The sequence below is a fragment of the Aliirhizobium wenxiniae genome (assembly GCF_014201355.1).
Taxonomy (GTDB): Bacteria; Pseudomonadota; Alphaproteobacteria; order Rhizobiales; family Rhizobiaceae; genus Neorhizobium; species Neorhizobium wenxiniae.
Genome location: NZ_JACHEG010000005.1, coordinates 57,672 through 173,014, shown reverse-complemented (window position 1 = coordinate 173,014; position 115,343 = coordinate 57,672). Strand labels below are relative to the sequence as shown.

Sequence of the window (115,343 nt, the reverse complement as noted above, 5' to 3'; positions counted from 1 at the left end):
ACACTGAAACAGGAAAGCAGATCGCCGATCTTTTGTTTTCAAAACAGGCCGAGCGCGGCATGACGCTGCTTCTTGTCACCCACGACAACAGTCTTGCGGCCCGCTGCTCGCGCCAGATCCGCGTAAGATCCGGCGAAATCGTCGAGGATAGCGCTGCCCGCACCGTCGGTCAGGCGGTGTCGGCATGAGTGCGGTACTCGCCCGCATCTCCATCGCCTTCCGTCTGGCGCTGCGCGAAATGCGCGGTGGTCTCGGCGGCTTCTACATCTTCCTGGCCTGTATCGCACTTGGAACAGGAGCGATCGCGACCGTGAATTCCGTCTCGACGGCAATCACGGGTGCAATTGCCAATCAGGGCCAGGCGCTGCTTGCCGGCGATATCCGCTTCGAACTCAACAATCGCGAGGCGAGCGAAAAGGAACAAGCGTTCCTGAACAGCCTTGGTCAAGTCAGCGTCTCGACCGGCCTGCGCTCGATGGCGCGTAAACCGGACGGTTCCGCCCAGGCGCTGGTCGAGGTCAAGGGTGTCGATGGCGCTTACCCGCTCTACGGGCAGATGCAGACCGATCCGCAGCAGCCGATCGATCAGCTTGTGGCACAACAGGGCAATGCCTTTGGCGCCGTCGCCGCACCGTTGCTTCTCGACCGCATGGGCCTCTCCGTCGGCGACGAGATACTTCTTGGAAACACCCGCCTCGTCCTCAAGGGCACGATCGCCAGTGAACCCGACGCACTGTCCGATGGTTTCGGTTTTGCCCCGCGCCTGATGATCAGCCGCGATGCCCTGGCTGCGTCCGGGCTGATTACCATCGGCAGCCTCGTCGAGCATTCCTACAAGATCCGCCTCGAAAATCCCTCGACCCGGGCTTCGATCGTCACTCGTGCGAACCGCGATTTCCCCGATGCCGGCTGGTCGGTGCGCACAAGCGACCGCGCGGCCCCTTCGCTTGCCGAAAACATCGACCGTTTTTCGCAATTCCTCACGCTTGTCGGCCTGACCGCTCTCATCGTCGGCGGCGTCGGCATCGCCAATGCGGTCCGCGCTTTCCTTGATGCCAAGCGGACGACCATCGCGACATTCAAATGCCTCGGCGCTCCGGCCTCGGTGGTAACGATGATCTATCTTTTCCAGATCATGCTTCTGGCCGCGATCGGAATCGTCATCGGCCTCGTGATCGGCGCGGTCGCGCCCTTCATCGCCTTCCGTTATCTCGAAGGTGTCCTGCCGGTTCCCGAACAGGCAACCATTTATGGCAGCGCACTGGCAATCGCCGCCGCCTTCGGCCTTCTCGTCACATTCGCCTTCTCCATCCTGCCGCTAGGCCATGCACGGGAAGTCCCGGCAACGGCGCTTTTCCGCGAACAGGGTTTCGAGGCGAGACGCCTGCCGTCGTGGCCCTACCTTCTCGCAGCCGGTGCGGCTTTGGCAGCGCTCGCCGCACTCGCCATCTTCTGGGCCGACGACCGGCGCATCGCCTCCGTCTTCCTTGTCGCGGTTGCCGGTGCCTTCCTTCTGCTGCGAGTGGTCGCCGCCGGCATTGCGGCGCTTGCCCGCCGGAGCCCGCGAGTAAACTCGCCCGCCCTCCGCCTCGCGATCGGCAACATTCACCGCCCCGGCGCACTGACGCCATCGGTCGTATTGTCGCTCGGCCTCGGTCTCGCGCTGCTCGTGACATTGGCGCTGATCGACGGCAACATGCGCAACCAGCTGACCGGGCGCATCACCCAAGGAGCGCCGAATTTCTTCTTCGTCGACGTTCAGAGCGCCGAAGTCGACGGCTTCCGGCAGCTGTTGAAGACGCAAGCTCCTGAGGGCAAAGTCTTCGAGGTGCCGATGCTGCGCGGGCGCATTCTCGCATTCAATGGCAAGGACGTCAGCCAGATGAACGTCCCACCGGAAGGCCGCTGGGTTCTGCGCGGCGACCGCGGTATTACCTACGCCAAGAACAAGCCGGAAAGCTCGACGCTAACCGCCGGCGAATGGTGGCCAGAAGATTACGACGGCGAACCGCTCGTCTCTTTTTCTGCCGAAGAAGCGGGCGAACTGGGCCTGAAGCTCGGCGATACGGTTACCGTCAACGTGCTCGGCCGCAATATCACCGCGAAAATCGCCAGCTTCCGCAATGTCGAGTGGGAATCGCTGTCGATCAATTTCGTCATGGTGTTTTCGCCCAACACATTCCGCGGCGCGCCGCATGCCTGGCTGGCGACCCTGACGGAGCCTTCCGCTTCGGCAGCCAAGGAAGCCGAAATCCTGAGAACCGTGACCACGGCATATCCGACGATCACCAGCGTCAGGGTCAAGGATGCGATCGATCTCGTCGATCAGCTGGTCGGCCAGCTTGCGACCGCCATACGGGCGGCAGCGGCAGTCGCGCTCATCGCTTCGGTTCTGGTCCTGGCCGGTGCGCTCGCGGCCGGAAACCGGCCCCGCACCCATGATGCGGTCGTGCTGAAGACGCTTGGCGGCACTCGCAACATGCTGATGCGCGCCTTTGGTTACGAATACCTGATCCTCGGCACGGCGACCGCGGTCTTCGCTCTGCTTGCGGGCGGATTGTCCGCCTGGTTCGTGGTTGCCCGCATCATGCGCATGCCATCCTCTTTCCTGCCGGATGTAGCGGTACTCACGCTTGTGATCTCGCTGGTTCTGACGGTCGGTATCGGTCTGATTGGCACCTGGCGCATTCTCGGCCAGAAGGCGGCTCCGGTCTTGCGGGAACTCTAGGATCGTTCCGGCAAAAGCGGAAACCGGCCTTGTGTCCGGAGTTCTACGGAAACAAAGAGATAGGGCGGTTTCGCGGTTCGAAGAGACGTGAAATCGCCTCGATCACCCAGAGGTTGCAAAATGCTGGAAATATCCGTCGAATTCGCGCAATAATATCCCAGAGGTTGCTAAATTACACGCGCAGTTGATGTTTTCCGGCGGCGAACCCCTTGTATGTAAAGCGATCTCGCATCATATTCGCCTATAGGCTTGCTGGAGCTCCGCAGCGGCGCCTGGGTCATGTATTAGGGGGCCCGACACCGTAGTAATTTCGGAGCTTAAAGAGGAAACAATGGCTGACTTCAACAACTACCAGAACCGAATGGCGCAGTCTCGCGCTCAGTCGGGCGCGATGATCGACGAGGGCCTGCGCGCCTACATGCTTCGGGTCTATAACCTGATGGCACTCGGACTTGCGATCACCGGTGTTGCTGCATACGGCACCTATGCGTTCGCAGTCTCCAACCCGGCTGTCGCACAGGCGCTTTACGGCGGTCCGCTCAAGTGGGTGATCATGCTGGCTCCGCTGGCCATGGTCTTCTTCCTGAGCTTCCGCATCAACAAGATGAGCGTTCCGGCTGCGCAGATGACCTTCTGGGTCTATGCCGCACTGATGGGTCTCTCGCTGTCCTCGATCTTCCTGGTCTTCACCGGCCAGAGCATCGTTCAGACATTCTTCGTCACCGCCGCTTCGTTCGGCGCCCTGTCGCTCTACGGCTACACGACGAAGAAGAGCCTGTCCGGCCTCGGCTCGTTCCTGATCATGGGCCTGTTCGGCCTGATCATCGCGTCGATCGTCAACATCTTCCTGCAGTCGTCTGCAATGGGCTTCGCTATCTCCGCCATCGGCGTGCTGATCTTCGCTGGCCTGACCGCCTACGACACGCAGAAGATCAAGGAAATGTACTGGGACGGTCACGACTCCGCCACGACCGGCCGCATGGCCATCATGGGCGCACTGACCCTGTACCTCGACTTCATCAACCTCTTCACCTTCCTGCTTCAGTTCCTGGGCAACCGCAACGACTAAGCGGAAGAGTGATCGTTACGAAGAAGGCGGCTTTCGAGCCGCCTTTTTTGTTGCCTGGTTTTTCGAGCGAGCCTAGGCTGGACACAGTTCCAAACCAACATCCCGCTTGCTCCCCGCCATGACATTTTCCATTCGCAATGCCACTGCGGCCGACCTTCCGGCCATCACCGAGATCTATCGTGACAGCGTGCTTAACGGCACGGCAAGTTACGAAATCACTCCCCCCGACCTGACCGAGATGACCAGCCGCCAGGCGGGCATCATCGATAAGGGGTATCCCTATATCGCGGCGGATGCAGAGGACGGCAACTTGCTGGGCTATGCCTATGCCTCGGCATTTCGCACCCGCCCGGCCTATCGCTGGCTCGTCGAGGATTCGATCTACCTCGCACCAGAAGCCCGCGGCAAAGGCGTCGGAAAGGCTCTGCTGAAGGAATTGCTGATCCGCTGCGAAGCACTCGGTTTCCGCCAGATGGTGGCCGTCATCGGCGGTGCCAGCCCCGCTTCCGTTGCTGTCCACAAAAGCCTCGGTTTCGAGATGACCGGCACGCTGAAAGGCACCGGTTTCAAACATGGGAAATGGCTGGATACAGTCCTGATGCAAGTCGCGCTTGGTGAAGGCACGGATACCGACCCGGATCCGGCAGCCTATCCCGGAACGCTGTTTGTGGGCTGAATCGGCAGACCGGCAGCGCCGCGCTCTACCCTCATCCCTGTGCCTGTCACAGGAATGAGGGATTATCTGAGCACCTTGGGCATCCAATAGTCACTCGATCAGCTTCAACGCCTTGTCAAATACCTTGAGAACCTGCTGCAGCTCATGGCCGCGCTTTAAAATCAGGCCGTTCGTATTGATGACCGAATAGGCGCCCTGCTTGGCGGCCAGCTTCGGGTTCTTCTCGATACGGAAAAGGGGCATCTCGCCGGATCGTTTGAAAATCGAGAATATGGCGCGATCCTTCAGGTGGTCGATCGCATAATCCTTCCATTCTCCCTCTCCGACCATTCGGCCATAGATCCAGAGAATTGCGTCGAGTTCACGCCGGTGGAATGTCACCGGAACCGGATCGAGACTTTGCTTATATTCGCTGAGACTGACGACAACGGCCGCATCTTGAGGCCTCGCGCCCGCTGGCAAATCGGAATGATCGGCCATCAAAGCTCCAAATGTTACATGTCTTTGGCATGACAGTGTGCCCGACCCACGCAAAAATGCAAGCCGCCGCCCGGCAAACGCCGCCGACAGGTTCGGCCGACAGATTTTTTTCTCTGCCTAAATTCGGACAAAACAGCGCCAAAATCGGCATACATGTTGCGGCTGTTGGTTGGCGCGTTTAGCGCCATTGGCCCGGTCAGGTGCATTGACCCTTACCCCCAGCCCCCCAATGTTTCCGGGCCGGGCCATCCAACAACTTTCCAAGCTCATCGGAAAAAACGGCCGCCGGTTTCGCCCCAAGCGAGGACCGGGCGCGATTTCCTGTTTCGAAAAAAGGCAGAAATGCCTTCGGAAAAATATCCGGTCAGTCTTTCTTGCGGCCCGCCATCAGGACTGTCGCACCGATGATCGAGGCCGGCTCGCCGCCCGAACCGGATGTCTGCAGGAGAATGGCGCAGCCGTCCTTCTTGGTCTTGCCAAGCGCCTTGCCGGGCAGTTTCAGCGTCATCTTCTGGCCGTTCCACATACCGACCGACTGCACGTCGTAAACGGCATGCCAATATTCCATGTTCTTGCCGCTGTTTTCGCCCTTGGTAACATCGATCTGCTGGTGCTTGGTGAAATAGGCAACCACGACATCGGCCTGTCCCTGCCCTTCGCCGATTTCGATCTCGATCTCGTCACCGTGCATGGTGGCAGCGACGGGAACGGTCAGGCCCTTGCCGGCTTTCTGCAGATCATTGACCTTGCCATTGATGACCGTCTGATCGGTACCCTTCACATGCTCGCGGCCATTGATGATCGCCTGCGGCGTGTAGACACCGCTGCGCCCCATCGTCTTGGCATAACCATATTGCCGCTCGGTGTTTTCCTTGGAGGACAGCGTGTCGGTCCAGCCGAGATAGTTCCAGTAGTCCACATGATAGGAAAGCACCACGAGATCACCCTGGGCCACCAGCTGCGACAGCGTGTTGTCGGCCGGCGGACAGGAAGCACAGCCCTGCGAGGTGAAAAGCTCGACGACGCCCTTTGGCGACCGCACCTCTCCGGCCGATGCGATACTGCCAACGAGCAGGCTCGCAAGGACGATAACGGCACGCAAGGCAAACGGCATGGATGACGAACCTTTTGTCAGGGCAATCGCAAGAAGCGGTTGCCATCGGCAGGAAAGAACAAATCTCTGGGCTGGCGGAAAGTAACCATCCACAATTTCAAGAGAAAGTCACGATGGGGTGAGAACGGAGAATGTGATTAATCGTCGCCTTTTGGTTGTAAAACCAACTCGGGCAATACCGAGGGATTAGACGAGCTTCAGCAAACCCTGCGCGAGATAGACAGCACCGACGCCGGTTACGACCCAACGGGTCCAGGCGCGGAAATTTGCATCCGTCATCTTCTGCAGAATACCGTTTCCGGCACGTGCGCCGAGGATCGCAATCGGTGCCGCAATCAGCACGGCGATCGCATCCACAGTCGGCAACTGCGAGGCAGCATCCCAGTAGAAGGCGATCTTGGCGAGATGCGACAGCGTCTGGATCGACGCCTTGGTGGCGATGATCTTGCGGCGATCCATCTGCGTGCGGATGAAGAAGATATCGACCGTGGGCCCGGCAACGCCGACGCTGATCGTCATCGCGCCGGAGAGCAATCCGGCCAGGAATGCATGCGACGGTCGCGACGCATCGAGCTGCAGCCTGTTGACCGGCAACCAGACAAGGATCGGCATCAGGCCGACACCGATCAGCACCACGATCAGGCTTGGCGTGTAGTTCGTGAGGAACAGGATGACCGCGGACAGCGCCACGCCGGAGCACAGGATGGCGAGAATTTTCCAGTCGATATAGGCGCGGGAGAACCAGGCGCGTGAACCGTTGGACACCATCTGGATGACGCCCTGGATCGCGATTGCGGTACCGACCGGATAGAGGAAGAGCAGCACCCAGAGCAGGATCAACCCGCCGGCCATGCCGAAAATGCCGGAAAGCAGCGACGTCAGAAAAACGGTGACGGCCATTCCGATAAAGATGATGAGAGACACGCGGTAGGAACCTTGAGATGTGAAGAGAGAGCGAAAACGCCCTCCACCCTCACTCCTATGCTTGTTACAGAAATCCAGCGACCCGATGTCTATCAGGTCGGAAGATTCCTTTCAGCCCAAGGACTTGGGCTGGCTGGATTCCTGTGACAAGCACAGGAATGAGGGAGAATAGACGCCCTCGCGGGCAAAAGAACCACCCGCCGGACAATCCGGCGAGTGGCAGATATCAATATTAAGCGGCCAGATCCCGCAGAACCGTCTGCAGAATGCCGCCATTGTTCATGTAGATGACCTCATCGAGCGTATCGATGCGGCAGAGGATGTTGATTTCCTTCTCCGTGCCATCGCCATAGGTGATCTTTGCGACCTTCCACTCGCGTGGTTTGATATCGCCTTCCAGCCCCTCGATGGTAACGGTCTCGTCACCCTTGAGGTTGAGCGAAGCCCAGGTCGTGCCCTCTTCGAAGACGAAGGGAACGACGCCCATGCCGACTAGGTTCGAGCGATGGATGCGCTCGAAGGACTGCGCAATCACGGCCTTGACGCCGAGAAGGTTGGTGCCCTTGGCAGCCCAGTCACGCGACGAACCGTTGCCATATTCGACACCAGCGAAGATGACGAGTGGCGTGCCCTCTTCCTTGTACTTCATCGCCGCGTCGTAGATCGACATCTCTTCCTTCGACGGATAGTGGATGGTGTAGCCACCTTCCTTGCCGTTCGGGCCGAGCATGTGGTTGCGGATGCGGATATTGGCGAACGTGCCGCGCATCATCACTTCGTGATTGCCGCGACGCGTGCCGTACTGGTTGAAGTCGGCAACGGCAACGCCGTTTTCGGTGAGGTAAGCACCGGCCGGAGAGGACGCCTTGATCGAACCGGCCGGAGAAATGTGGTCGGTGGTGATCTTGTCGCCAAAGAGACCAAGCACGCGGGCGCCCTTGATATCCTTCAGGCCAGCGCCCTTCTTGCCCATGCCGACAAAGTAAGGCGGGTTCTGCACATAGGTCGACTTGTCGTCCCAGGCATAGGTCTCGCCATCCGGGATCTGCACCGCCTGCCAGTTTTCGTCGCCCTTGAACACGTCCGCATATTTGCTCTCGAACAGTTCACGGGTGACGTATTTCTGGATGAACTCCTGCACTTCGGCGGACGTCGGCCAGACATCCTTGAGGAAGACGGGCTGGCCATCGCTGCCAATGCCGAGCGGCTCCTTGGTCAGGTCCTTCTGCACCGTTCCGGCAAGCGCATAAGCGACGACCAGCGGCGGCGAAGCGAGGTAATTGGCCTGAACGTCCGGCGAGATACGGCCTTCGAAGTTGCGATTGCCCGAAAGTACGCCCGAAACGATCAGGCCCTTGTCGTTGATCGTCTTGGAGATCGGTGCCGGCAGCGGGCCGGAATTGCCGATGCAGGTCGTGCAACCGAAACCGACGAGGTTGAAGCCGAGCGCATCGAGTTCCTTCTGCAGACCCGACTTTGCCAGATATTCGCCAACGACCTGAGACCCAGGCGCAAGCGAAGTTTTCACCCACGGCGCGGTCTTCAAACCCTTGGCAACGGCGTTGCGGGCGAGAAGGCCGGCTGCGATCAGCACGCTCGGGTTCGATGTGTTGGTGCAGGACGTGATGGCAGCGATCGCCACGTCACCATGGCCGAGATCGAAATCCGTGCCTTCGACGGCATAACGGTTATCGAGCTGACCCGGCTTCTTGTAGTCGCTTTCCATCGAGCCGGCGAAACCGGACGCAATGTTTTCCAGCGGAATGCGACCTTCGGGACGTTTCGGGCCGGCCATGGACGGCACGACATCGCCGAGATCGAGTTCCAGCGTGTCGGTAAAGACAAGCTCGGAACCATCCGTATCACGCCACATGCCCTGCGCCTTGGAATAGGCTTCGACGAGCGCGATACGCTCCTTGGTGCGACCGGACATGTTGAGGTAGTTGACGGTTTCACTATCAACCGGGAAGAAGCCGCAGGTCGCACCATATTCCGGGCCCATATTGCCGATCGTGGCGCGGTCGGCGACCGGCATGTTGTCCATGCCCGGGCCGAAGAATTCGACGAATTTCGAAACCACGCCCTTCTTGCGCAGCATCTGCACGACGGTGAGCACCAGGTCGGTGGCGGTAACGCCTTCCTTCAGCTTGCCGGTCAGCTTGAAGCCGATGACTTCCGGCAGAAGCATGGAAACCGGCTGGCCGAGCATCGAGGCTTCCGCTTCGATACCGCCAACGCCCCAGCCGAGAACGCCGAGACCATTGATCATCGTCGTATGGCTGTCGGTGCCGACGCAGGTATCGGGATAGGCTGTGACTTCGCCGTCTTCCTCATTGGTCCAGACGGTCTGGCCGAGATATTCGAAATTCACCTGGTGGCAGATGCCGGTACCGGGCGGAACGACGCGAAAATTCTTGAACGCCTGCTGGCCCCATTTGAGAAAACGGTAACGCTCGCCGTTGCGCTGGTATTCCAGCTCGACATTGCGGGCAAAGGCGGTCGGCGTACCGAATTCGTCGACGATGACCGAGTGGTCGATGACGAGATCGACGGGAACGAGCGGGTTGATCTTTTCCGGATCGCCGCCGAGCGCCTTGATGCCGTCACGCATCGCGGCAAGGTCGACAACCGCTGGAACGCCGGTGAAGTCCTGCATCAGCACGCGAGCCGGGCGATAGGCGATTTCGGCTTCGGTCAGGCCCTTGTTGTTCAGCCATTCGGCGACCGAAAGGATCTGTTCCTTGGTGACCGACTGGCCATCTTCGAAACGCAGCAGGTTTTCGAGCAGCACCTTCATAGAGAAAGGCAGCTTGGAAACACCCGTAAGCCCGTTCGCTTCGGCCTTGGGCAGACTGTAATAAACGTAGTCCTTACCGCCTACGGTAAGGACGGAACGACATTGAAAGCTATCGATAGATTTGGTCACGGAAAATAACCCCGCTGATATCAAGAGCCAACACGCGCGTGCGGACGCCTATGCATAAGAAATGCACTATAGGATGCGGGTGCGGCCATTTCCGCTGTCCGCACGAGAAGATTTGTGGTCTTCAGGTCCGGCGACAGATGGAACTCACGCCGACCGCTGGCGTGGTTGCCATCTATATAGTTAGTTTCTAAGAAGCCTTCCAGACACTTTGTCGCAGCGTGCGAAAGATTTTTTTAGCGCTAGATGATTGAGAACTTAAACAAGGTTTCCGTGATGCGGCTGACGGCCGAAAACTTGAGCGCCAGACGCGGCGAAGACCTGATCTTCAAGGACGTTTCCTTCTGCCTCGAAGGCGGCCAAAGCCTTGTTCTCACGGGAAAAAACGGCTCTGGGAAGTCGACCCTGCTGCGCACCGTGGCCGGCCTGTTGCGGCCCGACGGCGGTCGGGTGATATGGGAGCAGGAAGGCGCCGAAGCCGGAATGCGCGCCGCCGAAGCCTGCCACTATCTCGGTCATCGCAATGCGATGAAGGCCGAGCTGACCGTCTCGGAGAACCTTTCCTTCTGGCGCGATTTCCTCGGTGATTTTAACGGAAATGCCGGCATAGGCATCGGTGAGGCGGCCGAAGCGGTCGGCCTCGGAGGCATCACCCACCTGCCTTTCGGCTATCTCTCCGCCGGCCAGCAGCGCCGCATGGCGTTTGCCAAACTGCTCGTCGCCTGGCGCCCGGTCTGGATCCTGGACGAGCCGACAGCCGCGCTGGATGTCAGCGCCGAGAGCGTGTTTACGGCGCTGATCAAGCAGCATCTGGCCTCTGGTGGCATCGTGCTTGCCGCCACGCACCAACCACTTGGATTGGAAAATGCGCAGGAATTGAGAATGACGGGCTTTGCCGGCGCGATGGAGGATATGTGGTGATGAACCTTCATTCTCGTCTCCCATCGACAGCCCCCCTCTGCCCTGCCGGGCATCTCCCCCACGAGGGGGGAGATCAGCTGGGGGCATGCTCCGCGCATCACATCAGCCTTTACGCACGGCACACATTTCTTGGAGAAGCGAAGGTCACGCCTCTTGTGATCTCCCCCTTTGTGGGGGAGATGGCCGGCAGGCCAGAGGGGGGTAACTCCACCCGCCAAGGCAGCAGTTCGGCCGGCACCACTACCCGCAAAGGCCGACTACAATGACCGCCCTCCTCCTTCGCGACCTGAAACTTTCGGTCCGTGCCGGCGGTGGCGCGCTGATCGGCGTCCTGTTTTTCATGACCGTTGTCGCCGTGATTCCCTTCGGCGTTGGGCCGGATCTCAACCTTCTATCCCGTATCGGCCCGGCCATCGTCTGGATCGGCGCACTTCTCTCCGCGCTCCTCGGCCTCGACCGCATGTTCCAGACCGACCGCGAGGACGGATCACTTGACCTGATCCTGATGCAGGAACACCCGCTGGCGCTGACCGTGCTGGTCAAGTGCCTCGCCCACTGGCTAGGCAACGGCCTGCCGCTGGTCATCGCCTCACCGCTTCTCGGCCTGTTCATGAACATGAGCGAAGCCGCCATCGGCGCGACCATGCTGACACTGCTGGTCGGCACACCGGCGCTGACCTTCATCGGCGCGGTGGGTGCTGCCGTGGCCGTCGCCCTTCCCCGTGGCGGCCTGCTGGTCTCGATCCTCGTCCTGCCACTGGCGATCCCAGTCCTGATCTTCGGCGTCAGCGCATCTTACGCAGCCGTTGAAGATCCTGCCCCCTTCATGCCGCCTTTTCTGATATTGGTGGCCATCACGATGTTTTTTGCGGTGATCGGTCCAATCGGCGCGGCGCTCGCTTTGCGAAACACGGCCGATTGATTAGAATTTCTCGAAAACGCACGACCCGGTTAGAAAGTCCCATGCCCGAAAGTCTCGCCATCACGAAAATCTCCGATCTGGCCAACCCGACGCGGTTCCTCGGCTTGGCGGCGCGTATCCTGCCCTTTATGGCCGGCATCACCGCGATCCTCTTTGCAATCGGGCTTTATCTCACCTTTGCCAGCAAAGGCGATTACCAGCAGGGCATGACGGTACGCATCATGTATGTGCATGTGCCGGCCGCCTGGCTGTCGATGATGTGTTATTCGGTCATGGCCATATCGGCGATCGGCACGCTCGTCTGGCGTCACCCCCTGGCGGATGTATCCCACAAGACTGCGGCTCCGATCGGCGCTGCATTCACCCTCATCGCACTTGCCACCGGATCGCTCTGGGGCAGGCCGATGTGGGGCACATGGTGGGTCTGGGATGCAAGGCTGACTTCGGTTTTCGTGCTGTTTTTGATGTATCTCGGCCTGATTGCGCTCAATCGCGCCATGGACGATCCAAGCCGTGCTGCCCGCGTTTCGGCCGTGCTGATCCTGATCGGCTTCGTCAACATCCCGATCATCAAGTTTTCGGTCGACTGGTGGAATACGCTGCATCAGCCTGCAAGCGTCATCCGCATGGGCGGCCCGACGATCGACAAGGAATTCCTCTGGCCGCTTTTGATCATGGCCATTGCCTTCACGCTTCTGTTCTTCACCCTGCACATTGCGGCAATGCGCAACGAGATCTGGCGTCGCCGTGTATCGGCCCAGCGCCGCATGGCCGCGCGCATGGCAGGCCGGACACTGGCGAAGGAGGCGTAAGATGACCCATACCTTCTACATCTCCGCATCCTACATCGTCGCCGCCATCGTCATCCTCTGTCTGATCGGCTGGGTCTGGCTCGATGGCCGCGCCCGCCAAAAGGAGCTGGCAGAACTGGAAGCCTCCGGCATTCGCCGCCGCTCCGCTCGCCCTGCCCCGACAGACGGAGCCTCGTCATGACATCCGGAACGGAAGACGCCAACCTCAAACCAAAGCGCAATCGCAGCCGTTACGCGCTGGCGCTGATCCCGCTTGCCGTCTTTTTGGGCTTTGCCGCGATCGCCGGAAAGATGCTCTACGACCAGGACGTCAACGGGCTCGACGTTTCCGCTATCCCGTCTGCGCTGATCGGCAAGACGGCGCCATCGCTTGCGTTGCCACCGCTGGAAGGTTCGAACACCGCAGCCCTGACGGATGCCGCCATCAAGGGCAAGCTGACCCTGGTCAACGTCTTCGCCTCATGGTGCGTGCCCTGCCGACAGGAACATCCCATCCTGAAGCAGCTTGCGAACGATAGCCGGCTTAACATCGTCGGCATCAACTACAAGGACCGCAACGACAACGCCCTGCGTTTCCTCGGCGAGCTTGGCAATCCCTACAAGGCAATCGGCGTCGACCCGAACGGCAAGGCGGCAATCGACTGGGGCGTTTACGGCATTCCGGAAAGCTATCTGGTCGGCCCGGACGGCACGATCCTCTACAAGAAGGTCGGCCCTTTCGATGAGCGCAGCCTGACGCAGCAACTCCTGCCAGCGATTGAAAAGGCATCGGGCGCAGCCAAGAGCTGAACTTTATCTTTAAGAAACGATCCTGAGCGGCGGCGGCCCCTCTGGCGGCCGTTGCCCTTCGGTCACGACCCTGTTGCGACCGGAATTCTTGGCCGTATAGAGACAGGCGTCCGCCCGCGCGAGGGCATCATGCACGGAATGATCTCCGGGTGCGGTGGTCGAAACACCGAAACTCGCTGTAATCGTCCCATCGACCCCATGGTCTTGCCAGCTCATGGCGGCAAACCCGAACCTCGCCTTTTCCACCATATCCGCCGCTTCCATTCGACCGATACCAGGCAGAAAACTGACGAACTCCTCGCCTCCGAAGCGAGCGATCGCGACACTTCTGAGGTTTGCCCTCAGAATCTGAGCAAACCCGATGATGACATGATCACCGGCCGCATGGCCGAAGCGATCATTGACCTGTTTGAAGTAATCAATATCCCCGACGATAACAGCACCTGCAGGAAATGCGCCTCCCTTCACCTCCGGCAGGGCCAGCTCGAAACCACGACGGTTGAGCAACCCGGTGAGAGGATCGCGGCACGCCGCATCACGATGGCCCATAACCACATCCGAGACGACCGACCCCAAAACAGCCAGCGCCATGATGAAGCCGACAATGCTCGCCGCCATCTGCATTAGGAAGGCATAGTCCGACGACAAGAACTGGTCGAGCGATTCAAAATTGCCGGCAGATGTGGAAAGCAGAAGAACCGTCACACGGACGGCAGTCTCCAGCACCACCATCGACGCCATGCCCACGAGCAAACGATCAATCGCCGATTTTGCAAATTGCCACACGGAAAAGATCGCAATGAGAAGCAGCACCGCCAGCGATGAATCGCCGATCGCAAGCTGCGATCTCAGATCTTCCTCGACGAGGATAAACCAGCAGACGGCCGCAAACGCCGTCAACGTGAAAAGCAGCCGCGGCAGCAACAATGTCGGGCGCCTGAACCTGACAAGCATGGCATGGCCATAGAGAAAAAATGCCGCGTAGAAGAACACGTTCGAGAGCACTGCCTGTGCAGGCAAAGGCAGTGCATAGGCAAGGATCGGAAAGGCAAAGCCGAGCGCCGCCGAGATGTGACCCAGCCCCCAGTAACGCGCTGAGCCATCGGACCATCGGTCGGCGATCAGAAAAATGCTGCCGAAAACCAGAAAAATGAACGGCAAGAGATAGGCGAAATTATCGGTCTGTTCCATCTGACCCTGCGCAGAAAGCCTTCATGCATCCTGTCGATTATGAAAAAGCCCTAGGCCCAGAACGTTAACAATTCAACGACAGCGGGGCTTCAAAAGATACCTCTGCACAGGTTCAACCGATGGCGCTCTGCCATGTCCTGACCGCATCTATCGGCCAGATCAACATCAGGACATTGAGCGTGAGGTTGTCACGGATCAGCCAGCCGGTGAAAAGCTCGAAGACGATTGCGACCGTGACGGTCAGCCAGACGGGCATGCGGGAGGCAAACAGAAACCCGAGCGTCATGAACACCGTGTCCATCGCCGAATTGAGGATGCTGTCGCCCGAATAACCGAGCGCCATCGTCGCATTGCGATAACGATCGATGATAAGAGGCGAGTTTTCCGCGATCTCCCATGCGGCCTCGATGAAAACCGCAAGCGCCAGCCGCTCGGACATCGAACGGCGACGCAGAAGAAACCAGCCGAAAGCATAAAACAGAAAGCCGTGAATGATATGCGACGGCGTGTACCAGTCAGCCAAATGCTGAGAGTTCCCCGGCGAATTTACGCCCGGCTCGAACAGCTTCACATATCCGCATTCGCAGATCGGCACGCGACCCATGAAATAGAGAATGGTGATCTGCAGAAGAAACAGGACGAGTGCCGCAATCAGCCAGCGTCGGGAGAAAACGTCGGTTTCCGGCGTAACGGTCGTCACTTGTCACCTTCGGCAACGGTGTCTTGCACGGTGTGGCGCATGATCAGCGGCATCTGTGACAGCGTGAACAGAATGGTGATCGGCATCGTGCCCCAGACCTTGAAATTGACCCAGGCCTCGTCGGAGAAATTGCGCCAGACCACCTCGTTGAGTATCGCCAGAAACAGGAAGAAAACTCCCCAGCGCAGGGTCAGCTTCTTCCAGCCCTCCGCGTCGAGATTGAACGCGGCATTGAACACGTAACCAAGCAACGACTTGCCGAAGAACAGCCCGCCGAGCAGCACGACGCCGAACAGCGTGTTGACGATGGTAGGCTTCATCTTGATGAAGGTCTCGTCCTGCAGCCAGATCGACAATCCGCCGAAAATCATCACCACAATGCCCGAAACGAAAGGCATGACCGGCAGGTGTTTGAAGACGATCTTGGAAATGACCAGCGAAATCACGGTCGCGACCATGAAAAGCGCGGTTGCCACCAGCAGCGGTCCGCCGATGGCAGACAGCGCCGGGAACTTGCCGACCAGCCATTCCCCGCGCAGATTGCCGAAGAAGAAGACCAGAAGTGGGCCAAGCTCCAGAGCCATTTTCAGGCCCGGTTTCTGCTTCTCTTCCTTGGTCGGCGTAACATCGCTTTCGATTGTCTGCATGGTTCCCAACTTATTGTCCGTCGTTATCTGGAGCCAAATCGTTTTTCTGTGTCATCAATGCGGCGCGGGCGTCAGCCCCGCAATCGCCTCGGCAAAATCCTTCGCCTCGAAGGGTTCGAGATCATCAATCCCCTCGCCGACACCGATGAAATAGACCGGCAGGCGATGCTTGGCCGCGATCGCGACCAGGATGCCGCCTCGCGCGGTCCCATCGAGCTTGGTCATGATCAGACCGCTGACACCGGCAACATTGCGGAAGATCTCGACCTGGTTCATTGCATTCTGCCCGGTCGTTGCATCAAGCGTCTGCAACACGGTATGCGGCGCATCAGGATCGAGCTTGCCGAGCACGCGCACGATCTTTTCCAGTTCCGCCATCAGCTCGGCCTTGTTCTGCAGCCGGCCAGCGGTATCGATGATCAGCACGTCGGACTTCTTTTCCTTCGCCTGCACATAGGCGTCATAGGCAAGCCCCGCCGCATCGGCGCCGAGCTTGGTGCCGATGAATTCCGAATTGGTGCGATCCGCCCAGATCTTCAGCTGCTCGATGGCCGCCGCACGGAACGTATCGCCGGCGGCCAGCATGACCTTGAGACCCGAACCCGAAAGCTTTGCCGCAAGCTTGCCGATCGTGGTCGTCTTGCCGGTACCGTTGACGCCAACGACGAGAATGACATGCGGCTTGTGATTGAGATCGAGCTGCAGCGGCTTGGCGACGGGCGAAAGAACCTTGGTGATCTCCGCCGACATGATGCGCGACACATCCTCGCCGGTCACGTCCTTGCCGTAACGTTCGGCAGACAGCGTGCCCGTGATCCGCATCGCCGTCTCGACGCCGAGATCGGCCTGAATCAACAGGTCTTCGAGGTCTTCCAGCGTCTCGTCATCCAGCTTGCGCTTGGTGAACAGCGCCGCAATCTGTCCCGTCAACTGCGACGAGGTGCGGGCAAGCCCGGCGCGCAGTCGCTGGAACCAGGTGAGCTTCGCGGGGGGCACGACCGCCACGACGTCCGGTTCGGACTTGGAGGTGGAGAAGCCTTTGGGGAGGACGGGAATGAGGTCGGCGGTTTCCGAAGGACCGGCATTATCGGTTTCAGCCGCAGCCTCTGCCTCCAGCAACGAAAGCGGCACGACACCGAGATCCGAGGTCTCCTCGACGCCAGGGAGAACTGCCACTTCATCAGCTTCATCAGCCAAATCCGCCGACGGCCCGCCGGCCGTTTCCATCTCGGCTGGCGCCACCGGATCGACAGGCGCGACCGGCAGATCTTCCTCACGCGGCTTGGGCTCAAGCTCCGCCTGCACGGCGGCGGCTTCGCTTTCCGTGGGAGCAACCTCTGGCGCGATGACCGGCGGCTTTTCCTCGACGGGCTTTTCGACCGGTTTATCGCCGAAGGTGAAGACGCGTTTGATGAAGCTTACCATGTAAAAATCCGTTTCGGTCAGGCCGCGTGCTCATGAGGCGCGTCGGCCACGATCCGCATGTCGAGATGTTTGCCGTTATGTCCAGTAATCATAACGCGCTGAATGTCGCGGGGAACCAGTCCAGGCGCTGCAACCAGCGAAAAGTTTTCCGTATGCGCCATGCCATTGTTTTCGATGATGACCGTCTGCTCGGTGCCGACCATCCGGTCGAGATGGGCGCGATACAGCACCTCGCCCCTGGCGCGAAGCTTCGCGGCACGTTCCTTGACCAATGCACGATCGACCTGCGGCATGCGCGCTGCCGGCGTGCCGGGGCGTGGGCTGTAGGGGAACACATGCAGGAAGGAGATGCCCGCCTCTTCGGCGAGCGTCGCTGCGTTCTCGAACATCTCTTCCGTTTCGGTTGGAAACCCGGCGATCATATCCGCACCAAAAGCGATTTCCGGCCGCAGTCGCCGCGCCTGTTCCACGAAGGCAAGAGCCTCGGCACGGCTGTGACGGCGCTTCATCCGCTTCAGGATCATGTCGTCGCCATGCTGCAGCGACAAATGCAGATGCGGCATGAAACGCGGTTCGTCGGCGATCAGATCCCAGAGATGACTGTCGGCCTCGATACTGTCGATCGACGACAGCCGCAACCGGAGGATTTCTGGCACCTGTTTCAACAGCGTCTTGGCGAGATAACCGAGCGTCGGATTGCCGGGAAGATCCGCGCCGTAGCTCGTGGCATCGACGCCGGTCAGCACGATCTCGCGATAGCCGCTTTCGGTAAGCTTTCGTGCCTGCTCCACCACTGCACCCATCGGCACCGAGCGGGAATTACCGCGGCCATAGGGGATGATGCAGAAGGTGCAGCGATGGTCGCAGCCGTTCTGCACCTGGATGAAGGCGCGCACATGCCCGTCGATATGCTTGACCATCTGCGGCGCAGTCGCCTTGACGCTCATGATGTCGTTGACGCGGAGTTTCTCTTCCGCCGAAACGCCGAAATCAGGCAGGCCGCGATAAGAGGTGCTTTTCAGCTTCTCCTCGTTGCCTAGAACTGCATCGACTTCCGGCATGTCGGCAAAGGTCTGCTTTTCGGTCTGCGCCGCACAGCCTGTGACGATGATGCGGGCATGCGGATTATCCCTCCGCGCCCGGCGGATCGCCTGCCGCGCCTGCCGCACCGCCTCGCCGGTCACGGCGCAGGTATTGACCAGCACGGCATTGTTGAGCCCCGCCTTTTCGGCTTCGGCCCGCATCACTTCCGATTCATAGGTGTTGAGCCGACAGCCGAAGGTTATGACCTCGACGCCGCTCAATTTGCCTTCACCTCGGGTTCCGCATCGCGGCTGAACGCGCCAGTTTCCGGATCGACCTTGCCCGACCACTCCCATTCGGCTGGACCGGTCATCACCACATGGTCGTTCTCCCGCCATTCGATGACGAGTGGCTGCCGGCTGGGGGCGGAGGCAACGTCGATCGTGACCTTGCGTCCGGTGCGACCCGTGCGGGCGGCAGAGACACCGGCGGCACAGGCAGCCGAACCGCAGGCAAGCGTCAAACCCGCGCCGCGTTCCCAGGTGCGGGTGCGCAAGGAACGGTCACTTGTGACCTGCGCCAGCGTGATATTGGCCTTTTCCGGAAACATCGGATGGTTTTCAAGCATCGGCCCAAAACGCTCCAGATCAAAGGTCATCGGGTCCTTGTCGACCCAGAAGATTGCATGCGGATTGCCCATAGACATGGCCGAGGGCGAATGCAGGATCGGCGCATCGATCGGGCCGATCTGCAACTCGATCCGGCTCGTGTCGAAAAATTCTTCAGACAGCGGGATCTTGTCCCAGGCGAAAACAGGCTTGCCCATGTCGACGGAAATCGTGCCGTCTTCATGCTCCTGCGCATTCAAGATGCCGGCAACCGTCTGGAAGGTGAAGGTCTTGCGGCCCGTCTCGGCGGCCAGCGCCTGCACCACGCAGCGTGTGCCGTTGCCGCAGGCCTGAGCCTTGGTGCCATCACAGTTGAGGATATCGATCCAGGCGTCGGTGCCTTGAGCCTTGGGATCATGGATTGCCATGATCTGGTCGAACTCGGTGGCCGGATCGGCTGCGAGCGCGATCGCCGCTTCAGGTGTCACCTTGTCGGTGCGGCCACGCATGTCGACAACCAGGATCTTGTTGCCAAGCCCGTTCATGCGCGCGAATTCGACCTGTCCTGCCATGATGCTGATCCACTCTTCGGGCCTTCAAACCGATAATGGCCCACTCTTAAAGGCGTATATGGCCGAAAGTCCTGCAAATTACCAGTGGCGGCGCATCTGCCTAAAGATTGGCGCAAAGCCCTGACGCGTGTTAGGGGAGCCGCAAAAAGAGGCTTCACGATGTTACCCTGGGTTCAACTGGACAGCGCAAAGATACCGGATGATGGCGGCGAACTGCGCCTGAAGCAGCGCGGCCAGGAATTCTCCATCATGCTCGGTTCGAACGAGTTGATGAACAGCCGGCTCAGCGGTTCGGAAGAAGCGCTTGCCACGCTCTCATGGGAGAAGATCAAGGACCGCTCAAAGCCGTCCATCCTGATCGGTGGTCTCGGCATGGGCTTCACGCTCCGTGCAGCGCTCGCGATCGTTCCGCCGGACGCCACCGTCACCGTTGCCGAACTGGTGCCGGCGGTGGTGAAATGGGCGCGCGGACCAATGGCCGAGGTCTTTAAGGGCTGCCTCGACGACCCCCGCACGAAAATCCACCAGGGCGATGTCGGCGAACTCATCCGCGAATCGAAGAACAGTTTCGATGCTATTCTTCTCGATGTCGACAACGGCCCGGACGGACTGACACGCGACAGCAATGACGCACTTTATAATGGCCGCGGCCTGCGCGCCGCGCGTGAAGCTCTACGCCCCGGCGGTGTGCTCTCCGTTTGGTCATCCGGCCCGGATTACGGCTTTACCAAGCGCCTGAAGGATACAGGCTATGAGGCCGAAGTCGTCAACACCCGCGCCAACGGCAAGCGCGGCGCCAAGCATGTCATCTGGGTGGCGACGCGCCGCTGATAGCGGCGCAAGAATCGATTATCCGAAGATTTCGTCAACCAGCGCATGCACGCGCCGGAAGGCAGCCTTGGCGCCTTCGGCCGCTTCCAGTTCTTCTGCCTCGGTCAGCGGCAGGTCGTTATAGGCGGCGACGAAATTGCGCCAATGCAGGCCACGACCGTCGGGATGGCCGGCAAGATGGCGTGCGCCGAAATCATCCGACAGCCCGATCTTTGCCGCTTCCTTGCGCAAGAATGCCGCTCCGAGATTGGAGCCTTCCGCAACATAGACCCAGCCGAGCGCCTGAGCCGGCGTCAATGGACCGGTCGTCGCGTTGAGTTCTTCCGTGGCGCCGCCAAGATCGACGATATCCTGACGCAGGGCCTCGTAACGATTTCGCTCGGCCAGACCGGGCAGGCGGCGATTGAGATCTTCGTCGGCAAAAAGCGGCGCGACATCCGCATGGAAATGATGCTGCACCTCGAGAAACAGGGCGTAACGCTCGCGGCTAGCAAACGGCTCGGCGCGCATGATGCGCTTGTCCAGCGTGTCATGGGTACCGGTCGTCAGAGCCTTCAGTCGCTGGATACGGGTTTCTTCGGTCGGACGCTCTAGCTCAATCTGCATTACTTTCCCCATGCACTCATGTTTTCGGCATCAAGCAAATCAAGGTGCGACAAGTCAAGCAGGACGTGAAGCCGGAACCTCGAAAACTTCACCTGGCCGCATCGGCCTGAAACGCTCGCGAGCGATCTTTTGCGCGTCGAGCGCCGCATGCAGCGCCTCTACCGGCTGCTCTATGCCCTCGTCGGTCAGTTTCACCGTGCCCCAGTGATGACCGGCAACGTAGGAAGCGCCGCAAAGTTGCATGCCTTTGACGGCCTCTTCCGGGTTCTGGTGTTGCGCCTCCATGAACCAGCGCGGCTCATAGGCTCCGAAAGGAAGATTGGCGAGCCGGAACGGCCCATGCTTTTCGCCGACAGCCCGGTAGTTGCGGCCCTCGTGAAAACCGGTATCGCCGATATGGTAGATTTTTCCTGCCGGCGTATCGAAGACGAAAGCCGCCCAGAGCGCCTGGCGACGATCTCCCAGACCCCGCGCCGACCAGTGGTGGCACGGCTCGCAATGGAAGGTCACGCCGGGGCCGACCGTCTCGTGGCCACCCCAGTCCATCACCGTGATCCTGGCATCCGCCACACGGGAACGAATGATCGCATCATTGCCAAGTGGAGTGATGAAATGCGGCTTGTCACGCCCCTGCAGCACCCAAAGCGTTTCGAGATCCATGTGGTCGTAGTGGTTGTGAGTGACCAGCACGATATCGATTGGCGGCAGATCACCCATCCGGATGCCCGGCGGGTTCACCCGTTTCGGACCCGCAAAACTGAATGGGCTCGTCCGTTCGGACCAGACCGGATCGGTCAGGATGTTCAGCCCCGCAACCTGAATCAGCATCGAGGCATGCCCTACCATCGTCACCACGACCCGATCACCATCGATGCGCGTCCCCGGCACGGCTTGCGGAAATGGGCTGACGAATGTTTCGGGCCACGGGATATTACCGTTGCCGAACTTCCAGCGCAAAAGGTCCAGCCCGCCGCGCGGCTCCACGCCCCCCGGATTGAAGAAGGCCTTGCCGTCGAAATGATCGGAGACGGGGCCGGAATAATACTTGTTACCAGCCATGGCGCTCCTTGCCGTAACCCCGCCGGCAAGTGCCGCGATGGCTGCAAGGCCGGACCATTTGAAGAATGTGCGACGGTTCATGGCGAAATATTAGGGGATGCGCCGTGCCAATCGCAAGAGAATGCGGCCCCCTTGGAAAGACGGAGATTGAAGAATTTCCGAAGTTCGAGGTTGTTGCTGCATCCAGAGTTGGAGCGAATCCTTGAAAATGAGCTCTTGCGATAGCGTCACAAGGATTCGTATCTTGGCCAATTCAAGGATTCAAACGCCTAATGAAAGACTCCAATCCTTGACTCTCGCTGCCATTTCCTGTTTAAGCCCGGCGATCTGCTGACAAGTTACAAGACTTGGAGCCACCGACCGGGACCCCTTGAGGTATAAATCGATCCCGGAGGTCAACATCCGACAGCGCGTTGCGCCCTCGGGTGCTTTTTGGCTTTGCGCGCTTTCGCGTCTTGTTTTTGCCGGCAAAAGACCCGACGTTTCCGGACACCAACCGGAAGCGAAGAAGGAAGACACGATGTTTGAGAACCTGCAGGACCGTCTTGGCTCCATTCTGAATGGACTGACCGGCCGTGGCGCGTTGAGCGAGGCGGATGTTTCCGCAGCGCTCCGCGAGGTTCGCCGTGCGCTCCTGGAGGCCGACGTGGCGCTCGAAGTCGTGCGCGCCTTTACGGATCGAGTGCGTGAAAAGGCCGTCGGCGCCGAAGTCCTGAAATCGATCAAGCCCGGTCAGATGGTCGTCAAGATCGTCCATGACGAACTGGTCGAGATGCTCGGCTCCGAGGGCGTCAGCATCAGCCTGGCAGCAGCGGCACCCGTTGTCATCATGATGGTCGGCCTGCAGGGTTCGGGTAAGACGACCACGACCGGCAAGATCGCCAAGCGGCTGACCGACCGCGACAAGAAAAAGGTGCTGATGGCGTCGCTCGATACGCGCCGCCCTGCAGCTCAGGAACAGCTTCGCCAGCTCGGCGTCCAGACCGGCGTAGACACGCTGCCGATCATCGCCGGCCAGTCGCCGACCGATATCGCCGCGCGCGCCGTGCAGGCGGCAAAACTTGGCGGCCATGACGTCGTCATCCTCGATACCGCCGGCCGCACGCATATCGACGAACCGCTGATGCAGGAAATGGCGGAAATCAAGCGGAAGTCCAATCCGCATGAAATCCTGCTCGTGGCCGACAGCCTGACCGGTCAGGACGCCGTCAATCTGGCGCGCAACTTCGATGAGCGCGTCGGCATTACCGGCCTCGTTCTGACCCGCATGGACGGCGATGGCCGCGGCGGTGCAGCACTTTCGATGCGCGCCGTCACCGGCAAGCCGATCAAGCTGATCGGTGTCGGCGAAAAGATGACGGAGATGGAGGAATTCCATCCCCGCCGTATCGCCGACCGCATTCTCGGCATGGGCGACATCGTTTCGCTGGTCGAGAAGGCAGCCGAAAACATCGACGCCGAAAAGGCAGCCGCCATGGCCGCCAAGATGGCCAAGGGCAAGTTCGACCTGAACGATCTCGCTGACCAGTTGCGCCAGATGAAATCGCTCGGCGGCATGGGCGGTATCATGGGTATGATGCCCGGCATGGCCGGTATGAAGGACAAGCTCGCCGCTTCCGGCATGAACGACAAGATGTTCGACCGCCAGATCGCCATCATCGGCTCGATGACCAAGGCTGAGCGCGCCAACCCGGACATGCTGAAACATTCCCGCAAGAAGCGTATCGCGGCCGGCTCCGGCACCGATGCTGCGGAAATCAACAAGCTTCTGAAAATGCACCGCCAGATGGCCGACATGATGAAAATGATGGGCGGCAAGGGCAAGGGCGGCATGATGAAGCAGATGATGGGCGGCCTTGCCTCCAAGATGGGTCTTGGTGGTGGCATGGGCATGCCTGATCTGTCGAAAATGGATCCGAAGCAGCTCGAAGCCCTGCAGAAACAGGCAGAAGCCGCAGGCCTGAAGCCGGGCGGCATGCCGGGTCTCGGTGGCGGCCTTCCCGGTGGAATGGGTGGCCTGCCCGGTCTCGGCGGAGCAAAGCTTCCCGGCCTAGGCGGTTTCCCCGGTCTGCCGGGCAAGAAGAAATAAGGGAGGACGCGAATGGTTGATCCTGAAGTGAAGGCACGGCTTTCGAGCTACCGCCAGTCGATCGACAATATCGATGCCGCGCTGGTGCATATGCTCGCCGAGCGTTTTCGCTGCACCAAGGAAGTTGGCGTCCTGAAAGCCAAGTACGAATTGCCGCCGGCAGACCCGGCGCGCGAGGAATACCAGATCGAACGCCTTCGCCGCCTGGCAAAGGAAGCCAATCTGGATCCGGATTTCGCCGAGAAGTTCCTGAACTTCGTCATCAAGGAAGTCATCCGGCATCATGAAGCAATCGCCGCCGAACACGGTGGTGCGAAATAAACAGCATGACCCGAGCCCGCCTGACGGCGGCCTCACAACAACAGATCGGACCACCGGATGGTGGCCCAAAAAGAAACCTAAGGAGTAAAACAATGTCCCTGAAGATTCGTCTCGCCCGCGGTGGTTCCAAGAAGCGCCCTTACTACACCGTTGTTGTTGCCGACGCCCGTTCGCCGCGTGACGGCCGCTTCCTCGAAAAGCTCGGTTCCTGGAACCCGATGCTCGCCAAGGACAACGAAAAGCGCGTTGAACTGAACGAAGACCGCATCAAGCATTGGCTCGCCAACGGCGCACAGCCGACCGACCGCGTTCTGCGCTTCCTCGCTGAAGCCGGCATCGCAACCCGCGACGCCAAGAACAACCCGGAAAAGGCAAAGCCGGGCAAGCGCGCTGTCGAACGCGCTGCTGAAAAGGCTCAGAAGGCTGCCGACGCAGCTGCTGCCGCAGAATAATTTCTGCTACAGGTTTATTCGACGGGCAGTGCGGCAACGCACTGCCCGTTTTTTTGTTTGGTCAGGCCTGCGTTGCACAGCGGGCGGTTCATGGCTAAATGAGCGCAGACCAATCGGAACACCGGCATGAAGAAGCTAGAAAACCCAATCCTGATGGCCACGATCGGCGCCGCCCAAGGCCTTCGGGGCGAAGTGCGGGTAAAATCCTTCACCGCGGACCCGACAGCCCTTGGCGAATACGGTCATCTTTATGCAGAAGACGGGCGGCGGTTCGAGATCCTCGAAATCCGCGATGCAAAAAACGTCGTCGTTGTCCGCTTCCGCGGCGTCAACGACCGGAATGCAGCCGAAGCCTTGAACGGGCTGGAACTCTTCGTCGAACGCGACAATCTTCCCGACGAAGAACTTGACGAGGACGAATTCTATTATGCCGATCTCGAAGGCCTCGAAGCCGTCGATGCTGAAGGCAAAAGCTATGGCAAAGTCAGTGCGGTATTTGATTTCGGCGCTGGCGATCTGCTTGAACTGAAAGGCCCCGGTCGACGCCCGGCGCTCATCCCCTTTTCCGAAGCAGCGGTTCTGGAGATCGATCTGGACGCAGGCAAAATCCTGATCGATCCTGAGGCCGCCGGCCTGATCGAGGATCCGAACGACAGGGATCCAACCGCAGTCGGCAAGCGTCAGCCCAAGCCCCGCCAGGGACCTTCCAAAAAAGCTCCCGGCCAGGACGAAGAATGACATTCCGCGCAACCCTCCTGACGCTCTATCCGGAAATGTTTCCCGGACATCTCGCTTTCTCCCTTTCCGGCAAGGCGATGGAACGTGGCGACTGGTCGCTCGATACGATACAGATCCGCGATTTTGCTGAAGACAAGCACCGCACCGTAGACGATACGCCGGCCGGCGGTGGCGCCGGCATGGTGCTGAAAGCGGATATTCTGGCGAGAGCGATCGATTCTGTCGCCGCCGATACCCGCCCTCGCCTGCTGATGAGCCCGCGCGGCAAGCCACTCAGCCAGAGCCGGGTGCGTGAACTCGCCGATGGCGAAGGCGTCGTCATCGTCTGCGGCCGCTTCGAAGGCGTCGACCAGCGTGTCATTGACGGACGCAATCTCGAGGAAGTGTCGATCGGCGACTACATCCTGTCGGGCGGCGAACCGGCAGCGTTGACCGTTCTCGACAGCATCATCCGCCTCCTGCCGGGCGTCATGGGCAATGCCCATTCCGGCACCAACGAAAGTTTCGAGCACGGCCTGCTGGAACACCCGCATTACACCCGCCCGCAGGTTTTCGAAGGCCAGGAGATCCCGACGGTCCTGACTTCGGGAAATCACGCAGCGATCGAAAAATGGCGGCTGGAACAGGCTCTAAAGCTGACGCAACAACGTCGCCCGGATTTGCTCGCGGACGACTGAAGCCGCGATTACGCGGTGACAAAATAATAGATCGTCAAGGCCGTCCCGACTGCCACGACACACCATCGCAAAACCGTCTGTGGCACGCGACGCGCCAACCAGACACCGGAATAACCGCCAATTGCACCTGCGGGGATCATTACCAGCGCCTCCGGCCACGCCACTACATCGCCACTGATGAAGACAACGATCGCCACGCCGGCAATCAGCATGGCAAACAGGTTCTTCATCGCATTGAGGTGATGATAGGTGCCGCCGGTCGTAAGCCCAAGCACCGCCAGCATCATGATCCCCATCCCGGCACCGAAGAACCCGCCATAGATCGCGTTGAAAAACTGGCCGACGATGCTGGAAGCACTGTTGGCGCTATGCTCCTCGGAAGAAACCTTCGGCTTGAGCAAGGGCCCCGCCGCAAAAATTGCCGTCGCCGCAGCAAGCAGCCACGGCACAAGCGCGCGGAAAGACGGATTGTCGAGCGACAGCAGGATCAGCGCGCCGACGAGCCCTCCCACAAGCGACACGACGCCCAGCACGGCAATGCTCCGCCATCGATGTAGAATTTCCGCCCGATAGGCGATCGTCGATGTCACATAGCCCGGAAACTGCACGATGGATGACGTCGCATTGGCCGAGATTGGCGGAATGCCGGCGAGCGTCATCACCCCGAAAGTAAGAAATGTGCCGCCGCCCGCAATCGCGTTGACGGCACCCGACAGGAACCCTGCCGCGGCCAGCAGCAGAACCATCATTATTGTCATTTCGCAATTTCCTCTTCCCGGAAATCCAGATATCCCGTTCCACGCAAGGCAGCAACGATGCCCACGACAAAAATTGCGACTGCGGGATGACAAACGCCCCGTATTGGTGTATTTGCCGGCGCGGAAATGGGAAAACTCCCGTCGACCAGCAACAAAGAATGGCGAATTCGCTAGCCCACAAGGCACGTCACGAGGCCCTCGGATGAGGTGACCAAGGACGGGAAGCGCTCTGGCTGTTTCAGAAGAACTGAAAAGGTTTGACCGATGAACATCATCCAGCAGCTGGAAGCCGAACAGGCAGCCAAGATCGAAGCTCAGCGCAAGCTTCCTGAATTCTCTCCGGGCGACACCCTCCGCGTCAACGTACGCGTGACGGAAGGCTCCCGTACCCGCGTACAGGCTTATGAAGGCGTCTGCATCGCCCGTTCCGGCGGCGGCCTCAACGAAAGCTTCACCGTTCGCAAGATCTCCTACGGCGAAGGCGTCGAGCGCGTATTCCCGGTTTACTCGCCGCTCGTCGAAAGCGTCGAAATCGTTCGCCGCGGTAAGGTCCGTCGCGCCAAGCTCTACTACCTGCGTGATCGTCGCGGCAAGTCGGCTCGTATCGTCGAGAACACCGGCACCCGCGCCCGCAAGCTGAACGAAGCAGAGCGCGCTGCTATTGCCGAGGAAAAGGCACGCATCGAAGCTGAAAAGATTGCAGCAGCACAGGCACTGGCCGCCGAAAAGGCAGCACAGGAAGCTGCTGAAGCAAAGGCAGCTGAAGAAGCAGCAAAGGCTGCAGAAGCTTCTGCAGAATAAGATTTGCCAGTTACGGCATGAGAAAAAGGCGACCTTCGGGTCGCCTTTTTTGTTTGTGCGATTAGCGTGGACCGCCCGCATGTGCCGATGGCGGCACGTCCTTCGTTTCGCGCCCGAGCATCTGGCCCACGATGATCACCAGCACACCCGCTATAGCAAGGCATGCCGCCAGGAAGAACATTGGCAGGATGTTGCTGCCCGTCGCGTCATTGATCCACGGCACGACATTCTGTGCGATGAAGCCGCCGAGATTGCCGACCGAGTTGATCGCAGCCAGCCCCGCCGCAGCGCCGGCCCCTTTCAGAAAGCGTGACGGCAGGCTCCAGAACACCGGCTGGCCGGCAAAGATGCCTGCTGCGGCAATGCAGAGGAAAGCGAACTGCAGATAGGGCGAGGTGACAAGGACGGAAGCCGCCAGCGCTGCGGCACCGACAAACGCAGGCCCCACGATATAAGGCGTCTTTCTCTCGGTCTTGTCGGCGGCTGAAGGAACCACCCAAAGCGCGACGGCAACGATCAGCCAGGGAATGATGTTGATGAAGCCGTTGGTCGTGTTCGATACGCCAAAACCCTTGACGATCGTCGGCAACCAGTAGCTCAGCCCATAGGCCGCCAGCGGGAAGCCGATGAAGCAGAGGGCCATCAACAGCACGCGCGGATTGATCAGCGCCTTGAAGCCGTGGCCTGCATCCTCGTCCATTCCGGCATTTTCCCGCGCCAGCCGATCTTTCAGCCATTGCTTCTCGTCATTCGTCAGAAACTCTGCCTTTTCGGGCGTGTCGTCGAGATAGAAGAAGGTGAAGACGCCGGCTATGACGGCGGGAACGCCGGTCGCGAGAAACACCCATTCCCATCCCTCAAGCCCCAGCGCGCCATCGAGATCGAGCAGAATGCCGCCGAGCGGCGCGCCGATCGCATTTGCCAGCGCACTGAAGATCATGAACAGGCCGACCATGCGACCGCGATAATCCTTCGGGAACCACAGCGTCAGCAGGTAGAGGACGCCGGGAAAGAACCCGGCCTCACAGGCGCCGAGCAGAAAGCGAAGGATATAGAACATCGTCATATTCTGGGTGAAGGCCAGTGCGATCGTCACCAGCCCCCAGGACACGATGATCCGGGTGAACCAGATTCTCGCCCCGAAACGGGTCAGGAAGAGATTTGCGGGCACTTCGAAGATGAAATAGCCGATGAAGAACAGCGAGGCGCCGAGGCCATAGGCATATTCGCTCATCCCGAGTGAATCGACCATCTGCAGCTTCGCGTAACTCACGTTCTGCCTGTCGATATAGGCAATGAGATAAAGGACGCCGAGAAGCGGCATCAGCCGCCAGGTGATCTTAGAGATCGTATTGCTTTCAGAGACCAAGATTTCCTCCCCGGCCAGCGGCCGTGTCTGATCTGTGGGGAGGAAATTAGGTGCATCACAGCATGCGGCAAGAGACCGCAGGCCTCTTTGAGACGAGGAAGGCCTTTGCCTCGTCCAGGATTACCGCAGCACGAACCGGTCGCGGCCCGCTTCCTTGGCTTGATAAAGCGCCTCATCCACGGCCTTCAGGAGACCCAGCCGTTCCGACCCGGCCTCCGGCGCAAGAGCCGCACCGATGCTGAGGCGCGCGTTGACGAGATTGTCGTCGACGACGAAAGGCCGGCGGAACTCTTTCAGCAGGCACTCCGAAAGTTCGGAAAGGGCTGCGACATCCGGCGGATCGGGCACGAAGATCGCAAATTCGTCGCCGCCCATGCGCACGACCACATCCTGCGCCCGCACACACTCGCTGATCCGCTTGGCGGCATGGGTCAGAACCTGATCGCCCGCATGGTGCCCAAGCTTGTCGTTGATCTGCTTGAAACCATCCATGTCGAGATAAAGCACGCCGAATCCTTGTTGCGAGGAAAGCGCGTTGGCGAGCATCACGTCGATTAACGAGACAAGTGCCGACCTGTTGTAAAAACCGGTCAGCGGATCGGTCATGGCCGCAAGCTTCAGCTTCTCCTCGGCAAACTCCAGCATGAAATTCGCCTTCTGCAGCCGCAGGAGACCGCTTGCCACGTCGGCAAACTGGCGCAGATTGCGTATCTCCGAATCGCTGAGATCCCTCTGTTCGACATCAAGTAGGCAGAGAGAACCGACCGGAAGATCAGGCTCCAGCGATACCGGAGCGCCGGCGTAAAACCGGAAACCGGGAGCGCCTTGAATTGCGGGAAAACTGCGGAATTCCGGGTGCCGGCTGAGGTCGGGCACCACGACGACTTCGTTGGCATAAACCACGCGGGAGCAGACGGAATCGTCCCGACTGCATTCACCGATCGGAATGCTACCGACCTGGCAGGCAACCCGCTGCCAGTCCTCGTCTATGATATTGACCGCAGCACAAGGGGTGCCGAAAACATCCTTGGCCAGTTGCACGAGCGTGGAAAGTTCAGACGTCGCATTGCCATCGACCGAAATCAGCCCCCGGACGGAAAGCAAACGATCAGCTTCATTGGCAGGAAGCTGGGCTGTAAGTGCCATACGCACCTCCTCGTTGTCCTCCTCACCGCCGCCGCACGCAAATAAGGACACAAAAAAAGAGCTTTAACTGCCTGTCGCTTGTGCCATGCGCCCCTAATCGAAGCAATTGCCGTCCCTCTAAAAAACTGGTAATAGACCGGCCATGGGATCGAAATTCGGATGCCTCGCGAACAAATTTATCGTGCTGCAGGACCACAAGCGTCTGCCGGCACGCTTCTTCGCATCCGTATCCGGCGCTCTCAACAGCCGACTTAGCTGACGGTCGCTTAAACGCGACCCGTGCTGCGGCACACGCTTTTGCCGCGACAACTCCCCCTTTTTCAGAAAACTGTTCTCGAACGGAATGGCAGCCATGAGCGCACCTCGCACCCTCTACGACAAGATCTGGGACGACCACGTCGTCTCTCAGGACGAAAACGGCACCTGTCTTCTCTACATCGACCGTCACCTGGTTCACGAGGTGACGTCGCCGCAGGCTTTCGAAGGCCTGCGCATGGCCGGCCGCAAGGTCCGCGCGCCCGAAAAGACGCTCGCCGTCGTCGACCATAACGTCCCGACCACGGCCGACCGCCACGAAGGCATCAAGAACGAGGAAAGCCGCATCCAGGTCGAGGCGCTTGCCCAGAACGCTCATGATTTCGGCGTCGAATATTATTCCGAGAAGGACGTCCGCCAGGGTATCGTCCATATCGTCGGACCGGAACAGGGCTTCACCCTTCCCGGCATGACGATCGTGTGCGGCGACAGCCACACCTCCACCCATGGCGCATTTGGCGCCTTGGCGCATGGTATCGGCACGTCTGAAGTCGAGCACGTTCTCGCCACCCAGACGCTGGTGCAGAAGAAGGCCAAGAACATGCTGGTGCGTGTCGATGGCAAGCTGCCGGAAGGCGTCACCGCCAAGGACATCATCCTCGCCATCATCGGCGAGATCGGCACTGCCGGCGGCACCGGCCACGTTATCGAATTTGCCGGCGAGGCGATCCGCTCGCTGTCGATGGAAGGCCGCATGACCGTCTGCAACATGACGATCGAAGGCGGCGCCCGCGCCGGCCTGATCGCGCCGGACGAGACGACTTTCGAATATATCAAGGACAAGCCGCGCGCCCCGAAGGGCAAGGCCTGGGACATGGCGCTCGACTACTGGAAGACGCTCTATACCGAAGAAGGCGCTCATTACGACAAGGTCGTCGTCCTCGATGCCGCAAACCTGCCGCCGATCGTCACCTGGGGTTCTTCGCCGGAAGACGTCACGACCATCGAAGGTACAGTGCCGAATCCGGACGAAATCCAGGATGAGAACAAGCGCACGTCGAAATGGCGCGCGCTGGATTACATGGGTTTGAAGCCGGGCACGAAGATGACTGACATCACCGTCGATCGCGTCTTCATCGGTTCCTGCACCAATGGTCGCATCGAAGACTTGCGCGCCGCCGCGAAGGTGGTCGAAGGCAAGAAGGTGGCCTCCACCGTTTCCGCCATGATCGTCCCGGGCTCCGGCATCGTCAAGGAACAGGCGGAAGCCGAAGGCCTCGACGTGATCTTCAAGGATGCCGGCTTCGAATGGCGCGAGCCGGGCTGCTCGATGTGCCTTGCGATGAACGACGACCGTCTCAGTCCCTACGAGCGCTGCGCCTCCACCTCGAACCGCAATTTCGAAGGTCGCCAGGGCTACAAGGGCCGCACCCACCTCGTCTCGCCTGCAATGGCGGCGGCGGCGGCCGTGGCAGGACACTTCGTCGATATCCGCGACTGGAAGTAAACGGCTTTCGTTGGATGATGTTTGAGATGCCCGGCCAAAGTGCCGGGCATTTTGTTTTGGGCTATCCCAAAACCTTCACTAACGTCCCTTTTCGCAGATGCGGCAACAGCCGCTTCATGTCGCAGAGGCTGACCGCCACGCATCCGGCCGTCATCTGGTAACCTGGCTTGATCAGATGGAAAAAGATTGCCGAGCCGCCGTAGCGCTTGCGAGAGGTAATGTTCCAATCCATCACCAGACAGACATCATAAAGCCCGTCCGCCCGCTTCATTTCTTCATGGCTCGGCTTGAATGGTGCTCCCACGCGTTGAGTGACCAGCCGGTTATAGGCCGCATGCTTCGGCTCGTCGCACCACAACATGTCGCCGGATATTCGCCGCATCGAAAGCGGCGTCTGCGGCAGCCTGATCCGCTCGCCGCGGGTAAAGCCGGAAATTAGCTTCATTGCCGCAATCGGCGTCGCTCCATCCCCTTCCCGCTTGAAGGCGGAGGTGCCGGAACGACCGATCGCCGCCTGCAAAGTGATTCCCTTGAACGAGACAATCGCCCTTTGCCGGCTGCGAGGCGCAGTCCGGACGGTCACGACCGATTGTTTTTTGGACTTTTGCACACGGAAAAGCGGCATTTTCTCACGAGGTTTTGCTTTGAATATCATTTTGTTTGAAATCATAGCATCTTGGGCTTTACATCGGGGAGCCCTAAATACGCTTAGATTCCGATAAGACGGACGAAAACGGGCGACACGAAAGGCAAGAGCTGTATGGCAAGAACGATACTCCTGGTAGATGACGACAACGACCTGCGCGAGACGCTGGTCGAGCAATTGTCGTTGTACGACGAGTTTTCGCTGTTGCAGGAGGAGAATGCCACCAAGGCCATGAACACGGCCAAGACGGCGCAGGTCGACCTTCTGATCATGGATGTCGGCCTTCCCGACATGGATGGCCGCGAAGCGGTCAAGCTCTTGCGCAAGAACGGCTTCAAGGCGCCGATCATCATGTTGACGGGCCATGACACAGACAGCGACACGATCCTCGGCCTAGAGGCCGGCGCCAACGATTACATCGTCAAGCCGTTCCGCTTCGCCGTTCTGCTCGCCCGTATCCGCGCGCAGCTGCGCCAGTACGAGCAGAGCGAGGACGCGACCTTCACGGTCGGCCCCTATATCTTCAAGCCAAGCCAGAAGCTTCTGACCACCGACGACGGCAAGAAGATCCGCCTGACGGAAAAGGAAGCGGCGATCATCCGTTACCTCTACCGCGCCGGCCAGAAGGTCGTTACCCGCGACGTGCTGCTGGAAGAGGTCTGGGGTTACAATTCCGGCGTCACCACACACACGCTCGAAACCCATGTCTACCGTCTTCGCCAGAAGATCGAACGCGACCCATCCAACGCCGAGATCCTCGTGACCGAAAACGGCGGCTACAAGATCGTCCCGTAAATGGCACTGAACGACGACATAAGGCTTCTCTCAAGCGTTCCGCTGTTCCGCGAACTGGATGAAGATCAGCTGCGCCTGATCGCCTTCGGCGCGGAACGCCGCTCGCTTGCCGAAACGCAGGAAGTATTCCGCGAGGGCTCACCTGCGGAAGGCGCCTATATCGTCGCGAAAGGCCAGATCGGCCTTTATGCCACCGACCGCATGGGCGACATCCGCCACCAGAAGACGGTCGGCCCCGGCACGCTCCTGTCCGAGCTGGCGCTGGTGACGATGGTGGAGCGCAAGTTCACCGCCGTTGCGGCATCCGATGCCGAAGTGATGAAGATCAGCCGCCAGCTTTTCCAGCGCCTGTTGGAGGAATACCCCCAGGTCGGCCGCCTGATCGAAGCACGTATCCGCGAGAATATTGCCGGGCTGGCGAAAGCGGCTGCGGCGATGGAACATCGGTTTAGGTAATTTTTGCGGCATCGCGCGCCATCTAACAGCGACCGCTCATCTCAGATCGGCACCTCACCCTACCCCTCTCCCCGCATGCGGGGCGAGGGAACGTGCCACAAGTTACGTTACGGGGGCCGTCGAGGTTGCGGCTCGTGTCCTTCTCCCCGTCAGAACGGGGAGAAGGTGCCGGCAGGCGGATGAGGGGCAGCCGTTCGCTCGGTGTGAATCAATCAGAACTTGAACACCGCCGTCACCGGCACATGGTCCGACGGCTGGTTCCAGCCACGGGCTTCCTTCAGAATATCGATACGCTCAAGGAACGGCCCGAGCTCCGGCGACGACCAGACGTGGTCGAGGCGGCGGCCCTTGTTGGCGGCTTCCCAGTCCTTGGCGCGGTAGCTCCACCACGTATAGATCTTTTCCGGCTCCGGTGTGTGCTGGCGCATCAGGTCCAACCAGCCGCCCTTGGCGATCACGTCCTTCATGCCATCCGTCTCGACCGGCGTATGGCTGACGATCTTGAGCAACTGCTTGTGCGACCAGACGTCATGTTCCAGTGGCGCGATATTGAGATCGCCGACAAGGATCGATGAAACGCCGGGCATATCCGCCTTCAGCACCTTCATCTCTTCAAGAAAATCGAGCTTGTGGCCGAATTTCGGATTGATCTCCCGGTTCGGCTCGTCACCGCCCGCCGGCACATAGAAATTATGCAGCCGAATACGGCGCGACCCCCGCTCGAAGATCGCCGAAATGTGCCGCGCGTCACCCATGCCGCAATAATTCTGCCGGTGATCTTCCAGAAGCGGGATCTTCGAGGCGATGGCAACGCCGTGATAGCCCTTCTGGCCATGCACGATGATATGCTCGTAGCCGAGATCCTTGAGCGGCTGATACGGGAACTCCGGCTCCTGGCACTTGATTTCCTGCAGGCAGAGAATGTCCGGCTGGTTGCGGACGATGAACTGCTGCACGATCGGCATGCGCAGGCGCACCGAGTTGATATTCCAGGTGGCCAGGGAAAATGTCATGGAGAACCTCGATTGTCCGTCGAGGTCTAGAGCAATTCCAGCAAAAGCGGGAACCGGTTTTGCGTCCGGAATTGCGTAAGACCAAAGGAGATGGAGTACTGCTGGCGATCCAATGATCGCTGGCAATGCTCTACGTTATTTGGCGATTGATGAGAAGCAAAAAGGGCCGCGAATGTCGCAGCCCTTCAGACAGTATCGGGATGTAAATCTCAGCCGCGACCGCGCACTTCGGCATAGTCGATCGCAAACACCTTCTCGTCGAGGCTGACGCCTGTCTTGACGTTATAAATCATCACAGAGGTGTCCTTGCCCTGATTATCGGTGATCGTCCACTGACGCAGGTCATAGGTCTTGCTGTCGAACATCATGGTGATGGTAGAATCCCCGAAGATCGTCTTGTTGCCAAGCACGATCGTCGTCAGGTCGCTTTCTTCCTTCACACCGCGCACGGCATCGTTGGAAAGGTCGATCCGGTCTGCCAGAAGCAACGTCAAAGGCGTCTTTGATAGAGGATAGAGATCCCAGGTCTTCAGTTTGATATTGCCGACAACGACATTCTTTCCATCGGAAATCACGCGTAGCGGAGACGGATCCTCGAAATTGAAACGCAGCCTGCCGGGACGTTCGATATAGAATTTTCCGCCAGTCTGTTCGCCGCGCGGGCCGAACTGCACAAACTCGCCCATCATCGTCTTCACCGACGAGAAATGGTCGGCGATCTTCTGGGCCGCCGCACCGCCGGAACTTTGCGCGGACGCCATCGACGGCAGCACAGCCGATGCGGCAAGGCCGAACAGGCCTGCGGAAAACTGTCTGCGATCCATCCGGATGGAAAGAGCTGTTTTTTCTTTGGTCATTCTGGTCTCCATCCAAATGCACTGGGCCGCAAACGCGGCGTCATCATGACTTGCCGGCGGCTTGGCAAACCGTAGCCGGCGTGATCACGAAAGACTTACCGGCGACTAGCGCTCGATAATGTCGGCCTCGGTCGGCACGAGTATCTCGCGCTTGCCGGCGTGGTTTGCCGGACCGATCAGCCCTTCCTTCTCCATCCGCTCGATCAACGAAGCGGCACGGTTGTAGCCGATACCGAGACGCCGCTGGACATAAGAGGTCGAAGCCTTTCCATCTCTCAACACGACTGCAACGGCCTGGTCGTACGGGTCATCCGAATCCGACAGATTGGACGTGCCCGCCGGGCCGCCACCGCCGCCGTCTTCATCCTCATCGTCGGCCGTGATCGCTTCGAGATATTGGGGCGACCCTTGAGTTTTCAAGTAGGCGACGATTTCTTCCACTTCATTGTCAGAAACAAACGGACCGTGGACGCGCTGGATGCGTCCGCCGCCGGCCATGTAGAGCATGTCGCCTTGACCAAGCAGCTGTTCGGCGCCCTGTTCGCCGAGGATCGTGCGGCTGTCGATCTTCGACGTCACCTGGAAGGAAATACGCGTCGGGAAGTTCGCCTTGATCGTACCGGTAATAACGTCGACCGACGGACGCTGGGTCGCCATGATGACATGGATGCCGGCCGCACGCGCCATCTGCGCCAAGCGCTGGACGGCGCCTTCAATATCCTTGCCGGCGACCATCATCAGGTCGGCCATTTCGTCGATGATGACGACGATATAGGGCATCGGATCGAGATCGAACTCTTCCGTCTCGTACATTGCTTCGCCCGTCTGGCGGTCGAAACCGGTCTGCACGGTGCGGGTCAGAATCTCACCCTTTTCCTTCGCCTGTTCGACGCGGGAATTGAAGCCGTCGATATTGCGAACACCGATCTTCGACATCTTCTTGTAGCGCTCTTCCATCTCGCGGACGGTCCACTTGAGCGCGACGACGGCCTTCTTCGGATCGGTGACGACCGGAGACAGCAGATGCGGAATCCCGTCATAGACGGAAAGTTCGAGCATCTTCGGGTCGATCATGATCAGGCGGCACTTCTCCGGCGTATAGCGATAGAGAAGCGACAAGATCATCGTGTTGATGGCGACAGACTTACCCGAACCGGTGGTACCAGCGACGAGAAGGTGAGGCATCTTGGCAAGATCGGCTACGACCGGCTCCCCGCCGATCGTCTTGCCGAGCGCCATGGCAAGCTTTGCCTTGCTACCTTCAAAGTCCTTTGAACCGATCATTTCGCGCAGATAGACCATCTCGCGGGTACGGTTCGGCAATTCGATACCGATTGCATTGCGGCCGGGAACGACGGCAACGCGTGCTGCGATCGCGCTCATCGAGCGGGCGATGTCGTCCGCAAGACCGATGACGCGCGAGGACTTGATACCGGGTGCCGGCTCGAGTTCGTAAAGCGTGACGACCGGGCCGGGCCGGACATGAATGATCTCGCCCTTAACGCCGAAATCTTCCAGCACGCCTTCCAGCATGCGGGCATTCTGTTCCAGCGCATCGGCCGAAAGCGAGGCGTCGCGGGCAACCGCCTTCGGCTCTGTGAGAAGATGGACAGAAGGAAGCTGGAAACCGTCCGGACGAATGAACGAGCCCTGCGCATCGCGCGAGACGCGTGCACTGGGCTTCGGCGCGGGCGCTGCAGGCGTGACACGAGCAGAACGGCCACCGGCCTGAGGTGTTCGCGATGCCAGGAACGGGGCGTCGTCATCATCCTCGTCATCGACAAGTATACCAGCCGGCCGACGGGGCATGTCGTCCATGTCGAATGGCGGATCGTCATCGTGATCATGTCCGTAGATCGGCGGAGCGGAAACCACGCGGCGCGGATTGCCGGCAACGCGTTCACCCGCGCCGTCGAGCGATGGCTCCATCCGACGCGTATCAGTACCGGGAGCCTTTGCCCGCACGGGCTCGTTCAACTTGCCGAACTCGTCCTCGTTGAAATCGTAAGGCTGGTCGTATGTCTGGCGCGCGCGCGGCTTCATGCCCACCATACGGCGCAGACGGGCCTGGGTAATGTACCAGTAATGTGCGGCAAGGCCGAGCGGCAGGAAGCGTTCAAGGAACCCGCCGTCATCCTCCTCTTCGTCTTCCTCGTCACGCCGCGCGCGAGAGACGACGGCCGCAACCGGTTTGTCGTCGTCTTCCTCTTCCACATCCAGCTCGAGCGGATCGCCTACGAGACCGGAGGAGAACAGCATCAGCCAGATGCAGGGAACGGTGAAGATGCCGCCCAGCACCATGGCGACCATGCCTGTCGGATAGGCGCCGACAAACAGTGCCGGAAATCGCAGGATCATGTCGCCGATAACGCCGCCGATACCGTTCGGGATCGGCCATGTCTGCGGCGCGGGAAAACAGCCGAGCGTGGCCGAAGCCAGCAGCGTTCCACCGCCCCAGGCAGCAATCCGCGCCGGAATGCGATCGAAACGACGGCCGGAGATCAGCGCCAGCGCAAAGGAAAGCACAGGCAGAAGCGCAATAAGCCCGGCAAGGCCGAGAAACTGCATCATCAGGTCGGCAAAGGCCGCGCCGCCGAAACCGAGAAGATTGGTGGGGGGATTATCGGTAGCGTAGGAAAAGCTCGGGTCGGCGACATTCCAGGTGGCAAGCGCTGCAACGGCAAGCGCAAGGCCAAGGAAAATGCCGAAGCCGATCAGCGCAAGCGCCTGCCGGAGCACGAAGGAGCTGAGAACCGAGCGGGTTGACCGGTTTGCCAATGCCGCCGAACTGCTTCTGCTCATCGTATCTGCCCGCCACCTGTGAAACGAAATAAGGTGCGCAATCCGGCAATGGCCGTCGCACAATTCCAAGACAAGGTAACGCGGGGATGGTTAACGCAGCTTTAACCAGATGACCCACAGACAGCCTCCAGACGCGAAAATGGCCCGGCGCAACGCCGAGCCATCTGATTGTGGTGAAGGATAAGGCCGGTCGAACCGGCCTTGCTTCTTAGCTGTGATAGGCGGATTCGCCATGTGCAGCGAGGTCGAGACCTTCGCGTTCGGCTTCGACCGGGACGCGCAGACCAACGATCAGGTCGACAACCTTGTAGAGGATGATCGAGCCGATACCGCACCACAGGATGGTGACGACGACAGCCCAGACCTGGGTCATGAACTGACCGCCCATGGTGACGCCTTCGGCATAACCGATGCCGCCGAGCGACGAGGATGCGAATATGCCGGTTGCGAGCGCGCCGAAGAGGCCGCCTGCACCGTGAACGCCGAACACGTCAGCCGTGTCGTCATAACCGAACTTGTTCTTGATGACGGAGACGAAGAAGTAGCAGATCGGCGAAACCAGCAGACCCATGATGATCGCACCCATCGGGCCGGCAATGCCGGCAGCAGGCGTGATGGCAACGAGACCTGCGATCATGCCCGAAACCGCGCCGAGCAGCGAAGCCTTGCCGCGGGTGAAGGTTTCGACGACAGACCAGGAAACGACGGCAGCGGCGGTTGCCAGGAAGGTGTTGACGGTTGCGAGCATCGCACCGCCCGAAGCTTCGAGGTTCGAACCGGCGTTGAAGCCGAACCAGCCGAGCCACAGCATGGCGGAACCGACCAGCGTCAGCGTCATCGAGTGCGGAGCCATCATGTCCTTGCCGAAGCCGGTACGCTTGCCGACCATGATCGCACCGATGAGGCCCGCAAGACCCGCATTGATGTGAACGACGGTGCCGCCAGCGAAGTCAAGCGCGCCCCAGCCGAAGATCAGGCCGTTTGCGTCCCAGACCATGTGGGCGATCGGGAAGTAGACGAAGGTGACCCAGAGCAGGCAGAAGAGCACAGCAGCCGAGAACTTGATGCGTTCGGCGAAGGCGCCGACGATCAGAACCGGCGTCAGAGCCGCAAACGTCATCTGGAACAGCATGAAGATGAATTCCGGAATGACGACGCCATCAGAGAAGGTCGAAGCTGTCGACTCGATCGTGACGCCCGAAAGGAACATCTTGGCCGTACCGCCCCAGAAGGCAGACGTCCCGCCGCCGAAGGCGAATGAATAACCGTAGATGACCCAGACGAGCATGATGGAGGAACCGATCACGGTGCACTGCATCAGCACGGAGAGCATGTTCTTAGAACGGACGAGGCCGCCATAGAACAGTGCAATGCCCGGCATGATCATGAAGAACACCAGAAGGGTGCAAAGGAACATGAAGGCAGTATCGCCCTTGTCCGGAACCGGAGCGGCGGCAGCAGCCTCGGCAGCGGGTGCCGCAGCAGTCTGCGCGAAAGCGACAACCGGCGCAAACAGGGCTGCAGCAGCTGCGCCCATGCGTCCGAGGTTGGAAATCTTAGTCAATTGCATGGTTTGAAAACTCCCCTGTAAGCCGTGCTTAGAGCGCTTCGGTGTTGGTTTCGCCGGTACGGATGCGCACGGCCTGCTCGATCGAATAAACGAAGATCTTGCCATCCCCGATCTGGCCGGTCTTCGCGGAAGAGGCGATTGCCTCGATGGCCTTCTCCACCAGGTCGGCGGAAACGGCGATTTCGATCTTCAGTTTAGGCAGAAAACTGACGGCATATTCGGTGCCGCGATAGATCTCGGTATGTCCCTTCTGACGTCCGTAACCCTTGACCTCGGTGACGGTCAGGCCCTGGATACCGACAGCCGTGAGTGCTTCGCGCACCTCATCCAGCTTGAACGGCTTGATAATGGCCATCACGATTTTCATCTGGCTTCCCATCCTTTGTTTATTTCGGCCAAGGCCGACTCTCCTCATCACCGGCATCGAGGCCTGCGACTGAGCCTATACATTCAAAGGGCGTGCCAGTTTCGAACGGCAATTAAGTTATTGAAAAATAAATATATAAATCAGAGGCATTACAAATGGGGCAGATGAGCGACACAAAGAAGCCGAAATTTTGTGCATTTTAAATTTTTCGCACAAAAATTATTCATTTGCCTTTTTACGAATCAAACCCTCCTGCGCCACCGATGCCACGAGCATGCCTGAACGCGTGTAGAGACCGCCTCGGGTCATCCCTCGGCCGCCCGAAGCGCTTGGGCTGTCCTGACTGTAAAGCAGCCAGTCGTCGAACCGGATCGGCCGATGAAACCACATGGCGTGATCAAGGCTTGCCGCCTGCAGCCGCGGATCGAACACCGAGGTGCCGTGCGGATAAAGCGAGGCATCCAGCAGCGTCATATCGGAAAGATAGGCTAGGATGGCGGCCTGAACACCGCGGTCTTCCGGCACATCACCGACCGTGCGAACCCAGACATCCTGAAGCGGCTCCAGCTTCTCCGTCGTCAGGTAATGCTTGAGCGACGTAGGACGAAGCTCGATCGGGCGCGGCCGCTCCCAATAACGGCGAATGGCTTCCGGCGCCTTGGGCAGGAAAATCCGCTTGAACTCGGCCTCGTCCATCAGCTCTTCCGGTGACGGCACATCCGGCAAGGCGATCTGATGCTCATAGCCCTCCTCATCCCGCTGGAACGATGAAGACAGGGTGAAGATCGCCCGCCCATGCTGGATCGCCTGCACCTGGCGCGTGGCAAAGCTGCCACCATCACGAAGCCGCTCCACCTGATAGACGATCGGAACGCTCGGATCGCCAGGACGCACGAAATAGGCATGCAGCGAATGAACGAATCGATCGGCATCGACCGTTCTTTGCGCCGCCACCAGCGCCTGCGCGATCACCTGTCCACCGAACACGCGCTGCCAGCCGATATCCGGGCTCGTGCCGCGATAAAGATTGTGCTCCAGCTGCTCCAGATCGAGCGTCTTGATGAGCTGTTCCATCGGGTTAAGGCGCGAACCTGACATTTTTACGAACTCCGGCAATAGGAAGCGACGACCGGATGATCTATATCCACCCCATCAACAACCACAAGACTGACAGGAGCCTGTGAGATGCTGGACATGATGGTGGTCGGAGCGGGATATGTCGGCCTGGCGGCAGCAGTCGCGGTCAAGCAGGCCGCCCCGCACCTCAACATCGAAGTCGTGGAAGCGGCTCCGGCGCATGTGTGGGAGAAGGATGAGCGCGCCTCCGCGATCATCACGGCTGCCAGCAAGATGCTCGACGTGCTTGGCGTCTGGGACGAGATCCTCGTCCACTCACAGCCGATCAACCGGATGATCGTCACCGACAGCCGCACCTCCGATCCCGTACGCCCTGTTTTCCTCACCTTTGACGGCGAGATCGAGGAGGGCAAGCCCTTCGCCCACATGGTGCCGAATGTCGAAATGGTGAGAGCATTGAGGAGTGCCGCAGAACGGCTGGGCATCGCCATCCGCCACGGCCTTTCCGCTACCGCGTTCACGACCACGAGCAGCAGCACAACCGTCACACTGTCAGACGGCTCCACCATCGAGACAAAACTGCTCGTCGCCTGCGATGGCGTGCGCTCGAAACTGCGTGACATGGCGGGCATCCGCACAGTCAACTGGCAATACGGACAGTCGGGCATTGTCACGACCGTCGCCCATGAGCGCCCGCATGAAGGCGTGGCTGAAGAACATTTCCTGCCCTCCGGCCCCTTCGCCATCCTCCCCCTGCCGAACAATCGCTCGTCGCTGGTCTGGACGGAACGAACGGAAGATGCCGACCGGTTGATCGCCTCCGATGATCTGATCTTCGAGGATGAATTGCAGCGCCGCTTTGGCCACAAGCTCGGCGAACTGACCGTTGTCGGTGGCCGCAAGGCTTTTCCGCTCGGCCTCACGCTTTCACGCGCCTTCGTCGCGCCGCGTTTCGCGCTTGCCGGCGATGCAGCCCACGGCATTCACCCGATCTCCGGCCAGGGCCTCAATCTCGGCTTCAAGGATGTCGCAGCTCTTGCCGAAACCATTGTCGAGGCCGATCGCCTCGGCCTCGATATCGGTTCGCTCAACGTGCTGGAGCGCTACCAGTCCTGGCGCCGCTTCGACACGTTCCGCATGGGCGTCACCACCGATGTCCTCAACCGGCTGTTCTCCAACGATATAACTCCGATCCGCATCGCACGCGATTTCGGCCTCGGCCTCGTCGAGCGCATGCCGAAACTGAAGGATTTCTTCATCACCCAGGCAGCCGGGACGACCGCGGACGGAAATCCGAAGCTTCTGGCTGGTCAGCAGATATAGGAGAATTGCGGAGGCTCAGTCCTCGATCTTCCGCGCTTCGGACACCAGCATGATCGGAATACCGTCACGGATCGGATAAGCTAGACGTGCGCCTTCCGAAATCAGCTCGTTGCGCTCGCGATCCAGCGAAAGCGTGCCCTTCGTCAGCGGGCACACGAGCAGATCGAGCAGCTTCGGATCGACATTGCTGAGCTTTTCGTCCACCACTTGGAGCCTCACTGTAAAATCGTATCGGTATCCGCCAGCCCTCTTGCCAGCAGGATTTCAGTGATCGCGATCAGCGTTTCCGCCCGCGTCTTCAGATCCGGCGCCTCGAGCAGCGCCTGCTTTTCCGCCGGACCGAAAGGCGACATCATCGATAGCGAATTGACGAGCGTACGATTGCCCGCGCGCCCGACACTGTCCCAGTCCACTTCCAGCTTGTTAGCGTCGAGATATGCTCGGAACACCCGCAGCAGCTCGCGCCGGTCGACGGAAGCCTCATCATCCTCTTCCGACAGATCGCTCATGAACGGCGCAAACCGGAACATCCGGTAGGGCTGGCTATCGCCCGCTTCGTCCAGCAGTCGGAAACGGCACACACCACTGAGCGAAAGGATGTAGCGCCCGTCGCCGGTCTCGGCGAAAGAAGTGATACGCCCCAGGCACCCGACAGAGGAAAGCGCCGGCCGCAACGGATCGGACGCATCCGATGGCTCCAGCAGCGAAGGCTGCACGACGCCGATCAACCGGTCGCCGGCAAGCGCCGCGTCGAACATGGCAAGATAACGCGGCTCGAAGATATTCAGCGGAAGCTGGCCGCCCGGAAGCAGAAGCGCTCCGGTCAGCGGAAACACCGGCATGACTTCCGGCAGGTCTTCACGTTTCACGTACCGCGCGTTTCCCACATGCATCGGTTCGGCACCTCCCGCAGACTGCTCCTGATTACAGGTCTATAACCCGATATCTGGGGCTCCAACCGCCGATCGCAAGACCGGCGGCAGTGGATAACGTGTTGTTTAGGAAAAGAGGATGGACGAAAGACGGCGACGGGCTGTAATCGTCGCGGGATCCTTCGGACCCCAAACCTCAAAGAACTGCAAAAGTTCCCGGCGCGCGCCGTCATCGTCAAAAGTCCGGTCCTTGCGCATGATCGTCAGAAGATGATCGGCCGCCTGCTCACGCTCGCCCTGAACGTTGAGGATCTTCGCAAGCTTCATCCGCGCCGCATGGTCATCCGGATTGGCGTCCAGCTCGCGCGTCAGCGCCACCGGGTCACCGAGTTTACGGGCTTCGACGATCTGGTCGAGCTTCTTGGAAACCGCCTGGATGGCCGGATCGGCCGTCATCTCTTCAGGCAGGGATTGCAGCATCTGGCCGACACGCTCCGTTTCGCCCATGGCGATCAGGCACTGCATCATGCCGGCCGCCGCCTTGGCGTTCTCCGGATCGGCCTGCAGAACGGCGCTGTAAAGCTGTGTAGCACCCTCGATGTTGCTCGCGGCAAGCAGGCCATCCGCTTCACCGAGGATCGCCTCGATTTCGGCTGCCTGATCGGCACCGGCCGGACCTGCAACCTTGTCGATGAACTCGTTGACCTGGCTTTCCGGCACAGCTCCCATGAAACCATCGACTGGACGGCCGTCGACGAAAGCAATGACCGCGGGGATTGACTGGATACCGAGCTGACCGGCGATCGATGGATGGTCGTCGATATTCATCTTGACCAGCCTGACGCGTCCCTGGGCTTCGTTAACGGCCTTTTCGAGCACCGGGGTCAGCTGTTTGCACGGACCGCACCAGGGCGCCCAGAAATCGACCAGAACCGGCTGGCGGCGCGATTCGTCCAGAACATCCTTGGCAAAGCCGGCCGTCGTCGTGTCACTCACGTAACCACCCACCGCCGGCTCGGCGGAAGCAGGACTTGCCGCGGGCGAACCGAAGCTTGCCGTCTGGCTACCGTATCCGCCGCCATAGGATCCGGCGCCGTAAGATCCAGCGTAAGGATTATCGTTGCCGCTCATGGATGTTCTCCCGGGAAATCAGGGTGCGAACCCTTTTAATTGTCTGCCCGAAACATCGTATGTCAGTCCGTAACTTTCAAGACAAGCGGCGTGTGACCGGTCGCCTCCAGAAAACGGATTAGATCGTTTCGTCCAATCGATGTGGTCGCATCATTGGAAAGCGGATGACCATTGATGATCTCGTGTTTCAACAGGTCTTCATCCAGCACGAAGGTGACGTTTTTGCCCGTATCGCAAAACGCGCCGAACACCGTCACCGAACCTGGCACGACACCGAGATATTCGAGCATCATCTCCGGCCTGCCAAACGAGACACGGCTCGACGCGCCGATGACCTTGTGAACCGTCTTCAGATCCACCACCGCATGCTCCTCGACCGTCAGGACGAAATACTGGTCCTTCTTGTCCTTCACGAACAGGTTCTTGGTGTGCCCGCCGGGGATCTGATCCCGCAGGTCCTGCGATTCGGCCACGGTGAAAACCGGGTCATGCTGCTTCGTCGTGTGGGAAATATCGAGGCTGTCGAGAAAAGCGAACAGATCGGCGGCTGTCTTCGGCATGTTTTCGGTCACATCTGGGATCGTGATTGGCGGGAAATGCCGACTATAAAGATAAGCCCGTCCGCCTCCAAGACATTCTCCACATAATCACCGAAAGCCAAAAGCCCTGCAAATCAAGGGCTTTAGCGGAAAATGAAAAAATCTTTGCCAGTATCGTCATTTCTCTGTTGCATTTGAAAATCGTCTGGGCCATATAGCGCCTCGTCGGCGGCAACGAGCCACTGACCAGCCGGCTCCGAACTACCACACGGACCGACGGATTGATGAGCGGGTGTAGCTCAGTGGTAGAGCACAACCTTGCCAAGGTTGGGGTCGAGGGTTCGAACCCCTTCGCCCGCTCCAGTCCCTCCCAAGAGAGACGATCAGATTGACCAGGCGCACAGGACAAACCTGGCGCTAAGCGTTTTCTTGAAAATCCCTACCTTTTCCATCTCATTCTTTTCGGCCTGCATCAGGAAAATCTTTCCGAGATTGCCAATTGACTTATTGCCTCACAATGGAACAAAATAAGAACAACAGAGGATATCAAATGGCTCAAGCGGAAAAATTCATCGTCCTGCAATTCAAGAAGAACCGCGGCCATATCGTGCCGGGCGAAATGCGTCAGGCCTCAAACGCGGTATCGGCGGAAAAGATTGCCGCCGCCATGGCTTCGCGTGTGGTCGGCGTAGCAGCTTACGCAGTCATGGTCGATGAAGAAACCGGCGACATGGCATCACCCCGTCTCATTGCTCAGCATGGTGAGACGGCTGACCTCGCGGCATAATCTGTCGGCGAGCAGAGCGAGGAGTTAAAAGCGGCCAGTCCGACTTTAGATGTCGAACTGGCACGCTGTCTTCAGCTCTTCGAAAACACGTAATCCGTTTCCTGACGCAGAACCTCGCCTGGACGTAACACCGCGTTCGGGAAATTCGCGTGATTGATCGCATCCGGCCAGACCTGCGTTTCCAGGCAAAGGCCGGCATAATTGCCGTATTTGCGGCCATCGAAGCCCGGCACCGGCACATTGACCATCACGCCTGCATAAAACTGCACGCCCGGCTCCGTGGTCCTCACTTCCATCGAGACACCTGAATAAAGGCTGCGCACCAGCGCCACCGATCGCTTGGCCACGCGCTCGTTCGACAGGCAGTAATTATGGTCGAACGGCACCTGGCGACCGTCCTCGAGCGTGCGACGCACCGGGCCCATCTGGCGCAGGTCGAAGGGCGAGCCAGTCAGGTCATTGAGCTTGCCGGTCGGAACCAGCCTTGCATCGACATCCGTTATCCTGTCGGCGGCAATCATGATCTCGTGGCCGAAGACATCCTCGCGGCCGTCGAGGTTGAAATAGGAGTGCTGGCAGACATTGGCGGGCGTCGGCTCGTCCGAAACGCTTTCATAGACGACCGAGAACACGCCGTCCGCCTTCAATCGATAGGTCGCGGTCACCGTGCAGTTGCCGGGATAACCTGCGCGCCCATCGGCATCGGTAATCTTCAGCACGACCTTGTCGGCCTGATGTTCAACAATCGCCCAGTTGCGCTTGCCCATCCCGTCGGAGCCGCCATGCAAATGCGTGACACCGCGCTCATTGAGTTCGAGCTGGTAATCGTGGCCGTCGATCGAAAATTTCCCATCGCCGATCCGGTTGGCGCAACGGCCGGGCGTGGCACCGAAATAGGGAGAATAGGCCGGATAGGAAGAGAAATCGTCGAAACCGAGCACCAGCGGCGCATCGTGTCCTTGAAGACGCAAATCCTGGATGACTGCACCCCAGGTAATAACATTGGCAGTCAGCCCGCCGCCGCTGATCTGGACACGATAGACGGGCTCGCCGTCCTGCGTGGTGCCGAAAACCTCGAATGCCTGCCCTACCATGAGTTACTCCCGCCATTTTATCGGCGGCAAACTGCGCGATTTGGCGAGGCCTCGCAATGGGAAACGGCGACGCGCGGCGTCTTTTCCCGACGCCGCCCCAAAGCCTCACCAGTCCTTACACGGTGCCGATTTTGTCCATGTCGTAATGGGTCGTCTGGTACATCTCGTTGATCCAGTTTCCGAATAGAAGATGCGCATGACTGCGCCACCGGTTCTGGGGCGTCAGCGTATCGTCGTTATGCGGAAAATAGTCATGCGGCATCTTGATCGGGATACCGGCATTCACATCGCGAAAATATTCGTCCGCCAGCGAGGTGGAATCATATTCGACGTGGTTGAACATGTAGAGACGGTTGCCCTTCTTCTCGTGCACGAGGCAAAGGCCCATCTCATCGGATTCCATCAGGATTTCCAGATCGGATTTCTTCTCGACATCCTCGCGACGTACCTCCGTCCAACGTGAGACCGGCACCTGGAAATCATCGGAAAAGCCATTGAGATAAACCGAGGCCGGCGCAAGATTGCGGTGACGATAGACACCAAAGGCCTTTTCGGTGAGCGCATGTTTCGGCACGTCATGAAAATGGTAGATCGCCGCCATCGCGCCCCAGCAGACATTCATCGTCGAATGCACATTGGTCTGCGTCCAGTCGAAGATCTGACGCATCTCGTCCCAGTAGCTCACATCCTCGTAGTCCATCTGTTCCACCGGCGCGCCGGTGATGATGAACCCGTCGAACTTGCGGTCCTTCACCTCTTCCCAGGTGTGATAGAAGGAGAGGAGGTGCTCCTCGGACGTATTCTTCGCCTTGTGCGTGCCGAGCCTTATCAGCGAAAACTCCACCTGCAGCGGCGAAGCGCCGACAAGGCGGGCCATCTGCACCTCGGTCTTGATCTTGTTCGGCATGAGGTTGAGAAGCCCGATCTGCAGCGGACGAATGTCCTGGCGCACGGCGACCGTTTCGGTCATGACGCGCACACCCTCGGAAACGAGGGTGGTAAACGCTGGAAGCGTATCGGGAATCTTGATCGGCATAGTCAGGCCCCACAAACAAAAAGCCGGCAACGAAAAATCGCAACCGGCCCGTGGGAAGTGAAGTCTAACTTCTCGCGGCCCTTTAGCGACTTTTTTAACGTGGCTGCAAGCCGGCCGGCCAAATCACCACGGAAGTTCGGTTTATCAGATAATCCTTGCCGGCCCCGGCGTCAATGGGAGCAAAATCTACCGGCCCCACCCTGGCGCGACCGAAATAAGCATATGTCCTGCTTTCCCTTGCCCCACCCTTTGCGCTATGGGCAATGCCCATGGCCAATTCGACCTTCACCATCCTGCTCGGCGGCAATCTTGCCGTCACCGATCGCGTCAGACACGCGATCGCGGGAAGCCGTGTGATTGCCGCCGATAGCGGCATGCGCCATGCGGTCGAACTTGGCGTGATACCAGAGCTGTGGGTCGGCGACTTCGACTCCTCCGACGAAGAGCTGATCGCCCATTTCCCTCAAGTCGAACGCAAAACCTATCCGCCGGCCAAGAACGAGACCGATGGTGAGATTGCCACGGCCGAGGCGATCGAGCGCGGCGCAAGGCGCCTGATCCTGATCGGCGCGCTCGGCGGCGAGCGTTCCGACCACGCGCTGCAGCATTTTCTGCTCGCCATGGGTTTGGCCGAGCGCGGCTTCGATGTTCTTCTCGCCTCGGGTGAAGAGGAAGCCATGCCCTTTCTGCCGGGCACGAAAACGATCGACCTTCCCAAGGGCGCGCTGTTTTCCGTTCTCGGCTTTTCTGACCTGTCAGGCCTCGACATTCTCGGCGCACGATATCCGCTCAAGGATTTTTCGCTGCCCTTCGGCTCTTCTCGCACGGTTTCGAATGTTGCGGAAGGGCCTGTCGAATTCCATCTAAAGAGCGGCAAGGCGATGATCCTTGCCCGTCCCCACGATTTTTCCGGAGCATAAACGGTCCTCATGGCACCTCCCATTCTTAAGCTTGACGACATCTTCCTGAGCTTCGGCGGCACGCCGCTGTTGGACGGAGCCAGCCTGCAGGTGGAGCCGGGCGACCGCATCTGCCTCGTCGGCCGCAACGGCTCGGGCAAGTCGACGCTGATGAAGATCGCGGCAGGCATGGTCGAAGCGCAGTCGGGGGAGGTTTTCCGTCATCCGTCGGCAACGATCCGTTATCTCGAACAGGCGCCTGACTTTGCCGGTTACTCGACCGTGCAGGCCTATGCCGAAGCGGGCCTCGGCCCGGGTGATGATCCCTATCGCGTCACCTATCTGCTCGAACATCTGGGCCTGACCGGCGAGGAAGATCCGAACCGCTTGTCAGGCGGTGAAGCCCGCCGTGCGGCACTTGCCCGCGTCATGGCGCCGGAACCCGATATCCTTCTGCTCGACGAGCCGACCAACCATCTCGACCTGCCGACCATCGAATGGCTGGAAGACGAGTTGCGCAAGACGCGCAGCGCGCTTGTGGTCATCAGCCACGACCGTCGTTTCCTCGAAAAGGTCTCCAACGCCACTGTCTGGATAGACCGCGGCACGGCCCGCCGTCTTTCCCGTGGTTTCGGCCATTTTGAAGCCTGGCGCGATCAGGTTCTCGAAGAGGAAGAGATCGAACAGCACAAGCTCGGCAAGGCGATCGAGCGCGAAGAACACTGGATGCGCTACGGCGTCACCGCAAGGCGCAAGCGCAACATGCGCCGCGTCGGCGAGTTGCAGGCCATGCGCGCCGCCTATCGTGGCCATAACGGTCCTCAGGGCAGCGTCCAGGCTTCGGTCGCAGAGGGTCGCGAATCCGGCAAGCTTGTGGTCGAAGCTGAAAACATCACCAAGACCTATGACAAGCCGATCGTCGCCCCCTTCTCGATCCGCGTCCACCGCGGCGACCGCATCGGTCTCGTCGGCCCGAACGGTGCCGGCAAGACGACGCTTCTGAAGATGCTGACCGGCCAGCTGGAGCCCGATAGCGGCTGGATCAAGCTCGGCACCAACCTGGAAATCGCCACCCTCGACCAGAAGCGCGAGGACCTCGATCCCGAGGATACCCTGTCCCACTATCTGACCGATGGCCGTGGCGAGACGCTGCTGGTCAATGGCGAACAGCGCCATGTCGCCGGTTACATGAAGGATTTCCTGTTCCAGCCTGAACAGATCCGCACGCCGATCAAGAACCTGTCGGGTGGCGAACGCGCCCGCCTGATGCTGGCCCGCATGCTGGCACGGCCTTCGAACCTGCTGATATTAGACGAACCAACCAACGACCTCGACATCGAGACGCTGGACCTCTTGCAGGAAATCGTCGCCGGTTATAACGGCACCGTCATTCTTGTCAGCCACGACCGTGACTTCCTCGATCGCACTGTGACCTCCACCATCGCACCGGCCACCCCGGATGCGCCCGATGGCCGCTGGATCGAATATGCCGGCGGCTATACCGACATGCTGGCACAGCGCAAAGGCGCCCAGGAAGAGCGGAAAAAAGCGGAAAAAGCAGCCGAAAAGCCGAAGGCCGAGAGCACGACTTCAGCCTCCGACGCACCCAAGGCCAAGGGAAAGCTTTCCTACAAGCAGAAATTCGCCCTCGAAAACCTGCCCAAGGAAATGGAGAAGGCGCAAGCCGAGATCGCCATTCGCGAAAAGAAGATGGCCGATCCCAATCTCTTCACCAAGGACCCGGCAAGCTTCAACAAGCTGGCCGCAGAGATGGAGAAGCTGCGCGAAAAGCTGACCCAAATGGAAGAGGAATGGCTGGAGCTTGAAATGTTGCGCGAGGAAATCGAAGGCTGAGCGCGATGCCACGAGCATCCTAAAATTAAATTTTTGTTAGCCTTAACAAATATTTAATCGAAGAAATCAGTGTCTCGCCCCGGAACAATGCCGGCATTCATCGCGTTTGGTGCGTGTCAGGTTGCTAAAACATGCAACCGGCAAAACCGAGATGAACTCTGGAGATGTCCAATGCTGACAAGTGTATCGCGTCGTCGGCTGGCAAGTGAGGCGATGAACCAGCGTGTATTGATTATCGAGGATGAGTTTCTGATTGCGCTCGACGTGGCGGACACGATCGAGAACATGGGCCTGAAGGTCGTCGGGCTGGCGAATGCCCGCAAGCATGCCCTTTCGCTTGCAGCCCATGCGGATATCGCCCTGGTCGACGTCAATCTTGCGGATGGCAGGACCGGTCCGGAGATCGGCCGTGAACTTGCTGAACAATATGGCCTGACGGTCGTATTCATGACCGGCAATCCGGAAGATATCGCGGATGGCGTGGATGGAACGATCGGCGTTCTGACCAAACCCGTCATGCCCGAAGTGGTCGAACAGACGATCGGTTATGCGATCGCCAACCGCCTCGGCGGCATGGCAATCGTTCCCCGCGAACTCAAGGTTTTTCGCGGAAACGCAAACTGAGCCAAAATTCCGGCATGGACTTGTCGGATCCGTGCCGCATCTTTCGTCCTCGGAGGAAAGGCGCCAACTGATGGCGTCCTTCAATCAAGGAGGGATATCGACATGCGGATGATTTTCGTGAACCTGCCGGTGGCGGATCTTCAGGCTTCGACGGCGTTTTACACGGCGCTCGGTTTCACCAAGAACCCCGATTTTTCAGATGACACCGCGACCTGCATGGTGGTCAGCGAGCAGATCTACGTGATGCTGCTCACCCACGATAAATTCCGCATGTTCATCAATGGCGATATTTCCGATTCGAAGACGACGAAGGAAGTGCTGAACTGCCTCTCCGCATCGAGCCGCGACGAGGTCGACGGCTTCAAGGCAAAGGCGCTTGCCGCCGGCGGCAGCGAATGGAAGCCGAATATGGAAATGGGCCCGATGTACGGCTGCAGCTTCCAGGACCTCGACAGCCATGTCTGGGAAATCATGTACATGGAAATGTCCGGCGGCTAAGGCGGGCTTAAGCCCTCGCCCTTGTGGGGAAGGGTTTGGGAGGGGACTTTCTTCATATCTCGACCCTCTTGCCAGCATGAAGCGAGACCGGTAAATCTTTGCACGCTCTAACGGGGTGCCCTGCGTCTGCAGGGCTGAGAGGCGACATGCCAACCCGCGGAACCTGATCCGGCTAACACCGGCGGAGGGATTAGACGGCTCGCAACCAGCGCCTATTCCCCGTATCGACATTTTGAGGAGGCGCTGATGCGCGGGATTTCGACTTTTCTTCTGGCCACCACGGTCACGGTTCTTGCTCCCCTTGCCGCGAACGCTCAGGAAAAGACGCTCACCGTCTATACCTATGAGAGCTTCACCTCCGACTGGGGTCCCGGCCCGAAGATCAAGGCCGAGTTCGAAAAGACCTGTGCCTGCACCGTCAATTTCGTCGGCGTCGCCGATGGCGTGGCGCTTCTCACCCGTCTCAAGCTCGAAGGCACAGGCTCGGAAGCCGATATCGCCCTCGGCCTCGATACCAGTCTGATCTCCGAAGCCAAGGCGACCGGCCTTTTCGAGGCGAACGGCGTCGATGCAGGCGCCGTCAAGGTTCCCGGCAATTATGCAGACGATACGTTCCTGCCCTATGACTACGGCCATTTCGCCGTCATCTATGACACGCAGACGATCAAGAACCCGCCGAAGAGCCTGAAGGATCTGATCGAGGGGGATGCTTCGCAGAAGATCGCCATTCAGGATCCGCGCACCTCGACGCCGGGCCTCGGCTTTCTGCTCTGGGTAAAGGCCGTCTATGGCGACAAGGCGCCGGAAGCCTGGGCGAAATTCAGGGACCGGGTCCTGACCGTCACCCCCGGCTGGTCGGAAGCCTATGGCCTGTTCACCAAGAGCGAAGTGCCGATGGTGCTCTCCTATACGACCTCGCCAGCCTATCACATGGTCGAGGAAAGGACTGATCGGTATCAGGCAGCAAGCTTTTCCGATGGCCATTACATCCAGATCGAGGTCGCCGGCATGCTGAAACACGCCCGAGACAGAGATCTGGCAAAGAGCTTCCTCACCTTCCTGATATCGCCGGCGGCACAGGATATCATTCCGACCACCAACTGGATGATGCCGGCGGCAGCGACCTCTGCCCCGCTGCCGGAAGCTTTCGACAAGCTGGTAAAGCCGGCAAAGACGCTGCTGATCGGCTCCGACGAGGTGGCGAAGAACCGCCAAGCCTGGATCGACGAATGGCTGACCGCCATGAGCAAGAAGTGACGGGACGTTTGGGAAATCGCATTTGCTGACGACCGCTGAAAGACGACGCGGCATCGGTGCCGGCCTGACCGTCCTTGCTGCCGTCATTCTGTTCGTCGGCACTGCGGTTGTGACACTGCTGGCCTGGGATGGCGATCAATCCGCATCCCGGCTTTTTAGCGCCTATACCTGGAGCATTCTTCGCTTCACGCTTCTGCAGGCGGCGCTTTCCACGCTTCTGTCGGTCGTCTTCGCCATTCCGGTCGCTTTGGCACTTGCCCGCCGCCCCCGTTTTGTCGGCAGAGCCTGGATCCTGCGCCTTATGGCCCTGCCCATGGGCCTGCCGGCGCTGGTCGGCGCACTCGGTCTGCTCGGTGTCTGGGGCAGGCAGGGCATCCTGAACGGCTGGCTTACCACAGCCGGGCTGGAACAGCCGGTCAGCGTCTACGGCCTTTCCGGCATTCTGCTCGCCCATACATTCTTCAATATCCCGCTCGCCGTGCGCCTGCTGCTTGCCGTGCTCGAACGGCTTCCGGCTGAATACTGGCTTCTGTCGGCCAGCCTCGGCATGAAGCCTGTCTCGATCTTCCGCTTTGTCGAATGGCCGGCGCTTGCCCGCATCGTGCCCGGCGTCGCGGGCCTGATCTTCATGCTCTGCGCCACCAGCTTCACGCTGGTTCTTGTGCTGGGCGGAGGTCCGGCCGCAACCACGCTGGAAGTGGCGATCTATCAGGCCCTGCGCTTCGATTTCGACCCGCCCCGCGCCATCGCACTCGCCTTTCTGCAGATTGCCGTAACGGCTGCCGTGATCGGCCTCATCGCGCTTCTGCCGGCTGCAACTGATACGGTCAGAACCGCGGGCAGAAAGGTGTTGCGCCTCGACGGGCGCTCGGCAGCATCCCGCCTGTGGGATGGCCTGATCATTGCCATCGCCGTGATCTTTGTCGCCTCGCCGCTCCTCTCGGTTCTGATTGCCGGCCTTCGTGCCGATCTCTGGAAACTGATCTCCGGCCCTCGTTTCATCCAGGCTGCAACGACGAGTCTCGTGATCGCGGTAACGGCTGCAGTGATCGCTGTCTCCGCGTCACTCGCTATCATCACGGCCCGGCAGGCGATCAGGGACCGGCGCGATCCCGTTCTTGCTGCACGGCTTCTATCGGCCTCGCTCGCCGGCACATCATCCCTGGTTCTTGTCGTGCCGCCGATCATTCTCGGCACCGGCTGGTTTCTGGTGCTTCGGCAATTCGGCAATGTCGCCGCGTTCGCGCCCTACCTCGTCGCATTCATCAATGCGATGATGGCGCTGCCCTTTGCAGTAAGGGTGCTGGAACCGGCATTGAACGACCATCGGCATCAGACGGCACGGCTGGCCGCAGCACTCGGTATCGCCGGCCCTGCCAAGTGGCGTCTGATCGATCTCCCCATCCTCACCCGCCCGATACTCACTGCCCTCTCCTTCGCCATGGCGCTCTCCCTCGGCGATCTCGGTGCAGTCGCCCTGTTCGGCTCCAGCGATCTCGTCACCCTGCCCTGGCTGGTCTACAGCACGCTATCGAGCTACAGGACGAATGATGCGGATGGGCTGGCGCTGATCCTCGGCATGATCTGCCTTGCCTTGACCATCCTCGGCACATCCGGCGACAAGGAACATGAAAATGCGTGACGGCATCGTCCTCGATAAGGTCGCCCTGAACCTCGGCACCGCAGATTTCGATTTCGACTGCCATATCGAGGCCGGCGTCATCACCGCGATCGCCGGTTCGTCGGGTGCAGGCAAATCGACGCTCCTCAACCTCATCGCAGGTTTTGAGCGCCCGCAATCAGGCCGCATCTTCATCGCCGGAACCGAACAGACCGCGAGCCATCCGTCGGAAAGGCCGGTATCGGTGGTCTTCCAGGATCACAACCTCTTCGCCCATCTCGACATCTTCACCAATGTCGCACTCGGCATCAGCCCATCGATGCGGCTGTCTTCGCAGGACAGGGATCGCGTGGAAAACGCCCTCTCGCGTGTCAGCCTTGCGGGCTTCGGCAAGCGTATGCCCGGCTCACTGTCGGGCGGCGAAAAACAGCGCGCCGCCTTTGCCCGCGCCCTCCTGCGCAACAAGCCGGTTCTCCTGCTCGACGAACCCTTCGCTTCACTCGACGCCGATTTGCGGCTGCAAATGTCCGCCCTTATTCTTGATCTGCATACGGAAACTGCAAATACCGTCGTCATGATAACCCATGACCGCGAGGAAATTGCCCGCATTGCAGATCGCATCCTGCATGTCGAAAAGGGGCAGATCGCCACCGACGAGGCAAAAGCGGATTACCTTTCGCGATTTGCCGCACCCGTTTCGCCCCTATCCGGCACTGTGTGAACGAAAGTCATCAAGCGTGCATGGGCACCGCCACAATTTGGACGTGGCCCGATGGCATCGGCGTTCAAGTTTATTTTCTTTTCATACCCAGTAGGCAATACATATTCATTTAGGAATATCTGTGCAGTTGGCGCTAAAGACGGTAAGCGACAACAGGCGGAAGACGAGGCCAGACGCGACGGCAGGATGCCGAAGTGTAATTCCGGAGATGGTAGTGCAGGCGAAGACTGTAAAGACGGATCGTGCCAGGTGGCCGAGATTTTGGCAGCGTAGCCGCGCATTCCGTTCCGCAGCCACACTTTTCTTCGCCACCTCGATGCTTTACGGCTGCCAGTCGATCTTCGACCAGGCCTATACGCCGAACGTTTCGCCATCGGAAAACCCGCAGACTGTCGACCAGGTCCAGAAGAATGACCCGCGTGCTGCCATGGGCGCCCGCGAACACCCGCGCATTGTCGCAAGTTACGGCGGCGAATATCGCGATGCGAAGACCGAACGCCTTGTCGCCCGGATCACCGGCGCATTGACGGCCGTTTCGGAAAACCCGACCCAGTCCTTCCGCATCACCATTCTGAATTCGCCAGCAATCAACGCTTTCGCGCTACCGGGCGGTTATCTCTATGTCACCCGCGGTCTGCTGGCGCTCGCCAACGATGCGTCGGAAGTGGCGGCTGTCCTGTCGCACGAAATGGGCCACGTTACCGCCAATCACGGCATCGAACGCCAGAAGCGGGAAGAGGCGGAAGTCATTGCCAGCCGCGTCGTTGCCGAAGTCCTGTCGAGCGATCTCGCCGGCAAGCAGGCGCTCGCCCGTGGCAAGCTGCGGCTCGCCGCCTTCTCCCGCCAGCAGGAATTGCAGGCGGATGTTATTGGCGTGCGCATGCTCGGCGAAGCCGGCTATGATCCTTATGCAGCCGCTCGCTTCCTTGATTCCATGGCGGCCTATGCCCGCTACTCTGCCGTCGATCCGGATAACGACCAGAGCCTCGACTTCCTGTCCAGCCACCCGAATTCGGCCCAGCGCGTCGATCTCGCGCGCCGCCATGCCCGCGCCTTCGGCCAGGAAGGTGTCGGCGACCGTGGACGCGATTATTATCTCGCAGGTATCGACGGTCTGCTTTACGGCGACAGCCCGCAGGAAGGCTATGTTCGAGGCCAGACGTTCCTGCATGGCAGCCTTGGCATCCGTTTTGATGTTCCACCGGATTTCCGGATCGACAACAAGGTCGAGGCAGTGCTCGCAACCGGCCCCGGCGAAAGTGCCATCCGTTTCGATGGAGTTGCCGCCGGCGACAATAACAACCTGACGAATTACCTGACGAGCGGCTGGGTTGCGGGATTGCAGCCGGAAACCGTGCGTGAGACCACCGTAAACGGCCTTCCGGCCGCAACCGCGCGCGCCTCCGCCGAGCGCTGGGATTTCGACGTGACCGTCGTGCGCCTCAATGAGCAGATTTTCCGCTTTTTAACAGCTGTGCCAAAGGGTAACACGACACTGCAATCTACCGCAGATACGCTACGCAACAGTTTTCGTCGTATGACGCCGGAAGAAATAGCCTCTCTGAAGCCGCTTCGGGTGCGTATCGTCACGGTTGGCCCGAGTGACACTCTTGCATCGCTCTCGGGACGGATGATGGGGACGGATCGAAAGCTCGATCTTTTCAAGCTCATCAACGCGCTACCGGCCGGCGCGACGGTGTCGCCCGGCCAGAAGATGAAGATCATTTCCGAATAGTGGAGTGAAGGAACACCCCTTCGTAATCAGCAGGCGGCGGCAGCCATCTGCGGATTGGCGGAGACGAGCGCAGACTTCAGCTTCTCGATGGCGCGGCTTTCAATCTGGCGCACACGTTCCTTGGAAATTCCAAGCTCGGTCCCGAGCGCTTCGAGCGTCGCACCGTCGTCCGTGAGCCGGCGAGCACGAATGATCTTCTTCTCGCGGTCGTTAAGTTTGGTGAGCGCGCCCTGCAGCCATTTCAGCCGCCGTTCGCCGTCGATCATGCCGGAAACCTGTTCGTCGGGAAGTGGCTCGTTGCTTTCCAGCATGTCCAGCCGTTCGCCGCTATCCGCGTCACCGGCAATCGTCGGCGCCTGCAGCGAGGCATCGTTGGCGGAGAGACGTGCATCCATCGTCTGCACGTCGTTTACGCTGACACCGAGCGCCACCGCGATCTCTTCATGGATGGCACGGGCGGTAAGATTGCTGTCACCGCGAGCGAGCTTTGCGCGCAACCGGCGCAGATTGAAGAAAAGCGCCTTCTGCGCAGAGCTGGTCCCGCCGCGCACGATCGACCAGTTGCGCAGGATATAATCCTGCATCGAAGCGCGGATCCACCAGCTGGCATAGGTAGAAAAACGCACATCGCGCGCCGGCTCGAACCTTGCCGCCGCTTCGAGCAGCCCTACATAACCTTCTTGAACGAGGTCGCTCATCGGCAGGCCGAAGCCACGAAACTTCGAGGCCATGGCAATGACGAGACGCATGTGAGCAAGTGCGATCTGGTTCCGTGCATTCTGATCCTGGCTGTCTTTCCATCGGACGGCAAGATCTCGCTCCTCTTCACGGGCGAGATAGGGAGCTGACATCGCTATCTTGATCATTGTGCGGTCTGCGGACATGGCTGTCATCGTCTTCTCCGTCAACGGTTCTGATATGACGATAAACAGCGGGGAAACTGGCAGACGGACAATCGAGGAGAATGTCTGTGCAAGTTTATGACTGCTGCTTTCGCCCCCTCTAGAAGCGACCCGGGACATCCTGGCCGCCAGCGTTTTAAACGGGACCGAGGGCAGCGTTACGCAGCATTCAGTTCGCCGTTCCGGCGGGTTAACGCGACAACAGCTCAAAAGTTCCAATAAAAAAACCCGGCTCAAGGCCGGGTTTTTTACTCCTGCATATCCAGGAAATCAGGCAGCTTCTTCCTGCGCATCGTCTTCATCGAGGCTCTTGCCACGCTTGGGACCCTTGGCAAGATTAACTTCGACAAGGCGAACGGCCTCGGTATCCGACATCTTGTTGACGGCTGCGATTTCACGAGCCATCCGGTCGAGAGCAGCTTCATAGAGCTGACGCTCGGAATAGGACTGCTCAGGCTGGTTTTCGGCGCGATAAAGATCGCGGACCACTTCAGCGATGGAAATCAGGTCACCGGAATTGATCTTGGCATCATATTCCTGTGCGCGGCGCGACCACATGGTGCGCTTCACGCGGGCCTTGCCCTGCACAACCTTGAGCGCGCGTTCGACGAAATCCGTTTCCGAAAGCTTGCGCATGCCAATGGCAACGGCTTTGGCGACCGGAACCTTCAGGCGCATCTTGTCCTTTTCGAAGTCGATCACAAAAAGCTCAAGCTTCATGCCAGCAACTTCTTGCTCTTCAATCGCACTGATCGTACCAACGCCGTGAGCGGGATACACGATCGATTCGCCGGTCTTGAAGCCCTGGCGAGCCGGGGAATTCTTTTTCTGCTGAGTCGTCATTCGTTTCAAAAACTCCCTTCTACTCACCCACATCTGGGTCAGGGGAAAGCCGGGTCTGTCAGGCCCGGATGAGACGGGGGAAACCGTCGGGTCACTCCATACTGGTCCGACAAAACGCGCGCGAAAAAACAAATCCCATCGCTGAGCTGCGACCGACAACATGAAACGACGTTATGTCTCGGAGAGCGCGTGTGATTGATCTGTGCTTTCGTGATGTTTTTTGGGCACGCGAGTGCCGCCTTGTGGAACAGTATCTCTTGTCTACCACAAAAAAGTGCGGAAATCAATAATTTGCTTCACAGAGTCCGCAAAGCAACATTATAGCGCCCTGCCTATGAAAGCAGCAACGCTTCATTGGCGCCTGCGACAGCAAGGCAGGCGCATCCTGGCTGGACAACCTAGACTCAGTCGCCCTTGCCCGGTTCCGGTGAGAAATACTTCTCGTACTTGCCCGCCTCGCCGTCAAGTTCCTTGGCTCCGTCCATCGGATCTTTCTTGATCGTGATGTTTGGCCAGATCTGGGCGAACTCCGCATTGATCTTCAACCATTTGTCCAGCCCCGGCTCGGTATCGGGCTTGATTGCCTCGGCGGGACATTCAGGTTCGCATACGCCGCAATCGATGCACTCGTCGGGATGGATGACGAGAAAATTCTCGCCTTCATAGAAGCAATCCACCGGGCAGACTTCGACGCAGTCGGTATATTTGCAGCGGACACAGTTATCGGTCACGACATAAGTCATGAAGCACTCCACATCAACGCGTTGATCAGGACACGATTGGAAACGGTCGGGCCCCGAGGGCCGGACGGGGGCAACGCAACCGCTGGAACGACAGAGGCGGGCTATCCGGCATTTTCGAACGTCACGTAAAGCGTTTATCCAAGCTTAGCAAGGATAAACCATTTCGAAAAAACGCGGAAACAGGGCGCATTTTCTAATCATCGTCCCAATTGATCCCGGAACCGAAGTCGACATCACCAGCATTGGGAAAGAGACGGTCTGTCTCGCGGCGTTCTTTTTTAGTCGGACGGCCTGATCCCTTGATGCGCTGCGCCTGTTCCAGCATCGTCAGGCGCTCGGTTTTCTCGCGCGGTGGAGTGAGATCTTCGTAGAGTTCCTTGGCCTCTTCGTAAGGCCCTCGCCGCTCGCCACCGGACTTGACGATCAGGATCAGATCGCGCCGATCGAGCGCGATTTCCACCCGGTCGCCCACCTTCACCTGGAAGCTCGGTTGGCGGATCGAAGTCCCGTTCACCTTCACATGGCCGGAATTGAGCAGGCCTTGCGCGAGTGAGCGGGACTTCACCATGCGGGTGAAGAAAAGCCATTTGTCGATGCGTTGCCGCAAATCCCCGGATGGCTTTTCGCTCATGACGTCTTACTTCTTCATCTGCTCCTTAAGAGCAGCGAGTTTTGCGAAAGGAGAATCCGGATCGATCGGCTTTTCCTTGCGCGGCGGCTTGGCCTCGAAGCGAGCAGGCTGATTGTTCTTCTGCCCGCCGCGTTCCGGACGCGGACCGCCCTCGTTGCGCTCGCCACGGAACGGACGATCGCCCTGCGGACGCTTGTCGCCACGACGGTCATTCTGACGGTCGCGACCCTGGCCTTCGCGCTTCTCCTGATCACCGCCACGGCGGGTATCACGACGATCACCATCACGGCGGCCCTGCGGAGCATTTTCGCCGCCGGCATTGCGCTGGCCACCACGGTCTCCACCCCGGTCACCGCCATGACCGCGGCGATCGCCCTGAGGACGGCCACCACGCTGGTTGTTTTCACGACCGCCACCCGGACGCCACAGAAGGACCGGCTTCGGCTCTTCGGCTTCGGCAGGCTTGTCACCCTCGACTTCGGCAGGAGCGACTTCGGAAACCTGTTCAGCAGCAGCTTCAGCCGTCTGCTCCGGCTGTGATTCCACAGCCTCTACGTCCGATGCCTCGTCTGCGGCAGGCGCTTCCGCGGAAACGTCGGCATCAGCAGCTTCTGCTACGGGTGCTGGAGCCTGGCTGGCGAGATAGGTCTGAGCCTCTTCAGCCGTCACCGAATCTGCACGATAGCCGAGACCCTTGAGGATTTCTTCCATATCGTCAGGCGTTGCACCAAGGATCGACAGCATGGCCGTCGTCGTGGTGAAGCGGCGACCATCATAGGCACCTTCCGGACGCGGCGTCGCGCCCGGCTTCCACTGCAAGAGCGGACGGATAAGGTCTGCAAGACGTTCCAGAATATCGACGCGAACCGCACGCTTCCCGAGGAAACGGAAACCGGCGAGCTTGTAGAAGGTCCGCTCAAACGACGGATCGGCAACAACCGACGTGCGGCCAGCGGCAAGAGCCGGAATAAGGTCGCCATAACCCGGCTTGTCGAGACCATCGTTCTTCAGCGCCCACAGCAGCGTGATAAGCTCGGCCGGAGCCGGCTTCAATAACGCAGGCATGAAGACGTGATAGGCGCCGAAACGAATACCATAGCGGCGCATCGAGGCGCGGGCATCCTGATCGAGGGACTTCACGTCCTCTGCAACATCCCGACGGAACAAGACGCCGAGATTTTCGACGATCTGGAACGCCAGGCCCTTTGCCAGACCCTGCAGGTCTTCAGCGCGCGACAGGTCGTCGAGCGGCTTCAGAACCGTTGCGATATGATGATTGACAAAACGCTCGATGCGGGCGGCCACGTGTTCGCGGGCATTGCCGGTCAGCTGTTCATCCGACAGCAGGATGACGCGCGGGCGCATGACATGGTCGCTTGCCGCAAGACGGGCAACCGGATCGCCGAGCCAACGCACAGAGCCATCGGAACCGACGGCAAGATCGTTATTGCCGGAAGCATAGAGACGGGCGGCACGCGCCTCGAACTCCAGCGCCAGCGCCTTTTGTGAGGCGGCCTGAACAGCCTTGGCATCCGGTCCTTCGGTCCCCGAGACCGGAGTAAAGCGGAATCCCGCCAACTGTCCGACGTGATGTCCCTCGACAAACACATCGCCATTCACACTGATTTCTGCTTCCAGCATCGCATTCTCTCTTAGGCGCCTCATGAGCACAGATGTCCTGCGATCAACAAAGCGTTTCGTCAACCTTTCATGTAGCGCGTCCGACAACCTATCCTCGATTTCCCGTGTCTTTTCTTGCCAGTGTGTCGGATCGGCAAGCCAGCCGGGTCGGTTTGACACATAGGTCCAGGTTCGAATCTGCGCGATTCGGGCAGACAGGGTATCGATTTCGCCGTCGGTGCGGTCGGCACGGCGAACCTGCTCCGCCATGAAGTCCTCGTTCACCGTGCCGCGACGCACAAGATCGAAGAAAAGCGTCGAAATGAGGTCAGCATGCTGCGCCGGCGCAATTCTTCTATAGTCGGGAAGCGCGCAGGCGTCCCACAATTTCTCCACACGCTCCGGCGTGGTGACGATATCCTTCACTTCCGGATAACGTGACAGATAGTCGAGCGCCTGGCTATCGGTAGCCGGCAAAGCGCGCGTCAGCCCCTGTATCGTCGGATTTGCATCAAGACTGCGCCGAAGCTCATTCAGCGACGAAAAGCTCAGATTTTTCGAACGCCACTGCAACACCTTTACACTGTCGAAATGATGCCCCTCAATCCGCTCCACCAGCTCATCGTCGAACGGCGCGACCTGTCCCGTCACGCCGAACGTACCGTCCCGCAGGTGTCGCCCGGCACGCCCTGCGATCTGCGCCATCTCGGCGGGATTGAGATTGCGGAACTGGTAGCCGTCGAACTTCCGGTCCTGCGCGAAGGCGACATGGTCGACATCGAGGTTGAGGCCCATGCCAATCGCATCGGTGGCGACCAGATATTCGACATCGCCCTCCTGATAGAGCCCGACCTGCGCATTGCGGGTGCGCGGGCTGAGCGCCCCAAGCACCACGGCCGCCCCGCCGCGCTGGCGGCGGATCAGTTCGGCGATCGCATAAACCTCGTCGGCCGAAAAGGCGACAATCGCCGTCCGCTGCGGCAAGCGCGTGATCTTCTTCTGGCCCGCATAAAAAAGCTGCGAAAGGCGCGGCCGCTCCACGATCGTAATGCCCGGCAGAAGATTTTCGAGGATCGGCCGCATGGTTGCAGCGCCGAGAAGTAGCGTCTCGTCACGGCCACGCAAATGCAGGATGCGGTCGGTAAAGATATGTCCGCGCTCAAGATCGCCAGCAAGCTGGACTTCGTCGATCGCGACGAAAGAGGCCTTCGTTTCGCGCGGCATTGCCTCGACGGTGCAGACCGAATAACGCGCCATATGCGGCGTGATCTTCTCTTCACCGGTGATCAGCGCGACATTGTGATGTCCGACCTTTTCCACCAGCCTCGTATAGACTTCGCGCGCAAGCAGCCGAAGCGGCAGGCCGATAACGCCCGAACCATGCGCCACCATGCGCTCGATCGCGTAATGGGTTTTGCCGGTATTCGTGGGGCCAAGCACGGCGGTAACGCCACGCCCGCTAAAAATCATGGGCTGAGAATTCAAAGCGAAGTTCCACGTCTAATCAACCACAGGCTCCATTGTCGCCCGAAGTTTCGCAAACACATGGCGACGCAACGCGACAAACGCAAGAAGAAAGACGCTGAGGCGGCTGAAAACCGGGCTAAAGACATCTTCGGAACAAAAGTGAACGAATCGGCGACGAATCGAAGACTCATCAGATTCACGCTCCGTTCTCACAATATATAGATACAGAAACGAGACGGATACCTCATATTGTGTCCAAGGACATTCCACGGACTTTCACGACCATAACAAGCCAAGGACTCGTATCGCCGCGAGAGTCAATTGCCCGTCCAAACGGCATATTTTTCTGATGGATCGCAAGTCGGAGACATCTCCCAACGCCCTTTAACATCCCGTAACAAGGAGTGAGAACAAGGACTTCCACGCCAATGGAACAAAAGTTCCAGCGCCACGTTCTCACCGCAAATTCATCCTGGCTTCAGGAAAGCGGAGATAAACCCATGCTCGGAACGGTTCTACTCGTAATACTCATTCTGCTCCTTATCGGCGCTCTGCCGAACTGGGGGCATAGCCGGAACTGGGGTTATGGTCCTTCGGGCGGCTTGGGTCTCGTCGTTCTTATCATCATCATCCTGCTTCTCATGGGCAGGATCTGAACTATCAACGTGGAAGGGAAGGAAACCGAGTTATGAAGAAGATCTTGCTGATCGCCGCGCTTGTCGGCACTCTCGCATCGTGCACCTCGACCGAAAAGGGAACGGCCATCGGTGCAGCATCCGGCGCGGTTATCGGCGGCGCTGTGACCAATAGCTGGGGTGGCGCGGCAGTCGGCGCTGTCGGCGGCGGTCTGATCGGGGCAGCCATCGGCGAATCCCAGAAGCACCGCGGCTACTGCGTCTATCGCGACCGCTATGGCCGTACCTACGAAGCTCGTTGCCGCTAAGCGGCACGTTTTCAGCTGAATATGTTGAGGCCGGAATCGGGAGAGGATTCCGGCCTTAATTTTTGGTGATCTATATTGCCTGCAAGTAGCAACAGGCCTCGACCTGTTCAGCCGGCCATATACTGGCCGCCGTTGGCGGTAAGCGTCGAGCCGGTAATGAAACCCGCATCGTCGGAAGCCAGAAACACTACGCAGCGGGCAATTTCTTCCGGCCTGCCAAGTCGTCCGACCGGGATATTCGGCAGGATCTTTTCCTCCAGCACGTTTTGCGGAATGGCCTTCACCATATCGGTTTCGGTGTAACCGGGGCAGATCGCATTGACGGTAATGTTGCGGGATGCCCCTTCGAGCGCCAGTGCCTTGGTGAAACCGACATCGCCGGCTTTCGCGGCTGCGTAATTCGCCTGCCCCAACTGGCCTTTTTGCCCGTTGATCGAGGATATGCTGATGATCCGGCCAAAACCGCGTTCCCGCATCCCCGGCCACACGGGATGAGTCATGTTGAACAGGCCGGTGAGATTGGTGCCGATCACTTCGTTCCACTGCTGCGGCGTCATGCGATGAAACATGTTATCCCTCGCAATGCCCGCATTGTTGACGAGGACCTCGATCGGACCCATCTGCTTTTCAACGGCCTCGACACCGGCAACGCAGGCATCGTAATTCGACACGTCCCATTTGAAAACCGGAATGCCGGTGGCGTCGTGAAACTGGGACGCACGCTCGTCATTGCCGTGATAGCTCGCAGCAACCCTGTATCCTGCGGCCTTGAGGGCGACCGAAACTGCGGCACCGATGCCGCGCGTACCACCCGAAACGAGAGCAACTCGCCCCATCATTCTTCCTTCTCTTTTAAAACCGCGTCACGGTTCAAGGGCGTTCATGGACGTTCAAGGCACATGGCGACCCCCATGCCGCCACCGATGCAGAGCGTCGCCAGCCCTTTTGACGATCCGCGCCGCTTCATCTCGAACAACAAAGTGTTGAGAATGCGAGCACCGGAAGCGCCGATCGGATGACCGATGGCGATTGCTCCGCCATTGACGTTGACGATCGACGGATCGAGACCGAGATCACGGACCACCGCGCAGCTCTGCGCCGCAAATGCCTCATTCGCCTCGACAAGATCAAGATGGGAAACCTTCCAACCCGCCTTTTCCAAGGCCTTGCGCGAAGCCGGGATCGGCCCCGTCCCCATGATCTGCGGGTCGACGCCTGCCGTTGCCCAGGACGCGATGCGTGCGAGCGGCTCGATACCGCGGCGAATGGCTTCCTCTTCCGTCATCAGCACGACGGCGGCGGCACCATCATTGAGACCCGAGGCATTTCCGGCTGTTACCGTACCTTCCTTGTCGAAGGCAGGACGAAGCTTGGCCATCAGGTCGAGCGTCGCGCCGGCACGGATATATTCGTCCTGGTCGACGGTGACATCGGCCTTTCTCCCCTTGACGACGAAGGGCAGGATCTCGTCCCGGAACCGCCCGGCAGCCTGCGCGGCCTCCGCCTTGTTTTGCGAAGACACCGCATACTGATCCTGGTCATCGCGCGAAAGCTGCCATTGGCGGGCGATGTTTTCCGCCGTGATTCCCATGTGATACCCGTAAAAGGCGTCCGTCAGGCCGTCCTTCAGCATCGTATCGACCATCTTGAAGTCGCCCATCTTCACTCCACCGCGCAGATGGGCGCAATGCGGCGCCATGGACATCGATTCCTGTCCGCCGGCAACAATGATCTTCGCATCGCCAAGCGCAATCTGTTGCATACCGAGCGCAACAGCACGCAGACCTGATCCACAAAGTTGGTTGACGCCCCAGGCGGTCGCTTCCTGCGGCACGCCTGCCTTCATCGCCGCCTGCCTTGCCGGGTTCTGCCCCTCACCGGCCGGCAGAACCTGGCCGAGGATAATTTCATCCACCGCACCTGCCTCGACCCTGGCGCGCGCCAGCACCCCCTTGATGGCAACGGCTCCGAGTTCATGCGCCGGCACGCTTGCGAAGGCACCGTTGAACGAGCCGACAGCGGTACGACCTGCAGCGGCGATGACAATAGAAGGATGAGGCATGCGTTTCCTCCGGCATTATTGTTGGCCGGACACTGGCAAAGCTCGATCAAGGTGTCAAATGGACGCGTGCGACATCGGCTTTGACTTCATTTGCTGCGCAACACGATTTTCGTCGCGCCGCACAAAAACATTGTCTCAGCGCATGGTTGAGCTTACATTTCTGGCTGGGAGAAGGGCACTTGCCCTTGAAATAATAAGATTCGTGCTGTGGGAGGCAAAACGATGGCGAAAGCCGAAGGCGAGACGGTTATCAAGAAATACGCCAACCGGCGGCTGTATAACACCGGTACAAGCACCTATGTCACCCTGGAAGATCTCGCCAAGATGGTGAAGAAGGGTGAAGATTTTGCGGTGCAGGATGCCAAGACCGGCGAGGACATCACCCATTCCGTCCTGACGCAGATCATTTTCGAGCAGGAATCCAAGACGGGAAACACGCTTCTGCCGGTTTCCTTCCTGCGCCAGCTCATTTCTTTCTATGGCGATCAGATGCAGATGGTCGTGCCGACATTCCTCGAGCAATCCATGCACGCCTTCACCGAACAGCAAGTACAGATGCGAGAGCAGATGACACGAGCCTTCGGCGAAACGCCTTTGGCCAAAAACCTTCAGGCCCCGATGCAGATGATGGAAGATCAGGTGCGTCGCAACACGGAAATGTTCCGTCAGGCCATGCAGATGTTCGCGCCCTATTCCGCCCCGCCGGCAAGCCCGGCACCGAAAAAGGCGGAGGCACGCGATATCGACGAGTTGAAGGAACAGCTCCGCAGCCTCCAGAGCCGGCTGGACAGCCTCGGCGCCTGATGGCGCCGCTTTGGAAATCAAAATTCGTGCAACAAAAAAGCCCGGTCAGACCGGGCTTTAAAGTTTCTGCTTGAGAAAAGCGCTTATGCGCTTTCCTTCGGCGTCAGAACCTGGCGACCGCGGTACATGCCGGTCTTCAGGTCGATATGGTGCGGACGGCGAAGTTCGCCGGAGTTCTTGTCCTCGACAAACGTCGGGGTAGCCAGCGCGTCGGCGGAGCGGCGCATACCGCGCTTGGATCGGCTAACTTTTCTCTTAGGTACTGCCATTTGTGTTACTCCACTTCGTGCAAAACGTAATATCCGGCCTCTGTGAGGCCGAACCCATCACGTCCCGATCTCGGAAATTGGGCTGGCTTATACATGCACGTCAGGGCTTTGACCAGTCCCCACAGGCATTTTTTCGCGGCCGCACCGGATTCGTCGAATCCAGCAGTTCAGGCCTCGTCCGCCGGCACGATCCAGCTCTCCGCAAGCGCTGCCGTTTCCCACGCCTTCCAGGCCGGATGTGCCTTCATCGCCGCCATATAATCCAGCACAGCCTTGTCGGAGACAAGATCATAGGCGTCGAACCGGTTGACCACGGGCGCAAACATCGCATCTGCTGCCGAAAACTCGCCGAACAGATAAGGCCCGCCTGAGCGTGCCGTCAGCTCGGTCCAGATAGCGGAAATCCGCGCGACGTCGGCATCCACGCCCGCCTGCACGTCCGCGGCCAAGTCGAGCCGGCGTTTTGGCCGCCGCAGGTTCATCGGGCAGGCATTGCGTATACCCCTGAAGCCGGACAGCATCTCCATCGAGACGGAGCGCGCCAAAGCCCTGTCGGCAGGAGCTTTCGGCCAAATGCCTTTCACCGGAAAAAGCTCGGCAGCATATTCGATAATCGCCAGGGATTCCCAGACGCGAAACGCGCCGTGATGCAAGCACGGCACCCGGCCGGTTGGCGAGATTTCCCTGAATTTCGGATTTCCGCCGTCATCGTCGAAGGGGATCAGCACTTCACGGAACGGAACGCCTGCCGCCGTCAGTGCGATCCAAGGCCGAAACGACCAGGACGAATAGTTCTTGTTGCCGATATAAAGGGTGAGTTCAGCCATGAAAGCCTCCAGCTTTTCGCTCAGGCTACAGAACCAGGCCTAAAGCCTCCAATGAAAAGCCTAGAACCTAGCCATAAATGCATTTGATATATTCACCGGAATTCCTCGCCCGGCGATCGATGACGGCAGCCAGACGGCGCATGCCGCGGCCCGGCTTGCTGGCGACGCGGGTGAACGGATTGGGGAGCGCCACGGCCAGAAGCGCTGCCTGGCTGGTACTGAGCCTTGCTGCACTTGTCTTGAAATAATGCTGCGCGGCCGCCTCGGCACCATAGATGCCCGGCCCCCATTCGGCGACATTGAGATAGATCTCCAGCATTCGCCGTTTCGTCCACACGGTATCGGCGGCAATCGCCAGCGGCATTTCCAACACCTTGCGCACGAAGAAACGGCCATTCCAGAGAAAGAGGTTCTTGGCCGTCTGCATCGAGATCGTGCTGGCGCCGCGTGTCGCCTCGCCACCGAGCGCATCCTCGACGACGCCGCGCATCTGTTTCCAGTCGACTCCGCCGTGAAAGCAGAACTGCCCGTCTTCCGACATCATCACAGCGCGTACGAGATTGGGGGATATGTCGTCGATATCCACCCATCGCCGGTCATAACCACGCAGCAAGAACAGTTCCGACAGCATCAGCGTCGAGACGGGTCGGGTAAACGGCACCGCATAAACGGGAATGAGCAGGTAGGGCAGGATCAGAAGTGCGACGAGAACCAGAACCGCCCGCCTTGCGACACGCGAAAGCGATCCCGCCCTTTGCCGTCGCGGCATGGCGGGTTCCTCTTCCTCAACCTGTCGATCTGGCGTGATGTCCAAAACGAAGTCCCCACGAGCCCGATAAGCAACCCGATGTTTCATAGCCAGTATGGCCGCGTGTGACGAGTCTTTCGCGTTAAACTTCCTGTGGGGTGGTTAAACCCGTTGCCAGCGATCTGGCGGCATGCAACACAGCGGCCATGAGCACAAAGCCCGCCGAGCAGACCCATTTCGAGACCCGATTGAAGCAGAGCGCCGTCGAGACGGAAGCCTTGCTGATGCAACTGCTTTCATCGCAGGAGCTGGAAGACGAGATCGCCCGGCCGGAAAACCTGACCGCCGCCATGCGTCATGGAACGCTGAACGGCGGCAAGCGGTTGCGCCCCTTTCTCGTTGTAGAAAGTGCCGCCCTGTTCGGCGGAGATCACGAGACGGCACTGCGCATCGGTGCGGCACTCGAATGCCTGCACTGTTATTCGCTGATCCATGACGATCTGCCGGCCATGGACGATGACGACCTGCGCCGCGGCCAGCCAACGGTCCACAAGGCCTTCGATGAGGCCGTTGCGATCCTCGCCGGCGACAGCCTGCTGACCTATGCCTTCGATATCATCTCGGCGCGGGAAACCGAGCTTGCGGCCGACCGTAAGGTGCAGCTGATCTCCGCACTTGCCCGTGCTTCCGGCGTCGGTGGCATGGCCGGCGGACAGGCGCTCGATCTGGCAGCCGAGAAAAAGGCGCCCGATGAAGCCGGCATCCGCACCCTCCAGGCGATGAAGACCGGCGCTTTGCTGCGGTTTGCCTGTGAGGCAGGCCCGGTGATTGCCGGTGCATCCGATGACGACCGCAAGCGGCTTCGGCTCTTCGGCGAAAAGATCGGCCTCGCTTTCCAGCTTGCCGACGATCTGCTCGACGTCACCTCCGATGCGGCAACGCTCGGCAAGGCAGCCGGCAAGGATGCCGGACGCGGCAAGGGCACGCTGGTCGGATTGCACGGAATAGATTGGGCGGAAAAGACGCTCAATGCGCTCACAGTGGAAGCCATTGATCTGCTCGCGCCCTATGGCGCGAAAGCCGAAATCCTGCAGCAGGCGGCACGCTTCGTCGCCAATCGCCAGAGCTAGACCCCGGCGCCAGATCGAAACGATCCGGTTACGACAGGAATTAGACCCACCGCCAGCCTGAACAGCCGGCGGTGGGTTTGTTTTTTACTGCTGGATCGGAGCGATCGCCACTTCGACGCGGCGGTTCTGTGCGCGGCCGTCCGGCGTTGCGTTGGATGCAACCGGCTGCGACGGACCGAAGCCCATGGTCGAGATACGGCGCTGGTCGACACCACGACCGCCGAGATAGTTGGCAACGGAAGCTGCACGACGCTCAGACAGACCCTGGTTATGCTGCAGGCTGCCTGTGGAGTCGGTGTGGCCGTTGACGTCGATATAGGTCTTACCGAACTTGTTGAGCACGATCGCAACGGAATTCAGCGTATCGTAGAACGGCGGAATGACCTGATCCTGGTCGGTCGCGAACGTGATGTTCGACGGCATGTTGAGGATGATGCGGTCGCCCTGGCGCGTCACGGAGACGCCGGTACCCTGAAGCTGCTGGCGCAATTCGGCTTCCTGGCGGTCCATGTAATTGCCGATCGCACCGCCGGCGAGACCGCCGATTGCAGCACCGATCAAGGCATTGCGGCCCTTGTTGCCGCCGCCGATGACGAGACCGCCGAGTGCGCCGATACCGGCACCGATTGCGGCGCCGCCCGCAGTGTTGGAAACCTTCTGCTCGCCCGTATACGGATCGGTCGTGGTGCAGGCAGAAAGGAAGGTCGCAGCCAGCGCGACGATGGCAAATTTCTTGAGCATTCGAATCGTTTCCCGTCCTAGGTGGTCGCACTTCCTTACCACGAAATACGGCAAAACAAGGAAGGCGCTGCATTCTCCCCGTCGTTGGCCACCGCCGGGGAGATCACATGAATGAAAATTCCATCATGCGGCGGGAGGAAGAATTTCGATCCGGTTCTGCAATCCGCTGGCAACGATGGCCGGAATATCCGGCTGCGTCATCGGCGGGAATGCGGTTTGCCCGAATTCAACTTCGTCGCCGACATCGACGAAAAACGCTTCATGCAGGCTGCCGGGCGAGTTGATGATCAGCATCCGCGCATCGGCTTTTCCGGGGTTGCGAAAAGCATGCACGGTGCCCGGCGCGATATGAAGCGCCTCGCCGACACCCTTGCGATGCCAGGTGCCGTCGAGCAAGAACTCGTATTCACCCTCCAGAACATAGAAGGCTTCGTCATCCGCCTGCCGATGTACCGGCGCGCCTTGTCCGGGTGCGGTGCGGTTCTCGATCAGGGTGAACTTGTCGCCCGTTGTGACGCTGCGGATATGGAAGGTCAGCAGGTTGCCGAGAAAATGCACCGTCATCGGCGCGGTGTCGTTGGGATTGACCTTGGCGGTCATGTCGTCTTGTCCTCTTCTAGTTTTGTGATACCATCATCTCTTAATGAGACGAATTTCTCATAAAGGAAATGTGATGACCGGTCAAGTATTGCGCGAAACCAAGTTTGAGCGAATCAACCAGAAGAAGAGAACCCGAACCGAACTGCTGAAGACGGCGCGGAAAATGATCGAGGAGGGCATATCGTTTTCGGTGGCCGATGTGGCCGATGCATCCGGGATTTCCCGTGCCACGGCCTATCGCTACTTTTCCAAGCCGGACGACATATTGCGCGAGGCCGCGCTGGATGCAGTGGCCGAACAGGTTCATCTTTCCGAAGACGTTTCGAAGAACGGCACGGTCGAACAGCGGCTGGATGAAATGGTCGGCCGTATTTTCCGCATGGTGGCCGAAAACGAAAGCGTCTTTCGCGCGTTTCTGGCGGCGGCAGCTACCAATGACAATATCCCGCGCACGGGTCGTCGCCTTCCCTGGCTGTCGGAAGCACTGCAACCAATCGAGAAGAAACTGCCGAAACCGGCTTACGAAAACCTGCTCGCCGGCCTGTCGCTGCTGACAGGCATCGAAGCGATCATCGTGCTCCGTGACATCTGCGCCATGGATATCGACAGGGGGGAAAAGGTTGTGCGCTGGTCTGCCCAGGCCATGCTTGCAAAGGCGCTGGCCGAGGCGGAGTGATTATTCGGCAGCCGTACGGTTCTGGCCGAAACGGTTCTCGATATACTCGTCGACAAGCTTCTCGAAATCACCCGCAATATTCGGGCCTTTCAGCGTCATCGCCTTCTTGCCGTCGATGAAGACAGGGGCAGACGGGGTCTCGCCCGTGCCTGGCAGCGAAATGCCGATATCGGCATGCTTGCTTTCGCCCGGACCGTTGACGATGCAGCCCATGACGGCGACGTTGAGCGCTTCCACGCCCGGATATTTGTCGCGCCAGACCGGCATGTTCTTGCGGATATCGTCCTGGATTTTCTGGGCCAGCTCCTGGAACACGGTCGAAGTCGTACGGCCACAGCCGGGACATGCGGCAACCACCGGAATGAACTGGCGAAAACCCATGACCTGCAGGATTTCCTGGGCCACCTGCACTTCTTTCGTCCGGTCGCCATTCGGCTCCGGTGTCAGCGACACGCGGATCGTGTCGCCGATCCCGTGTTGCAGCACGTAGCCCATGGCGGCCGACGAAGCTACGATGCCCTTGGAGCCCATGCCGGCTTCGGTGAGGCCCAGATGCAGCGCATGGTTGGAGCGCTCGGCCAGCATCGAATAACAGGCGATCAGGTCCTGAACCTGGCTGACCTTGGCGGAAAGAATGATGCGGTTGCGTGGCAGGCCGATCGATTCGGCAAGCTCCGCCGAGATAAGCGCCGACTGCACGATCGCTTCGTGCATGACCTGACGGGCGGAAAGCGGCGAACCGGCTTCCGCATTGCGGTCCATCAGCGTTGTCAGCAGATCCTGATCGAGCGACCCCCAATTGACGCCGATACGCACCGGCTTGTCATAACGGATCGCCATCTCGATGATGTCACCGAACTGCTTGTCCTTCTTGTCCTTGAAGCCGACATTGCCCGGATTGATACGGTATTTTGCCAGCGCCTCGGCGCAAGCCGGATGATCGGCGAGCAGCTTGTGGCCGATATAGTGGAAATCGCCGATCAGCGGCACATCCATGCCGAGACGCAGCAGGCGCTCGCGGATTTTCGGCACGGCCGCAGCGCTTTCGTCGCGGTCGACGGTGATACGCACGATTTCCGAACCGGCCTTGTAGAGTGCGGCGACCTGCGCCACCGTCGCATCGATATCGGCCGTATCGGTATTGGTCATCGACTGCACGACGACCGGTGCCCCACCGCCCACGATGACCCCACCCACATCGACCGCAACGGTCTGACGGCGCGGTTTCGGATCGAAGTCTATGGGTGATGTCATGGTCGGGTCTCGGTGCCTACAAGCAGAGTTGCAATTCAGGTGGCGTATGCATTGCCGCTTGTCAACCACCGAGCCGTGTCAGTTTTACGGCATCAGCCTCAATGATGCGCGCCATCCGCGTGACGCGCGAGCCGGGAAACGGCCAGCACGACGACGAGGAAACCCGACAGCGCAAGGAAGATCGACGCAAGCCCGGTATGTTCGGCAACAAAGCCGATTACCGATGGCGCAAGCAGAATGCCGGAATAACCCATCGTCGTGACGACCGACAATCCGACACCTGCAGCCATGCCCGGCAGGTTTCCGGCAGCCGAAAACACGATCGGCACCATGTTGGAAATACCGATACCGGCCAGCGCGAAACCGGCAATCGCAACGGTGGTATTCGGTGCAAGACCGATGATCGCAAGCCCGCAGATCGCGATCGTGCCACATATCCGAAGCGTCATGACGGCACCCAGACGGTCGCGGATGAGATCGCCGGCAAACCGCATGATCGCCATGGTGCAGGAGAAACCGGCAAAGGCGAAACCGGAAAGAGCGACTGACGCACCGAGTTCGTTGCGCATGTAAAGCGCACCCCAGTCGAGAATGGCGCCCTCCGGGATCATGCAGAACAGCGCGATCACACCAATCAGCCAGGGCAGCGGCGAACGCGGCAGCCGGCTGCGCGTCTCGTCCTTTGCTTCATCCGGATGCGGCGCATCATGCAGCACGATCCGCCAGCAGAGAACCACCATCAGCGCCGCAATCAGCGTGACGATGACGGAATGGCTGAAAACACCGAGTTTCTGGATCAGAAAACCGCCGCTCGAGGCACCCAGAAGGCCGCCGAGGCTCCAGAAGGCATGGCAGGACGACATGATTGCCCGGCGCATATGTTTTTCGGTTGCCACCGCATTGGCGTTCATCGCCACGTCCATCGCCCCGATCAGGCCGCCGAACAGAAAGATCGCAATGGCCCCGCTCCAGATGTCTCCGGTTACCGAAAGAAGAAGCAGCATGGGCGTCAGAAGCACCGCCGCTAGTTTTGAAACCGTGCTCGATCCGAAACGGGCAATCTGGCTTCCGGCGATCGGCATCATCACGATCGAGCCGACGCCGAAGACAAGGATCATCAGCCCCAACTCTTTTTCGCTGAGGCCAAGGCGGGAGGCGAATTCCGGGATTTTCGGCGCCCATGAGCCGATCATGAAACCGTTCATCAGGAAGAGAAGCGCAACACCGGCCCGCTCCTTGGTCAGATAGGATCCAAGCGGCCGGCTGGCCTTTTCGATCTCGGATTGGCTCATGAAATGCTTCCTCTCGATGCGCTTTTTTCGTTGATTGAGGTGGCGGCGCCGCATCGATGCGCCTCGACACCCTGAAGAGCTATTTTTCTGACCAGCGCCTCGTCCGCATCAGCCTCGAAGACGAGCGATAAAGGTGCTTGAAGTGCATGCACATGGAATGCGGCCCTCAGGCCCAGCTTGTCCGAGGTGATCGCCGCAAGGCTACTTTTGCTGGCGGCACAGGCCAGCCGCTTGAAGGCTGCGTCTTCAAAGATATCCGCTGCCAGTCCTTCCTCCAGCGTCAGGCCGCAGGCGCCGAGAATGCAGAGATCCGGCCGGATCGTTTCCAGCTGCCGGATTGCGGTCAGATCGAGCGCCGCCCCGACAGCCGGATCCACCCTGCCACCGATCATGATCAGCTCTACACCCGTCCGGCCTGAGAGTTCTGCGGCAATCGCCGGCGTATTGGTTACAGCAGTCAGGCGAAAATTTTCAGGCAGGCTGCGGGCAATGGCAAGGTTGGTCGATCCCGCATCGAAGAAGACGACACTGCCTTCATGGAGCAGTTCCACCACCTTTTGCCCCAGCATCACCTTTCGATCCGGCTGCTCGGAAATGCGCGTCTTCAGCGGAACGGTCTTTCCGCCCGGCAGCAGCGCACCGCCATAGACCCGCTCGCATTCGCCCCGCCCCGCCATTTCGCGAAGGTCGCGCCGAACCGTATCCTCCGAGACGCCGAACGTCTGTGCGAGATCCTGCGCCGCAACACGCCCCTGGGCGCGCAGCTCGGCCAATATCCTCGCCTGTCTTTCACTGACAAATTGATCCATGCCGAAACCATGCATGAGTCGGCATAATTACGCAACATCGTGCAAAAACACGAAATGTGTCGGAATGCAAAAAGGCGGCCCGCCTTCGCGGACCGCCTTTTTATAATTCACGCGAAAACCTGCTTCAGGCGGCGTAGACCACGAGCAGATCCTTGGCGTCGATCTGGTCGCCGGCCTTGACAAGAACCTCGGTGATCACGCCGTCCTTCTCGGCATGCAGCGCGGTCTCCATCTTCATCGCCTCGATGGACAGAAGCACATCGCCCGCCTGCACCGTCTGGCCGGAGGAGACGAAAACCGTCGAGACGACACCTGGCATCGGCGCACCGAGATGCGAAGCATTGCCGGCTTCGGCCTTACGCCGGACTGCGCTGGAAGCGGCGCGATTGCGATCCGGAACCTTGATGCGGCGCGGCTGGCCGTTAAGTTCGAAGAACACTGTCACCATGCCCTGTGCATCTGCAGCACTGATTGCCTGGTTGACGATAACCAGAGTCTTGCCCCGCTCGATATCGGCGAACATTTCCTCGCCATCCGCCAGCCCGTAGAAATAGGTCGGCGTCGGCAGCACGGAGACCGGACCATAGGTTTCAGACGCCAGTGCGAAATCGGTGAACACCTTCGGATACATCAGATAGGAGGCGAACTCGAAGTCATCGACCTTGCGGGAAAGCTTCTCCTCGATGTCCTTGCGTTCCTTGGCAAGATCGGCCGGCGCAAGCAGCGAACCGGGCACCGCCGTATAGGGCTTCTCACCCTTCAACGCCTTTTTCTGGATGCCTTCCGGCCACCCGCCTGGAGGCTGGCCGAGATCGCCCTTCAGCATCGAGACGACCGATTCAGGGAAAGCGATATCCTTGTCCGGGTTCTCGACATCGGCCACCGTCAGGTCCTGCGAGACCATCATCAGTGCCATATCGCCGACTACCTTCGAGGACGGCGTCACCTTGACGATATCGCCGAACATCTGGTTCACGTCGGCATAGGTCTGGGCGACCTTGTGCCACTTGGTATCGAGGCCCAGCGAGCGTGCCTGTTCCTTGAGGTTGGTGAACTGGCCACCCGGCATTTCATGCAGATAGACTTCGGATGCCGGTCCCTTCAGATCGCTTTCGAAGGCCGCATACTGGTTGCGCACGGCTTCCCAGTAGAACGAGATTTTTCTGATCCATTCAGGGTCGAGGCCCGGATCGCGCTCAGAGCCCGAAAGGGCTTCGACGATCGAGCCGAGGCAGGGCTGCGACGTGTTGCCGGAAAACGCATCCATCGCCGCATCGACCACATCGACACCAGAATCGACCGCAGCAAGCACGGTGGCTGCCGAAATGCCCGACGTATCATGCGTGTGGAAATGGATCGGCAGCGAGGTCGCGTCACGCAGGGCCTTGAACAGAACCTTGGCTGCGGCCGGCTTCAAAAGACCGGCCATATCCTTGACGGCGATGATATGCGCGCCGGCTTTTTCCAGATCCTGCGCCAGGCCGACATAATATTTGAGGTCGTATTTCGGCCGTGCGGAATTGCCGAGATCGCCGGTATAGCAGATCGCCGCCTCGCACAGCTTGCCTTCCTCGTTCACCGCATCCATCGACACACGCATGTTGTCGACCCAGTTCAGGCAGTCGAACACGCGGAACAGGTCGATGCCACCGTTCTCCGAACTGCCCTTGGCCGCCTGGCGGACGAAATATTTCACCACATTGTCGGGATAGTTCTTGTAGCCGACACCGTTCGCCCCGCGCAGCAGCATCTGCAAGAGGATATTCGGCGCCGCCTCGCGGATCAGCGCCAGCCGCTCCCACGGATCTTCGGTGAGGAAGCGCATCGAGACGTCAAACGTCGCGCCGCCCCAGCATTCCAGCGAGAAGAGGTTCGGCAGGGCCCGCGCATAGACGCCGGCAATGCTGGCAATATCATGCGTGCGCATGCGGGTGGCGAGCAGCGACTGGTGGCCGTCACGCATCGTCGTGTCGGTGATGAGCGCACGGGTCTCGCCGCGCATCCATTCGGCAAACTTTTTCGGCCCGAGCTCGTCGAGCTTCTGCTTGGTACCGGCCGGGATCGCCCCTTCGATGAACGGCAGGACGGGCTTGGAAATCTTGTCGGACGGCACCGGCCGACCCTTCGTTTCCGGATGACCGTTGACGGTCACGTCGGCGAGATAGGTCAAAAGCTTGGTCGCGCGGTCGGCGCGCTTCACCTGCTCGAACAGTTCCGGCGTCGTATCGATAAACCGCGTCGTATAGGAATTATCGCGGAATTTGGGATGCCCGATGATCGCTTCGAGGAAGGTCAGGTTGGTCGCCACGCCGCGAATACGGAATTCCCGCAGCGCACGGTCCATGCGGCTGATCGCTTCCTGCGGTGTGGAGCCTGACGCCGTAACCTTGACCAGCAGCGGATCGTAATAACGGGTGATGATCGCGCCCGTATAGGCCGTACCGCCGTCGAGGCGAATGCCGAAGCCTGCAGCCGAACGATAGGCGGTGATACGCCCGTAGTCCGGAATGAAGTTCTGCTCCGGGTCTTCCGTCGTGATACGGCACTGCAGCGCATGGCCGTTAAGGCGGATGTTTTCCTGAGCGGGAACACCCGATTCCGGCGTGCCGATCGCAAACCCTTCGAGAATATGGATCTGCGCCTTGACGATATCGATGCCGGTGACGACTTCCGTCACCGTATGCTCGACCTGGATGCGCGGGTTCACCTCGATGAAGTAGAATTTGCCGGTCTCGGCATCCATCAGATATTCGACCGTGCCGGCGCCGACATAATTCGTCGCCTGCGCAATTTTCAGCGAATAGCCGGCAAGCTCGGCGCGTTGCGCTTCCGACAGATAAGGTGCCGGTGCGCGTTCGACGACCTTCTGGTTACGGCGCTGGATGGAACAATCGCGCTCGAACAGATGCACGACATTGCCGTGTGTGTCGCCAAGCACCTGGCTTTCGACGTGACGGGCACGCTCGACCAGCTTTTCGAGATAGACCTCGTCCTTGCCGAAGGCGGCCTTTGCCTCGCGCTTGGCCTCGACGACTTCCTTGGCAAGATCGGCCTCGGAGCGGATCGCGCGCATGCCACGCCCGCCGCCGCCCCAGGAGGCCTTCAGCATCACCGGATAACCGATCTCGGCGGCCATCCGCGCCACTTCCTTCATGTCGTCCGGCAGCGGATCGGTTGCCGGGACGACCGGCACGCCGACGGAGATCGCCAGATTGCGGGCCGCAACCTTGTTGCCGAGCTGACGCATCGTATCGGGCCGCGGGCCGATGAAGATAATGCCCGCCTCATCACAGGCATCGACGAATTCCGGGCTTTCCGAAAGAAGGCCATAACCAGGATGGATCGCATCGGCACCGGAAAGCTTGGCAACCCGGATCACTTCCGGGATCGACAGATAGCTCTCGATCGGGCCGAGATCCTTGGCAAGATGAGGACCGCGTCCGACCTGATAACTCTCATCGGCCTTGAACCGGTGCAACGAAAGTTTGTCTTCCTCCGCCCAGATCGCAACCGTCTTGATACCGAGCTCGTTGGCAGCGCGGAAAACGCGGATTGCGATCTCGGATCGGTTGGCAACAAGGATCTTCTTTATCTGCAAAGCGCTCTCCCCACGGCAATTTGAGTTTGTTGCACCGCAAGAGATCAATATCCCTGAAATTACGCAAGTATAAAGTTGGCCGAAAATGGCGCCTCAAGTTGCACAGATTGCCTCAGGCAATCAGCGCCAGCCGAAACGCCAGCGCAATCAAGTGCTGCCGGTTGTTAGCACCGAGCTTTTCGTGCAGCCCGTTGATATACCAGTCGACCGTATGGCTGGAGATATCCAGCTCCCTTGCTATCTCGTTAGAGGTAAGCCCGTTAGCCAACAGAAGTGTGATTTCCATTTCCCGCCGCGTCAACTGCACATCGCTCAAAGGCGCGTTCTCGAAGAGATCCGCCTTGTGGCGAAGCTCAAGCAACTTCCAGAAAACCGCTTTGGCAGCAGCATCGAACAGGCTGATTTCAGCCGGCGAGAGGTCAACCGGTTTACCGCCAACCGCGAAGCTGCCGACAAGTCCGTTGCGGCCATGGACCGGAAACAGATATCCGTCGTGCAGCCCGTGCCGCGCGGCCTCCTGAAGCATCCTCTTCATTCGTTGACGATGCGGATCGGCCTTCAACGTCAAAAGCGCATCCTTCCAGCGGAACGGCCGTTGAGCCAGGCGCAGCCATCGAAGCGTCGGATCGATCAGCGAATATTTCCGTTGGGTATAGAGTTCCGTCCAGTTTGCCGGCCATTCGGCGGCAAGAACTGATCTCTGCAGCTTGAGCTGCGGCAGGGGCTGGATGAGAAGACTGTAAAAATCAAACCCATAGCTATCGACCAGGCTTTCCAGCTCGGCGGTAACCTGTTCCGGTGTCTTTGCTTCCCCAAGCAACACCAGGAACTGGACAATCATGGTAATATTCAATACCGCCCCCGAGCCCGAACCGGGCATGCCAAATTACATATGCTACAATTGCCCAGATAGTTTACACAGACGGTTAGGATTCATTGAAACCGGGCCGCCAAATCTAGCATCGCTGAATCGATAAACACCACAAATACGTGCATTCCTATTTTTCTACACGACACACCATAGCGACACAATCTTGCCTACGATAATGGCTTGGAATCGCCTTGTATTGTCCATAAAGCTCTGTGACCCACATAAGGGCGAAAGTGACTGAAGAGGTTGAACGGTTGACACTATTTCAGGTTTATTGGCGAGCACTCAACTACCTGGGCAAGAACAAGTGGCGGGTGACTGCGATCGTCATCGCCAACATCGTGCTGGCCGTGATCACAATTGCTGAGCCTATCCTGTTCGGCTGGATCATCGATGCGATATCCTCTGGCGGCGCAGTGACCAACGTCCTAATGTTATGGGCAGGTTTCGGCGTTTTCAATACGATAGCTTACGTACTGGTCGCCCGTGAAGCCGATCGGCTTGCACATGGTCGACGTGCATCGTTGCTGACGGAAGCCTTTGGCCGGATCATCTCGATGCCTCTTTCCTGGCATCATCAGCGCGGCACCTCGAATGCGTTGCACACTCTGCTTCGTGCAGCAGAAAGCCTCTTCGGCCTCTGGCTCGAATTCATGCGAACGCATCTGGCAACCGGTGTGGCGATCCTCTTCCTCATCCCCACCGCGATCTCCATGGACTGGAGGCTAAGCCTCGTACTTCTCTGCCTCAGCATCTTCTATTGGGTCATCGGCGTCGCGGTGATGAAGCGAACCAAGGAAGGTCAGGCCTCGGTGGAAAGCCATTACCACCAGGTCTTCTCCCATGTCAGCGATTCGATAAGCAACGTCTCAGTCCTGCATAGCTACAACCGCATCGAGGCCGAAACCCAGGCGCTCAAGGCCTACACCAAGGACCTGCTCAAAGCCCAGTATCCGGTTCTCGACTGGTGGGCACTGGCCGGCGGCCTCAACCGCACCGCTTCGACCGTTTCCATGGGCGTCATCCTCGTCATCGGCACGATGCTCGTTCAGCGCGGCGAGATCCGCGTCGGCGACGTTGTTGCCTTTATCGGCTTTGCCAACCTGCTGATCGCCCGCCTCGACCTTTTGCGCCAGTTCGCCACACAGATTTTCGAGGCGCGCGCCAAGCTCGAGGATTTCTTCGCACTCGAAGATTCAGTCGACGATCGTACCGAACCTGCAAATGCCGGTGAATTGCGCGATGTCAGCGGCGAGGTGGAATTCCGCGATGTGAGCTTCGGTTTCGCCAATACCAAGCAGGGCGTCCATAACATCTCATTTACTGCCAAGGCCGGTCAGACGGTTGCAATCGTCGGACCAACGGGCGCTGGCAAGACAACCCTCATCAATCTTCTCCAGCGGGTCTATGATCCACAGCAGGGCAAGATCCTGATCGACGGGATAGATATCTCCACCGTCACCCGCAAATCGCTGCGTCAGCAGATCGCCACCGTCTTCCAGGACGCCGGCCTGTTGAACCGCTCGATCAGCGACAACATCCGCCTTGGTCGCGAGGGTGCAACGGAAGCCGATATCATCAAGGCGGCGGAAGCGGCTGCCGCAACCGAGTTCATCGAGGACCGCCTCAACGGTTATGAGACTGCTGTCGGCGAACGCGGCAACAAACTGTCGGGCGGCGAACGCCAGCGTATCGCAATCGCCCGTGCAATCCTGAAAAATGCCCCGATCCTCGTTCTCGACGAAGCGACCAGCGCGCTTGACGTGGAGACCGAAGCCCGCGTTAAGGTGGCTATCGACAAGCTACGGCAGGACCGCACGACCTTCATCATCGCCCACCGCCTTTCGACTGTCCGCGATGCCAACACGGTGATCTTCCTCGATGGCGGCCGAATCTCCGAAATGGGAAGTTATGACGAACTGAGCCGCCTCGGAGGCCGCTTCGCCTCGCTCCTGCGAACCAGCGGACTGCTTGACGACAGCGATGATGACGACGCGTCGAAGAAGGACAAGAAACCGGAAGCGACGCCAAACCCGGCGTGAGCCGACCGCAATAACAATACGCAAAGGCCCGGCGCTTGATGGAGTGCCGGGCCTTTGTATTTAGATCGGCCTTCCCCGAGACGTCATCCCAGGGCTTGTCCCTGGGATTTGGCCATATCGCCAAGCCGGCACCGTCACCGACGCCGGGATGGCAGTAGATGCTCGGGCGAGCTCGAGCATGACGAACGAGGCTTTAGTTTGCCCGCAAACCCATAGACACCGGGGATGAAATTCGCTCTCATAGCAAAGACCGTTCATTTCGATCAATCACATACAAAAAACTACGTCCCCTTTCATCCCCGCCTCCACCGGTCCGCTTAACCTGATCCCGTCATCGAGCAGGGAGCCGGGTCGCGAACCGGACGCCTACGGAGCAAGATCCGGCGCGAGATGATCGTCGTCATGTGGGAAGTGATGCCGTCAGGGCAAAGCTTCCACCGGAAGGCAGAAGCGGAATGCGCCTCATCCGCCAATGCTTCCGGAACGCTTCACGATCGGGCGGGCAGAATGCCTGACACCAACACTACCCATTATCGCACTGCCCGCCTTCCCAATGAGCCGGCCGTGACGGGATCTCCCGTTGCGGTCACTTGTGCTGCCCTTCATCCAGAAGGAGGCTGGACCATGCCCATCTAGAAAAGCATCGCCCCGAAAACCGATCTGGTTTCCGGGGCGATGCCATGTCAGGTCATGGTCGGCGCTCAGGCCTTACTTGGACGACAGCTGGAACCCGCCATCCTTGTCGGCCGTCTTGCCGTCGACGGTAACAGTGCCGCCTGCGACCTTGATCGCGTGAGCCTTGCCTTCAATCGTCAGTTCGGCCTCGAAACCATCCCAGCCGGTCGGCAGCGACGGATCGACGGTCAGGTGATCGCCATTGCGCTTGATGCCGAGAATGCCCTCGATCGCCGCGCGATAGAGCCAGCCGGCGGAACCCGTATACCAGGTCCAGCCACCACGGCTCTGATAGTCGCCGGCGCCATAGACATCAGCGGCAACCACATAAGGCTCGACCCGATAGGTATCGGCCGCCTCGCGGGTCAGCGCGTGGTTGATCGGGTTCAGGATCTGGAAGCACTTCCAGGCATCGTCACCACGTTTCATCTGAGCCAGTGCCAGCACAACCCAGATAGCCGCATGCGTGTACTGACCGCCGTTTTCACGGACACCCGGCGGATAGGCCTTGATATAACCGGGATCCTGGCGGGTCTTTTCGAACGGCGGTGTGAACAGGCGGATGATACCCGCGTCTTCGTCCACCAGCTGTTTCATCACCGCATCCATCGCCTGGTCGCGGCGGTCCATCCGGCCTTCGCCGGAAAGCACGCTCCACGACTGGCCGAGTGAGTCGATGCGGCATTCGTCGCTCTTGGCGGAACCGAGCGGCGTGCCGTCGTCGAAATAGCCGCGACGATAATAGGTGCCGTCCCAGCCGTCAGTTTCGAGCGCTTCCTTGAGCGTGTCGATATGCTTTTTCCAACGATCGACGCGCTTCTTGTCCTTGCGCGCTTCAGCGTAAGGAATGAAGTCGCGAAGCGCCGCCGCCAGGAACCAGCCGAGCCAGACGCTCATGCCGCGGCCGGCAACGCCGACCCGGTTCATACCGTCGTTCCAGTCACCGCCGAGCATCAGCGGCAGGCCCATGTCGCCGGTACGGTCGATCGCCAGATCGAGCGCACGCGCCGCATGTTCGTAGAGATCGGCGATCTCATTCGTCACCTCGGGCTGGATGAAGGCATCATGCTTCGTCTTTTCGAGGATCGGGCCGGAAAGGAACGGCAACTGCTCGTCCAGAATGGTCTGGTCACCGGTGACCGAAACATACTGGTTGATCGCATAGGCGAGCCAGACGACGTCGTCGGAGATCGTCGTGCGCACGCCGGAGCCGTTATGCGGCAGCCACCAGTGCATAACGTCGCCTTCCTTGAACTGGCGCGACGCCGCATTGATGATCTGCCGGCGGGCAAGCGACGGCTCGTGCACGAGGAAGGCCAGCGTATCCTGCAGCTGGTCGCGGAAGCCGAATGCACCCGATGCCTGGTAGAAGGCGGTACGGGCCATGATGCGGCAACCGAGCGCCTGATAGGGCAGCCAGTGGTTGACCATGTTGTCGAGCGACTTGTCCGGCGTCGAGATCTTCAGGCGACCGGTGAACTCGTTCCAGAAGCCGCGGTTTGCAGCGAGCGCACCGTCGAAGCTGACGGTCTTGAGCTCGGCAGAAAGTGCTACCGCCTCCTCCTTCGTTGCGGCATCGCCGAGGAAGAAGGTGACTTCCGTTTCCTGACCCGGAGCAAGCTCCACATCATAGGCAAGTGCAGCACACGGATCGCCGTCGAGATCGAGCGAACCGCTGAGCGAAGACGCGCCCGTCACCGCGGCTGGCATCTGCACCGAACCGAAACGGCCGACGAATTCCCGGCGGCTTGCCGTGAAGCCGGTCGGCATCTCGCTCATACCGAGGAAGGCGAAGCGGCTGAAATTGATGCTGAACGCGTTATTGGCAAACAGCGTACCCGTCGCCTCGTCCCGCGAAGGCAGGATGAAGGGAACGGTCTTTGCCGTGTTCGCACCCAGCAGCCATTCGACATAACCGTAGAGCTTCAGCTTCTTCGTTTCCGAGCCGGAGTTCTTGAGCTTCATATGCGAGAACTTGGCATGACGCATCCGGTCGACGGTCTGCGTCAGTTCCAGCTTCAGCCCGTCTTCTTCGGACGAGAAAACCGAATAACCGAGACCGTGACGGGCTTCGAACAGGACTTCCGGACGACGCGAAAGCGCGGCGAACGGAGTGTAGACCTTGTTCGTTGCCGTGTCGGAGACGTAGAAACCTTCACCCGGACGGTTGATGACCAGATCGTTGGTCCACGGCGTCAGCTGGTAGTCGCGGGAGTTTTCCGCCCAGGAGAAGCCGGCGCCTTCGGCCGAAACGTGGAAGCCGAACGTATCGTTGGAGATGACGTTGATCCACGGCTGCGGCGTCGACTGGCCGCCATTGAGACGAACCACATACTCGTTGCCCTCGGCAGAGAAGCCGCCGATGCCGTTCCAGAATTCGAGATCCGTCGGTTCCTTCGGCAGGACTTCCGGAGCGGCGAAGATTTCGCCGTTCAGAAGCGGCCGGCGGTCGGCATCGATCTGCTGTTCCGTCGACGGTGCGAAGATCGTGCTGGTACGGTTGAGCTGATCCCCGAACTGGCCGTTACGGGCATGCAGCACGACGCGAGAAGCGGCGATCATACCTTCGGCGCCGGCACCCTCGAGAAGGTCGCGGCGCAGCGTGAAGACGTGCGTACGTCCGCCTTCCTGACCCATGCGGGTCGCCATCTGCTCGATCGACTGCTGCATGTCCTGCGCGTCTTCCGACGCACGTTCGTTGAAGATCACGAGATCGGAAACGACGCCGCGTGACCGCAGATATTGCTGCGCCAGGATCGCTTCCTTGGCGACCGGCATGTCGGCCTCGTCGTTGATCCGGAGCGTGAAGATCGGCAGGTCACCCGAGACGGACGACGGCCACAAGCCCGACTGTGCCTGCATGCCGGCCTGCAGCGTCTGCTGGTCGGCGCGAAGCTGCATGTCGGGATAGACGAGATAACGGGCGAGGTGCTGGAAGGCGGCTGCATCCTGCGAGGTGACGCCGAGATGGCGCATCTGCATCTGCGTACGCGTCCAGGCCTGGGTCAGCTCGCTCTGGAAGCTCTCGGCGTGGCGATAATGTTCGATCGCCTTGTCGAGATCCTCGCGCTTGGGTGCTGCGATCGTCCAGAAGACGACGCTGACCTTCTTGCCGGCCGGAACCCGGACGCTGCGGCGCAGCGACATGATCGGGTCGAGGGTGAAACCGTCCGTGTTCGACAGCGAGGCACCCGGATCGAAGGCGGCAGCCTCCGACAGCGTGCGGCCGCGGCCGAGGAACTTGCGGCGGTCGGTCTCGTATTCGGTCGGGCGATCCGTACCGGCATTGTCGGCGGCAAGATGCGCCACCAGCATGTCCGGTTCGCTGTGATCGCGCTTGTTGCGCCAGGCGCGGATCACGTCACCGCGCTTGCCGATCTCGGTATTGATGAACATGCGCGAGAAGACCGGGTGGCCGTTATCGCCGTCATCACCGGCAATCACCGGTTCCATATAGGACGTCACTTCGATGAAGCGATCTTCGGTGCCCATGTTGAGCAGCGTCACGCGACGGCCTTCGGCATCATGCTCGGTGCCGACAATGACCTCGACCGTGCTGGTCAGTTCGCCGACCGTCTTGTGGAATTCGGCCTTTTCGTCGCCGAACACCGCCTTCGACTGCTCGCCTTCGGCACGACGCGGTTCGGTCGTCGTCGACCACCAGTCGTTGGTCGCCGTGTCGCGCAGGAAGATGAACTGGCCCCAGCGGTCTTCTGTCGGATCGGGCTTCCAGCGCGAAACGGAAAGACCGTTCCAGCGGGAATAACCCGAGCCGGTCGCCGTCATCATCAGCGAGTAATGGCCGTTGGAGAGCAGCACCAGTTCGCGGTCCTTGGTGGCCGGGCTGGTGATCGTGCGGATTTCCGGACGCAGCAGCTCGCCGCCGCCGGTACCCGGCTTCTCCTCGTGCTTGGCGCTCATCACCGGAATGTCGCGCGGCGCCTTTTCCTGCAACAGCAGTTCGGCGGCCTCGATCACCGGATCGGCATGGAAGAGTTCGCGCAGCAGGCCGTTCATGACGACGTTGGCAACAGCTGCGATCGACATGCCATGGTGGTGGGCATAGTAGTTGTATACGACAGCACAACGCTTGCCTTCCGGCACGCGCGTCGGCGTGAAGTCGACCGCATCATGGAAACCGTAGATGCCGAGCGCACCGAGATCGCGCAGTTCGGCAAGGTTTTCGACGGCAGCCGTCGGATCGTACTGGCTGGCGAGGATCGACGCATAAGGCGCGATGACGGCGTTCTGGCCGAGACCACGTTTCAGACCCAGCGTCGGCACACCGAAATTGGTGTACTGATAGTGCATCTGGTGGTCGAGCGCGTTGAACGCGGCTTCCGAAATGCCCCACGGCGTGCCGAGACGGCGGCCATGGTTCATCTGTTCGCGAACGATCAGGTTGTTGGTCTGGTTGAGGATACCGCCCTGACGCTCCTGCATGACGAGCGGCGGCATCAGGTATTCGAACATCGAACCCGACCAGGAAACCAGCGCACCGCGTGCACCGATCGGCACGACATGGCGGCCGAGCTTGTACCAGTGCTCGTTCGGCAGGTCGCCCTTGGCGATGCCGAACAGGCTGGTCAGGCGCGCTTCCGACGCGAGCAGGTCGTAGCAGGCCTCGTCGACTTCGTTGCTCTCGACCCGATAGCCGATCGACAGAAGACGGCGGTCCTTGCGGAACAGGAACTTGAAGTCCATCGCAAAGGCGATCTTGCGGGCGCGCACGCTGAGGGCGGCCAGGCGATCGCGCAGTTCCTCGACATTGGCATTATCGAAGGTGCTGTCCGCAATATGCGCTTCGCAGGAGGCTACCAGCGATGCGGCCCACTTGGTCACTTCCTCGCTCTGGCTGGAGCGAACCTCGTGGTCGAGATTGTGCGAAAGCTTCTGGATCTCGCGGGCGAGAACCGAAAGGTTGATGATGCGGATCGAGGCGAATTCGTGCTCGCGCTTGACCGAGGCAAGCGCATTGGCAAAGCCGTTGATGCGTTCTTCGAGGCGACGGCGCAGCGGGCGAACCGTCTTGCGGTCATCCGGAAGCGCCTTCAGCGTTTCGCCGAGAATGCCTGCAACGTCACCGAGACCATCGAGATTGCCCTGCAGATGCGCGGACGGCGCTTCCGCCCAGATGCGGCAGGCCGACGAAATGGCGATCAGGTGACCGGCGAAGTTGCCGCTATCGACCGACGACACGTAGCGCGGCATCAGCGGCTTCATCGTGTCGATGTGATACCAGTTATACATGTGGCCGCGGAACTTGTCGGCCTTCTCGACGGTCGCAAGCGTCTGTTCCAGCCGCTCGATCGTCTCAGCAAAGCTGATCCAGCCGAAATGACGCGCCGAAATGGTCGACAGCAGATAGACGCCGATATTGGTCGGCGAGGTGCGCTTGGCGACCGACGGGTTCGGCTTTTCCTGATAATTGTCCGGCGGCAGATAGCTGTGTTCCGGCGTCACGAACATTTCGAAATAACGCCAGGTGCGGCGCGCGATCTTGCGCAGCTCGACCGAAACGTTTTCCGGCACGAACAGCTTGTCTTCCGTCTCGGCCGACTGGCTGACATACCAGGCAACGAGCGGCGAGAAGATCCACAGGATCGCAAACGGAATGCCGACCAGGAAGGCGTTGTCGCCAGGAATGGCGGCAAGAATGATGCTCAACACAGCGATTGCCGGCGCATGCCACATCGACCGGTAATAATCGGTCGGGCTGCCCTGCGCATTCGACTGGATCGACGCAGCCGTCTTCCACTCCAGCATAAGCTTGCGGGAAACGAACAGGCGATAGAGCGAACGGCCGATCGCATCCGTCATGATGCAGGCAGAGTCTGCAATGAAGACGATCCGAAGTGCCACCTGCGCATTGGTCGAACGAACGTCGGACCATACGGAATAGAAATGTGCCTTGGCGACATTGTCGCTGGAGCGCGGGAGAAGGTTGGTCAGAAGCGAGATCGTCGGAGCGACGAACAGCGAGAAGATCAGCAAGATCTGCCAGATCAGCGCGCCGAGCGGGTCCATGAAATACCAGCCGAGCACCGAGGCAAAGAACCACGCGATCGGGGTGAGCGACCGGCGCAGGTTATCCAGCATCTTCCAGCGGCCGAGCGCGGTAACGCCACGCTTGGCATCGATGATGTAGGGAATGAGCTGCCAGTCGCCGCGTGCCCAGCGATGCTGCCGCGAGACTTCGACTTCGTAACGGGTCGGGAAATCCTCGACCAGTTCGACATCGGTAACAAGAGCGCAACGCGCGAAAGACCCTTCGAGAAGGTCGTGCGAAAGAACCGCGTTTTCTTCGATACGCCCCTTCAGCGACGCTTCGAAGGCATCGACGTGATAGAGGCCCTTGCCGGTGAACGAGCCTTCGGCCGTCAGGTCCTGATAAACGTCGGAGACGGCGAAGACGTAAGGGTCGAGACCACGGCCGACCGAAAAGACGCGCTGGAAGACCGAGGCTTCCGTGCCTGTCGTCAGCGACGGCGTCACGCGCGGCTGCATCAGGCCGTAGCCCTTGACCACCTGGTTGGTTTCCGGGTCGAGAACCGGGCGGTTGATCGGGTGGTGCATCTTGCCGACCAGCTTGGTCGCCGCATCACGGATGAGGCGGGTATCGGCATCGAGCGTCATCACATACTGGACGTTTGCCGGAACCGTATTGGCGCCCTGTAGATAGGTCGTGTCGCGGTCACCGCGCAGGAGCAGGTTCAGCTCGTGCAGCTTGCCGCGCTTGCGCTCCCACCCCATCCAAACGCCTTCGTTCGGATTGAACAGGCGGCGGCGGTGGAGAAGGAAGAAACGGTCGCTCTCGACTTCATCCTTGTAGCGGGCATTCAGCGCCGCGATTTCGCGCTTGGCGTAATCGAGAATTTCGAGATCGGCCTCGGTCTGCTCGGTCTTGGCATCGCGCCAGTCGGAAAGCAGCGAGAAATAGATCTCGCCATGCGGGTTGGCGAGATAATGGACCTCGAGATTGCGCACCAGTTCATCGACCGTATCGCGGTCGGTGATCAGACACGGCACGACGACCAGCGTCTTTGCCTCTTCCGGAATGCCTTCCTTGAATTCATAACCGACGAGACGCGCCGGTTTGACGAAATAGGTGACGACCGTGTTGAACAGGCCGGTTGCACCTTCCGATGCCGGAAGCGCGAACATCAAGAGCAGGAAGAAGACGACGAGAAGCGGGATTGCCGCTTGAACCAGGAAATAGCCGGTGAGAACCATCGCCAGAACGGTGAGCAGGATCACCGGAGCGGCAATCGCCAGCCAATTCAGCTTGCGATAGGCACGCACCGCCCGCTGCAGGATCGGCGGATGATAACCGACAGCCGCTTCAAGTTCCTTGCGGTGACGGCCGACGATGAAGGCGCCGACATTGGTCTCGCGCACATCCGGGTCTTTTTCGGCGGCATCCTGCGACAGCTTGATTGCGGCCTGGGTGACTTCCGCTTCGCTGCGCTTGGAAAGACGGGCGAGCTTTTCGATACGGTTGCGATAGGCATTGCGCGAGCCGAAATCGAGCGCTTCATAATCCGTATGCTCGCGGAACAGCTTGTCGATCTGCGAAACGTCTTCGAACCAGACGCTCCATTCCGTATCGATGATCAGACGCAGGCTCTTGATGATATTGCCCATCGTCACATTGCCGGAGGAGAGACGGCTCTGCTCCGACTGGGTGACCGTCTCGACATCGGTACCGGCCTCGGCAAGGCGGTTTTCCAGCCAGGTCGTGGCAAAGGTCGTCGACTGGGACGCATTGCGCAGGCGATAAAGGAACTGCGCAGCAAACGTGTTGTCGCGCGCCAGATCCGCAACACCGGCCAGCACCTTGGCGCTCTCGGTCTCATCGTTCAGGCGGATGATCTCGTCGGCCACGTCATTGGCGCGCTTGCGCATGTTGCGCGAACGGTCGACCCGGGTCGCAATACGGCGCAGGTTCTCGATCAGCACGAAGCGGATGAAGGACGGCAGCGCCCAGAGTTCGCCGATTTCGAGTGGTTCGTTTTCCTGGAAACCCTCGACCATGGCGGCCAGCGTTTCCCGGTTCACGCCCGAATGGGTATGCGCCACATAAAGCCAGGCGAGCGCCAGCACGCGCGGCATCTTCTGCCCTTCTATGACGCGGGTCGGCAGCTGCTTGAAGAACTTCTTCGGGAAGTCGCGGCGGACTTCCTGGATCGCCTCTTCGACGATGTAATAGTTGTCGAGCAGCCATTCGGCCGCCGGCGTGATCGAAGCGCCCGCATCCACATCCAGAGCGGCTGCGCGATAGACGCGAAGGATTTCCTTCTCGTTATCCGAATGCTGCTGGAAGAATTCGAAGGACATGAGGCCGGGAAGCTCTTCCCCCTCGCCGCGACCGAGCCGGACGCCGCAGTCTCTCAGGTCTTCTATCGTCAGATAGGTCGCACGGATCGAATCATTGTGATCGATCTGCTTGACGTCTGTTTCGCGCGAGGAACCGGGCTTCGGAGTATCAAGGGACATGGACACGCTTCTGAATGAAAAATCGGGGTTTATCGGCCAAATTTCTCGGGCCTACGCCGGAAAATCACGCCGCCATTTGGGAAATGGCGCCGGGCTCCGGTGCAATCCGCGCGAAGGGAGATAGAGGCCGGCTTGAATATTGCAAATCAAAGACACCAATTATCGCCAGCCACAGCTCGGATTGACACAATCTACCCAATTAACCTTGGCAGCCTGAATAAAGGCTGAACAGATTCAAACGATTGATTCAGGAAGAAAACTGTAAAGCTTGAGCCACTCGATTGGCGCATAGCGGCCAATGGGCTATACCCGCGCCTTCTCTTTGCGAAAGCACCGAAAGGCCTGACAGATGACGCTGCGATTTTCAAACGACATGACCGACGTGATCGCGATCCGCCGGCATCTGCATGAAAATCCGGAAATCGGCCTTTCCGAATTCAAGACATCGGATTTCATTGCCGGGAAGCTTGAGGAATACGGCTACGAAGTCACGCGCGGACTGGCGAAGACCGGCATCGTCGCAACGCTTAAAAACGGCGACAGCACACGCTCCGTCGGCATCCGCGCAGATATCGACGCCCTGCCGATCACCGAGGAGACCGGCCTCGAATATGCCAGCAAGAACAAGGGTGTGATGCATGCCTGCGGCCATGACGGACACACGGCCATGCTGCTGGGAGCAGCAAAGATCCTCGCCGAGCGAAAGAATTTCGACGGCACGATCCACTTGATCTTCCAGCCGGCGGAGGAAAATTTCGGCGGTGCCCGCATCATGATCGAGGATGGCCTGTTCGATAAATTCCCCTGCGACGCCGTCTTCGGCATGCACAATGATCCGGCCATGCCCTTCGGCAAGGTCTTCGTCAAGGACGGCCCGCTGATGGCGGCGGTCGACGAGGCCCGCATCATCGTCAACGGCCATGGCGGTCACGGGGCCGAACCGCAGGCGGCATCCGATCCGATCGTTGCCGGCGCCAGCATCATCATGGCGCTGCAGACGGTCGTCTCGCGCAACATCCATCCGCTCGATCCGGCCGTCGTCACTGTCGGTGCATTCAACGCCGGCATCGCCAGCAATGTCATTCCCGAACGCTCGGAAATGGTAATCACCATCCGCTCCTTCGATCCGGGTGTGCGCAACAAGCTGGAAGAGCGCATCCGCGCCATCGCCGAAGGCCAGGCCGCAAGCTATGGCATGACCGCCACGGTCCATTACGAGCGGGGCTACGAAGCGACGATCAATCACACAGCGGAAACCGATTTCGTTCGCGACCTGGCAAAAAAGGTCGTCGGAGCAGAGAATCTGGCTGAGATCGAACGCCCGATGATGGGCGCCGAGGACTTTGCCTATATGCTGGCGGAGCGTCCCGGCAGCTACTTTTTCCTCGGCACCGCGAAGACCGACAACGACCCTTCGTTGCATCATCCGCGCTTCAACTTCAACGACGATGCACTGCCGATCGGCGTCAATCTCTGGGTCGAACTGGCAGAGACCTACCTGGCGACAAAATAGGATCTTGTGGCGGCGACGAATCTTTCCGCGGACACAACCACGTCGTCGTCCCGAGTATCTGGAACGTCGATTTTTTGTAAATGTGGTGAGGTCCTCGGGACAAGCCCGAGGATGAGGAAGCGTTTGGGCACTAAAGCCGCCTTTAACGAACCTTAGAAAATACCGAGCGTCACAGCACCGACGAAAACAAACGCCGCGACGGCGATTGCAAGATGCGTGGCGGATTGCCAGCTGCCGAACAGCGAGTGGCGATGGGAAAGCGATCGTGTCTGAACAGTCGAGTGTCGCATGATCTTCCTCCAGCTTTTCTTAAAGCCACCATTCTCCGGGTGATGACTGATGCTACCTTATCCCTATCAACTTGGTAGAGATAAAGTTCCAAGCAAAAGCGGCGGATTGGAAAATCCTTTTCCGTTAATGCCTGTAATGCGGCGTTAACGGTTTATTATGCCTCCGGTTCCGACGAGCGCCTTTTTGTCGCCTCAATCCGGATTGCGTTCGAGTGCCATGCGAAAAATGTCGCCATCGACATTGCCGCCCGAGCAGACCGCAATCACGGTGTCACCGAGCGTTTCGCCATGGAAAAGCGCTGCCGCAAGCGCCACCGCTCCACCCGGTTCGACCACGATCTTCAACCGGCTGAAGGCGAGCGCCATCGCTTTCAAAGCCTCGTCTTCGGTGACGACAAGCCCGGCGCCGCAGAGCTTCGACATGATCGGAAAGGTGATGTTTCCCGGCTGCGGCGTGATGATCGCATCGCAGAGCGAACCGGATTGCCTGGCGTTCTTTTCGATTTTGCCGGACGCCAGCGAGCGCGTGACGTCATCGAACCCCTCGGGCTCGCAGGGATGGACAGTGAGGCCCGGCGCCTTTGCCGCAAGCGCCAGAGACACGCCGGAAATAAAGCCGCCGCCACCGGTCGGGACGAGAACATCGGCCTTGTCTATGCCCAGTTCCGCCGCCTGTTCGGCGATTTCGAGACCCGCCGTCCCCTGGCCTGCGATCACCAGCGGCTCATCGAACGGCCTGACCAGCGTCAGATCGCGCTCGGCCGAAAGCCGCGCGCCGATCGCATCGCGATCCTCCGTCGCGCGATCGAAAAGCACGACCTCGGCCCCATAGGCACGGGTGTTCTCGATCTTGATGCGCGGAGCATCGGACGGCATGATGATGACGGCCGGAATGCCATGCAGCTTTGCGGCAAGCGCCACGCCCTGCGCATGATTGCCGGAAGAAAACGCGATCACGCCTTTCGCACGAGCCTCCGGCGAAAGACCGGAAATCGCCGACCATGCGCCACGGAACTTGAACGATCCCGTATGCTGCAGGCATTCGGGTTTGACGAAAATCCGCCGGCCGGCAATCTCGTCGAGGAAGGGAGAGGAAAGCAGGGGCGTGCGGCGGACATGGCCGTCGAGACGGGCTCGGGCGGCTTCGATCATGGCGATATCGGTCATGGAAATCCTTGCTCGGAAAAGACGGCAGTGCGTGAATGACAAAAGCCTATTATCGCCCTGGCTCGAGGTAAAGCGACGCAAGCCGGGAAGATTGTCACCAAGTCAATTCAGCCGGCCAGCCTCAACGAGTAAGCCTGGCACCGATCTTCACCACAGCCTTGATCGGCAGATGGTCCGATGCCCGCCGAGAAAGCGGCGTGTCATGCGTTTCGACACGATCGATCAAGTCGGGGCGGTTGGCCATGATGCGGTCGAGCGCCAGCACCGGCAGTCGTGACGGGAAACTCGGCACCGCCGATGGCAGGCCGAAAACCGTCGCCAGCGTGTTGAGCGAGGAACGATCTCCCAGCCGCCATTCGTTGAGGTCCCCCATCAGCACGGTCGGATATTCTTCGCGGGCGCGCAGGATATCGAGGATCATCCGCGCCTGCTGCTGGCGGGACCGGTTGAGCAGACCAAGATGCGCGGCAATCACCCGAAATGTATTTCCACCCGCAAGGTCGAGTTCCGCCATCAGAGCGCCGCGCGGCTCCAGTCCCGGCAGCTTCACCTGGTGCACATCACGCACCACGCCTTCGCGGAAAAACACGACATTGCCGTGCCAGCCATGCGCACGGGCAGCGCCAGAGACTGGCACCGGGTAAAGCCCCGTTTCCCGCTCCATCCAGGCAAGATCGAGAAGCCCCCGACGTTCGCCGAAACGCGTATCCGCCTCCTGCAGCGCGATGATATCCGCGCCGATTTCGCGGATCACCTGGGCGATCCGGCCCGGATCGAACCTGCCGTCGACTCCGACGCATTTATGCACATTGTAGGATGCGACGAGCAGGCCGGTCGCCGGATCATGGGCGGAGTACATGCCGTTTCCGCGCGCCTTTCGGGCGCGGATCGACGCAATGATGCTGGCCGGCAGGGTTGTACGTTTCTCGTGCATCACCGTCATTCTTCAAAGCATGACCGACGCAGGCCGCGCCGACCGGTACAAATCACAGATAGGGTGAGCCCAACCAGAGCACCCGTTCAAGCAGGCGTTTTGCAAATGGTCGTGAACGAAGACCATGCAGCGTCACCTCTTCCGCAGAGGAAATAGCCAGGTCGACCCTTCGTTCCAGCGCTTGCGCAAATCCACGATCGAAAACTTCAAGATCGACCTCGAAATTCAGCCTCAGCGAGCGGGGGTCGATATTCGAGGATCCGACATAGGCCCAGCAGCCGTCGATCGCCATCAGCTTGGAGTGGTTGAACGGCCCTGCCGCCCGCCAGATGCGACAATAGTTTTTCAGCATCTGGTCGAACTGCGCCGTCATCGCGAGATCGACCAGTTTCAGGTTGTTGGCGCTCGGCACGACGATATCGACCACGACGCCGCGCCGCGCCGCCGTGATCAGCGCGGTAATCAACTCCCGGTCTGGCAGGAAATAAGGTGAGACGATCTTTATCGAGGATCGGGCGATGGAAAAAGCGCCCATCAGCATCTTCTGGTTCGTCTCGACGCTGCGATCAGGACCGGAAGAGACGGCGCGCATCATGGTGGGCGAACCGGGCCGCATGCCAGGTGTCGGAACCTTCCAGGCTTCACCCTCCAGCTTTTCGTCGGTGGAAAACTCCCAGTCCGCAGCCGAGATCGCCAGCAAATCGGCGACAACCGGTCCTGTCACGCGGAAATGCGTATCGGCGGCACATTTATCGCCGCTGAATTCGCAGGAAAATCCCTCGCGGATATTCATGCCGCCGGTAAAGGCTATTTCGCCGTCGATGACCATGATCTTGCGGTGGGTACGCAGGTTTGCATAGGGCAGGCGCAGGCCGGTGATGACATTGCCGTTGAACACATCGACGGTGACGCCGCCATCGCGCAGCATACCGAGCACGCTCGGCACCGAATAGCGCGCACCGACGGCATCGATCAGCACCCGGACCTCGACGCCACGCCGCGCCGCCGCACTCAGCGCCTCGATGAACCGCGCGCCGATCCGGTCCCGGTCGAAAATATAGGTTTCGAGCAGAATGGAACGGCTCGCGAGCGCGATCTGTTCGAGCATCGCGCCATAGGCTGCATCGCCATTGTCGAAGGCGGAAATCGTATTGCCGGTTGTCAGGTGGTGCCGGGTGACGCGGTCGCCAAGCGTCTTCATCCCCCGCAACCGGTAGCCGAAATCCTCGATCACCTGATCGTCGGTCGCATCATAGGAAGCGAAATCGAAACGCTCCGCACCTTGCAGCAGCGAGCGCCGGTCACCGATGACATTGCGGCGAATACGATTGACGCCGGCGATCAGATAAAACGCCGCGCCGACGATGGGCGACAGCAGAATGACGCCGACCCAACCGACAGCAGAGCGGACCTCTTCCTTCGTCATGGTCGCATGAACGGCCGCCGACGCGCCGGCCACCACCGAGACAATGAACAGGATGTGCGGCCAATAGGCGTCGATAAGTGAGATCATGGCGTCCAATATAGGGACGCCATGATGCTAGACAATTGGAGAAATCAGCGGTTTACGCCGTCAGCTCCCTGGCAAATTTTTCAAGCCCGCGCTCGACTTTGTCGAACATGTCATTGACCTGCTGGTCGGTAATGATCATCGGTGGGCAAAACGCAATCGAATCTCCGATGGCGCGGCTGATGACGCCCTCATCCATCAGATATCCGAACAGCTTCGGCCCGAGCTGCCCGGCCGCAAAGCCTTCGCGCGGTGCAAGCTCGAAGGCGCCGATCAGGCCGACGCCGCGGTGTTCGATGACCAGCGGATGATCGCCGATCGACTTCAGCCGCGCCAGGAATTTCGGGCTAAGCGCCCGGACATTGCCGACAAGATCGCGCTCCTCGATGATCCTGATGTTTTCCAGCGCGACAGCCGCTGCAACCGGATGGCCGGCTGCGGTGACGCCATGGCCGAACGTGCCGATCTTCGCCGATTCATCCGCCAGCGGCTGATAGACGTTTTCGTTGATCAGAAGCGCCGAGATCGGCTGATAGGAAGACGAGATCTGCTTCGAAAGCGTCATCATGTCGGGCTGCAGCGCATATGTCGTCGTGCCGAACATCTCGCCCGTGCGCCCGAAACCGCAGATCACTTCGTCTGCGATGAACAGGACATCGTATTTCTTCAGAACCTTCTGGATCGCTTCCCAGTAACCGGCCGGCGGCACGATGACGCCGCCCGCCCCCATGACCGGCTCGCCGATAAAGGCGGCAACCGTATCGGGGCCTTCCCTGAGGATCAGGTCTTCCAGATCCTTGGCGCAGCGCTCGACGAACTGTGGCTCGGTCTCGCCCTCCGTCTTGAAGGCACGGTAATGCGGGCAGCTCGTGTGCAGCACGCGCGCGATCGGCAGGTCGAAGGAACGATGGTTGTTCGGCAGGCCGGTCAGGCTGGCGGACGCGATGGTGACGCCGTGATAGCCCTTGGTGCGGGAAATGATCTTCTTCTTGTCCGGCTTGCCAAGCGCATTCGACCGGTACCAGACGATCTTCATCGCCGTATCATTGGCTTCCGAACCGGAATTGGTGAAATATGCCTTCGACATCGGCACCGGCGCGATCTCGATGAGCTTTTCGGCAAGCTCGACAGACGGGCTGTGCGTGCGCGCTGTGAAAGTGTGGTAATAGGGCAGCTTCGCCATCTGCTTTGCCGCGGCCTCGACCAGACGGCTTTCGCCGAAACCGACGCCGACGCTCCAAAGTCCAGCCATGCCTTCGATATACTGCTTGCCGGCATTGTCGTAGACATGGATGCCTTCGCCGCGCTCGATCACCAGCGCGCCATCGCGCTCCAGCGCCCGTGCGTTCGTGTAGGAATGCAGATGATAGGCCTTGTCGCGGGCCTCGATGGAATTGGGCTGGATCGTCACGGACTGTTCTCCTCTCGCACGAACGCGAATAGGAAATTCATAAGAGGAATCCAGCGGATTTCCAGCCCTCAAACGCGATTTAGCAGAGCCCGCCGTTTAAAATAATTGACGGGCTCATGAGCAATTTTCATAGGCCTGATCAGCGAACCGACATACTAGCGTACAGACATGGCCGCGATCGGCGGCTCTGCTTGAGCAGGGATCGGGCTCTTGTAATCCTGCCCCTTGTGCCGGCGCTTGAGATCGGCCCATGCCGCCTCGCGCAGCTGTTCGCTGGTCATCGCCGCAAGACCCGTGGCCGCCATCACCTTTGCAACGGAAGCCATGCCCTTGTGGGCAAGCGCGCTCTTGCCCTGCGCAACCACCTGCCAGGTATGCAGCTGCGTGCCGATGGCGAGCGTCGCACCATAGGCCTGAACGGTCGGCACGACCCAGCTGACATCGCCCACATCGGTCGATCCACCCATCTGGCGAACCTCGTTATGAGCCGGCAGAACGAAGTCGGCAAGCGGGATATCCCGCTGTTCGAGACGCTCCTGCGCCCAGCTGGCCGCGACATCCTCGGGCGTCAGCGTGGCGCGGATCTTTTCCGCAAATGCGATATCCTCGGCATCGAAGGCCGGCGGCCCCATGCTCTCCCAGATATCCTGCATCGTGTCCATCAGCGGCGTGTTCACCACCAGGTTGGAAACGCCGGCAAGCGTGACGGATTCCATCCTGGTCTCGGTCATCAGCGCCGCACCTTCGGCAACCTTCTTCACCCGCTCGATGAGAGCAAAAAGGCCGGCGAGATCCGGCGCGCGCACGACATAACGAACCTTGGCATGCGCCTGAACGACATTCGGAGAAATGCCGCCGGTATCTAGCACGGCATAATGGATGCGGCATTCGGACGGCATGTGCTCGCGCATATAATTGACACCGACGCTCATCAGTTCGACGGCATCAAGCGCGCTGCGGCCCAGTTCCGGCACGGCGGCGGCATGCGCGGCACGGCCGGTGAAGGTGAAGTCGATGCGGCAATTGGCAAGCGACGTCTCGCGCTGAACCCCGGCAAAGTTGCTCGGGTGCCAGCTGATGGCGATGTCGACATCGGAAAAGGCGCCGTCGCGCACCATGAAGGCCTTGGCCGCGCCACCTTCTTCCGCCGGGCAGCCGTAATAGCGAACCCGGCCAGGCGTGCCGGACTTTTCAAGCCAGTCCTTGAGCGCCGTTGCAGCCAGAAGTGATGCGGAACCGAGCAGGTTGTGGCCGCAGCCATGACCGTTTGCGCCGGCGATCATCGGATCATGCTCGGTTGCACCCGCCTTCTGGCTGAGACCGGCCAGCGCATCATATTCGCCGAGAAACGCAATGACCGGACCACCGCTGCCGGCCTCACCCATCACAGCGGTCGGGATGTTGGCAACCGCATCGGTAATCCGAAAACCCTGCGCCTCCAGCATCTCGCGATGGGCGGCTGCAGACTCCGTCTCCATATAGCAGGTCTCGGGTGTCTCCCACACCTGGTTTGCCAATTCCGCAAACACTTCCGTTTTACGCTCGACGAGATCCCAGACGAGAGGGAGGTTCGAATTGCCTTCGGTCATGAAACAGCCGCCTTGAGTTTTGGGTATGGAATGCAGTCACCGCATACCTATCCCTTTCCGACGCGAGCGCAACGCATAATGCAAAGAATTAAGGCTATGCGTATCGATTAGGCAGCGTCACTGCAGTTGTGATCAAAAGCCGGATCTTACCGTCTCGACAACCGAGTGATAATCGCTATTCTCGCGCGCCACGGGAAGCAGACACGCTGAGCGAGTAATGCTTCACCGCAAAACAAATATGGAGTGAATGGGCATAGGCTAAGCATGACGTTCTGAATTTGATGTCTGAAGCGGAAATTTGTTCCCTCTGTCATCGAATACATGACGACCCGCATGATCCTGCAGTTTCACCCGAGATGGGGACATATATTTCGACCGGCAAAGCGTTGGGCTCGCCGGTCAGGAGGTGACGAACACAGGACTTGGCCAAAAGATGCGGCAAAACGCATCGTAAATCAGGGAAATTAACCGTGCTGGCAAAGCCGGCACAGGTAGGGAGACTTTAAATGAAACGCATGCTTACTCTTGCAGCTGCAGCACTTATGTCGGCGACCTTCTTTGCCGGCGCTGCAAGCGCCAAAACCTTCGTGTTCTGCTCGGAAGGCTCTCCGGAAGGCTTCGATCCGGGCCTCTACACCGCCGGCACGACCTTCGACGCCTCGGCTCACCCGATCTACAACCGCCTTCTCGAGTTCAAGCCGGGCACCACGCAGCCTGAAGCTGGCCTCGCAGAAAGCTGGGAAATTTCTGCTGACGGCACCGTCTACACCTTCAAGCTGCGCAAGGGCGTCAAGTTCCAGACCACGGACTACTTCACCCCGACCCGCGAACTGAACGCTGATGACGTCGTTTTCTCCATCGGTCGCCAGATCGATGAAAAGAACGCCTGGAACAAGTACATCAACGGCGCGACCTGGGAATATGCCGACGGCATGGGCTTCCCGAAGCTGATCAAGTCGATCGAAAAGGTTGACGATCTGACCGTCAAGGTCACGCTCACCCGCCCGGAAGCACCGTTCCTCGCCAACCTTGCCATGCCGTTCGCTTCGATCATGTCGAAGGAATATGCTGACAGCCTCGACAAGGCCGGCACCAAGGAACAGCTGAACCAGCAGCCGGTCGGCACTGGTCCGTTCACCTTCGTCGCCTACCAGCAGGACGCCATCGTTCGCTACAAGAAGAACCCGGACTTCTGGGGCACCGCTCCGAAGATCGACGACCTCGTCTTCGCAATCACCACCGACGCTGCCGTTCGTTACCAGAAGCTCAAGGCCGGCGAATGCCACCTGATGCCGTATCCGAACGCTGCCGACGTCGAGTCGATGAAGTCCGACTCGAACCTGCAGGTCATGGAGCAGGAAGGCCTCAACATCGCCTACCTCGCCTACAACACGACCATCGCTCCGTTCGACAAGGTTGAAGTCCGCAAGGCGCTCAACAAGGCCATCAACAAGAAGGCCATCGTTGATGCAGTCTTCCAGGGCATGGCAACGCCGGCAACCAACCCGATCCCGCCGACGATGTGGTCCTACAACAACGACATCAAGGACGACACATACGACCTCGACGCCGCCAAGAAGATGCTGGCTGACGCCGGCGTCAAGGACCTGTCGATGAAGGTATGGGCAATGCCGGTTTCGCGTCCGTACATGCTCAACGCACGTCGCGCCGCTGAAATCATCCAGGACGATTACGCCAAGATCGGCGTCAAGGTCGAAATCGTTTCCTACGAATGGGCAGAATACCTGCAGCGTTCCAAGGACAAGAACCGTGACGGCGCCGCCATCATGGGCTGGACCGGCGACAACGGCGACCCGGACAACTTCCTTGACACCCTGCTCGGCTGCGACGCAGTCGGCGGCAACAACCGTGCGCAGTGGTGCAACAAGGAATTCGACGCCCTCGTGAAGAAGGCAAAGTCGACCTCCGACATGGCCGAACGTACGAAGCTCTATGAAGAAGCACAGGTCATCTTCAAGAAGGATGCTCCCTGGGCAACCATCGACCACTCGCTCGCCGTCGTCCCGATGGCCAAGGGTGTGACCGGCTTCACCCAGAGCCCGCTCGGCGACTTCACCTTCGAAGCTGTCGATATCGCCGAGTAATCAGGCGCCATCACAACTTTTTGCCGCGGGACGCGTTGCGTTTCCCGCGGCATTTTCTTATGAGATGCCTAAAAATATGGCGGTGACGCCGATATGACCGGGTCTGTGGCTTGACAAAAGCCCGAATCCGGCCCGCCCCTTTTCCGCAAAGGCTTAAAATGTTTGGCTTCCTTCTGCGGCGCCTCGCCGTCCTGATCCCGACCTTCATCGGGGTCTCCATCATCGCCTTCTCCTTCATCCGGCTTCTGCCGGGTGATCCGGTTGCGCTCCTTTCGGGTGAGCGCGTCATGTCTCCGGAGCGCCACGCGCAGATTTCCGCCCAGCTCGGTTTCGACCGGCCGATGGTGGTCCAGTATTTCGATTATCTCGGCGGCGTGCTGACGGGTGATTTCGGTACCTCGATCGTTTCGAAGAAGCCGGTTCTGGATCAGTTCCTGACGCTGTTCCCGGCAACGATCGAACTGTCCTTCTGTGCCATCATCATCGCGATTGCACTGGGCATTCCCGCCGGTGTGATCGCCGCGATCAAGCGCGGCTCGGTCTTCGACCAGGGCCTGATGGGCGTTGCACTGGTCGGCTATTCGATGCCGATCTTCTGGTGGGGCCTGCTGCTGATCATCCTGTTCTCGGGCATCCTGCAGTGGTTCCCGGTATCGGGCCGCATCTCGCTGATGTTCTATTTCAAGCCTGTCACCGGCTTCATGCTGATCGACAGCCTGATTTCCGGCCAGAAGGGGGCGTTCACCTCCGCGCTCAGCCACCTCGTTCTGCCGTCGATCGTGCTCGCCACCATTCCGCTCGCCGTCATCGCCCGCCAGACGCGTTCGGCCATGCTGGAAGTTCTGTCGGAAGATTATGTCCGTACCGCCCGTGCAAAAGGCCTGTCTCCCTTCCGCGTCGTCGGCATTCATGCGCTGCGCAATGCCATGATCCCGGTCATCACCACGGTCGGCCTGCAGGTCGGCGTCATGCTGGCCGGTGCCATCCTGACCGAAACGATCTTCTCCTGGCCGGGTATAGGCAAATGGATCCTCGATAGCGTCTTCCGTCGTGACTACGCCGTCATCCAGGGAGGCCTCCTGCTGATCGCTGCGATCATCATGACGGTCAACCTGATCGTCGATCTCACCTACGGTCTCGTCAATCCGCGTATCCGCCACTAAGAAGGAGCAAAATCCCATGGCTGACGCCACTCTTACACCAAAGGCCGCGGAGCCCGTCTCCTCGGCCCAGATGCGACGCCAGATGCTCAAGGAGTTCTGGTTCTATTTTTCCGAAAACCGCGGCGCCGTGATCGGCCTGTTCGTTTTCCTGGCTCTGGTTCTGGTTGCAATCCTGGCACCGGTGATCGCGCCCCATTCGCCGTTCGAACAGTATCGCGACGCGGTCTTGAAGCCGCCGGTATGGGCTGAGGGCGGAACCGCCAACTATATTCTCGGCACCGATCCGGTTGGCCGCGACATCCTCTCGCGCCTGATCTACGGCGCGCAGTACTCGCTGTTCGTCGGTCTGGTCGTGACGACGCTGTCGCTGATTTCCGGCATCATCGTCGGTCTTCTGGCCGGTTATTACCGCGGCTGGCTGGACACGATCATCATGCGCCTGATGGACATGATCCTCGCCGTTCCCTCGCTGCTGCTGGCGCTGGTGCTCGTCACCATTCTCGGTCCGGGCCTGAACAGCGCCATGATCGCGATTGCCGTGACGCTGCAGCCGCATTTCGTCCGCCTGACCCGCGCCGCCGTGATGGCCGAGAAGACCCGCGACTATGTCACCGCCGCCCGTATTGCCGGTGCAAGCCCGCTGCGTCTGATGTTCCGCACCATTCTGCCGAACTGCACCGCGCCGTTGATCGTCCAGGCAACGCTGTCCTTCTCCAACGCCATCCTCGATGCGGCCGCTCTCGGCTTCCTCGGCATGGGCGCCCAGCCGCCGACACCGGAATGGGGCACGATGCTGGCCGAAGCCCGCGAATTCATCCTGCGCGCCTGGTGGGTCGTCACCTTCCCCGGCCTTGCAATCCTCATCACCGTTCTTGCCATCAACCTGATGGGCGACGGCCTGCGCGATGCGCTTGATCCGAAGCTGAAGAGGTCCTGATCATGTCGCTTCTGCAAATCGACAATCTCACCGTCGAATTCGAAACCGCCAACGGCTGGTTCCGCGCCGTCGACGGCGTCTCGATCTCGGTCGACAAGGCTGAAGTCTTGGCAATCGTCGGCGAATCCGGCTCCGGCAAGTCGGTCTCGATGCTCGCCGTCATGGGCCTTTTGCCCTGGACCGCCAAGATCACCGCCGACCGCATGCTGTTCGAAGGCAAGGACATTCAGGCACTCAGCGGCGCCGAGCGGCGCAAGCTGATCGGCAAGGATATCGCCATGATCTTCCAGGAGCCGATCGCCAGCCTCAACCCGTGCTTCACGGTCGGCTTCCAGATCGAGGAAGTCCTGCGTATCCATCTCGGCCTCGGCAAGAAGGAGCGCCGCGCCCGCGCCATCGAACTGTTCACCCAGGTCGGCCTGCCCAACCCGGCCGAGCGCATGAACGCCTTCCCGCATCAGATGTCGGGCGGCCAGTGCCAGCGCGTGATGATCGCGATCGCGATCGCCTGCAACCCCAAGCTCCTGATCGCCGACGAACCGACCACCGCGCTCGACGTGACGATCCAGAAGCAGATCCTCGATCTCATCATGGACCTGCAGGCCCGCACCGGAATGGGCCTGATCATGATCACCCATGACATGGGCGTCGTGGCAGAAACCGCCGATCGCGTCGTCGTGCAGTACAAGGGTCGCAAGATGGAGGAAGCCGACGTGCTTTCGCTGTTCGAAAACCCGAAGAGCAATTACACCAAGGCGCTTCTGGCAGCCCTGCCCGAAAACGCCACCGGTGACCGCCTGACCACGGTTTCCGCCTTCTTCGACGGCAACCCGGAACCGGCACCTTCCGCAGGAGCATCGGCATGAGCGACGCAAAGACCATCGACACCATGCTCGAAGTTCGCGACATCAAACGCGACTACGAACTGCCGGGCGGCTTCATGAAGCCGAAGAAGACGCTCCATGCGGTGAAGGGCGTTTCCTTCAAGCTGGAACGCGGCAAGACACTGGCGATCGTCGGCGAATCTGGCTGTGGCAAGTCCACGCTGGCGCGCATGATCACCTTCATCGACGAACCGACATCCGGTGAGCTGATCATCGACGGCAAGAAGATGGACACCCGTCCGGGCCACCTGACGTCCGAAATGCGCCAGAAGGTGCAGATCATCTTCCAGAACCCCTATGGCTCGCTCAATCCGCGCCAGAAGATCGGCGACGTTCTCGGTGAGCCGCTGGCGATCAACACCGATCTGTCTGCTGCCGAGCGCCGCAATCGCGCCACCGAAATGCTGATCAAGGTCGGCCTCGGCCCGGAACACTATAACCGTTACCCACACATGTTCTCCGGCGGTCAGCGCCAGCGTATCGCCATTGCGCGCGCGCTGATGATGAACCCGAAGCTGCTCGTGCTCGACGAGCCGGTATCGGCACTCGATCTTTCGGTCCAGGCACAGGTTCTGAACCTGCTCGCCGACCTGCAGGACGAGTTCAACCTCACCTACGTCTTCATCAGCCATGACCTTTCGGTCGTTCGCTACATCGCCGACGAGGTGATGGTGATGTATTTCGGCGAGGCGGTTGAATACGGCACGCGCGACGAGGTGTTTTCCAACCCGAAGCACGAATATACGCAGACCCTTTTCAAGGCGACGCCGAAGGCCGACGTGGAATCGATCCGCGCGCGTATCGCAGCGAAGAAGGCCGCTTCTGCGGCTTGAGCCTTGCTGCCATTGCCAGACATTGGACCGGAGAGAGCAATCTTTCCGGTCTTTTTATTCGACGAACACCCTGACCGTCGCAGCCCTGCCCGCACTGTCGATCACCGTCAGCGTCGAAAACCCCGCCCCTTCCGGTTGCCATTCATTCGTCCGACGGCGTGAGAGATCGGCAAGCGGCTTGCCGTTCGCAAGCCAGCGGAATGGCGGGCGGCCACCCTGCAATTTCAGCACAAGCGGCGAGATATCGCCGGATGACGCTCCAAGATCGACCTTCGCCCCTTCGGGCGGATAGACTATCTGCGGCGCGGTCTCGCGAGACGACGAGCGGATAAGCCCGCTTGCGGTGACGGCAAACCGCCGCTGGGCGATCGGAAGATCGGATTGCGCGAGGCGCACGGCACCGGCCGGGGCCGCAGGATGTGGCGTGAACGGCACGCCGGAGCGCGAAAAGGCTTCGAACAGGATCGGCGCCGCCGTCTGGTAACCGGCAATACCAGGCACCGCGCCGTTATCCGGCCGTCCGACCCAGACACCGAGCACATAACGTCCGTCATAACCAACCGACCACGCATCGCGATAACCGTAGCTGGTACCGGTCTTGTAGGCGATGCCGAGTTTCCGGCTGCCGGTCGGCGGCAGAACGTCGGAGAGAATATCGGTGACATTCCAGATCGCCTGCCGCTCCAGGAGCACCTCGCTGTCGAGCACTGCAGGCTGCTCATCGATACCATTGCCTACCCGGACCGGCTGTCCGCCATTGGCTAGCGCTGCGTAAGACTGCACCAGATCCTTGAGCGTGATGCCGACCCCGCCAAGCCCGATCGCCAACCCTGGCGCCTCGCTCGGCGGCAAGACGGGGCGCACATCGGCACGACGAAAACGGATCATCAGTCGCGATGGCCCGACCGCATCAAGCAGCCTCACCGCCGGCACGTTGAGCGACAGTTGCAACGCCTGCCTGACCGTCACGTCACCTTGATAGGTCATGTCGAAATTCTTCGGCCGATACCCGAAGAAATCCGCCGGCCGGTCCTCGATCATGGTTTCCTGGGAAACCAGCCCCTGTTCGAAGGCAAGCCCGTAAATGAAAGGTTTCAGCGTCGAACCCGGCGAGCGCAGGACGCGCGTCATGTCGATCCAGCCGGAACGCCCGGCATCGAAATAATCCGCCGACCCTACCTCACCGACGATTTCGCCGGTCGTTGCATCCGCCATCACCATGGCAAGTGAAACTTTTGGGGCGAGCTTGGCGGAAGCCTCGCGAGCCACCTCCTCCAGCTTCTTCTGGATGCCGCGCCTCAACGTCGTACGATATTCTTCGCCCTTCGGCTGCTTGCGGATGGCGGCTTCGGCAAGATGCGCGGCATAGGCGGGCAATTGCAGCCTTTGCCGCGGCACCGCATCAAGGGACGCCCGCTCCGCTTCGCCTTCGCCCGTTACCTCCGTCACCGCAGGACGGGTCAGCACGCGTTCGCGCGCGGCATGAGCCGCCTGTGGATGGCGATCCGGCCGGCGCATTTCCGGCGATTGTGGCAGGGCGACCAGAAGCCCTGCCTCCGCCACCGTCAACCGTTTCGGCTCCTTGCCGAACCAGGCGAGACTTGCCGCCCTGACCCCTTCCAGATTGCCGCCATAGGGCGCGTGGGTGAGATAGAGTTCGAGGATGGCCTTCTTGTCGAGCCGACGCTCGAGCTGGATGGCGCGGGCAAGCTGTAAGAGCTTTGCCGAAAACGACCGCGTTTCTCGTGGCTCGATCAACCGCGCCACCTGCATGGAAAGCGTCGAGGCGCCGGAGACGATCCGGCCATTGCTGAGAAGCTGGAACGCCGCGCGGCCGATCGCCCATGGATCGATGCCGCCATGTTCGTAGAAACGCCGGTCCTCGTAACCGATCAGCATGGCGAGAAAACGCGGATCGACATCCTCGATCGTCGTCTTCAGCCGCCAGCGCCCTTGCGGCGTGGCGAAAGCGCGCAGCAATTCGCCATCGGCATCCAGCACTTCACGGGAGACAGCCGTGGCATTCTCAAGCGGTGGCGGATAGGCGCGATCGGCCCAGTCCAGACCGGCATAGGCACCCGCAGCCAGAAGGAGGCAGGCACCAAAACCGATCGAGAATTTCCAACGCTTTTTCATCGTCCTTCACGCCGCTTACGGAGCCGCCAAGACCTCCATCTTGCCCATTGCCGTCCGAGCCGAGAACTGCGGGCGATACATGTCGTCCACCTGCGCTGCCGGGTGATCGTAGACGCCGGGCGTCACGGCCCGCACGACATAGGCCAGCGTGATCTGCCGGTTGTCGCCCTGGACGCGATCGAAGGCGGCGACGAAGCGGTCGTTGCGGAATTCCGTATGCGCCGCCTGCACTTCCTCGATCCAGTCGAAATTGGAAAGATTGGCGCTGTTGACGATCGACGGATTGTCGATCTCGAAACCGGCCGGCAAAAGATCGGTGACGATGATACGCGACGGCCAGTCATTGGTTTCGGTGACATTGAGCACCACGACATACCGTTCGTTCTGCTTCGCCTCGCTGACACTGACCTCCTCGCCGGCCATCGTGTAATAGGTCCGGGTAATCTCGAACCCATCACCTCCGGCCGGCAGCGGCGTGGACGGTGCGGCAACCGTGGTGATCGCGGCCGACAAGGCGTCGCCACTGTCATTGCGGATGGTCAGCGGATGATCGAGCAGAACATCACCGGCCATCTGCGACATCAGCGTGCCGGTATGGGCGGCACCGTTGACGTTGAGCTTCAGGCTGTCATCGCCGTTCTGCAACGCGCGGGCGGCAAGCAGCATCCAGGTCTGTTCCTGGGTGCTGGTGTATTTTTTCTGCGCCCATTCCTTGGCAACGACATCCGCCAGCGCCGGCACGATCGGCGGCACCGGACGGCTTTCGGCAGCAAGTGCCAGAACCGCAGCCCCGTCACGCAGTGACGAACCATAGTCGGAACGGGCAAGGCTTACCTTGTGGACCTGCGCATTTTCCGACATCTGCAGCGCATCGTTGAAAATGCTCTGTGACCGCTGGCCATCGCCGTAAAGCGAAAGCGCTGCCGCGATATGCGCCTTGGAAAGCGGCGTCGGGAAATCGGAGAGCATGGTATCGGCGTAATAACGCAGATCACTGATCGCGGCCTTGCGATTGCGGGCGAGAACATAGAGCGCATAGGCGATCTGGTTGCCCTGATCGCGTACATTGGTCGTATAAGCGAGCGTGTTCTGCAGGTTTTCCAGCGACTGAACGAGCGGCTGTTCCGGCACGTCATACCCCTGTTCGCGGGCACGCGAGAGGAAATCGCTCACATAGGCATCGAGCCAGAGATCGTTGCCAGCGCCATCCGGCCCCCAGAGGCCGAAGCTTCCGGCGGAAGCCTGGAAGGACAGCACGCGATAGATCGCATCCTGTACGCGCTTCTTCACCTCGGCGTCATCGGCCAGCCCATTCTGAACCGCCATTTCGCTAAGATAGAGAAGCGGCAGCGCCCGGCTCGTCGTCTGCTCTGCACAGCCATAGGGGTAACGGTCGAGGCTCATCAGCAGCGCCGGAATATCGAAGGCATTGGAACGGCTGACATTGACGCTGACCGATGCCCCCTGCAACACGCTGTCGGCAAGCAGATTACCGTCTACGGTAACACTTGCGCCCGGTTTGAGTTCGACCAACCGCCGCTCCGTCACCGGCATTGCGGCCGGACGGACAGGGATATGGAGAACCTGATCGACGGAGAGACCGGCACTATTGGCAAGCTTGATCGACACCGTGCCGTCGCCGGGCTCGATACCGACGAGAGGCAGCGTGATACTCGTCTTGCCACCTGCCGTCAGCTCAACGGGCTTCACCGCGCTCTGGCCGATGGCCACCGCATCGCTGGTCTCGACAGTCAGGTCGTAGGTACCGGCAGGCCCATCCGTATTGGCGATGTCGAGCCTCAGATTGCTGTCGTCGCCCGGCGCGAGGAAACGCGGCAGGCTGGAGGTAATGACGATCGGATCGCGGATGATGACATCCTTCACGCCGTGCCCGACGCCGGATTTCGACCAGGCAACGGCCATGACCCGTGCCGTGCCGTTGAACTGCGGAATGTCGAAGGAGACTTTCGCCTTGCCCTCGCCGTCCAGCTTCACAGGACCGGAGAAGAAGGCAACCAGCTTTTCCTTCGGCGGGCTGGCCTGCAGCGCCATGCTGCCACCGTCACCACCCGTCCTCAAACGCCCGGTCGCACCGAGCGAACCATCGATCAAACGGCCATAGATATCGCGGATTTCCAGCCCCAGACGGCGCTGGCCGAAATACCAGTCGTCGGGTGCAGGCGGTTCGTAACGGGTGAGATTGAGAATGCCGACATCGACAGCCGCGACCGTGACATAGGCATCCTCGTTGGCACCTGCACCGGCAACCTGCAGCGAGATATCCAGCGGCTGACGCGGCAGCGTCTTTTCCGGAGCGTCGATGGCGATCGCCAGATCACGCGCTTCTGGATCGACCTTCAGCCACGTGATGCCGATCGCCCGCATCGGCATGCGGTTTTCACGCGCTTCGCCGGGGCGATAGAGCGTTGCGGTAACGTAAGAGCCGGCACCCCAATCAGCAGTCACCGGGATTTCGACCTCGCCACCATTTTCGGCAATGCTTGCGGTCTCGACAGAGATGAGCTCCTCGGAACCCGCCATCACCATCAGCTCGCCGGCATAACGCGACGACACTTTCAGCTTGGCGGTATCACCAACCTTGTAGCTCGGCTTGTCGAGCGCCACTTCCAGCGCATCCGGCGTTTCGGTCGAGCTGGCGGTTACGAACCAGCCGGCATCGAATTCGACGCTGGAAGCCGGGCCGCCGATATCGGCGGTTTCGACCTCAAGGCGATAACGGCCCCACTCGACCGGAACGGAAACCCGCCCGCCATCCGTCGTCACATCGACCGTTCCATTGGAAACCTGACGCGTGCGTGTGATCGGCTCGTAACGCCAGGAATTGCCGTCGCGATACCACTGGTAATCCCGCTCGACCTTGACGAGCTTCCACGGCAGCCCCTTCAAAGCCTGTTTGGCACCGGATTCGTTGACCAGGATGACGTTGAAATTGCCGACTGCACCTTCCGGCAGGTCACCGGAAAATTCCGGCTTGATGCCGATCCGCGGGCCATCAGCTTTCACCGGCAGCGACAGATTGCGCTCGATCGCCCTTCCACCCGTCTCCTGCATCCTGACGACAATCTCGGCATTGATGAGCTTGGTCGTTGACGGCAGTTCGGCGACATCCGCATCGAATGTAGCTTTGCCGTCCTCGTCCGTATCATCCAGCGCATCGAGCGGAATACGGACGGTTTCCGTCTCCTCCTCGTCGGCAAGGCCGAACTGGTAACCGGGGAAGGTTGCATTTTCGCGTGTCGGCTTGAGCGCGATCTCACCTTCGAGACCGAGGTCGGCAGCAGGAGCGCCATAGAGATAACGGCCATCGATGGTCACCGAGGCCGGTTCACCGACAACGATCTCCTTCGCTTCGCTCGTCATGTCGAATTCGATACGATCCGGCACGAAATCATCGACTAGAAAGGTCTTTTCGCCGATCGCAGACCCTTTGGGATCAGTAAACACCTGCATCGTCCAGGTGCCTCGCATAGACGTGTCCTGCAACGGCAGATCAAGCGTGTAGCCGCCGATATCGCCGTTCTTCACCACTCGCCGGTCTTCCACGCCATCGGGGCGCAGGAAAACGAAGGTGAGCGGCAGGTTCTCGATCGCGGTTGCATCGACATTACGGGCAAGCGCGCTCGCATGCACGGTTTCGCCGGGGCGATAGATGCCGCGTTCGGTCCAGGAGAGAAGATCGATCGCGCCGGGAGCAGGACGTCCGGTCACACCGCGGTCGGACAGATCAAAGCCTGCGCGGGTCATGTCGAGGAAGACATAATCCTTGCCCTCACTCTGCGCCGCCAGCACCGCCGGCACCATCGCCGCCGTGCCGCGCATCAGTCCGGCCGTAAAGGTGGCGCGGCCATCCGCATCCGTCTTCGCCGTACCGAGGATCTCATTATTCTTGGCAAGAAGCTGCAGGTCCACACCTGCGATCGGTTTGGCCGAGCCAAGCGACCGGGCAAACACATGCAGCCCGTCCGTGCCGGCATAGGTGGTGAGACCGATATCGGAGACGACGAACCACTGGGTCGCCTTGTTGTCCCATTCCTGATTGACGGCATTGGCAGCAGATGCCGTGAGCACATAGACACCCGGCTTGCGCTCGCGCAGCGCCTCATCGACCGGGAAACTGGTCGTCACGTCCTTGTTCATATCCTGGCCGAGATCGATCGTGCCCTGCCAGACCAGTTCGCCGTTTTCCTGCTCGATCCGGTCGGCGCTATAGCCGCTCATCTGGGTCAGGAACTGCGAATTGGTCAGCAACGGCGCGATATTGCGGTCGCCGATCCGGTAGAGTTTGAGGTTCGCCCGTTCGGTATTGACCGAAACGATCGGAATGCCGCGACGCGCGGTGGACGGCAGGACAAAGCTGTCGCCCGTAAACCGCACCATCGGCGAGCGGTCCTTGACGTAGATGTCGAGATCGACCTGGGCCGGAAGCGGCTCGTCGACCGAAGACGGCAGGCCGCGGCGCAGCGAAAGCTTGTAGCGCTGGCCGTGGGTTAGCCCCTCGACGCAGACCTGGTTGTCCTTGGCTTCCATCGCCTTCGGCGCCTGCCCGTCGAGTGTGACGAAAGGAGCATAATCGACGCCTGCCTTCACAAGCGGCTCGGAAAACTGCACGCAGGCGCGCGGATTGGCGCTATCGGCATCGACCGTATTGCCGGTGATCCGAAAACCCTGGCGCTCGCGAAGATCATTGTAGGCGGCCTGAACGGTGCGGGCGCTGGCGAGAGCAAGGCTCTGCTTGTAGGCGGTGAGCGCCTGACGGTAATTCTGCTGCTTGGCGAGTGCCGCACCGAGCACGGCAAGCGCATCGGCGCGGGCCTGCGTCGTGCGCGACATCAGATAACCGTTGATCGCCGCAAGCGTGCCTTCGCTATCGGCCGACCCGTTATTCTTGGCAACGCCGGCGGCCCGCGCCAGCGCGATCCACAGATCGCCGTCATCCGGGGCAAGTGACAGCGCACCCTTGTAATTGTAGATCGCCGTATCGACCCGGCCGGCAAGCAGTTCGGACTGCGCAACGGTTTTCAGGTTCTCGATACCGTAACCCTGCTGGTTATCGCCGAGCACCAGGCCATCCTTCTGCTCGCGAGCCTGCTGCAGCAGTTCGTCCGACAGAAAGGTCAGTCGCGGCGGGGCACCGATATCCGGTTGGACCGCCACTTCGACGATCTTGCCCGCAACGGCACCGGCAAACGTATTGAGCTGGCCATGATCGGACTTGAGGAAGCACCACTTGGCTTTCACATTATAAGTGAAGGCGCGGCACTGGTTGTCGCCGATGCAGGCGGCTTGGCACTGGTCCAGGCTGACATTCTTCACGGTCCTGAGGTCGAAGCCGGTATAGTCGCCATCTACCGTCGTTTCGATCCGCCGTTCCGCCGCGATAAGCGGCGTGGTCAGAAGGAGTGAAGAAAAAAACAAAGCTGAAAAGCCGAAGATCGCGCGCCTAGACATCGATAAGTCCCCCCGTGGCAGCCGTCGGATGCGCTGTTGTCCAATGTGGGAACCCACTTGTCAACGGAAGTCATCCCGTTCGCTGACGGAGGAAATCAAACCGAAAGTGGCGCAGTAAGAAAACTCCTCTAGACAAAGCTGTGCCAGAAATGCCGTCTGCACATGTCGATGACAGTGGCAGACAGACAGTCTTGTGATGTAGAAGGCAGTCGATATGGCAATTCTGAACCTATTCAAGAACCGACGTGCGGACGAGAAGACGGAGCGCGCAAGCTTCGGCGCTCTCCTCGACGGTTATTCGATCGAGGTCATGCCGCGCACCGCGGCCAAGATCGAGAATTTTCGCGAGTTCCTGCCGGCCGGCATGCGTGTCTATATCGCCCATATCGACGGAACGCCGATCGAGGACATGGTTGCCACGGCAAAACGCCTGACCGACGACGGTTACGCGGTGATGCCGCATGTTCCGGCCCGCCTCATCCGCGACAAGGCGATGCTGGAGGATTGGATCAGCCGTTATGTGAACGAGGCAGGCGTCAGCCAGGCTCTACTTCTGGCGGGTGGCCTCTCCTCCCCCAGAGGCGAACTCGAAAGTTCGTTGCAGCTTCTCGAAACCGGCCTGTTTGGGCGTTATGGCTTCAAGCGCCTGAATGTCGCCGGCCACCCGGAAGGCAACAAGGATATCGACAAGGACGGCACGACAAGGCTCGTCGACCGGGCCTTGAAGTTCAAGCAGGCCTATTCGGAAAACAGCGATGCCGAAATGGCGATCGTCACCCAGTTCGCCTTTGATGCCAGATCGATAATTCGCTGGACCGAGCGTATCGCCGAAGCGGGCGTGACCTTGCCGATCCATCTGGGCGTTGCCGGTCCGACCAAGCTGCAGACGCTGATCAAACTCGCCATTTCCTGCGGTGTCGGCCCGTCACTGAGCGTGCTGCAACGCCGCGCCATGGATCTGAGCAAGCTGCTCGTTCCTTACGAACCGGATGAATTCCTCACCGAGATCGCCAATTACAAGGCGACCCATCCGCAAAGCCTGATCGACGAGATCCACGTCTTCCCGCTCGGCGGCATCAGGGCAAGCGCCGACTGGGTGAACGAGCGCGTGCTCAAGGGCAAGGTAGCGAGCCGATAGCTCGATAACGGACGTTAAAAAGAAAACGGCGCGATCCGAAGATCGCGCCGTTTTTTTTATCGTGGAAGAGACAACGATCAGCCCGAGATATAGGGCAGGACCTCATTCGTACCGCGCCAGATCATTTCGAGCGCGACGTAGAGAATGACAGCGAGACCGACATAGGCAATCCAGCGATGGTTGTTGAGCAGGCGGGCGATGAAGCTTGCGGCAATACCCATCAATGCGATGGACAGGACAAGACCGAAGATCAGCACTTCCGGATGCTCGTGCGCGGCACCGGCAACGGCCAGCACGTTATCGAGCGACATGGAGACGTCGGCAATGACGATCTGCCAGGCGGCCTGGGCAAAGGTCTTGCGAGGTGCACCACCAGCGACCGTACCATCGGCATTCAAATCGCTGTCGGCAAGAGCCTCATTGGCTTCGTCTTCATGCTGATGAGGCGTTCTCAGTTCGCGCCACATTTTCCAGCAGACCCACAGCAGCAGAACGCCGCCGGCGAGCAGCAGGC

At 59.8% G+C, this 115,343-nt stretch carries 96 protein-coding genes, 1 tRNA gene, 2 pseudogenes and 2 riboswitches (2 of these 101 cut by a window edge); of the genes and pseudogenes, 43 read left to right on the top strand and 56 right to left on the bottom strand.

Features of this window, described 5'->3' with window-relative positions:
- The 4 genes from HNQ72_RS20280 to HNQ72_RS20265 form a co-directional block, all read left to right on the top strand.
- A protein-coding gene (locus HNQ72_RS20280) for an ABC transporter ATP-binding protein (protein WP_373289453.1) crosses the window boundary here: on the top strand, positions 1-188 show its end. It extends 544 nt beyond the left edge of the window; 188 of the gene's 732 nt are visible here — the last part of the coding sequence; the start codon falls outside the window, past its left edge; it ends in the stop codon at positions 186-188.
- The gene (locus tag HNQ72_RS20275) at positions 185-2,728 is read left to right on the top strand and encodes an ABC transporter permease (RefSeq protein WP_183994731.1); all 2,544 of its coding nucleotides are present in this window, start codon (positions 185-187) and stop codon (positions 2,726-2,728) included. Before HNQ72_RS20280 ends, HNQ72_RS20275 begins: the two co-directional genes overlap by 4 nt.
- Before the next feature lie 331 nt (positions 2,729-3,059).
- Entirely contained in the window at positions 3,060-3,797 is a 738-nt protein-coding gene (locus HNQ72_RS20270) for a Bax inhibitor-1/YccA family protein (RefSeq protein WP_183994729.1), read from the top strand.
- Between the two features lie 118 nt (positions 3,798-3,915).
- Positions 3,916-4,473 (top strand): GNAT family N-acetyltransferase, encoded by a 558-nt coding sequence (locus tag HNQ72_RS20265; RefSeq protein WP_183994727.1) that lies wholly within the window; start codon positions 3,916-3,918, stop codon positions 4,471-4,473.
- Between the two features lie 90 nt (positions 4,474-4,563).
- Here the strand turns inward: HNQ72_RS20265 and HNQ72_RS20260 are convergent, their stop codons facing one another.
- The 4 genes from HNQ72_RS20260 to acnA all read right to left on the bottom strand — a co-directional run bounded on the left by HNQ72_RS20260 (position 4,564) and on the right by acnA (position 9,917).
- A complete protein-coding gene (locus HNQ72_RS20260; protein ID WP_183994725.1) occupies positions 4,564-4,953 on the bottom strand; it encodes a DUF2794 domain-containing protein in 390 nt (129 codons plus the stop codon).
- A gap of 364 nt (positions 4,954-5,317) precedes the next feature.
- Positions 5,318-6,067 carry a DUF1223 domain-containing protein gene (locus HNQ72_RS20255; RefSeq protein ID WP_183994723.1) on the bottom strand — a complete coding sequence of 250 codons (750 nt, stop codon included), beginning with the start codon at positions 6,065-6,067 and terminating at the stop codon, positions 5,318-5,320.
- A gap of 186 nt (positions 6,068-6,253) precedes the next feature.
- The gene (locus HNQ72_RS20250) at positions 6,254-6,991 is read right to left on the bottom strand and encodes a sulfite exporter TauE/SafE family protein (protein ID WP_210334166.1); all 738 of its coding nucleotides are present in this window, start codon (positions 6,989-6,991) and stop codon (positions 6,254-6,256) included.
- A gap of 232 nt (positions 6,992-7,223) precedes the next feature.
- A complete protein-coding gene (gene acnA / locus HNQ72_RS20245) occupies positions 7,224-9,917 on the bottom strand; it encodes an aconitate hydratase AcnA (protein WP_183994720.1) in 2,694 nt (897 codons plus the stop codon).
- A 273-nt stretch (positions 9,918-10,190) separates the two neighbouring features.
- On the opposite strand from acnA, the gene ccmA reads away from it, so the two are divergent.
- From ccmA to HNQ72_RS20220, 5 genes are all read left to right on the top strand, one after another.
- On the top strand, positions 10,191-10,835 hold the full coding sequence (gene ccmA / locus HNQ72_RS20240; protein ID WP_183995048.1) for a heme ABC exporter ATP-binding protein CcmA: 645 nt from the start codon (positions 10,191-10,193) through the stop codon (positions 10,833-10,835).
- Between the two features lie 262 nt (positions 10,836-11,097).
- Positions 11,098-11,757: a heme exporter protein CcmB gene (ccmB, locus tag HNQ72_RS20235; RefSeq protein ID WP_183994718.1), complete on the top strand. Its 660-nt coding sequence runs from the start codon at positions 11,098-11,100 to the stop codon at positions 11,755-11,757.
- Positions 11,758-11,798: 41 nt separating this feature from the next.
- Positions 11,799-12,569, top strand: coding sequence for a heme ABC transporter permease (locus HNQ72_RS20230; protein ID WP_183994716.1), 771 nt, complete (start codon positions 11,799-11,801; stop codon positions 12,567-12,569).
- Position 12,570: 1 nt separating this feature from the next.
- Positions 12,571-12,750: a heme exporter protein CcmD gene (gene ccmD / locus HNQ72_RS20225; protein WP_183994715.1), complete on the top strand. Its 180-nt coding sequence runs from the start codon at positions 12,571-12,573 to the stop codon at positions 12,748-12,750.
- The gene (locus HNQ72_RS20220) at positions 12,747-13,358 is read left to right on the top strand and encodes a DsbE family thiol:disulfide interchange protein (RefSeq protein WP_183994713.1); all 612 of its coding nucleotides are present in this window, start codon (positions 12,747-12,749) and stop codon (positions 13,356-13,358) included. Before ccmD ends, HNQ72_RS20220 begins: the two co-directional genes overlap by 4 nt.
- A gap of 9 nt (positions 13,359-13,367) precedes the next feature.
- On the opposite strand, the gene HNQ72_RS20215 is transcribed toward HNQ72_RS20220, so the two are convergent.
- The 6 genes from HNQ72_RS20215 to dapF all read right to left on the bottom strand — a co-directional run bounded on the left by HNQ72_RS20215 (position 13,368) and on the right by dapF (position 19,524).
- Complete coding sequence (locus tag HNQ72_RS20215) at positions 13,368-14,549, bottom strand: GGDEF domain-containing protein (protein ID WP_183994711.1); 1,182 nt, start codon at positions 14,547-14,549, stop codon at positions 13,368-13,370.
- 112 nt (positions 14,550-14,661) lie between these two features.
- Positions 14,662-15,204: a DUF2585 domain-containing protein gene (locus tag HNQ72_RS20210; RefSeq protein WP_210319670.1), complete on the bottom strand. Its 543-nt coding sequence runs from the start codon at positions 15,202-15,204 to the stop codon at positions 14,662-14,664.
- Between the two features lie 41 nt (positions 15,205-15,245).
- Positions 15,246-15,896 (bottom strand): septation protein A, encoded by a 651-nt coding sequence (locus tag HNQ72_RS20205; protein WP_183994707.1) that lies wholly within the window; start codon positions 15,894-15,896, stop codon positions 15,246-15,248.
- Between the two features lie 54 nt (positions 15,897-15,950).
- Entirely contained in the window at positions 15,951-17,321 is a 1,371-nt protein-coding gene (ftsY, locus tag HNQ72_RS20200; protein WP_183994705.1) for a signal recognition particle-docking protein FtsY, read from the bottom strand.
- A gap of 17 nt (positions 17,322-17,338) precedes the next feature.
- Positions 17,339-18,625, bottom strand: a complete 1,287-nt coding sequence (mtaB, locus tag HNQ72_RS20195; protein ID WP_183994703.1) for a tRNA (N(6)-L-threonylcarbamoyladenosine(37)-C(2))-methylthiotransferase MtaB — start codon at positions 18,623-18,625, stop codon at positions 17,339-17,341.
- Positions 18,622-19,524, bottom strand: a complete 903-nt coding sequence (dapF, locus tag HNQ72_RS20190) for a diaminopimelate epimerase (RefSeq protein ID WP_183994701.1) — start codon at positions 19,522-19,524, stop codon at positions 18,622-18,624. The genes mtaB and dapF overlap by 4 nt, the downstream gene beginning before the upstream one ends.
- 159 nt (positions 19,525-19,683) lie before the next feature.
- Between dapF and HNQ72_RS20185 the strand changes: the two genes are divergently transcribed.
- Entirely contained in the window at positions 19,684-20,355 is a 672-nt protein-coding gene (locus HNQ72_RS20185; protein ID WP_183994699.1) for a spermidine synthase, read from the top strand.
- Between the two features lie 18 nt (positions 20,356-20,373).
- Here HNQ72_RS20185 and HNQ72_RS20180 read toward each other — a convergent pair whose 3' ends face one another.
- Together HNQ72_RS20180 and HNQ72_RS20175 are read right to left on the bottom strand one after the other, a co-directional pair.
- Entirely contained in the window at positions 20,374-20,961 is a 588-nt protein-coding gene (locus HNQ72_RS20180) for a biliverdin-producing heme oxygenase (RefSeq protein WP_183994697.1), read from the bottom strand.
- 54 nt (positions 20,962-21,015) lie between these two features.
- Positions 21,016-22,101 (bottom strand): MBL fold metallo-hydrolase, encoded by a 1,086-nt coding sequence (locus HNQ72_RS20175; RefSeq protein WP_183994696.1) that lies wholly within the window; start codon positions 22,099-22,101, stop codon positions 21,016-21,018.
- A gap of 439 nt (positions 22,102-22,540) precedes the next feature.
- Between HNQ72_RS20175 and ffh the strand changes: the two are divergent.
- Positions 22,541-23,767: pseudogene (gene ffh, locus HNQ72_RS20170) on the top strand (signal recognition particle protein); the annotation flags it as partial.
- A 10-nt stretch (positions 23,768-23,777) separates the two neighbouring features.
- Here the strand turns inward: ffh and HNQ72_RS31290 are convergent.
- A pseudogene (locus tag HNQ72_RS31290) lies at positions 23,778-24,224 on the bottom strand (hypothetical protein); the annotation flags it as partial.
- Between HNQ72_RS31290 and HNQ72_RS20165 the strand changes: the two are divergent.
- The 4 genes from HNQ72_RS20165 (at position 24,122) to trmD (ending at position 26,297) form a co-directional block, all read left to right on the top strand.
- Entirely contained in the window at positions 24,122-24,430 is a 309-nt protein-coding gene (locus HNQ72_RS20165) for a chorismate mutase (protein WP_148147789.1), read from the top strand. The pseudogene HNQ72_RS31290 and the gene HNQ72_RS20165 overlap by 103 nt on opposite strands.
- Before the next feature lie 92 nt (positions 24,431-24,522).
- On the top strand, positions 24,523-24,882 hold the full coding sequence (gene rpsP / locus HNQ72_RS20160) for a 30S ribosomal protein S16 (RefSeq protein ID WP_183994692.1): 360 nt from the start codon (positions 24,523-24,525) through the stop codon (positions 24,880-24,882).
- 126 nt (positions 24,883-25,008) lie between these two features.
- Positions 25,009-25,620, top strand: coding sequence for a ribosome maturation factor RimM (gene rimM, locus HNQ72_RS20155; protein WP_183994690.1), 612 nt, complete (start codon positions 25,009-25,011; stop codon positions 25,618-25,620).
- On the top strand, positions 25,617-26,297 hold the full coding sequence (trmD, locus tag HNQ72_RS20150) for a tRNA (guanosine(37)-N1)-methyltransferase TrmD (RefSeq protein WP_183994688.1): 681 nt from the start codon (positions 25,617-25,619) through the stop codon (positions 26,295-26,297). The genes rimM and trmD overlap by 4 nt, the downstream gene beginning before the upstream one ends.
- A gap of 8 nt (positions 26,298-26,305) precedes the next feature.
- Here the strand turns inward: trmD and HNQ72_RS20145 are convergent, their stop codons facing one another.
- Entirely contained in the window at positions 26,306-27,055 is a 750-nt protein-coding gene (locus HNQ72_RS20145) for a sulfite exporter TauE/SafE family protein (RefSeq protein ID WP_183994686.1), read from the bottom strand.
- 264 nt (positions 27,056-27,319) lie between these two features.
- Here HNQ72_RS20145 and rplS point away from each other — a divergent pair, with 264 nt between their 5' ends.
- Positions 27,320-27,856, top strand: a complete 537-nt coding sequence (gene rplS, locus HNQ72_RS20140) for a 50S ribosomal protein L19 (protein ID WP_183994684.1) — start codon at positions 27,320-27,322, stop codon at positions 27,854-27,856.
- 61 nt (positions 27,857-27,917) lie between these two features.
- Here the strand turns inward: rplS and HNQ72_RS20135 are convergent, their stop codons facing one another.
- Both HNQ72_RS20135 and HNQ72_RS20130 read right to left on the bottom strand, forming a co-directional pair.
- Positions 27,918-29,225: an MFS transporter gene (locus HNQ72_RS20135; RefSeq protein WP_183994682.1), complete on the bottom strand. Its 1,308-nt coding sequence runs from the start codon at positions 29,223-29,225 to the stop codon at positions 27,918-27,920.
- Positions 29,226-29,345: 120 nt separating this feature from the next.
- Positions 29,346-30,371: a sensor domain-containing diguanylate cyclase gene (locus HNQ72_RS20130; protein WP_183994680.1), complete on the bottom strand. Its 1,026-nt coding sequence runs from the start codon at positions 30,369-30,371 to the stop codon at positions 29,346-29,348.
- A gap of 352 nt (positions 30,372-30,723) precedes the next feature.
- Here HNQ72_RS20130 and leuC point away from each other — a divergent pair, with 352 nt between their 5' ends.
- Positions 30,724-32,133: a 3-isopropylmalate dehydratase large subunit gene (gene leuC / locus HNQ72_RS20125; protein WP_183994678.1), complete on the top strand. Its 1,410-nt coding sequence runs from the start codon at positions 30,724-30,726 to the stop codon at positions 32,131-32,133.
- A gap of 61 nt (positions 32,134-32,194) precedes the next feature.
- On the opposite strand, the gene HNQ72_RS20120 is transcribed toward leuC, so the two are convergent.
- Positions 32,195-32,758, bottom strand: coding sequence for a L,D-transpeptidase family protein (locus tag HNQ72_RS20120; protein ID WP_183994676.1), 564 nt, complete (start codon positions 32,756-32,758; stop codon positions 32,195-32,197).
- A gap of 135 nt (positions 32,759-32,893) precedes the next feature.
- Between HNQ72_RS20120 and HNQ72_RS20115 the strand changes: the two genes are divergently transcribed.
- Both HNQ72_RS20115 and HNQ72_RS20110 read left to right on the top strand, forming a co-directional pair.
- Entirely contained in the window at positions 32,894-33,574 is a 681-nt protein-coding gene (locus HNQ72_RS20115; RefSeq protein WP_112453880.1) for a response regulator transcription factor, read from the top strand.
- Entirely contained in the window at positions 33,575-34,030 is a 456-nt protein-coding gene (locus tag HNQ72_RS20110) for a cyclic nucleotide-binding domain-containing protein (RefSeq protein ID WP_183994674.1), read from the top strand.
- A 212-nt stretch (positions 34,031-34,242) separates the two neighbouring features.
- Here the strand turns inward: HNQ72_RS20110 and HNQ72_RS20105 are convergent, their stop codons facing one another.
- The 6 genes from HNQ72_RS20105 to tesB all read right to left on the bottom strand — a co-directional run bounded on the left by HNQ72_RS20105 (position 34,243) and on the right by tesB (position 41,737).
- Positions 34,243-35,043 (bottom strand): exodeoxyribonuclease III, encoded by an 801-nt coding sequence (locus tag HNQ72_RS20105; protein WP_183994672.1) that lies wholly within the window; start codon positions 35,041-35,043, stop codon positions 34,243-34,245.
- 209 nt (positions 35,044-35,252) lie between these two features.
- Positions 35,253-35,900, bottom strand: coding sequence for an outer membrane lipoprotein carrier protein LolA (locus HNQ72_RS20100; protein WP_183994670.1), 648 nt, complete (start codon positions 35,898-35,900; stop codon positions 35,253-35,255).
- A gap of 105 nt (positions 35,901-36,005) precedes the next feature.
- Complete coding sequence (locus HNQ72_RS20095; protein WP_183994668.1) at positions 36,006-38,702, bottom strand: FtsK/SpoIIIE family DNA translocase; 2,697 nt, start codon at positions 38,700-38,702, stop codon at positions 36,006-36,008.
- A 208-nt stretch (positions 38,703-38,910) separates the two neighbouring features.
- The gene (locus HNQ72_RS20090) at positions 38,911-40,272 is read right to left on the bottom strand and encodes an ammonium transporter (RefSeq protein WP_183994666.1); all 1,362 of its coding nucleotides are present in this window, start codon (positions 40,270-40,272) and stop codon (positions 38,911-38,913) included.
- Between the two features lie 28 nt (positions 40,273-40,300).
- Positions 40,301-40,651, bottom strand: coding sequence for a P-II family nitrogen regulator (locus HNQ72_RS20085; protein WP_180356110.1), 351 nt, complete (start codon positions 40,649-40,651; stop codon positions 40,301-40,303).
- A gap of 207 nt (positions 40,652-40,858) precedes the next feature.
- Entirely contained in the window at positions 40,859-41,737 is an 879-nt protein-coding gene (gene tesB, locus HNQ72_RS20080) for an acyl-CoA thioesterase II (protein ID WP_244654434.1), read from the bottom strand.
- Positions 41,738-41,824: 87 nt separating this feature from the next.
- Between tesB and HNQ72_RS20075 the strand changes: the two genes are divergently transcribed.
- Entirely contained in the window at positions 41,825-43,039 is a 1,215-nt protein-coding gene (locus HNQ72_RS20075; RefSeq protein ID WP_183994664.1) for a ubiquinone biosynthesis hydroxylase, read from the top strand.
- 15 nt (positions 43,040-43,054) lie between these two features.
- Here HNQ72_RS20075 and HNQ72_RS20070 read toward each other — a convergent pair whose 3' ends face one another.
- The 4 genes from HNQ72_RS20070 to HNQ72_RS20055 form a co-directional block, all read right to left on the bottom strand.
- The gene (locus HNQ72_RS20070; protein WP_183995044.1) at positions 43,055-43,243 is read right to left on the bottom strand and encodes a Trm112 family protein; all 189 of its coding nucleotides are present in this window, start codon (positions 43,241-43,243) and stop codon (positions 43,055-43,057) included.
- 11 nt (positions 43,244-43,254) lie between these two features.
- The gene (locus tag HNQ72_RS20065; RefSeq protein WP_183994662.1) at positions 43,255-43,932 is read right to left on the bottom strand and encodes an LON peptidase substrate-binding domain-containing protein; all 678 of its coding nucleotides are present in this window, start codon (positions 43,930-43,932) and stop codon (positions 43,255-43,257) included.
- Positions 43,933-44,037: 105 nt separating this feature from the next.
- Entirely contained in the window at positions 44,038-45,042 is a 1,005-nt protein-coding gene (gene trxA / locus HNQ72_RS20060; protein WP_183994660.1) for a thioredoxin, read from the bottom strand.
- 62 nt (positions 45,043-45,104) lie between these two features.
- On the bottom strand, positions 45,105-45,614 hold the full coding sequence (locus HNQ72_RS20055) for a prolyl-tRNA synthetase associated domain-containing protein (protein WP_183994658.1): 510 nt from the start codon (positions 45,612-45,614) through the stop codon (positions 45,105-45,107).
- Between the two features lie 255 nt (positions 45,615-45,869).
- On the opposite strand from HNQ72_RS20055, the gene HNQ72_RS20050 reads away from it, so the two are divergent.
- Both HNQ72_RS20050 and HNQ72_RS20045 read left to right on the top strand, forming a co-directional pair.
- Positions 45,870-45,944: transfer RNA gene (locus HNQ72_RS20050), tRNA-Gly, on the top strand.
- Positions 45,945-46,131: 187 nt separating this feature from the next.
- Positions 46,132-46,368: a hypothetical protein gene (locus HNQ72_RS20045; protein WP_183994656.1), complete on the top strand. Its 237-nt coding sequence runs from the start codon at positions 46,132-46,134 to the stop codon at positions 46,366-46,368.
- A gap of 71 nt (positions 46,369-46,439) precedes the next feature.
- On the opposite strand, the gene HNQ72_RS20040 is transcribed toward HNQ72_RS20045, so the two are convergent.
- Positions 46,440-47,462, bottom strand: coding sequence for an aldose epimerase family protein (locus HNQ72_RS20040; protein ID WP_183994654.1), 1,023 nt, complete (start codon positions 47,460-47,462; stop codon positions 46,440-46,442).
- A gap of 115 nt (positions 47,463-47,577) precedes the next feature.
- Positions 47,578-48,498, bottom strand: coding sequence for a homoserine O-acetyltransferase MetA (gene metA / locus HNQ72_RS20035; RefSeq protein ID WP_183994652.1), 921 nt, complete (start codon positions 48,496-48,498; stop codon positions 47,578-47,580).
- Between the two features lie 62 nt (positions 48,499-48,560).
- A riboswitch (SAM riboswitch) is annotated at positions 48,561-48,638 on the bottom strand.
- A gap of 123 nt (positions 48,639-48,761) precedes the next feature.
- On the opposite strand from metA, the gene HNQ72_RS20030 reads away from it, so the two are divergent.
- From HNQ72_RS20030 to HNQ72_RS19995, 8 genes are all read left to right on the top strand, one after another.
- Positions 48,762-49,418, top strand: a complete 657-nt coding sequence (locus tag HNQ72_RS20030) for a thiamine diphosphokinase (protein WP_183994650.1) — start codon at positions 48,762-48,764, stop codon at positions 49,416-49,418.
- A gap of 9 nt (positions 49,419-49,427) precedes the next feature.
- Entirely contained in the window at positions 49,428-51,251 is a 1,824-nt protein-coding gene (locus HNQ72_RS20025) for an ATP-binding cassette domain-containing protein (RefSeq protein ID WP_183994648.1), read from the top strand.
- Between the two features lie 171 nt (positions 51,252-51,422).
- Positions 51,423-51,875: a response regulator gene (locus HNQ72_RS20020; RefSeq protein WP_183994646.1), complete on the top strand. Its 453-nt coding sequence runs from the start codon at positions 51,423-51,425 to the stop codon at positions 51,873-51,875.
- A gap of 102 nt (positions 51,876-51,977) precedes the next feature.
- Positions 51,978-52,373 (top strand): VOC family protein, encoded by a 396-nt coding sequence (locus tag HNQ72_RS20015; RefSeq protein WP_183994644.1) that lies wholly within the window; start codon positions 51,978-51,980, stop codon positions 52,371-52,373.
- A gap of 101 nt (positions 52,374-52,474) precedes the next feature.
- Positions 52,475-52,580: riboswitch (TPP riboswitch) on the top strand.
- Between the two features lie 39 nt (positions 52,581-52,619).
- Positions 52,620-53,630, top strand: a complete 1,011-nt coding sequence (thiB, locus tag HNQ72_RS20010; protein ID WP_183994642.1) for a thiamine ABC transporter substrate binding subunit — start codon at positions 52,620-52,622, stop codon at positions 53,628-53,630.
- A gap of 22 nt (positions 53,631-53,652) precedes the next feature.
- Positions 53,653-55,272 carry a thiamine/thiamine pyrophosphate ABC transporter permease ThiP gene (thiP, locus tag HNQ72_RS20005; RefSeq protein WP_183994640.1) on the top strand — a complete coding sequence of 540 codons (1,620 nt, stop codon included), beginning with the start codon at positions 53,653-53,655 and terminating at the stop codon, positions 55,270-55,272.
- Positions 55,265-55,972, top strand: a complete 708-nt coding sequence (locus HNQ72_RS20000; RefSeq protein WP_183994638.1) for a thiamine ABC transporter ATP-binding protein — start codon at positions 55,265-55,267, stop codon at positions 55,970-55,972. The genes thiP and HNQ72_RS20000 overlap by 8 nt, the downstream gene beginning before the upstream one ends.
- A 316-nt stretch (positions 55,973-56,288) precedes the next feature.
- Positions 56,289-57,707: a M48 family metalloprotease gene (locus HNQ72_RS19995; protein WP_244654442.1), complete on the top strand. Its 1,419-nt coding sequence runs from the start codon at positions 56,289-56,291 to the stop codon at positions 57,705-57,707.
- A gap of 26 nt (positions 57,708-57,733) precedes the next feature.
- On the opposite strand, the gene HNQ72_RS19990 is transcribed toward HNQ72_RS19995, so the two are convergent.
- The 5 genes from HNQ72_RS19990 to HNQ72_RS19970 all read right to left on the bottom strand — a co-directional run bounded on the left by HNQ72_RS19990 (position 57,734) and on the right by HNQ72_RS19970 (position 63,916).
- Complete coding sequence (locus HNQ72_RS19990) at positions 57,734-58,600, bottom strand: RNA polymerase factor sigma-32 (protein ID WP_183994634.1); 867 nt, start codon at positions 58,598-58,600, stop codon at positions 57,734-57,736.
- 279 nt (positions 58,601-58,879) lie between these two features.
- On the bottom strand, positions 58,880-59,452 hold the full coding sequence (locus HNQ72_RS19985) for a CarD family transcriptional regulator (protein WP_183994632.1): 573 nt from the start codon (positions 59,450-59,452) through the stop codon (positions 58,880-58,882).
- 404 nt (positions 59,453-59,856) lie between these two features.
- Positions 59,857-60,195, bottom strand: coding sequence for a ferredoxin FdxA (fdxA, locus tag HNQ72_RS19980; protein WP_112505794.1), 339 nt, complete (start codon positions 60,193-60,195; stop codon positions 59,857-59,859).
- Between the two features lie 193 nt (positions 60,196-60,388).
- Entirely contained in the window at positions 60,389-60,826 is a 438-nt protein-coding gene (locus HNQ72_RS19975; protein ID WP_183994630.1) for an RNA-binding S4 domain-containing protein, read from the bottom strand.
- 6 nt (positions 60,827-60,832) lie between these two features.
- A complete protein-coding gene (locus HNQ72_RS19970) occupies positions 60,833-63,916 on the bottom strand; it encodes a helicase-related protein (protein ID WP_183995042.1) in 3,084 nt (1,027 codons plus the stop codon).
- Between the two features lie 497 nt (positions 63,917-64,413).
- On the opposite strand from HNQ72_RS19970, the gene HNQ72_RS19965 reads away from it, so the two are divergent.
- Together HNQ72_RS19965 and HNQ72_RS19960 are read left to right on the top strand one after the other, a co-directional pair.
- Positions 64,414-64,569: a DUF3309 family protein gene (locus HNQ72_RS19965; RefSeq protein ID WP_112458869.1), complete on the top strand. Its 156-nt coding sequence runs from the start codon at positions 64,414-64,416 to the stop codon at positions 64,567-64,569.
- A gap of 32 nt (positions 64,570-64,601) precedes the next feature.
- Positions 64,602-64,856 carry a YMGG-like glycine zipper-containing protein gene (locus HNQ72_RS19960; protein WP_183994628.1) on the top strand — a complete coding sequence of 85 codons (255 nt, stop codon included), beginning with the start codon at positions 64,602-64,604 and terminating at the stop codon, positions 64,854-64,856.
- Between the two features lie 107 nt (positions 64,857-64,963).
- Here HNQ72_RS19960 and phbB read toward each other — a convergent pair whose 3' ends face one another.
- Both phbB and HNQ72_RS19950 read right to left on the bottom strand, forming a co-directional pair.
- Entirely contained in the window at positions 64,964-65,692 is a 729-nt protein-coding gene (gene phbB / locus HNQ72_RS19955) for an acetoacetyl-CoA reductase (protein WP_183995040.1), read from the bottom strand.
- Positions 65,693-65,736: 44 nt separating this feature from the next.
- Positions 65,737-66,918 (bottom strand): acetyl-CoA C-acetyltransferase, encoded by a 1,182-nt coding sequence (locus HNQ72_RS19950; protein WP_183994626.1) that lies wholly within the window; start codon positions 66,916-66,918, stop codon positions 65,737-65,739.
- A 222-nt stretch (positions 66,919-67,140) separates the two neighbouring features.
- On the opposite strand from HNQ72_RS19950, the gene phaR reads away from it, so the two are divergent.
- Positions 67,141-67,722: a polyhydroxyalkanoate synthesis repressor PhaR gene (phaR, locus tag HNQ72_RS19945; protein WP_183994609.1), complete on the top strand. Its 582-nt coding sequence runs from the start codon at positions 67,141-67,143 to the stop codon at positions 67,720-67,722.
- Positions 67,723-67,805: 83 nt separating this feature from the next.
- On the opposite strand, the gene rpmF is transcribed toward phaR, so the two are convergent.
- The 3 genes from rpmF to mtgA all read right to left on the bottom strand — a co-directional run bounded on the left by rpmF (position 67,806) and on the right by mtgA (position 69,632).
- Positions 67,806-67,991, bottom strand: a complete 186-nt coding sequence (rpmF, locus tag HNQ72_RS19940; protein ID WP_112458846.1) for a 50S ribosomal protein L32 — start codon at positions 67,989-67,991, stop codon at positions 67,806-67,808.
- Between the two features lie 167 nt (positions 67,992-68,158).
- A complete protein-coding gene (locus HNQ72_RS19935; RefSeq protein WP_183994607.1) occupies positions 68,159-68,818 on the bottom strand; it encodes a glutathione S-transferase family protein in 660 nt (219 codons plus the stop codon).
- 67 nt (positions 68,819-68,885) lie between these two features.
- Complete coding sequence (gene mtgA, locus HNQ72_RS19930; protein ID WP_183994606.1) at positions 68,886-69,632, bottom strand: monofunctional biosynthetic peptidoglycan transglycosylase; 747 nt, start codon at positions 69,630-69,632, stop codon at positions 68,886-68,888.
- 140 nt (positions 69,633-69,772) lie between these two features.
- Here mtgA and HNQ72_RS19925 point away from each other — a divergent pair, with 140 nt between their 5' ends.
- On the top strand, positions 69,773-70,696 hold the full coding sequence (locus HNQ72_RS19925) for a polyprenyl synthetase family protein (RefSeq protein ID WP_183994604.1): 924 nt from the start codon (positions 69,773-69,775) through the stop codon (positions 70,694-70,696).
- Positions 70,697-70,780: 84 nt separating this feature from the next.
- On the opposite strand, the gene HNQ72_RS19920 is transcribed toward HNQ72_RS19925, so the two are convergent.
- Positions 70,781-71,437, bottom strand: a complete 657-nt coding sequence (locus tag HNQ72_RS19920) for a YiaD family glycine zipper/OmpA-like lipoprotein (protein WP_183994602.1) — start codon at positions 71,435-71,437, stop codon at positions 70,781-70,783.
- A gap of 123 nt (positions 71,438-71,560) precedes the next feature.
- On the bottom strand, positions 71,561-72,037 hold the full coding sequence (locus tag HNQ72_RS19915) for a cupin domain-containing protein (RefSeq protein WP_183994600.1): 477 nt from the start codon (positions 72,035-72,037) through the stop codon (positions 71,561-71,563).
- 73 nt (positions 72,038-72,110) lie between these two features.
- Between HNQ72_RS19915 and HNQ72_RS19910 the strand changes: the two genes are divergently transcribed.
- Positions 72,111-72,713, top strand: coding sequence for a TetR/AcrR family transcriptional regulator (locus tag HNQ72_RS19910; RefSeq protein WP_183994598.1), 603 nt, complete (start codon positions 72,111-72,113; stop codon positions 72,711-72,713).
- On the opposite strand, the gene ispG is transcribed toward HNQ72_RS19910, so the two are convergent.
- The 5 genes from ispG to HNQ72_RS19885 form a co-directional block, all read right to left on the bottom strand.
- Positions 72,714-73,967, bottom strand: a complete 1,254-nt coding sequence (gene ispG / locus HNQ72_RS19905; RefSeq protein WP_183994596.1) for a flavodoxin-dependent (E)-4-hydroxy-3-methylbut-2-enyl-diphosphate synthase — start codon at positions 73,965-73,967, stop codon at positions 72,714-72,716.
- A 98-nt stretch (positions 73,968-74,065) separates the two neighbouring features.
- Complete coding sequence (locus HNQ72_RS19900) at positions 74,066-75,259, bottom strand: MFS transporter (protein WP_183994594.1); 1,194 nt, start codon at positions 75,257-75,259, stop codon at positions 74,066-74,068.
- On the bottom strand, positions 75,256-76,083 hold the full coding sequence (locus HNQ72_RS19895; protein WP_183994592.1) for a DeoR/GlpR family DNA-binding transcription regulator: 828 nt from the start codon (positions 76,081-76,083) through the stop codon (positions 75,256-75,258). The genes HNQ72_RS19900 and HNQ72_RS19895 overlap by 4 nt, the downstream gene beginning before the upstream one ends.
- 109 nt (positions 76,084-76,192) lie before the next feature.
- The gene (pyc, locus tag HNQ72_RS19890) at positions 76,193-79,666 is read right to left on the bottom strand and encodes a pyruvate carboxylase (RefSeq protein ID WP_183994590.1); all 3,474 of its coding nucleotides are present in this window, start codon (positions 79,664-79,666) and stop codon (positions 76,193-76,195) included.
- Positions 79,667-79,778: 112 nt separating this feature from the next.
- The gene (locus tag HNQ72_RS19885) at positions 79,779-80,519 is read right to left on the bottom strand and encodes a helix-turn-helix transcriptional regulator (protein ID WP_183994588.1); all 741 of its coding nucleotides are present in this window, start codon (positions 80,517-80,519) and stop codon (positions 79,779-79,781) included.
- 272 nt (positions 80,520-80,791) lie between these two features.
- Between HNQ72_RS19885 and HNQ72_RS19880 the strand changes: the two genes are divergently transcribed.
- Entirely contained in the window at positions 80,792-82,579 is a 1,788-nt protein-coding gene (locus HNQ72_RS19880) for a glucan ABC transporter ATP-binding protein/ permease (RefSeq protein ID WP_183994586.1), read from the top strand.
- 708 nt (positions 82,580-83,287) lie between these two features.
- Here HNQ72_RS19880 and HNQ72_RS19875 read toward each other — a convergent pair.
- Positions 83,288-91,750: a glycoside hydrolase family 94 protein gene (locus tag HNQ72_RS19875; protein ID WP_183994584.1), complete on the bottom strand. Its 8,463-nt coding sequence runs from the start codon at positions 91,748-91,750 to the stop codon at positions 83,288-83,290.
- 349 nt (positions 91,751-92,099) lie between these two features.
- On the opposite strand from HNQ72_RS19875, the gene HNQ72_RS19870 reads away from it, so the two are divergent.
- Positions 92,100-93,263, top strand: a complete 1,164-nt coding sequence (locus HNQ72_RS19870) for a M20 aminoacylase family protein (protein WP_244654432.1) — start codon at positions 92,100-92,102, stop codon at positions 93,261-93,263.
- A gap of 152 nt (positions 93,264-93,415) precedes the next feature.
- Here HNQ72_RS19870 and HNQ72_RS19865 read toward each other — a convergent pair whose 3' ends face one another.
- The 6 genes from HNQ72_RS19865 to HNQ72_RS19840 form a co-directional block, all read right to left on the bottom strand.
- Complete coding sequence (locus HNQ72_RS19865) at positions 93,416-93,553, bottom strand: hypothetical protein (RefSeq protein ID WP_183994582.1); 138 nt, start codon at positions 93,551-93,553, stop codon at positions 93,416-93,418.
- Between the two features lie 192 nt (positions 93,554-93,745).
- Positions 93,746-94,720 (bottom strand): threonine ammonia-lyase, encoded by a 975-nt coding sequence (locus HNQ72_RS19860; RefSeq protein ID WP_183994580.1) that lies wholly within the window; start codon positions 94,718-94,720, stop codon positions 93,746-93,748.
- A 121-nt stretch (positions 94,721-94,841) separates the two neighbouring features.
- Positions 94,842-95,654 (bottom strand): endonuclease/exonuclease/phosphatase family protein, encoded by an 813-nt coding sequence (locus tag HNQ72_RS19855; protein WP_183994577.1) that lies wholly within the window; start codon positions 95,652-95,654, stop codon positions 94,842-94,844.
- A 52-nt stretch (positions 95,655-95,706) separates the two neighbouring features.
- The gene (locus HNQ72_RS19850) at positions 95,707-97,167 is read right to left on the bottom strand and encodes a phospholipase D-like domain-containing protein (protein WP_183994575.1); all 1,461 of its coding nucleotides are present in this window, start codon (positions 97,165-97,167) and stop codon (positions 95,707-95,709) included.
- A 52-nt stretch (positions 97,168-97,219) separates the two neighbouring features.
- Entirely contained in the window at positions 97,220-98,575 is a 1,356-nt protein-coding gene (locus HNQ72_RS19845; RefSeq protein ID WP_183994573.1) for an aspartate aminotransferase family protein, read from the bottom strand.
- Positions 98,576-98,730: 155 nt separating this feature from the next.
- Entirely contained in the window at positions 98,731-100,164 is a 1,434-nt protein-coding gene (locus tag HNQ72_RS19840) for a M20 family metallopeptidase (protein ID WP_183994571.1), read from the bottom strand.
- A 506-nt stretch (positions 100,165-100,670) separates the two neighbouring features.
- Here HNQ72_RS19840 and HNQ72_RS19835 point away from each other — a divergent pair.
- From HNQ72_RS19835 to HNQ72_RS19815, 5 genes are all read left to right on the top strand, one after another.
- Positions 100,671-102,269, top strand: a complete 1,599-nt coding sequence (locus tag HNQ72_RS19835) for an ABC transporter substrate-binding protein (RefSeq protein WP_183994569.1) — start codon at positions 100,671-100,673, stop codon at positions 102,267-102,269.
- A gap of 158 nt (positions 102,270-102,427) precedes the next feature.
- Positions 102,428-103,432: an ABC transporter permease subunit gene (locus tag HNQ72_RS19830; RefSeq protein WP_183994568.1), complete on the top strand. Its 1,005-nt coding sequence runs from the start codon at positions 102,428-102,430 to the stop codon at positions 103,430-103,432.
- Between the two features lie 16 nt (positions 103,433-103,448).
- On the top strand, positions 103,449-104,369 hold the full coding sequence (locus HNQ72_RS19825) for an ABC transporter permease subunit (protein WP_183994566.1): 921 nt from the start codon (positions 103,449-103,451) through the stop codon (positions 104,367-104,369).
- 2 nt (positions 104,370-104,371) lie between these two features.
- Positions 104,372-105,235: an ABC transporter ATP-binding protein gene (locus HNQ72_RS19820; RefSeq protein ID WP_183994564.1), complete on the top strand. Its 864-nt coding sequence runs from the start codon at positions 104,372-104,374 to the stop codon at positions 105,233-105,235.
- Positions 105,232-106,086: a dipeptide ABC transporter ATP-binding protein gene (locus HNQ72_RS19815; RefSeq protein WP_183994562.1), complete on the top strand. Its 855-nt coding sequence runs from the start codon at positions 105,232-105,234 to the stop codon at positions 106,084-106,086. Before HNQ72_RS19820 ends, HNQ72_RS19815 begins: the two co-directional genes overlap by 4 nt.
- 54 nt (positions 106,087-106,140) lie before the next feature.
- Here HNQ72_RS19815 and pbpC read toward each other — a convergent pair whose 3' ends face one another.
- Together pbpC and HNQ72_RS19805 are read right to left on the bottom strand one after the other, a co-directional pair.
- Positions 106,141-108,222: a penicillin-binding protein 1C gene (pbpC, locus tag HNQ72_RS19810; protein ID WP_183994560.1), complete on the bottom strand. Its 2,082-nt coding sequence runs from the start codon at positions 108,220-108,222 to the stop codon at positions 106,141-106,143.
- A 15-nt stretch (positions 108,223-108,237) separates the two neighbouring features.
- On the bottom strand, positions 108,238-113,691 hold the full coding sequence (locus tag HNQ72_RS19805; RefSeq protein ID WP_183994558.1) for an alpha-2-macroglobulin family protein: 5,454 nt from the start codon (positions 113,689-113,691) through the stop codon (positions 108,238-108,240).
- Positions 113,692-113,905: 214 nt separating this feature from the next.
- Between HNQ72_RS19805 and HNQ72_RS19800 the strand changes: the two genes are divergently transcribed.
- Positions 113,906-114,829: a methylenetetrahydrofolate reductase gene (locus HNQ72_RS19800; RefSeq protein WP_183994556.1), complete on the top strand. Its 924-nt coding sequence runs from the start codon at positions 113,906-113,908 to the stop codon at positions 114,827-114,829.
- Between the two features lie 77 nt (positions 114,830-114,906).
- Here HNQ72_RS19800 and HNQ72_RS19795 read toward each other — a convergent pair whose 3' ends face one another.
- On the bottom strand, positions 114,907-115,343 hold the 3' portion of the coding sequence (locus tag HNQ72_RS19795) for a TerC family protein (protein ID WP_183994554.1). 217 nt of this gene lie beyond the right edge of the window; 437 of the gene's 654 nt are visible here — the last part of the coding sequence; its start codon lies beyond the right edge, outside the window; its stop codon occupies positions 114,907-114,909.

Bases quoted from the DNA above. Each gene is read 5' to 3' on its own strand.
- HNQ72_RS20275 (WP_183994731.1), top strand. From the start codon at position 185: ATGAGTGCGGTACTCGCCCGCATCTCCATCGCCTTCCGTCTGGCGCTG.
- HNQ72_RS20270 (WP_183994729.1), top strand. From the start codon at position 3,060: ATGGCTGACTTCAACAACTACCAGAACCGAATGGCGCAGTCTCGCGCT.
- HNQ72_RS20265 (WP_183994727.1), top strand. From the start codon at position 3,916: ATGACATTTTCCATTCGCAATGCCACTGCGGCCGACCTTCCGGCCATC.
- HNQ72_RS20260 (WP_183994725.1), bottom strand. From the start codon at position 4,953: ATGGCCGATCATTCCGATTTGCCAGCGGGCGCGAGGCCTCAAGATGCG.
- HNQ72_RS20255 (WP_183994723.1), bottom strand. From the start codon at position 6,067: ATGCCGTTTGCCTTGCGTGCCGTTATCGTCCTTGCGAGCCTGCTCGTT.
- ccmA (WP_183995048.1), top strand. From the start codon at position 10,191: ATGCGGCTGACGGCCGAAAACTTGAGCGCCAGACGCGGCGAAGACCTG.
- ccmB (WP_183994718.1), top strand. From the start codon at position 11,098: ATGACCGCCCTCCTCCTTCGCGACCTGAAACTTTCGGTCCGTGCCGGC.
- HNQ72_RS20230 (WP_183994716.1), top strand. From the start codon at position 11,799: ATGCCCGAAAGTCTCGCCATCACGAAAATCTCCGATCTGGCCAACCCG.
- ccmD (WP_183994715.1), top strand. From the start codon at position 12,571: ATGACCCATACCTTCTACATCTCCGCATCCTACATCGTCGCCGCCATC.
- HNQ72_RS20220 (WP_183994713.1), top strand. From the start codon at position 12,747: ATGACATCCGGAACGGAAGACGCCAACCTCAAACCAAAGCGCAATCGC.
- HNQ72_RS20215 (WP_183994711.1), bottom strand. From the start codon at position 14,549: ATGGAACAGACCGATAATTTCGCCTATCTCTTGCCGTTCATTTTTCTG.
- HNQ72_RS20205 (WP_183994707.1), bottom strand. From the start codon at position 15,896: ATGCAGACAATCGAAAGCGATGTTACGCCGACCAAGGAAGAGAAGCAG.
- ftsY (WP_183994705.1), bottom strand. From the start codon at position 17,321: ATGGTAAGCTTCATCAAACGCGTCTTCACCTTCGGCGATAAACCGGTC.
- dapF (WP_183994701.1), bottom strand. From the start codon at position 19,524: ATGGCAGGACAGGTCGAATTCGCGCGCATGAACGGGCTTGGCAACAAG.
- HNQ72_RS20185 (WP_183994699.1), top strand. From the start codon at position 19,684: ATGTTACCCTGGGTTCAACTGGACAGCGCAAAGATACCGGATGATGGC.
- HNQ72_RS20180 (WP_183994697.1), bottom strand. From the start codon at position 20,961: ATGCAGATTGAGCTAGAGCGTCCGACCGAAGAAACCCGTATCCAGCGA.
- HNQ72_RS20175 (WP_183994696.1), bottom strand. From the start codon at position 22,101: ATGAACCGTCGCACATTCTTCAAATGGTCCGGCCTTGCAGCCATCGCG.
- HNQ72_RS20165 (WP_148147789.1), top strand. From the start codon at position 24,122: ATGGTTGATCCTGAAGTGAAGGCACGGCTTTCGAGCTACCGCCAGTCG.
- rpsP (WP_183994692.1), top strand. From the start codon at position 24,523: ATGTCCCTGAAGATTCGTCTCGCCCGCGGTGGTTCCAAGAAGCGCCCT.
- rimM (WP_183994690.1), top strand. From the start codon at position 25,009: ATGAAGAAGCTAGAAAACCCAATCCTGATGGCCACGATCGGCGCCGCC.
- trmD (WP_183994688.1), top strand. From the start codon at position 25,617: ATGACATTCCGCGCAACCCTCCTGACGCTCTATCCGGAAATGTTTCCC.
- HNQ72_RS20145 (WP_183994686.1), bottom strand. From the start codon at position 27,055: ATGACAATAATGATGGTTCTGCTGCTGGCCGCGGCAGGGTTCCTGTCG.
- rplS (WP_183994684.1), top strand. From the start codon at position 27,320: ATGAACATCATCCAGCAGCTGGAAGCCGAACAGGCAGCCAAGATCGAA.
- HNQ72_RS20130 (WP_183994680.1), bottom strand. From the start codon at position 30,371: ATGGCACTTACAGCCCAGCTTCCTGCCAATGAAGCTGATCGTTTGCTT.
- leuC (WP_183994678.1), top strand. From the start codon at position 30,724: ATGAGCGCACCTCGCACCCTCTACGACAAGATCTGGGACGACCACGTC.
- HNQ72_RS20120 (WP_183994676.1), bottom strand. From the start codon at position 32,758: ATGCCGCTTTTCCGTGTGCAAAAGTCCAAAAAACAATCGGTCGTGACC.
- HNQ72_RS20115 (WP_112453880.1), top strand. From the start codon at position 32,894: ATGGCAAGAACGATACTCCTGGTAGATGACGACAACGACCTGCGCGAG.
- HNQ72_RS20110 (WP_183994674.1), top strand. From the start codon at position 33,575: ATGGCACTGAACGACGACATAAGGCTTCTCTCAAGCGTTCCGCTGTTC.
- HNQ72_RS20105 (WP_183994672.1), bottom strand. From the start codon at position 35,043: ATGACATTTTCCCTGGCCACCTGGAATATCAACTCGGTGCGCCTGCGC.
- HNQ72_RS20100 (WP_183994670.1), bottom strand. From the start codon at position 35,900: ATGACCAAAGAAAAAACAGCTCTTTCCATCCGGATGGATCGCAGACAG.
- HNQ72_RS20095 (WP_183994668.1), bottom strand. From the start codon at position 38,702: ATGAGCAGAAGCAGTTCGGCGGCATTGGCAAACCGGTCAACCCGCTCG.
- HNQ72_RS20090 (WP_183994666.1), bottom strand. From the start codon at position 40,272: ATGCAATTGACTAAGATTTCCAACCTCGGACGCATGGGCGCAGCTGCT.
- HNQ72_RS20085 (WP_180356110.1), bottom strand. From the start codon at position 40,651: ATGGGAAGCCAGATGAAAATCGTGATGGCCATTATCAAGCCGTTCAAG.
- tesB (WP_244654434.1), bottom strand. From the start codon at position 41,737: ATGTCAGGTTCGCGCCTTAACCCGATGGAACAGCTCATCAAGACGCTC.
- HNQ72_RS20075 (WP_183994664.1), top strand. From the start codon at position 41,825: ATGCTGGACATGATGGTGGTCGGAGCGGGATATGTCGGCCTGGCGGCA.
- HNQ72_RS20065 (WP_183994662.1), bottom strand. From the start codon at position 43,932: ATGCATGTGGGAAACGCGCGGTACGTGAAACGTGAAGACCTGCCGGAA.
- trxA (WP_183994660.1), bottom strand. From the start codon at position 45,042: ATGAGCGGCAACGATAATCCTTACGCTGGATCTTACGGCGCCGGATCC.
- HNQ72_RS20045 (WP_183994656.1), top strand. From the start codon at position 46,132: ATGGCTCAAGCGGAAAAATTCATCGTCCTGCAATTCAAGAAGAACCGC.
- HNQ72_RS20040 (WP_183994654.1), bottom strand. From the start codon at position 47,462: ATGGTAGGGCAGGCATTCGAGGTTTTCGGCACCACGCAGGACGGCGAG.
- metA (WP_183994652.1), bottom strand. From the start codon at position 48,498: ATGCCGATCAAGATTCCCGATACGCTTCCAGCGTTTACCACCCTCGTT.
- HNQ72_RS20030 (WP_183994650.1), top strand. From the start codon at position 48,762: ATGCCCATGGCCAATTCGACCTTCACCATCCTGCTCGGCGGCAATCTT.
- HNQ72_RS20025 (WP_183994648.1), top strand. From the start codon at position 49,428: ATGGCACCTCCCATTCTTAAGCTTGACGACATCTTCCTGAGCTTCGGC.
- HNQ72_RS20020 (WP_183994646.1), top strand. From the start codon at position 51,423: ATGCTGACAAGTGTATCGCGTCGTCGGCTGGCAAGTGAGGCGATGAAC.
- HNQ72_RS20015 (WP_183994644.1), top strand. From the start codon at position 51,978: ATGCGGATGATTTTCGTGAACCTGCCGGTGGCGGATCTTCAGGCTTCG.
- thiB (WP_183994642.1), top strand. From the start codon at position 52,620: ATGCGCGGGATTTCGACTTTTCTTCTGGCCACCACGGTCACGGTTCTT.
- HNQ72_RS20000 (WP_183994638.1), top strand. From the start codon at position 55,265: ATGCGTGACGGCATCGTCCTCGATAAGGTCGCCCTGAACCTCGGCACC.
- HNQ72_RS19995 (WP_244654442.1), top strand. From the start codon at position 56,289: ATGCTTTACGGCTGCCAGTCGATCTTCGACCAGGCCTATACGCCGAAC.
- HNQ72_RS19990 (WP_183994634.1), bottom strand. From the start codon at position 58,600: ATGACAGCCATGTCCGCAGACCGCACAATGATCAAGATAGCGATGTCA.
- HNQ72_RS19985 (WP_183994632.1), bottom strand. From the start codon at position 59,452: ATGACGACTCAGCAGAAAAAGAATTCCCCGGCTCGCCAGGGCTTCAAG.
- fdxA (WP_112505794.1), bottom strand. From the start codon at position 60,195: ATGACTTATGTCGTGACCGATAACTGTGTCCGCTGCAAATATACCGAC.
- HNQ72_RS19975 (WP_183994630.1), bottom strand. From the start codon at position 60,826: ATGAGCGAAAAGCCATCCGGGGATTTGCGGCAACGCATCGACAAATGG.
- HNQ72_RS19970 (WP_183995042.1), bottom strand. From the start codon at position 63,916: ATGATTTTTAGCGGGCGTGGCGTTACCGCCGTGCTTGGCCCCACGAAT.
- HNQ72_RS19965 (WP_112458869.1), top strand. From the start codon at position 64,414: ATGCTCGGAACGGTTCTACTCGTAATACTCATTCTGCTCCTTATCGGC.
- HNQ72_RS19960 (WP_183994628.1), top strand. From the start codon at position 64,602: ATGAAGAAGATCTTGCTGATCGCCGCGCTTGTCGGCACTCTCGCATCG.
- phbB (WP_183995040.1), bottom strand. From the start codon at position 65,692: ATGGGGCGAGTTGCTCTCGTTTCGGGTGGTACGCGCGGCATCGGTGCC.
- HNQ72_RS19950 (WP_183994626.1), bottom strand. From the start codon at position 66,918: ATGCCTCATCCTTCTATTGTCATCGCCGCTGCAGGTCGTACCGCTGTC.
- phaR (WP_183994609.1), top strand. From the start codon at position 67,141: ATGGCGAAAGCCGAAGGCGAGACGGTTATCAAGAAATACGCCAACCGG.
- rpmF (WP_112458846.1), bottom strand. From the start codon at position 67,991: ATGGCAGTACCTAAGAGAAAAGTTAGCCGATCCAAGCGCGGTATGCGC.
- HNQ72_RS19935 (WP_183994607.1), bottom strand. From the start codon at position 68,818: ATGGCTGAACTCACCCTTTATATCGGCAACAAGAACTATTCGTCCTGG.
- HNQ72_RS19925 (WP_183994604.1), top strand. From the start codon at position 69,773: ATGAGCACAAAGCCCGCCGAGCAGACCCATTTCGAGACCCGATTGAAG.
- HNQ72_RS19920 (WP_183994602.1), bottom strand. From the start codon at position 71,437: ATGCTCAAGAAATTTGCCATCGTCGCGCTGGCTGCGACCTTCCTTTCT.
- HNQ72_RS19915 (WP_183994600.1), bottom strand. From the start codon at position 72,037: ATGACCGCCAAGGTCAATCCCAACGACACCGCGCCGATGACGGTGCAT.
- HNQ72_RS19910 (WP_183994598.1), top strand. From the start codon at position 72,111: ATGACCGGTCAAGTATTGCGCGAAACCAAGTTTGAGCGAATCAACCAG.
- ispG (WP_183994596.1), bottom strand. From the start codon at position 73,967: ATGACATCACCCATAGACTTCGATCCGAAACCGCGCCGTCAGACCGTT.
- HNQ72_RS19900 (WP_183994594.1), bottom strand. From the start codon at position 75,259: ATGAGCCAATCCGAGATCGAAAAGGCCAGCCGGCCGCTTGGATCCTAT.
- HNQ72_RS19895 (WP_183994592.1), bottom strand. From the start codon at position 76,083: ATGCATGGTTTCGGCATGGATCAATTTGTCAGTGAAAGACAGGCGAGG.
- HNQ72_RS19875 (WP_183994584.1), bottom strand. From the start codon at position 91,750: ATGTCCCTTGATACTCCGAAGCCCGGTTCCTCGCGCGAAACAGACGTC.
- HNQ72_RS19870 (WP_244654432.1), top strand. From the start codon at position 92,100: ATGACGCTGCGATTTTCAAACGACATGACCGACGTGATCGCGATCCGC.
- HNQ72_RS19865 (WP_183994582.1), bottom strand. From the start codon at position 93,553: ATGCGACACTCGACTGTTCAGACACGATCGCTTTCCCATCGCCACTCG.
- HNQ72_RS19860 (WP_183994580.1), bottom strand. From the start codon at position 94,720: ATGACCGATATCGCCATGATCGAAGCCGCCCGAGCCCGTCTCGACGGC.
- HNQ72_RS19855 (WP_183994577.1), bottom strand. From the start codon at position 95,654: ATGCACGAGAAACGTACAACCCTGCCGGCCAGCATCATTGCGTCGATC.
- HNQ72_RS19850 (WP_183994575.1), bottom strand. From the start codon at position 97,167: ATGATCTCACTTATCGACGCCTATTGGCCGCACATCCTGTTCATTGTC.
- HNQ72_RS19840 (WP_183994571.1), bottom strand. From the start codon at position 100,164: ATGACCGAAGGCAATTCGAACCTCCCTCTCGTCTGGGATCTCGTCGAG.
- HNQ72_RS19835 (WP_183994569.1), top strand. From the start codon at position 100,671: ATGAAACGCATGCTTACTCTTGCAGCTGCAGCACTTATGTCGGCGACC.
- HNQ72_RS19830 (WP_183994568.1), top strand. From the start codon at position 102,428: ATGTTTGGCTTCCTTCTGCGGCGCCTCGCCGTCCTGATCCCGACCTTC.
- HNQ72_RS19825 (WP_183994566.1), top strand. From the start codon at position 103,449: ATGGCTGACGCCACTCTTACACCAAAGGCCGCGGAGCCCGTCTCCTCG.
- HNQ72_RS19820 (WP_183994564.1), top strand. From the start codon at position 104,372: ATGTCGCTTCTGCAAATCGACAATCTCACCGTCGAATTCGAAACCGCC.
- HNQ72_RS19815 (WP_183994562.1), top strand. From the start codon at position 105,232: ATGAGCGACGCAAAGACCATCGACACCATGCTCGAAGTTCGCGACATC.
- pbpC (WP_183994560.1), bottom strand. From the start codon at position 108,222: ATGAAAAAGCGTTGGAAATTCTCGATCGGTTTTGGTGCCTGCCTCCTT.
- HNQ72_RS19805 (WP_183994558.1), bottom strand. From the start codon at position 113,691: ATGTCTAGGCGCGCGATCTTCGGCTTTTCAGCTTTGTTTTTTTCTTCA.
- HNQ72_RS19800 (WP_183994556.1), top strand. From the start codon at position 113,906: ATGGCAATTCTGAACCTATTCAAGAACCGACGTGCGGACGAGAAGACG.